Annotated in this window: 110 protein-coding genes and 1 tRNA gene (2 of these 111 running past the window's edge); 56 read left to right on the top strand and 55 right to left on the bottom strand. The window is 70.0% G+C overall.

The window, feature by feature from the left end:
- From KTR66_RS06640 to KTR66_RS06610, 7 genes are all read right to left on the bottom strand, one after another.
- Window positions 1-184 carry the start of a glycosyltransferase family 4 protein gene (locus tag KTR66_RS06640; protein WP_213611663.1) on the bottom strand. The gene continues 851 nt to the left of window position 1, outside the view, so the window shows 184 of its 1,035 coding nt (coding positions 1-184); it begins with the start codon at window positions 182-184; its stop codon lies beyond the left edge, outside the window.
- Between the two features lie 2 nt (window positions 185-186).
- Window positions 187-588, bottom strand: coding sequence for a 6-carboxytetrahydropterin synthase (locus tag KTR66_RS06635; RefSeq protein WP_213611661.1), 402 nt, complete (start codon window positions 586-588; stop codon window positions 187-189).
- A 12-nt stretch (window positions 589-600) separates the two neighbouring features.
- On the bottom strand, window positions 601-1,653 hold the full coding sequence (locus KTR66_RS06630) for a zinc-binding alcohol dehydrogenase (protein ID WP_213611659.1): 1,053 nt from the start codon (window positions 1,651-1,653) through the stop codon (window positions 601-603).
- Entirely contained in the window at window positions 1,650-2,399 is a 750-nt protein-coding gene (locus tag KTR66_RS06625; protein ID WP_213611657.1) for a RibD family protein, read from the bottom strand. Before KTR66_RS06625 ends, KTR66_RS06630 begins: the two co-directional genes overlap by 4 nt.
- A gap of 43 nt (window positions 2,400-2,442) precedes the next feature.
- The gene (locus tag KTR66_RS06620) at window positions 2,443-2,844 is read right to left on the bottom strand and encodes a hypothetical protein (protein ID WP_213611655.1); all 402 of its coding nucleotides are present in this window, start codon (window positions 2,842-2,844) and stop codon (window positions 2,443-2,445) included.
- Window positions 2,841-3,164, bottom strand: coding sequence for a rod-binding protein (locus KTR66_RS06615; protein ID WP_213611653.1), 324 nt, complete (start codon window positions 3,162-3,164; stop codon window positions 2,841-2,843). Before KTR66_RS06615 ends, KTR66_RS06620 begins: the two co-directional genes overlap by 4 nt.
- A 79-nt stretch (window positions 3,165-3,243) precedes the next feature.
- Window positions 3,244-4,344: a flagellar basal body P-ring protein FlgI gene (locus KTR66_RS06610; protein ID WP_213611651.1), complete on the bottom strand. Its 1,101-nt coding sequence runs from the start codon at window positions 4,342-4,344 to the stop codon at window positions 3,244-3,246.
- 189 nt (window positions 4,345-4,533) lie between these two features.
- Between KTR66_RS06610 and KTR66_RS06605 the strand changes: the two genes are divergently transcribed.
- Entirely contained in the window at window positions 4,534-4,914 is a 381-nt protein-coding gene (locus tag KTR66_RS06605; protein WP_213611649.1) for a flagellar assembly protein FliX, read from the top strand.
- A 150-nt stretch (window positions 4,915-5,064) separates the two neighbouring features.
- Window positions 5,065-5,481 (top strand): RNA polymerase-binding protein DksA, encoded by a 417-nt coding sequence (gene dksA, locus KTR66_RS06600; protein WP_213611647.1) that lies wholly within the window; start codon window positions 5,065-5,067, stop codon window positions 5,479-5,481.
- A 14-nt stretch (window positions 5,482-5,495) separates the two neighbouring features.
- Here the strand turns inward: dksA and KTR66_RS06595 are convergent, their stop codons facing one another.
- The 3 genes from KTR66_RS06595 to KTR66_RS06585 form a co-directional block, all read right to left on the bottom strand.
- The gene (locus tag KTR66_RS06595; RefSeq protein ID WP_213611645.1) at window positions 5,496-6,239 is read right to left on the bottom strand and encodes an SOS response-associated peptidase; all 744 of its coding nucleotides are present in this window, start codon (window positions 6,237-6,239) and stop codon (window positions 5,496-5,498) included.
- A gap of 9 nt (window positions 6,240-6,248) precedes the next feature.
- Window positions 6,249-6,521 (bottom strand): hypothetical protein, encoded by a 273-nt coding sequence (locus tag KTR66_RS06590; protein ID WP_213611644.1) that lies wholly within the window; start codon window positions 6,519-6,521, stop codon window positions 6,249-6,251.
- 138 nt (window positions 6,522-6,659) lie between these two features.
- The gene (locus KTR66_RS06585) at window positions 6,660-7,091 is read right to left on the bottom strand and encodes a DUF3429 domain-containing protein (protein WP_213611642.1); all 432 of its coding nucleotides are present in this window, start codon (window positions 7,089-7,091) and stop codon (window positions 6,660-6,662) included.
- Window positions 7,092-7,207: 116 nt separating this feature from the next.
- Between KTR66_RS06585 and KTR66_RS06580 the strand changes: the two genes are divergently transcribed.
- A complete protein-coding gene (locus tag KTR66_RS06580) occupies window positions 7,208-8,524 on the top strand; it encodes a hemolysin family protein (RefSeq protein ID WP_213611640.1) in 1,317 nt (438 codons plus the stop codon).
- A gap of 9 nt (window positions 8,525-8,533) precedes the next feature.
- On the opposite strand, the gene KTR66_RS06575 is transcribed toward KTR66_RS06580, so the two are convergent.
- From KTR66_RS06575 to KTR66_RS06560, 4 genes are all read right to left on the bottom strand, one after another.
- Complete coding sequence (locus tag KTR66_RS06575; RefSeq protein ID WP_213611638.1) at window positions 8,534-9,484, bottom strand: tripartite tricarboxylate transporter substrate binding protein; 951 nt, start codon at window positions 9,482-9,484, stop codon at window positions 8,534-8,536.
- 110 nt (window positions 9,485-9,594) lie between these two features.
- Window positions 9,595-10,734 carry a mandelate racemase/muconate lactonizing enzyme family protein gene (locus tag KTR66_RS06570; RefSeq protein ID WP_213611636.1) on the bottom strand — a complete coding sequence of 380 codons (1,140 nt, stop codon included), beginning with the start codon at window positions 10,732-10,734 and terminating at the stop codon, window positions 9,595-9,597.
- Window positions 10,735-10,800: 66 nt separating this feature from the next.
- The gene (locus KTR66_RS06565) at window positions 10,801-11,508 is read right to left on the bottom strand and encodes a MarC family protein (RefSeq protein ID WP_213611634.1); all 708 of its coding nucleotides are present in this window, start codon (window positions 11,506-11,508) and stop codon (window positions 10,801-10,803) included.
- A 65-nt stretch (window positions 11,509-11,573) separates the two neighbouring features.
- Complete coding sequence (locus KTR66_RS06560; protein WP_213611633.1) at window positions 11,574-13,802, bottom strand: fused MFS/spermidine synthase; 2,229 nt, start codon at window positions 13,800-13,802, stop codon at window positions 11,574-11,576.
- 166 nt (window positions 13,803-13,968) lie between these two features.
- On the opposite strand from KTR66_RS06560, the gene KTR66_RS06555 reads away from it, so the two are divergent.
- Window positions 13,969-15,030: an alcohol dehydrogenase gene (locus KTR66_RS06555; RefSeq protein WP_213611632.1), complete on the top strand. Its 1,062-nt coding sequence runs from the start codon at window positions 13,969-13,971 to the stop codon at window positions 15,028-15,030.
- The gene (locus KTR66_RS06550; protein ID WP_213611631.1) at window positions 15,027-15,965 is read left to right on the top strand and encodes a tripartite tricarboxylate transporter substrate binding protein; all 939 of its coding nucleotides are present in this window, start codon (window positions 15,027-15,029) and stop codon (window positions 15,963-15,965) included. The genes KTR66_RS06555 and KTR66_RS06550 overlap by 4 nt, the downstream gene beginning before the upstream one ends.
- An 81-nt stretch (window positions 15,966-16,046) precedes the next feature.
- Here KTR66_RS06550 and KTR66_RS06545 read toward each other — a convergent pair whose 3' ends face one another.
- Genes KTR66_RS06545 through KTR66_RS06520 form a run of 6 tightly spaced genes read right to left on the bottom strand, consistent with a single transcriptional unit; the run spans window position 16,047 to window position 21,943 of the window.
- The gene (locus KTR66_RS06545) at window positions 16,047-17,018 is read right to left on the bottom strand and encodes an alpha/beta hydrolase (protein ID WP_213611630.1); all 972 of its coding nucleotides are present in this window, start codon (window positions 17,016-17,018) and stop codon (window positions 16,047-16,049) included.
- A 23-nt stretch (window positions 17,019-17,041) separates the two neighbouring features.
- On the bottom strand, window positions 17,042-18,130 hold the full coding sequence (locus KTR66_RS06540; RefSeq protein WP_213611629.1) for an enolase C-terminal domain-like protein: 1,089 nt from the start codon (window positions 18,128-18,130) through the stop codon (window positions 17,042-17,044).
- Window positions 18,127-19,032, bottom strand: coding sequence for an SAM-dependent methyltransferase (locus KTR66_RS06535; protein WP_213611824.1), 906 nt, complete (start codon window positions 19,030-19,032; stop codon window positions 18,127-18,129). Before KTR66_RS06535 ends, KTR66_RS06540 begins: the two co-directional genes overlap by 4 nt.
- On the bottom strand, window positions 19,029-19,361 hold the full coding sequence (locus KTR66_RS06530) for a DUF423 domain-containing protein (RefSeq protein ID WP_213611628.1): 333 nt from the start codon (window positions 19,359-19,361) through the stop codon (window positions 19,029-19,031). Before KTR66_RS06530 ends, KTR66_RS06535 begins: the two co-directional genes overlap by 4 nt.
- Window positions 19,362-19,370: 9 nt before the next feature.
- Window positions 19,371-20,552 (bottom strand): O-antigen ligase, encoded by a 1,182-nt coding sequence (locus KTR66_RS06525; RefSeq protein ID WP_213611627.1) that lies wholly within the window; start codon window positions 20,550-20,552, stop codon window positions 19,371-19,373.
- Window positions 20,549-21,943, bottom strand: a complete 1,395-nt coding sequence (locus KTR66_RS06520; RefSeq protein ID WP_213611626.1) for an aspartate aminotransferase family protein — start codon at window positions 21,941-21,943, stop codon at window positions 20,549-20,551. The genes KTR66_RS06525 and KTR66_RS06520 overlap by 4 nt, the downstream gene beginning before the upstream one ends.
- An 80-nt stretch (window positions 21,944-22,023) precedes the next feature.
- Between KTR66_RS06520 and KTR66_RS06515 the strand changes: the two genes are divergently transcribed.
- The 4 genes from KTR66_RS06515 to KTR66_RS06500 are packed head-to-tail and all read left to right on the top strand — an operon-like array spanning window position 22,024 to window position 27,417.
- Entirely contained in the window at window positions 22,024-24,312 is a 2,289-nt protein-coding gene (locus KTR66_RS06515; protein ID WP_213611625.1) for a molybdopterin-dependent oxidoreductase, read from the top strand.
- Window positions 24,309-25,730, top strand: coding sequence for a PhoX family phosphatase (locus tag KTR66_RS06510; RefSeq protein WP_213611621.1), 1,422 nt, complete (start codon window positions 24,309-24,311; stop codon window positions 25,728-25,730). Before KTR66_RS06515 ends, KTR66_RS06510 begins: the two co-directional genes overlap by 4 nt.
- Complete coding sequence (locus tag KTR66_RS06505) at window positions 25,727-26,395, top strand: hypothetical protein (RefSeq protein ID WP_213611619.1); 669 nt, start codon at window positions 25,727-25,729, stop codon at window positions 26,393-26,395. Before KTR66_RS06510 ends, KTR66_RS06505 begins: the two co-directional genes overlap by 4 nt.
- 47 nt (window positions 26,396-26,442) lie before the next feature.
- Window positions 26,443-27,417 (top strand): tripartite tricarboxylate transporter substrate binding protein, encoded by a 975-nt coding sequence (locus KTR66_RS06500; protein ID WP_213611617.1) that lies wholly within the window; start codon window positions 26,443-26,445, stop codon window positions 27,415-27,417.
- A 19-nt stretch (window positions 27,418-27,436) separates the two neighbouring features.
- On the opposite strand, the gene KTR66_RS06495 is transcribed toward KTR66_RS06500, so the two are convergent.
- The 8 genes from KTR66_RS06495 to hemP all read right to left on the bottom strand — a co-directional run bounded on the left by KTR66_RS06495 (window position 27,437) and on the right by hemP (window position 36,797).
- Window positions 27,437-29,749: a xanthine dehydrogenase family protein molybdopterin-binding subunit gene (locus KTR66_RS06495; RefSeq protein WP_213611615.1), complete on the bottom strand. Its 2,313-nt coding sequence runs from the start codon at window positions 29,747-29,749 to the stop codon at window positions 27,437-27,439.
- Between the two features lie 72 nt (window positions 29,750-29,821).
- Complete coding sequence (locus tag KTR66_RS06490; RefSeq protein WP_213611613.1) at window positions 29,822-30,583, bottom strand: heme ABC transporter ATP-binding protein; 762 nt, start codon at window positions 30,581-30,583, stop codon at window positions 29,822-29,824.
- Window positions 30,580-31,581: a FecCD family ABC transporter permease gene (locus tag KTR66_RS06485; protein ID WP_371819044.1), complete on the bottom strand. Its 1,002-nt coding sequence runs from the start codon at window positions 31,579-31,581 to the stop codon at window positions 30,580-30,582. Before KTR66_RS06485 ends, KTR66_RS06490 begins: the two co-directional genes overlap by 4 nt.
- On the bottom strand, window positions 31,578-32,438 hold the full coding sequence (locus KTR66_RS06480) for an ABC transporter substrate-binding protein (protein WP_213611611.1): 861 nt from the start codon (window positions 32,436-32,438) through the stop codon (window positions 31,578-31,580). The genes KTR66_RS06485 and KTR66_RS06480 overlap by 4 nt, the downstream gene beginning before the upstream one ends.
- Window positions 32,435-33,451, bottom strand: a complete 1,017-nt coding sequence (locus tag KTR66_RS06475; RefSeq protein ID WP_213611609.1) for a hemin-degrading factor — start codon at window positions 33,449-33,451, stop codon at window positions 32,435-32,437. The genes KTR66_RS06480 and KTR66_RS06475 overlap by 4 nt, the downstream gene beginning before the upstream one ends.
- A gap of 23 nt (window positions 33,452-33,474) precedes the next feature.
- Entirely contained in the window at window positions 33,475-34,458 is a 984-nt protein-coding gene (locus KTR66_RS25170; RefSeq protein ID WP_213611607.1) for an energy transducer TonB, read from the bottom strand.
- Window positions 34,459-36,498: a TonB-dependent hemoglobin/transferrin/lactoferrin family receptor gene (locus KTR66_RS06465; RefSeq protein WP_213611605.1), complete on the bottom strand. Its 2,040-nt coding sequence runs from the start codon at window positions 36,496-36,498 to the stop codon at window positions 34,459-34,461.
- Window positions 36,499-36,614: 116 nt separating this feature from the next.
- Window positions 36,615-36,797: a hemin uptake protein HemP gene (gene hemP, locus KTR66_RS06460; RefSeq protein ID WP_213611603.1), complete on the bottom strand. Its 183-nt coding sequence runs from the start codon at window positions 36,795-36,797 to the stop codon at window positions 36,615-36,617.
- Between the two features lie 110 nt (window positions 36,798-36,907).
- Between hemP and KTR66_RS06455 the strand changes: the two genes are divergently transcribed.
- From KTR66_RS06455 to KTR66_RS06425, 7 genes are all read left to right on the top strand, one after another.
- Complete coding sequence (locus tag KTR66_RS06455) at window positions 36,908-38,044, top strand: acyl-CoA dehydrogenase family protein (protein WP_213611601.1); 1,137 nt, start codon at window positions 36,908-36,910, stop codon at window positions 38,042-38,044.
- A 14-nt stretch (window positions 38,045-38,058) separates the two neighbouring features.
- Complete coding sequence (locus KTR66_RS06450) at window positions 38,059-39,054, top strand: acyl-CoA dehydrogenase (protein WP_213611599.1); 996 nt, start codon at window positions 38,059-38,061, stop codon at window positions 39,052-39,054.
- A complete protein-coding gene (locus tag KTR66_RS06445; RefSeq protein WP_213611597.1) occupies window positions 39,054-39,857 on the top strand; it encodes a crotonase/enoyl-CoA hydratase family protein in 804 nt (267 codons plus the stop codon). The genes KTR66_RS06450 and KTR66_RS06445 overlap by 1 nt, the downstream gene beginning before the upstream one ends.
- A complete protein-coding gene (locus KTR66_RS06440) occupies window positions 39,854-40,786 on the top strand; it encodes an SMP-30/gluconolactonase/LRE family protein (RefSeq protein ID WP_213611595.1) in 933 nt (310 codons plus the stop codon). The genes KTR66_RS06445 and KTR66_RS06440 overlap by 4 nt, the downstream gene beginning before the upstream one ends.
- A 65-nt stretch (window positions 40,787-40,851) precedes the next feature.
- Window positions 40,852-42,531 (top strand): thiamine pyrophosphate-binding protein, encoded by a 1,680-nt coding sequence (locus KTR66_RS06435; RefSeq protein ID WP_213611593.1) that lies wholly within the window; start codon window positions 40,852-40,854, stop codon window positions 42,529-42,531.
- A gap of 120 nt (window positions 42,532-42,651) precedes the next feature.
- The gene (locus KTR66_RS06430) at window positions 42,652-42,939 is read left to right on the top strand and encodes a hypothetical protein (protein WP_213611591.1); all 288 of its coding nucleotides are present in this window, start codon (window positions 42,652-42,654) and stop codon (window positions 42,937-42,939) included.
- 75 nt (window positions 42,940-43,014) lie between these two features.
- Entirely contained in the window at window positions 43,015-43,827 is an 813-nt protein-coding gene (locus tag KTR66_RS06425) for an ADYC domain-containing protein (protein ID WP_213611590.1), read from the top strand.
- 25 nt (window positions 43,828-43,852) lie between these two features.
- Here the strand turns inward: KTR66_RS06425 and KTR66_RS06420 are convergent.
- Together KTR66_RS06420 and KTR66_RS06415 are read right to left on the bottom strand one after the other, a co-directional pair.
- A tRNA-Val gene (locus KTR66_RS06420) sits at window positions 43,853-43,927 on the bottom strand.
- 85 nt (window positions 43,928-44,012) lie between these two features.
- Window positions 44,013-44,957 (bottom strand): tripartite tricarboxylate transporter substrate binding protein, encoded by a 945-nt coding sequence (locus tag KTR66_RS06415; protein WP_213611589.1) that lies wholly within the window; start codon window positions 44,955-44,957, stop codon window positions 44,013-44,015.
- A gap of 86 nt (window positions 44,958-45,043) precedes the next feature.
- Here KTR66_RS06415 and KTR66_RS06410 point away from each other — a divergent pair, with 86 nt between their 5' ends.
- The 19 genes from KTR66_RS06410 to KTR66_RS06325 all read left to right on the top strand — a co-directional run bounded on the left by KTR66_RS06410 (window position 45,044) and on the right by KTR66_RS06325 (window position 64,975).
- Window positions 45,044-45,226, top strand: a complete 183-nt coding sequence (locus tag KTR66_RS06410) for a hypothetical protein (protein WP_213611588.1) — start codon at window positions 45,044-45,046, stop codon at window positions 45,224-45,226.
- Window positions 45,223-45,351, top strand: a complete 129-nt coding sequence (locus tag KTR66_RS25025) for a hypothetical protein (RefSeq protein ID WP_256437523.1) — start codon at window positions 45,223-45,225, stop codon at window positions 45,349-45,351. Before KTR66_RS06410 ends, KTR66_RS25025 begins: the two co-directional genes overlap by 4 nt.
- A 13-nt stretch (window positions 45,352-45,364) precedes the next feature.
- Window positions 45,365-46,159, top strand: a complete 795-nt coding sequence (locus KTR66_RS06405) for a phytanoyl-CoA dioxygenase family protein (RefSeq protein WP_213611581.1) — start codon at window positions 45,365-45,367, stop codon at window positions 46,157-46,159.
- Window positions 46,160-46,291: 132 nt separating this feature from the next.
- The gene (locus KTR66_RS06400; RefSeq protein WP_213611580.1) at window positions 46,292-47,389 is read left to right on the top strand and encodes a TRAP transporter substrate-binding protein; all 1,098 of its coding nucleotides are present in this window, start codon (window positions 46,292-46,294) and stop codon (window positions 47,387-47,389) included.
- The gene (locus KTR66_RS06395; protein WP_213611578.1) at window positions 47,389-47,937 is read left to right on the top strand and encodes a TRAP transporter small permease subunit; all 549 of its coding nucleotides are present in this window, start codon (window positions 47,389-47,391) and stop codon (window positions 47,935-47,937) included. Before KTR66_RS06400 ends, KTR66_RS06395 begins: the two co-directional genes overlap by 1 nt.
- Window positions 47,934-49,505 (top strand): TRAP transporter large permease subunit, encoded by a 1,572-nt coding sequence (locus KTR66_RS06390; protein ID WP_213611575.1) that lies wholly within the window; start codon window positions 47,934-47,936, stop codon window positions 49,503-49,505. Before KTR66_RS06395 ends, KTR66_RS06390 begins: the two co-directional genes overlap by 4 nt.
- Window positions 49,506-49,574: 69 nt before the next feature.
- Window positions 49,575-51,155 carry an ABC transporter substrate-binding protein gene (locus KTR66_RS06385; protein ID WP_213611573.1) on the top strand — a complete coding sequence of 527 codons (1,581 nt, stop codon included), beginning with the start codon at window positions 49,575-49,577 and terminating at the stop codon, window positions 51,153-51,155.
- 24 nt (window positions 51,156-51,179) lie between these two features.
- Entirely contained in the window at window positions 51,180-52,766 is a 1,587-nt protein-coding gene (locus tag KTR66_RS06380; RefSeq protein ID WP_213611571.1) for an ABC transporter substrate-binding protein, read from the top strand.
- A 5-nt stretch (window positions 52,767-52,771) separates the two neighbouring features.
- Complete coding sequence (locus tag KTR66_RS06375) at window positions 52,772-54,352, top strand: ABC transporter substrate-binding protein (protein ID WP_371819046.1); 1,581 nt, start codon at window positions 52,772-52,774, stop codon at window positions 54,350-54,352.
- A gap of 142 nt (window positions 54,353-54,494) precedes the next feature.
- Window positions 54,495-56,090, top strand: a complete 1,596-nt coding sequence (locus KTR66_RS06370; RefSeq protein WP_213611562.1) for an ABC transporter substrate-binding protein — start codon at window positions 54,495-54,497, stop codon at window positions 56,088-56,090.
- An 86-nt stretch (window positions 56,091-56,176) separates the two neighbouring features.
- Window positions 56,177-57,118, top strand: coding sequence for an ABC transporter permease (locus tag KTR66_RS06365; RefSeq protein WP_213611560.1), 942 nt, complete (start codon window positions 56,177-56,179; stop codon window positions 57,116-57,118).
- 46 nt (window positions 57,119-57,164) lie between these two features.
- Window positions 57,165-58,091: an ABC transporter permease gene (locus KTR66_RS06360; protein ID WP_213611558.1), complete on the top strand. Its 927-nt coding sequence runs from the start codon at window positions 57,165-57,167 to the stop codon at window positions 58,089-58,091.
- Between the two features lie 11 nt (window positions 58,092-58,102).
- Window positions 58,103-59,110 carry an ABC transporter ATP-binding protein gene (locus KTR66_RS06355; RefSeq protein WP_213611820.1) on the top strand — a complete coding sequence of 336 codons (1,008 nt, stop codon included), beginning with the start codon at window positions 58,103-58,105 and terminating at the stop codon, window positions 59,108-59,110.
- On the top strand, window positions 59,107-60,162 hold the full coding sequence (locus KTR66_RS06350) for an ABC transporter ATP-binding protein (protein WP_213611556.1): 1,056 nt from the start codon (window positions 59,107-59,109) through the stop codon (window positions 60,160-60,162). The genes KTR66_RS06355 and KTR66_RS06350 overlap by 4 nt, the downstream gene beginning before the upstream one ends.
- Window positions 60,163-60,218: 56 nt before the next feature.
- Window positions 60,219-60,479 carry a hypothetical protein gene (locus tag KTR66_RS06345; RefSeq protein WP_213611553.1) on the top strand — a complete coding sequence of 87 codons (261 nt, stop codon included), beginning with the start codon at window positions 60,219-60,221 and terminating at the stop codon, window positions 60,477-60,479.
- Window positions 60,480-60,540: 61 nt separating this feature from the next.
- Window positions 60,541-61,044, top strand: coding sequence for a (2Fe-2S)-binding protein (locus tag KTR66_RS06340; protein WP_213611552.1), 504 nt, complete (start codon window positions 60,541-60,543; stop codon window positions 61,042-61,044).
- A 111-nt stretch (window positions 61,045-61,155) separates the two neighbouring features.
- Window positions 61,156-63,528, top strand: coding sequence for a xanthine dehydrogenase family protein molybdopterin-binding subunit (locus KTR66_RS06335; RefSeq protein WP_213611551.1), 2,373 nt, complete (start codon window positions 61,156-61,158; stop codon window positions 63,526-63,528).
- 12 nt (window positions 63,529-63,540) lie between these two features.
- Window positions 63,541-64,335 carry a xanthine dehydrogenase family protein subunit M gene (locus KTR66_RS06330; protein ID WP_213611550.1) on the top strand — a complete coding sequence of 265 codons (795 nt, stop codon included), beginning with the start codon at window positions 63,541-63,543 and terminating at the stop codon, window positions 64,333-64,335.
- A gap of 4 nt (window positions 64,336-64,339) precedes the next feature.
- Window positions 64,340-64,975 carry a LysE family translocator gene (locus KTR66_RS06325; RefSeq protein ID WP_213611549.1) on the top strand — a complete coding sequence of 212 codons (636 nt, stop codon included), beginning with the start codon at window positions 64,340-64,342 and terminating at the stop codon, window positions 64,973-64,975.
- Window positions 64,976-64,981: 6 nt separating this feature from the next.
- Here KTR66_RS06325 and KTR66_RS06320 read toward each other — a convergent pair whose 3' ends face one another.
- Window positions 64,982-65,380 (bottom strand): hypothetical protein, encoded by a 399-nt coding sequence (locus KTR66_RS06320; protein ID WP_213611548.1) that lies wholly within the window; start codon window positions 65,378-65,380, stop codon window positions 64,982-64,984.
- 45 nt (window positions 65,381-65,425) lie between these two features.
- On the opposite strand from KTR66_RS06320, the gene KTR66_RS06315 reads away from it, so the two are divergent.
- From KTR66_RS06315 to KTR66_RS06300, 4 genes are all read left to right on the top strand, one after another.
- Window positions 65,426-65,821 (top strand): AtzH-like domain-containing protein, encoded by a 396-nt coding sequence (locus tag KTR66_RS06315; RefSeq protein WP_249731897.1) that lies wholly within the window; start codon window positions 65,426-65,428, stop codon window positions 65,819-65,821.
- Window positions 65,821-67,131 carry an FAD-binding oxidoreductase gene (locus tag KTR66_RS06310; protein WP_213611547.1) on the top strand — a complete coding sequence of 437 codons (1,311 nt, stop codon included), beginning with the start codon at window positions 65,821-65,823 and terminating at the stop codon, window positions 67,129-67,131. Before KTR66_RS06315 ends, KTR66_RS06310 begins: the two co-directional genes overlap by 1 nt.
- A gap of 99 nt (window positions 67,132-67,230) precedes the next feature.
- Window positions 67,231-67,980, top strand: a complete 750-nt coding sequence (locus tag KTR66_RS06305; protein WP_371819043.1) for a cold-shock protein — start codon at window positions 67,231-67,233, stop codon at window positions 67,978-67,980.
- A 92-nt stretch (window positions 67,981-68,072) separates the two neighbouring features.
- Entirely contained in the window at window positions 68,073-68,366 is a 294-nt protein-coding gene (locus tag KTR66_RS06300; RefSeq protein WP_213611543.1) for a hypothetical protein, read from the top strand.
- 3 nt (window positions 68,367-68,369) lie between these two features.
- On the opposite strand, the gene KTR66_RS06295 is transcribed toward KTR66_RS06300, so the two are convergent.
- Together KTR66_RS06295 and KTR66_RS06290 are read right to left on the bottom strand one after the other, a co-directional pair.
- On the bottom strand, window positions 68,370-69,203 hold the full coding sequence (locus tag KTR66_RS06295) for a sulfite oxidase heme-binding subunit YedZ (protein ID WP_213611542.1): 834 nt from the start codon (window positions 69,201-69,203) through the stop codon (window positions 68,370-68,372).
- Complete coding sequence (locus KTR66_RS06290) at window positions 69,200-70,111, bottom strand: mitochondrial fission ELM1 family protein (protein ID WP_249731896.1); 912 nt, start codon at window positions 70,109-70,111, stop codon at window positions 69,200-69,202. The genes KTR66_RS06295 and KTR66_RS06290 overlap by 4 nt, the downstream gene beginning before the upstream one ends.
- Window positions 70,112-70,164: 53 nt before the next feature.
- Between KTR66_RS06290 and KTR66_RS06285 the strand changes: the two genes are divergently transcribed.
- From KTR66_RS06285 to KTR66_RS06265, 5 genes are read left to right on the top strand one after another with little or no spacing between them, the layout of a single operon-like run.
- Window positions 70,165-70,890, top strand: coding sequence for an orotate phosphoribosyltransferase (locus KTR66_RS06285; protein WP_213611541.1), 726 nt, complete (start codon window positions 70,165-70,167; stop codon window positions 70,888-70,890).
- On the top strand, window positions 70,887-72,536 hold the full coding sequence (locus tag KTR66_RS06280; protein WP_213611540.1) for a peptide ABC transporter substrate-binding protein: 1,650 nt from the start codon (window positions 70,887-70,889) through the stop codon (window positions 72,534-72,536). Before KTR66_RS06285 ends, KTR66_RS06280 begins: the two co-directional genes overlap by 4 nt.
- Window positions 72,521-72,907: a VOC family protein gene (locus KTR66_RS06275; RefSeq protein WP_371819042.1), complete on the top strand. Its 387-nt coding sequence runs from the start codon at window positions 72,521-72,523 to the stop codon at window positions 72,905-72,907. The genes KTR66_RS06280 and KTR66_RS06275 overlap by 16 nt, the downstream gene beginning before the upstream one ends.
- Complete coding sequence (locus KTR66_RS06270; protein WP_213611539.1) at window positions 72,904-73,818, top strand: ABC transporter permease; 915 nt, start codon at window positions 72,904-72,906, stop codon at window positions 73,816-73,818. The genes KTR66_RS06275 and KTR66_RS06270 overlap by 4 nt, the downstream gene beginning before the upstream one ends.
- Complete coding sequence (locus KTR66_RS06265) at window positions 73,815-74,630, top strand: ABC transporter permease (protein ID WP_213611536.1); 816 nt, start codon at window positions 73,815-73,817, stop codon at window positions 74,628-74,630. The genes KTR66_RS06270 and KTR66_RS06265 overlap by 4 nt, the downstream gene beginning before the upstream one ends.
- Before the next feature lie 97 nt (window positions 74,631-74,727).
- Here the strand turns inward: KTR66_RS06265 and KTR66_RS06260 are convergent, their stop codons facing one another.
- Both KTR66_RS06260 and KTR66_RS06255 read right to left on the bottom strand, forming a co-directional pair.
- The gene (locus KTR66_RS06260) at window positions 74,728-76,191 is read right to left on the bottom strand and encodes a M81 family metallopeptidase (protein WP_213611533.1); all 1,464 of its coding nucleotides are present in this window, start codon (window positions 76,189-76,191) and stop codon (window positions 74,728-74,730) included.
- Between the two features lie 14 nt (window positions 76,192-76,205).
- Complete coding sequence (locus tag KTR66_RS06255) at window positions 76,206-79,136, bottom strand: bifunctional [glutamine synthetase] adenylyltransferase/[glutamine synthetase]-adenylyl-L-tyrosine phosphorylase (RefSeq protein WP_213611531.1); 2,931 nt, start codon at window positions 79,134-79,136, stop codon at window positions 76,206-76,208.
- A gap of 20 nt (window positions 79,137-79,156) precedes the next feature.
- Between KTR66_RS06255 and KTR66_RS06250 the strand changes: the two genes are divergently transcribed.
- A complete protein-coding gene (locus KTR66_RS06250; protein WP_213611529.1) occupies window positions 79,157-82,753 on the top strand; it encodes a DUF3971 domain-containing protein in 3,597 nt (1,198 codons plus the stop codon).
- A gap of 71 nt (window positions 82,754-82,824) precedes the next feature.
- Complete coding sequence (locus KTR66_RS06245; RefSeq protein ID WP_213611528.1) at window positions 82,825-85,068, top strand: xanthine dehydrogenase family protein molybdopterin-binding subunit; 2,244 nt, start codon at window positions 82,825-82,827, stop codon at window positions 85,066-85,068.
- Here KTR66_RS06245 and KTR66_RS06240 read toward each other — a convergent pair whose 3' ends face one another.
- The 4 genes from KTR66_RS06240 to KTR66_RS06225 all read right to left on the bottom strand — a co-directional run bounded on the left by KTR66_RS06240 (window position 85,069) and on the right by KTR66_RS06225 (window position 87,688).
- Window positions 85,069-85,587, bottom strand: coding sequence for a GNAT family N-acetyltransferase (locus KTR66_RS06240; RefSeq protein ID WP_213611526.1), 519 nt, complete (start codon window positions 85,585-85,587; stop codon window positions 85,069-85,071).
- A 63-nt stretch (window positions 85,588-85,650) separates the two neighbouring features.
- On the bottom strand, window positions 85,651-85,992 hold the full coding sequence (locus tag KTR66_RS06235) for a multidrug efflux SMR transporter (protein ID WP_213611524.1): 342 nt from the start codon (window positions 85,990-85,992) through the stop codon (window positions 85,651-85,653).
- Window positions 85,989-86,942, bottom strand: a complete 954-nt coding sequence (locus KTR66_RS06230) for a glycosyltransferase family 2 protein (protein ID WP_213611522.1) — start codon at window positions 86,940-86,942, stop codon at window positions 85,989-85,991. Before KTR66_RS06230 ends, KTR66_RS06235 begins: the two co-directional genes overlap by 4 nt.
- The gene (locus tag KTR66_RS06225; protein ID WP_213611520.1) at window positions 86,939-87,688 is read right to left on the bottom strand and encodes a bifunctional 2-polyprenyl-6-hydroxyphenol methylase/3-demethylubiquinol 3-O-methyltransferase UbiG; all 750 of its coding nucleotides are present in this window, start codon (window positions 87,686-87,688) and stop codon (window positions 86,939-86,941) included. The genes KTR66_RS06230 and KTR66_RS06225 overlap by 4 nt, the downstream gene beginning before the upstream one ends.
- Before the next feature lie 115 nt (window positions 87,689-87,803).
- Here KTR66_RS06225 and KTR66_RS06220 point away from each other — a divergent pair, with 115 nt between their 5' ends.
- Genes KTR66_RS06220 through KTR66_RS06205 form a run of 4 tightly spaced genes read left to right on the top strand, consistent with a single transcriptional unit; the run spans window position 87,804 to window position 91,332 of the window.
- Window positions 87,804-88,628, top strand: a complete 825-nt coding sequence (locus KTR66_RS06220; RefSeq protein ID WP_249731895.1) for a MaoC family dehydratase N-terminal domain-containing protein — start codon at window positions 87,804-87,806, stop codon at window positions 88,626-88,628.
- A complete protein-coding gene (locus KTR66_RS06215; RefSeq protein WP_249731894.1) occupies window positions 88,621-89,559 on the top strand; it encodes a DMT family transporter in 939 nt (312 codons plus the stop codon). Before KTR66_RS06220 ends, KTR66_RS06215 begins: the two co-directional genes overlap by 8 nt.
- Window positions 89,543-90,451, top strand: a complete 909-nt coding sequence (locus KTR66_RS06210; RefSeq protein ID WP_213611513.1) for a DMT family transporter — start codon at window positions 89,543-89,545, stop codon at window positions 90,449-90,451. Before KTR66_RS06215 ends, KTR66_RS06210 begins: the two co-directional genes overlap by 17 nt.
- On the top strand, window positions 90,448-91,332 hold the full coding sequence (locus tag KTR66_RS06205) for an MBL fold metallo-hydrolase (RefSeq protein WP_213611511.1): 885 nt from the start codon (window positions 90,448-90,450) through the stop codon (window positions 91,330-91,332). The genes KTR66_RS06210 and KTR66_RS06205 overlap by 4 nt, the downstream gene beginning before the upstream one ends.
- On the opposite strand, the gene KTR66_RS06200 is transcribed toward KTR66_RS06205, so the two are convergent.
- From KTR66_RS06200 to KTR66_RS06180, 5 genes are all read right to left on the bottom strand, one after another.
- On the bottom strand, window positions 91,329-92,003 hold the full coding sequence (locus tag KTR66_RS06200) for an NUDIX hydrolase (RefSeq protein ID WP_249731893.1): 675 nt from the start codon (window positions 92,001-92,003) through the stop codon (window positions 91,329-91,331). The genes KTR66_RS06205 and KTR66_RS06200 overlap by 4 nt on opposite strands.
- Window positions 91,996-92,811 (bottom strand): nitroreductase family protein, encoded by an 816-nt coding sequence (locus KTR66_RS06195; RefSeq protein ID WP_213611507.1) that lies wholly within the window; start codon window positions 92,809-92,811, stop codon window positions 91,996-91,998. The genes KTR66_RS06200 and KTR66_RS06195 overlap by 8 nt, the downstream gene beginning before the upstream one ends.
- Window positions 92,808-94,820 carry an acetate--CoA ligase family protein gene (locus tag KTR66_RS25245; protein WP_213611505.1) on the bottom strand — a complete coding sequence of 671 codons (2,013 nt, stop codon included), beginning with the start codon at window positions 94,818-94,820 and terminating at the stop codon, window positions 92,808-92,810. Before KTR66_RS25245 ends, KTR66_RS06195 begins: the two co-directional genes overlap by 4 nt.
- Before the next feature lie 70 nt (window positions 94,821-94,890).
- Complete coding sequence (locus KTR66_RS06185) at window positions 94,891-96,045, bottom strand: acyl-CoA dehydrogenase family protein (RefSeq protein ID WP_213611503.1); 1,155 nt, start codon at window positions 96,043-96,045, stop codon at window positions 94,891-94,893.
- Between the two features lies 1 nt (window position 96,046).
- The gene (locus KTR66_RS06180) at window positions 96,047-96,955 is read right to left on the bottom strand and encodes an SDR family NAD(P)-dependent oxidoreductase (protein ID WP_213611495.1); all 909 of its coding nucleotides are present in this window, start codon (window positions 96,953-96,955) and stop codon (window positions 96,047-96,049) included.
- Between the two features lie 146 nt (window positions 96,956-97,101).
- On the opposite strand from KTR66_RS06180, the gene KTR66_RS06175 reads away from it, so the two are divergent.
- The gene (locus KTR66_RS06175; RefSeq protein ID WP_213611491.1) at window positions 97,102-97,923 is read left to right on the top strand and encodes a sulfite exporter TauE/SafE family protein; all 822 of its coding nucleotides are present in this window, start codon (window positions 97,102-97,104) and stop codon (window positions 97,921-97,923) included.
- A gap of 24 nt (window positions 97,924-97,947) precedes the next feature.
- Here KTR66_RS06175 and KTR66_RS06170 read toward each other — a convergent pair whose 3' ends face one another.
- The 9 genes from KTR66_RS06170 to KTR66_RS06130 form a co-directional block, all read right to left on the bottom strand.
- Entirely contained in the window at window positions 97,948-98,316 is a 369-nt protein-coding gene (locus tag KTR66_RS06170) for an iron-sulfur cluster assembly accessory protein (protein ID WP_213611490.1), read from the bottom strand.
- Window positions 98,317-98,328: 12 nt separating this feature from the next.
- Window positions 98,329-98,685, bottom strand: coding sequence for an SUF system Fe-S cluster assembly protein (locus tag KTR66_RS06165; protein ID WP_213611489.1), 357 nt, complete (start codon window positions 98,683-98,685; stop codon window positions 98,329-98,331).
- On the bottom strand, window positions 98,678-99,142 hold the full coding sequence (gene sufU / locus KTR66_RS06160) for a Fe-S cluster assembly sulfur transfer protein SufU (protein WP_213611487.1): 465 nt from the start codon (window positions 99,140-99,142) through the stop codon (window positions 98,678-98,680). The genes KTR66_RS06165 and sufU overlap by 8 nt, the downstream gene beginning before the upstream one ends.
- The gene (locus KTR66_RS06155) at window positions 99,139-100,386 is read right to left on the bottom strand and encodes an aminotransferase class V-fold PLP-dependent enzyme (RefSeq protein ID WP_213611485.1); all 1,248 of its coding nucleotides are present in this window, start codon (window positions 100,384-100,386) and stop codon (window positions 99,139-99,141) included. Before KTR66_RS06155 ends, sufU begins: the two co-directional genes overlap by 4 nt.
- A 2-nt stretch (window positions 100,387-100,388) precedes the next feature.
- Window positions 100,389-101,657, bottom strand: a complete 1,269-nt coding sequence (gene sufD, locus KTR66_RS06150) for a Fe-S cluster assembly protein SufD (RefSeq protein WP_213611483.1) — start codon at window positions 101,655-101,657, stop codon at window positions 100,389-100,391.
- A complete protein-coding gene (gene sufC / locus KTR66_RS06145) occupies window positions 101,654-102,394 on the bottom strand; it encodes a Fe-S cluster assembly ATPase SufC (protein ID WP_213611481.1) in 741 nt (246 codons plus the stop codon). Before sufC ends, sufD begins: the two co-directional genes overlap by 4 nt.
- The gene (sufB, locus tag KTR66_RS06140; RefSeq protein ID WP_213611475.1) at window positions 102,394-103,848 is read right to left on the bottom strand and encodes a Fe-S cluster assembly protein SufB; all 1,455 of its coding nucleotides are present in this window, start codon (window positions 103,846-103,848) and stop codon (window positions 102,394-102,396) included. Before sufB ends, sufC begins: the two co-directional genes overlap by 1 nt.
- Window positions 103,849-103,856: 8 nt before the next feature.
- Window positions 103,857-104,312: an SUF system Fe-S cluster assembly regulator gene (locus KTR66_RS06135; protein WP_213611473.1), complete on the bottom strand. Its 456-nt coding sequence runs from the start codon at window positions 104,310-104,312 to the stop codon at window positions 103,857-103,859.
- 86 nt (window positions 104,313-104,398) lie between these two features.
- Window positions 104,399-105,499 (bottom strand): ring-opening amidohydrolase, encoded by a 1,101-nt coding sequence (locus KTR66_RS06130; protein WP_213611471.1) that lies wholly within the window; start codon window positions 105,497-105,499, stop codon window positions 104,399-104,401.
- Between the two features lie 88 nt (window positions 105,500-105,587).
- Between KTR66_RS06130 and KTR66_RS06125 the strand changes: the two genes are divergently transcribed.
- Together KTR66_RS06125 and KTR66_RS06120 are read left to right on the top strand one after the other, a co-directional pair.
- Complete coding sequence (locus KTR66_RS06125) at window positions 105,588-106,472, top strand: alpha/beta fold hydrolase (protein ID WP_213611469.1); 885 nt, start codon at window positions 105,588-105,590, stop codon at window positions 106,470-106,472.
- Entirely contained in the window at window positions 106,472-107,065 is a 594-nt protein-coding gene (locus KTR66_RS06120) for a nuclear transport factor 2 family protein (RefSeq protein WP_213611467.1), read from the top strand. The genes KTR66_RS06125 and KTR66_RS06120 overlap by 1 nt, the downstream gene beginning before the upstream one ends.
- Here KTR66_RS06120 and KTR66_RS06115 read toward each other — a convergent pair.
- The gene (locus KTR66_RS06115; RefSeq protein WP_213611464.1) at window positions 107,055-107,537 is read right to left on the bottom strand and encodes a CinA family protein; all 483 of its coding nucleotides are present in this window, start codon (window positions 107,535-107,537) and stop codon (window positions 107,055-107,057) included. The two genes, KTR66_RS06120 and KTR66_RS06115, sit on opposite strands and share 11 nt — an antisense overlap.
- The gene (locus KTR66_RS06110) at window positions 107,537-108,154 is read right to left on the bottom strand and encodes a DsbA family oxidoreductase (protein WP_213611462.1); all 618 of its coding nucleotides are present in this window, start codon (window positions 108,152-108,154) and stop codon (window positions 107,537-107,539) included. The genes KTR66_RS06115 and KTR66_RS06110 overlap by 1 nt, the downstream gene beginning before the upstream one ends.
- A 70-nt stretch (window positions 108,155-108,224) precedes the next feature.
- Between KTR66_RS06110 and pobA the strand changes: the two genes are divergently transcribed.
- The 3 genes in view from pobA to KTR66_RS06095 are tightly spaced (at most 9 nt apart) and all read left to right on the top strand, a layout consistent with a single transcriptional unit that may run on beyond the window.
- A complete protein-coding gene (gene pobA, locus KTR66_RS06105) occupies window positions 108,225-109,385 on the top strand; it encodes a 4-hydroxybenzoate 3-monooxygenase (protein WP_213611460.1) in 1,161 nt (386 codons plus the stop codon).
- 4 nt (window positions 109,386-109,389) lie between these two features.
- Window positions 109,390-110,337, top strand: coding sequence for a Gfo/Idh/MocA family protein (locus tag KTR66_RS06100; protein WP_249731892.1), 948 nt, complete (start codon window positions 109,390-109,392; stop codon window positions 110,335-110,337).
- A 9-nt stretch (window positions 110,338-110,346) separates the two neighbouring features.
- Window positions 110,347-110,808, top strand: partial view of a 3-keto-5-aminohexanoate cleavage protein gene (locus KTR66_RS06095; RefSeq protein ID WP_213611456.1) — the 5' portion only. 411 nt of this gene lie beyond the right edge of the window; the window shows 462 of its 873 coding nt (coding positions 1-462); the start codon lies at window positions 110,347-110,349; the stop codon falls past the right edge of the window.

The following is a 110,808-nucleotide window of genomic DNA, read 5'->3' as shown; positions in this document are numbered from 1 at the left end:
GGCCCGCCCAGGCGTCGCGCGCCGAGGCCTGGGCCACGTCATCCGGCATGGGGAAGCGGCCGGAGAGCTCCACCACGCGCACCGCATGGCCCAGCGCGCACAGCCCCTCGACCATGCGGCGGTCATAGAGATAGCCGCCCGAGACGGTCCCGAAGGGGCCGGGAACCAGAAGCGCGACCTTCATGATCAGCCGACCGGCCCCTCGAAGGCCGCCCAGGCCACATGGCTCTCGCGCAGCAGGACCTTGATCCCCGTGACGCCGGCGCCGCCCGGGCCCATCCGTCCATCCTTGCAGGCGGCCGCCAGCAGGCCGTGGATGTGCAGGCAGAGATATTCGGTGGTGGTGTTCTTCCCGGCGAAGACCGGCTCCTCGTCCAGGTTGCGGTAGTCCAGCGCGCTCAGGATCTTCCGCAGCTCATCCTTGGCCAGGCCGATGTCGATCAGCAGGTGCAGGTCATCCAGCTTCGGCGCCCGGAACTCCGCCTCCACCACGAAGGTCGCGCCATGCAGGCGCTGCGCCGGGCCGAACTCCGCGCCGCGGAAGGAATGCGCGACCATGATGTGGTCCACGACGGTGAGGCTGAACATGCGAACTTTCCTTCAAGCGTTTGGCTGCGCCGTCGATACAGACCTGCGCGCCGGAGCGCTTCGGTCATCGGAGGCGTAGCGAATGACGGGGCAGAGCGGCTGCGGCGCGCCGGGCGGCGGGTCCAGCAGGGCAGGTAGGGCGGAAGGCAGATCCTCAAAGGGCACGAAGGGCCCGAGCAGCGCATCGAGACGGGCATCCTCCAGCAGCGACAGGGCGAGCGCCATCCGCTCCCCATGGCTGCGCCGGCCGCGCATGGCGGGCGAGACGCTGCCCACCTGCGTCGAGATCAGCTGCAGCCGCTTCTGGTGGAAGGCGGCCCCCAGCGGCAGCGCGGGCTCGGCATCGCCGAACCAGCTCGCCTCCAGGATGCGCCCCTCGAAGCCGGCGCAGTCCAGCGCGAGCCGCAGCCCGGCGGCGCTGGCGCTGGCATGGATGATGAGTTCCTGCTCGCGCGGTGCGTGATCAGGCAGGGCGAAATCCGCGCCGAAGGCGTGTGCGAGCGCCGACTTGGCCGGGTCGCGGTCCACCACGGTCACCGCCACACCCGGCAGCCGCGCCAGCAGGAAGGCGCAGAGCAGGCCGACCACGCCCGCGCCGATGACGAGCACGCGCTCACCCAGGCGGGGTGCGGCGTCCCACATCACGTTCAGCGCGGTCTCCATGTTGGCGCCGAGGCAGGCGCGGGCGTCGCTGACGCCATCGGGCACGGCCGCGCAGAAATGCGCGGGGATGACGAAGCGCGTCTGGTGCGGGTGCAGCGCGAAGACGCGCCGGCCGAGCCACTCTGCCGGCCCCTCCTCGACGCGACCGACGGCGGCATAACCGTATTTCACGGGGAAGGTGAACTCGCCCTCCTGCATCGGGCAGCGCATCACCCCGTGCTGCGAGGGCGGCACGCGGCCGTGATGGACCAGGCGCTCCGTGCCGCGCGAAATGCCGGAAGCGAGCGCCTGCACCACCAATTCGCCCGCGGCGGGGCTCGGCAACCGCGCCTCGCGCAACTCGGCCGCGCCGGGCGCCGCGTGCCACAGCGCGCGCGCCATGCTCTCCCGCCGGTCGCTCATGCGGAGGTCTCGCCGGGCGCGTGACGGTCGAGCGCGATGTCGAAGAGCACATCGGGCGCGATGTCGTGGACGGTCCAGGGGAAGCGCATGCCCTGCTCGATGCGCCCCACTTCGGGCAAATCAAAGGCAGGCCGGCCGGAGCCCAGGATCATCGGCGCCACCGTCACATGCAGCCGGTCGAGCAGTCCCGCGCGGAGAAATCCCGAGACGGTCTGCCCGCCACCCTCCACGAAGATCCTCCTCAGGCCCCGCGCGGCGAGCGCTGCCAGCAGGGCGGTGAGGTCCAGGCCGCCCTCCGCCGAGCGCGGAACCAGCAGCACCTCCGCCATGCCATGCCGCGCCGGGCCGGCTTCGGCCGTCGCGAGCAGCGTGGGCGGGCCACCCCGGAAGATCCCGTAATCCTCTCCAAGCCGCCGCCCCGCATCGATCACGACGCGCACCGGCGAAGGGCCGCTGCACAGGCGCGTGGTGAGCTGCGGGTCATCCGCCCGCACCGTGCCCGCCCCCACGATCACCGCGTCACACAGCGCGCGCAGCCGGTGGGTGTGCCGCAGATCACCCGCGCCGCCGATCCATTTGCTGTTGCCCAAGCGGGTCGCGATCCGGCCATCCAGCGTCTGCGCGAGCCGGCCGATCACGATGCCGCGCGTCGGCGCCGCGAGCAGCGGGCCGAACAGCGGGGCGAGCGCACCGCCCCGCCCTTCGCGCAGCGCGGTCCAGTCGGGGTCGTCCTGAGCGGAATCCATCGCGCTTGCGCATAGCGCAGCCGGCGCCCGCTGTCAGGCTGTGTCAGACGCGCGTTGCCAGCGCCATGGCTGCGGCCTGCACCGGCGGGCGCGTCCGCCCCGCCCGCCCGTAGCCCGGCGCATTGGCCAGCGGCCGGGCCGCGCCCGCGATGGTCTCGATCACGCGGGATTGCAGCGCGATCGCCGCCTCCAGGAGCTTCCGGTTCTCCTGGCCCAGCGTGGAGAGATCGGCCGCCAGGGTCTCGGCCGCGGCGCGTAGCGGGCCCTCGGCGCGGGCCTGGGTGCGGCTCGCGGCGGCGGTCGCGGCCGCGAAGGCGTCGGTCGCCTGCATCTTGCGGGTGGCGAGTGCAGCGGCGCGCGTCAGGTCGAGCGCGGCCAACGCCTCGTTCTCGGCGCGCAGCGCCTCGGCCAGGCGCTCTCCGGCGGCGATCACGGCGTCCATCATGGGCGGTTCTCCTCTTCGGTGGTCGGTGTGGGATGGCGGGCCGCCTCCTGCAGGCGGAGCATGTGGCGCAACACGAGGTCCTGCAGGCCGATGCCCTGGCCCGAGCGCGCGGCCTGGGTGGCGAAGGCGTCCACGAGCATGGGCCGCCACTGCGCCTCGGCCGAGCCGCCGCCAAAAGCGGATTTGGAGCTGTCCACGGTCGCGAAAGCGGGCTGCATGAGCTGCCCCAGCACTTGCGCCTCGAAGGCCTGCGCCGCCTGGCGCATCCGCGCGGGCGTCTGCGCGCCGCCGGTGGGGGGAAGGGGGGTCAGGGGGATCATCAACGCACCTCCAGCTCGGCCTGACCCGCGCGGCGGAGCCGCGGACGGTAAAGGCGCTTCAGGCCCCGGCGGACCATCATCAACGCACCTCCAGCTCGGCCTGAAGCGCACCCGCGGCCTTGATCGCCTGCAGGATGGTGATGAGGTCGCGCGGGCCCACGCCCAGGCTGTTCAGCCCGCGCACCAGCTCGGCCAGCGTGACGCCGCCGCGCAGCACGCCCATGCGGCGCTCGCTCTGGTCATCCACCTCGATCTGCGTGCGCGGCACCACCACCGTCTCGCCCTGCGCGAGCGCATTGGGCTGGCTCACCTGCGGAGTTTCCGTGATGCGGATCGTCAGGTTGCCCTGCGCGATGGCGACGGTGGAGACGCGCACCTGCTCACCCATCACGATGGTGCCGGACGCCTCCTCGATGATGACGCGCGCCACCTGGTCCGGCACCACGCGCAGCTGCTCGATCTGTGTGATGAAGCTCATCGGGTCGCGCCCGCCCAGCGTCAGCAGCACGGTGCGTGGGTCCACCGCGCGCGCCACCTGGCCGCCGCGCCCGTTGATGGCGGCGGCGATCCGCTGCGCCGTGGTGAAGTCCGGATTGCGGAGCGCGAGGCGCAGATGATCCCGGCCGGCGAGGGTATAGGGAATGGCGCGCTCGACGATGGCGCCGGACGAGATCCGCGCCGAGGTCGGCACGCCACGCGCGATGGAAGCGCCCGCGCCGCGCGCGGCGATGGCACCCGTCGCGACCGCGCCCTGCGCCACGGCATAGACCGCGCCATCGGCCCCCAGCAGGGGCGTGACCAGCAGCGTGCCGCCCGTCAGGTTCGAGGCATCGCCGAGCGAGGACACAGCGACGTCGATCCGGCTGCCCGGCTGGGCGAAGGCGGGCAGGTTCGCCGTCACCATCACGGCGGCGATGTTGCGCGTATCCAGCCGCGCCTCATTGTCGCGCGTGTTCACGCCGAGGCGCTCCAGCATGCCGACCAGCGATTGCCGGGTGAAGATCGCGGTGCGCAGGCGATCTCCGGTCCCGGGCAGCCCGACGACGAGGCCGTAGCCCACGAGCTGATTGTCGCGCACGCCCTCCACATCGGCGATGTCCTTGATGCGCACCGGCTGCGCGCCGGCGAGCGCCGGCCAGAGCAGGAGCGCTAGGCCGAGCACCAGGCCCGGCATCTTCATCAGGCCGAAAGGAATCCGCACCACTGTCCCTGGCACTCCGCACTGCTGTCGTAACGAGTTCGCCTGAGGGCTTCAGGGCAACCGCCATGCCAGGTCAGAGCGCCGGCGCGAGGGCAGGATCTGCCGGGCGGGGGCGGGGCTGGCCCGCCGGCCCCGGCAGAAAGCGCCGTGATGAGGAAAGGGTGAAAAATGCTGCCGCCGATCCGAGGCTACCTCCCGCCGGGGACGACCGGCGCCACGCGCCGCGGCGCGGGTGGGCGATTCCACTTGCCGCCGGCGACGCCGGAGGCGCAGGCGGCGGCGCCCACGGCTTCCACCGGAATCCTGGCCCTGCAGCAGGGCTGGAGTCCGGCCGAGGCCGATGAAGCGGCGCAGCGCCGCGGCCGGGCCATCCTCAGGGAACTGGAGGGGTTGCAACTCACCCTGCTGGGCGGAGCTACGGACCCGGGCCGCCTCTCCCGACTCGCGGTGCTGGCCGAGGGAGAGGCCGGCGCCGACCCCGTCCTGCGCGAGATCCTGGCCGAGATCACGCTCCGCGCGCGGGTGGAGCTGGCCCGCCAGGGCCCATGAAACCTGGGACAATCCCATGAAATCGGAGGCGTGACATGCACTTGGGCCGATTCACCCCTTGGCGGGGCGATCGGCTTTGCCTATGGTCCGGACGCTTCGGGAATGCATCTGGCGTCGGGTCGGGTGCGCCACGAGGTGAGGTACAGACTCATGGTCGTCACCCTGCCGTCCGATTACCGTCCATCAGAAGACGAAGAGTTCATGAATGCTTTGCAGCAGGAGTATTTTCGCCAGAAGTTGCTGCGCTGGCGCCACGAACTGCTCCGCGAGGCGGGCGCCACGCTGAATTCCCTCTCCGCCGGGGGCATCACCGAAGCCGATCTGACCGACCGCGCCAGCGTCGAGACCGACCGCGCCCTGGAACTCCGCACCCGGGACCGTGCCCGCAAGCTCATCAGCAAGATTGACCAGGCGCTGGAGCGGATCACCAACGGCACCTACGGCTATTGCGAGGAGACCTTCGAGCCGATCGGCCTGCGTCGCCTCGAAGCCCGCCCCATCGCCACCCTGTCCATCGAGGCGCAGGAGCGCCACGAGCGGATGGAAAAAGTCCACCGGGACGACTGATCCGGCGCGGCGCCTCAGGGCGCCGCAGCCTCCAGCGGGCGCTCCCAGTCGGGTGGCGCGTCGCGCATCCCGGACCAGCCATCAACGGTGGCGGTCTCCAGCAATTGCGCGTCATTTTCCGTCACGCGGCCGACCCGCGCCGCGACGGGCCAGAAGGCCAGCCGGTCATCCGGCGGGGGCCGCAGCAACGCCAGCAGCGCATCATCTCCCGCGGGGCTCTCGCCCAACCAGGCGGGCCAGTCCTCAGGATCGAGGATGGCTGGAATCCGTGGGTGCAGCCGCGCCTGGCGCCCCGCCGAGGCGCAGGTGATGACGCTGTAGGTCTTGAGCCAGGTGCCGTCCGGCTGCTTCCACCCCTCCCAGAGCCCCGCCGCCGCCATGGGCGCGCCATTGCGCAGCGCCACCGCGAAGGGCTGCTTCGGCGCCGAATCCTGCGCCCATTCGTAGAAAGCATCCATGGGCACGAGGCAGCGGCGCTTGCGGAAGGCGTCGCGGAAGCTGGGCTTGTCCCGCAGCGTCTCCGCTCGCGCATTGATCATGCGTGCGCCGCCCGTCGCATCGCGGGACCAGTGCGGCACGAGGCCCCAGCGCAGCACATCGAGGTGGCGTGCGCCGGTCTCGGGATTGCGGCGGAGTGCGAGTCCCGGCTGGGTGGGTGCCATGTTCCAACTGGCCGGATGGTTCGGCACCGGCGGAGAGGCGCCGAAATACCGCACAAGGCCGGCCGGATCGCGCTGCAGGACGTAACGGCCGCACATGGCGGCGGCTCAGCGCGCCGTCTGCAGCCAGATATCGGCGGCCTTTTCCAGGCGCTTCGCGGCCTCCTGGCTGCGGGCCACATCCTGCTGCGTGGCGGCGAGGTTGGCGCGATACTGGTTCAGGCTGCCCTCGAGCCCCGAGACGGCGCCGCCGAGGGCGGAAAGATTTGTCCGGAACTCTGTGAAGGCCAGCTTCTGCTCGGCCAAGGCGTCCTCGAGCCGGCGGAGCGCGGCGCGGAGGCGATCTTCCGGCTTCTGGGGGAAGGCGAGGATGTCGGCCATCGGGGGTCTCCAGGGTCCAGGTGTTAACAATTTTATAACACGGTCCCGATTTTAAGACAAGCTTTACTTCCTGACCGGGCGCAGCCCTGGGTGATCACCTGCTTCCATGCCGCAATTCCGGGTTGTCTATCGGCGGCTTCAGCCCGTGATGGGTGCCATCAGGCACAGCGCGGCGCCGATCGAGAGCACCCAGCGCAGCACGAGGTATTCGCCTGGCACGAGTCCCAGGCCGCGCGCCCATTGCTCCAGCCCCGCGGTCCCGAGAATGGCCAGGGCCAGCAGCGGAAGGGCGAAGATGTCGGGCAGCAGCAATGCAACCCAGCCGAGCAGCGCAGGCACAACGCCCAGCATGAGCCGGGCCGGACCATGCGCTGCCTCCTCAACCGGAGCGCGCAGTGCGAGCCCCCAATGCACGGCGCCCAGGAAGCTCAGGATGACCGCGCCATAGGCGATCAGCGCCCCCTCGGCGAAGCCCGACCAGGAATCGGGTGCTGCGAAATAGGCGAGGGCCGCGCCGGCGAAAGGCAGCAGCCCGGCAAGGCCGAGCAGCCAGGCGGTGCGAAGGGTCATCGTGTTCATGGAGGGAGAACTACCGCGCCCAGGCCGCAGCGCAAGGGAAACCTCCGCGATCGGGAATTCACGGCAAGCGATTTCAGCAACGGGCTTTCTGCCCTACATGCACCCCCATGGGTGTCAGCCTCGAAATCCTTTTCGTCCTTCTCCTCACGCTGCTCAACGGCGTCTTCGCCATGAGCGAGCTGGCGGTCGTTTCCTCCCGCAAGGGGCGGCTGCTGGCCATGGAGCGCCAGGGCAGCCGCGGTGCCGCCGCGGCGCTGGCCCTGCAGGAGGACCCGCAGCGCTTCCTGCCGACCGTGCAGGTCGGCATCACCCTGGTCGGCATCCTGGCCGGCGTCTTCGGCGGTGCCGCCATCGCCGGGCCCTTCGGCGATTGGCTGGAAACCTGGCCCTTCATGGTGAATCTGGGCCATGAGCTGGCCTTCTTCCTGGTGGTGATGACCATCACCTACCTGAATCTGATCCTGGGCGAACTGGTTCCCAAGCAATTGGCGCTGCGTAACCCGGAGCAGGTGGCCTCCACCCTCGCGCTGCCGCTCACGGCGCTCGCCCGCATCACCGCGCCCTTCATCTGGTTCCTCTCCCGCTCCTCGGCGCTGATCCTCCGCCTCTTCGGCGCCTACAAGCCCTCCGACCAGTCCGTCACGGAAGAGGAGGTGAAGGCCGTCGTGGCCGAGGGCGTCGAGGCCGGTGCCCTGGTGCATCACGAGCGCCAGATGATCGAGCGCGTGCTCCGCCTTGCCGACCGTCCGGTGCGCGCGCTCATGACGCCGCGCCCCGAAGTCGCCTGGCTCGACCGCAACGCCGCGCCCGCCGAGATCGCGACGGCGCTCAAGGCCGAGCCGCTGACACGATTCGTCGTCGCCGATGGCCGCGTGGACAATGTCGTGGGCGTCGTCGCCGCCAAGGATCTGCTGGACCAGATGCTGGAGGGCCAGCCGCTCGACATTGCGGCCGCCCTTCGCCAGCCCATCGTGATGCCGGACAGCCTCTCCGCGCTGGATGCTCTGGAGCGGCTGCGCACCGACAGCCTCGGCATGGCCTTGGTGCTGGACGAGTACGGCAGCTTCGAGGGCGTGGTCACGGCCTCCGACCTGCTGGAGGCGATCGTGGGCGAATTGGGCCCGGCGCCGGAATCGGAGAAGCCCTCGGCTGTCGAGCGCCATGACGGGTCTTTCCTCCTGGACGGCATGATGGCGCTGGATGAGCTTCGCGACCGGCTGGAAGCCTTCGAGCTGCCACCGCAATCGGGCGCCTATCACACGGTGGGAGGGCTGATGCTGGCGCTGCTGCAGCGCATCCCGCGCGAGGGCGACCGCATCGCCCATGCCGGCTGGCGCTTCGAGATCGTGGACATGGATGGCCGCCGCGTGGACAAGGTGCTGGCGGTGCGCGAGGAAGCGGCCCCCGTCACACTGCCGGAATAGCCGCGCCGCCTATTCCGGTTTGATGTCGTGGTCGCGGATCACGGCACCCCAGCGTTCGCGGTCCTGCCCGATCTGCCGGATCATGTCGGCCTGGCTGCCGCCGATGCGCAGCATGGCGTTCTCCTCGAAGCGGCGCTGCACCTCGGGCGCCATCATCGCGCGGTTCACCTCGGCATTGATGCGCTGGACGAGGGCAGGGGGCATGCCGCCCGGCCCCGCCACGCCGAACCAGTTGGGGATCACGAAATTCGGCAGCCCATCCTGCGACATCACCGGCAGGTTCGGCAGCAGGGGCGAGGCGCTGGCCGCGCCATAGGCGATGGGGCGCAGCCCGCCCGCGCGGATCTGCGCCAGGTATTCCGGCATGTTGCCCCACATCACCTCGACGCGGCCGGCCACGATGTCGAGGATGGCGGGCGCGCCGCCGCGATAGCCGACCTGCTCCAGCCGCGTGTTCGTCAGCGACATGAAGAGCGCGCAGGAGAGCTGCTGGCTCGAGCCGGGGCCGACGGTCGCGCAGCGCAGCGCGCCGGGCCGCTCCTGCGCCATGCGGCGCACATCCTGCCAGGTCTGGATGCCCGAGGCGGGTGACGCCACCAGGATGTTGTAGACATTGGCCACGTTCACGATGGGCGTGATGTCGCGGTCCGTGTCATAGGGCAGGCGCTGCATCTGCGGCAGCACCGCCATCATGCTCATCGAGACCAGCAGCAGCGTGTAGCCATCGGGGGCGGCGCGCGCGAGTTCGCCGGCCGCGATCGCGCCGCTCGCCCCGGTGCGGTTGTCCACCACCACGCGCCGGCCCATCTGCTGCGAGAGCTGCTCGGCCAGCACGCGGCCCAGCAGGTCGGAGGTGCCGCCGGGCGCGAAGGCGTTGAGGAAGCGGATATCCCGCGTCGGGTAGTCCTGCGCGGCCGCGGGTGCGGCCAGCGCCATCATGAGCAGCAGGATGCGCCGCATATGGATCCTCCCTTGCTGCGAGACTGATTCACGCCTTTGGCGAAGTCGCCAAAGGCGATCAGGCTCGGATCGCCCCCCGGTTGCTCCGGGATGGCTGTCCGGACAGCTTGTCAGGCGATGCGGTATTTTTCCAGCACGGAAAGATCCACCTCGATCCCGAGCCCCGGCCCGTCCGGCACGCGGACGATCCCGTTCACCTGCACGATGGGCTCCTTCGCCAGATGATCGCGCAGCGGGTTCGGCGTCTGCTCGAATTCCAGCATGGGCGGCATGGGCCGGAAGGCCGGCGGCGTATCGGGCAGGGCGGCCAGGAACTGCACCGTGGCCGCGAGCCCGATGGCCGAGCCCCAGGCATGGGGGACGCATTCCACGCCATGCGCGCTGGCGAGTGCGGCGATCTTCCGGCATTCGCTGATGCCGCCCGCGGCACAGGCATCGGGCTGGACGATGTCCATCGCCTTCTTCGCGATCACGTCGCGGAAGCCCCAGCGGGTGAAGTCGTTCTCGCCACCCGCCACGGCCAGGTCGAGCGCGCGCGAGACCTCGACATAGCCCTCGTGATCCTCGGGGCTGATCGGCTCCTCGAACCAGAGGAGATCCAGCTTCTCCATCTCGCGGCCGAGCTTGATGGCCTGGGGCACGGTGAAGCAGTGGTTGGCATCCACGGCGAGCTGCACGCCATCGCCGAGTGCTTCGCGCACGGCGGCGATGCGGCGGATGTCGAGCTTGGGATCACCCAGGCCGATCTTCATCTTCACGGCGCGGAAGCCCTGCTCCTTGTAGGCCAGCGCCTCCTCCACCGCCTCTTCCACCAGGCGGTTCATGTCGATGAAGTAGAGGCCCGTGGCATAGGCCACGAGTTCCTTGCGGTGCGCGCCGCCGATCAGCTTGTGGATCGGCTTGTTCACCGCCCGGCCCATCACGTCCCACAGCGCGATGTCGATGCCCGAGAGCGCGCAGATCGTCATGCCGGTCAGGCCGTAATCCTTGATCCGGTTGTAGAGATCCTCCCAGATCACCTCCACGTCGAAGGGGTCGCGGCCGATGACGCGGCTGCGATACTGCGTCTCGATGATGGTCTTGTTGACCATGGCCGGGCCGTAGCACTCGCCCCAGCCGGTCACGCCCTCATCGGTGCGGATCTCGACGAGGCAGGAGGCGCGGGTGGTGTAGAGCCAGCCGCGCGCCGAGGTGAAGGGCTTCTCCACCTTGGATTGCACGACGTGGCAGATGACATCGGTGACCTTCATGCGGCCGTTTCCCCTCGGTGTTCTTGGAGGAAAGGCTACGGGGCGCGCCTGGGGCCGGCAAGCCGGTCAGACCCGCAGCGTGAAGACGCCGAGGCCGCTCAGGCTCTGCAGGATGATCATCAGGCCGAGCGCCACCTGGGTCACGCCCAGCACGACCGCGAAGACCTGCAACGCCGTGCCGGCATATTTCAGGATGACATGGGCATAGAGCATGGCCAGCCAGTTCATCGTGAGGATGAGCAGCACGAGGCCCGCGATGGTGAGCTGCGCGGGTGGGTCCCCCTCCGTCAGGCAGACGAAGATGATCATCGCGGCAATGCCGTAGGGTGTGACGATGGTGGGGAAGGCCAGCGGGTTGAAGGCGAGGGCCAGGCTCGGCGGCGGAGCCTCGCCGCGGGGCGTGTCCGGCCGCTTGAACTGCTCCAGCACGGTCTGCAGCGCGACGAGGAAGAGGACCAGGCCGCCGGTCAGCGCCAGGACCTGGATCGGGATGTTGAAGTTCTGCAGCATGCGCTGGCCGAGCAGCCCCGCGATGGCCAGCGCCGCGCCCGAGAAGAGGATGGCGCGCGTGGCGAGCTGCCGGCGGAAATGCGCATCCGCGCCCCGCGTCATCATCACGAAGGGGCCCAGGATCTTGAGCGGCCCGATCATCAGGAAGAGCAGGGCGAAGATCTTCTTGGCCGGCACCGCATGGGCGAAGGGGGCGGCGGTCTCGGCCAGGGCCAGGCCCGGCCAGGCCAGCAGCAGCGCGAGGAGGGGAAGAGAGCGGCTCATGCCGGCGAGGCTAGAGCCAGAAGCGCATGCGGGAAATCACCCGGCCGATCGCAGGCCCGGGGGCATCAGGGGCGCGGCCACCAGCTGTGCAGCTGGGCGTGGTTCAGGAAAAACTCGTCGCGCGGGAACATGTCGGTGAGCGGCGGGGCCACGCGCGGCGTCTCGGGCGTCCAGACCGTGACCTCGCCATCCACCAGCTTCGTCAGGTCCGTCACCTCGGGGTTGCCGCGCCGGGCGAAGGCCAGGATCTCCGGCCGGCGCAGTGCCGCCAGCAGCGCCGCCTGGTCGAGCGGGATGGGGCGGTCGCTGCCGATCATCACATTCACCGGGCGCAGCAGGACGGCGTAGGGGAAGGCGGCGGCGAAGGTGTCCACCACGCGCCAGGTGGGCGCCCATTGGACATAGAGCCCGCCGGGGGCCAGGCGCGCGCGCACCTGCTCCAGGAATTCGGCGCTGTAGAGCAGGCCGGAATGCGAGGATTGTGGGCGGATCGCATCCGCCTCGATCACGTCATAGAGGCCGGTGCCGCGTGTCAGCGCCCGGCGACCATCGCCATATTCCAGCCGCACGCGCGGGTCTGACACGAGGGCGGCGACACCCGATTGCGGCCGCTCCCGCGCAATCTCCTCCAGCGCGTCGAGCACGGGCTTGATCAGCTCGATCGCGCGGATTTCGCGCGTGGCCGGGTTCACCAAGGCGCCATAGGGCGTGCCGCCGGAGCCCACGCCGATGGCCAGCACGCGCTGCGGGTCGGGGTGGATCATCGGCCCCAGCATGCCGAGCAGGATATGCGTGTCGAGGAAGGGGACGAAGCCCTGGCCATGGCCCATGATGAAGAAGCGCCCCGGTGCGCGGCCCTCGCCCTCGCCGCGCTCGCGCCAGAAGGCGATGCCGGAGCGATCCTCGCCCCAGGCCGATTCCACCTGCGGCGGCAGGCCATGCATGCGGGACCAGAATTGCTGGTTGCTCGGCACCAGGATCGCGATCAGCGCCGTCAGCCCCGCCAGCGCCAGCGTCGCGGGGCGCGAGGCTTGCGCCTTCATCACCCAGAAGCCGAGCAGCGCGAGCGAGAGGATGGCCAGCAGCAGCAGCGTGCCCATGGTCCCGAAGAGATGGAAGGTCAGCAGCCCGGTCGCGATCGAGCCCGCCGCATTGCCCAGGATATTGGCGAGCTGCACCCAGCCCACACGCGCGCCCACGCTGGCGAGGTCCTGCTGGACCGCGCGCTGCACGAAGGGGAAGGTCATGCCGATGATGAAGGAGGGGGGGGCCACCACCGCCACGATGATGGCGGTCGAGATCGCGATCTCGCGCGGGTTGAAGCGGTCGAAATCCACCGCCATCACATCCTTCAGCGGCGAAAGGCCGATCAGCCACCAGAGCAGGCCGAGCAACGCGACACCCACGACGAAGCCCGCCCCCTGCGTCAGGAAGAAGGCCGGCCGCGGGTCCGGCATGGTGCGGACCATCCGCGAGGCGAGCGACATGCCGAGGCCGTCCGCCAGCAGGAAGACGCCCAGCACCGTCGGGAAGAGATAGGCGTGGTACTGCCCCACCTGGCCCAGCATGCGGACCCAGATGATCTCCAGCGCCACGATGACATAGCCCGAGAGGAAGACGAGCACGCACCACAGCGCGAGGCCACCGAAGGGTTCCGCGGCGGCCGCGGCTTCCCGCTTCGGCGGCGGCGGCGCCTCGCGGGAGAGGCCGGGCAGCAGGGTCAGCGCCAGGGCCGCCGCGATCAGGTCGAGCCCCGCCGCGAAGATGAGGGCGGCGACGAAGCCCAGGCTGCCCACGATGAACCAGCCGCCGATCAGCGCCCCCAGCCCCGCGCCCAGCGTGTTCAGGCTGTAGAGCGTGCCGATGCGGCTCGCGACGCTGGCAAGGTCGGTCGCCACGGCGCGCGCCAGGAAGGGCAGCGAGGCGCCCATCAGCGTGGTGGGAATGACGAGGCCCGCGAAGCAGAGCGCGAAGATCGCCGCCGGCTGCTCCACCGCGTCCGAGAGGCCGATCGCGATCAGGTCATAGAGGAAGAGCTTGGAGAGCAGGGCGCAGACGGCCACCCCCGCCTCACAGAGTGCGAAGCCCAGCAGGGCGCGGTGCGGCGAAAGCCGGTCCGCCAGCTTCGCGCCAATGATCGAGCCGAGGCCGAGGCCGGCCAGGAAGGCGCCCACCACCAGCGCGGCGGAGACGGTGTCGGAGCCCGCGAAGACCCCCAGCATGCGCTGCCAGATGATCTGGCACAGCAGGGCCGCGAAGCCCGAGCAGAAGAAGGCGACCATCAGCCGTGTCATCGGCAGGCATAGCTCCAGCAGACCAACCCGACCTGCTCCCGGCAGGCGGCGGGAATATGGCCGGTTCATGTCAGCCCCGCCATCCCGTGCCCCTGGAGAGATGATTGACCTCTGCCCGGCGAAGGTTTCCCATGCGTTCAACCAAAACCTCGAGGGAGAGACGAAGATGCGCGCCTGGGCTGTGACCGAGCTGGGCAAGCCGCTGCAGGAGCTGGAGCTGCCCACCCCCGAGCCGCAGGGCGACGAGGTGCTGCTGGAAGTCACCCATGCCGGCGTCTGCCATTCCGACCTGCACATCTGGGAGGGCGAGTACGACCTTGGCACGCGCGGCAAGCTCAAGATGTCCGACCGCGGGCTGAAGCTGCCGCTCGCCATGGGGCATGAGATCGTGGGCCGCGTCGTCAAATGGGGGCCGGGCGCCAAGGGGCAGGGGTTGAAGAAGGGGCAGATCCGCCTTGTCTTCCCCTGGGTCGGCTGCGGGCAATGCGCGCGCTGCAAGGCGGATGAGGAGAATCTCTGCGCGGTGAAGCCCCGTGCCCTCGGCGTCTTCCAGAATGGCGGCTACGCGACGCATGTGCTGGCCACGCATTGGAAGCACCTGATCCCGATCGACGGCCTCGATCCGGCGCTCGCAGCCACCTATGCCTGCTCGGGCGTCACGGTCTATTCGGCCATCCGCAAGCTGGCCCCCATCGGCAAGAACGACCCGATTGTGATCATCGGCGCGGGCGGGCTGGGGCTGAACGCCATCGCCATCCTCAAGGCGATGGGCCACAAGCGCATCTGCGCGGTGGATCTGGACGAGGCGAAGCTCGCCGCCGCGAAGGAGCAGGGTGCGACCGAGACGGTGGTGGCGGGCGGCGATACGGCCCAGCACATCATGCAGGCCTGCGGCGGCCCCGTGCTCGGCATCATCGATCTTGTGAACGGGACGCGCACCTCGATGGCGGCCTTCGATGCGCTGGCCAAGGGCGGCAAGCTCATCCAGGTGGGCCTCTTCGGCGGCGAGATGCGGGTGCCGCTCCCGCTCATGCCGATGAAGGCGCTGACCATCCAGGGCAGCTATGTGGGCAGCCTGAAGGAGTTGAAGGCGCTGGTCACGCTGGCACAGAAGGGCAAGATCCCGGGCATCCCCATCACGCTCGAGAAGCGCGAGAACGCGAATGCCGCGCTGATGCGCCTTCGCGAGGGCCAGGTGACGGGGCGGACGATCCTGGTGGCGTCGTGAGGCGGCGCGGGCTCCTCGCCGCGCCGCTGCTGCTGCCGGGCGCGGCGCTCGCGCAGGCGCGGCCGGTGACCATCACCGTGCCCTTCCCGCCGGGCGGCTCGACCGACGTGACCGCCCGCATCCTGGCCGAGCGCATGGCGGGCCCCTTGGGCCTGCCCGTGCAGGTCGAGAACCGGCCGGGGGCCGCCACCGTGATCGGCGCCGAATATGTGGCGCGCGCGGCGGCGGATGGGCATACGGTGCTGATCGCCTCGGGCTCCACGCTGACGATCAACCCACACATCGTCCGCAACATTCCCTATCGCGACGCGGATTTCGCGCCGGTCACGCTCATCTCGACGCTGCCCTTCGCCATCGTGGCGCGTCCCGATGGGCCGCCCAGCCTGGAGGCGCTGATGGAGCGCGCCCGCGCCAATCCGGGCAGCATCACCTATGGCACCAATGGCCCGTCGAGCTTCAACAATATCGCCATGCTGCTGGTGAACGAGGCCTTCGGCGTGCGGATGCAGGATGTGACCTATCGCGGCGATGCCGCGCAGGTGGCGGATTTCCTGGGTGGGCGGCTTGACCTGCTGATGGTGGGCGGCAGCACTGGTCTCGCGCAGCACCGCGCGGGCGCCGGGCGCATCCTGGCCTGGACCGGGGATCGGCGCATGCCCGGCAATGAGGAGGTGCCGTTGGTGGCGGATTTCCGGCCCGGCACCGTGGCGCAGACCTATTTCGCCCTGCTGGTCCCGGCCCGCACGCCGGCCGCCATGATCCAGCGCCTGAACGCCGCCGCGGTGCAGGCCATCCGCACCGATGATTTCCGCACCCGGCTGCTGGCAGAGGGCAGCTTCGCCATCGGCAGCAGCCCTGAGGAATGCGCCAGCTTCATGCGCGCGGAGAGCGAGCGCTGGGGCCCGCTGCTCCGGCGGATGAACATCACGGGGTAGAGCATGATCCGCGCAGGCGGCACGCCGAAGCGGTGAATCATCCTCTTCGCAACGATCAGTTCGTGAGGCCGCGAAGCCACCTCACGAACTGAAGCGCGCCTTCAGCCAGGCCCCGGCCAGTTCCACCGCGCGATCCGCCGCCCCCACGCGGCCGAGCGCGCGCAGGAAGCCATGCACCGTGCCGCGGAACAGCTCCGTCTCCAGCGGCACGCCCGCCGCGCGGAGCTTCTCGGCAAAAGCCAGGTTCTCGGCGCAGAGCACGTCCAGTTCCGCGATGTGCAGCAAGGTCGGCGGCAGCAGCGAGAGGTTTCCCCGCATGGGCGAGGCGACGGGCGAGGCGCGGGCCACGAGGTCCGGGCAATAGGCGTCCCAGTAGAAGCGCATCTTGGCGAGCGTCAGCCCATAGCCATCGGCGAATTCCTGGTAGCTCTTGGTGTCCAGCCGGTGGTCGAAGACGCCGTAATTCAGCAGCAGGCCCGCGAGGGGGATGGGCGCCGCCTGCTCGGCATTCAGCAAGGCGAGGCCGGAGGCCAGGTTTGCCCCCGCGCTGTCGCCACCCAGGATGATGCGGCCCGGATCCAGGCCCAGCTCCGCGCCCTGCGTCGCCACATGCCGCAGCACGGCGTGGCATTCCTCGATGGCCTGCGGGAAGATCGCTTCCGGGCTCAGGGCATAGTCGGGGCCGAGCACGGCGCAGCCGCTGGCGGCCGCATAGCTGCGCATCAGCCGGTCATGCGTGTCGACGCTGCCCCAGACCCAGCCGCCGCCATGCATGTAGATCAGCACGGGCAGGTTCGGCTCGTTGCTCGGGCGATGGAATCGGACCTGCATGCGCCGCCCGCGGATGGGCAGCAGCAGGTCGCGGCTCTCCGCCATGGCGGGTCCGCCTTCGGAGAGATGCACCTGCGGCCCGTCATTGATCCGGCGCGGCTCGTCGAAGGGCGCGCTGCGCGGTGGGTTGGGCAGCACGATGGGCGGATAGCCGGCCATCTGCTGCGCCATATAGGCGGTGAAGGCCGCCATTTCGGGGTCCATGCGCGGGTCTTCGGCCATGTTCGTCGTTTCCTCTCGGTGGTTCAGGCGTCGGCGGCGTGGTGCCGGAGAGCGGCCTCATCCCATTCCAGCCCGAGGCCGGGCCGGTCGGGCGGCAGCGCGTTGCCATCCTCGATGCGCAACGGCTCGCGCAGCAGGGCGCCCGCGATGTCGAGGTGCTCCAGGTAATGCCTGAGCGGGCAGACGCTGAGCAGATGGGCACTCGCCTCGATGAAGATATGCGAGGAGAGCGGCACGCGATGCGCGGCCGCCAACGCCATGCCGCGCAGGAAGCCGGTCGCGCCGCCCATCTTCATCACATCGGGCATGCAAAGGTCTGTCGCGCGCGCGGCCAGGCTGCGCGCCATGCCCGTCACCCCCCACCAGTTCTCGCCGCCCTGCACGGGCATCTCCAACTGGTCCGCCAGCCAGGCAAGGCCCTCGTCGTCGGTGACGTGCAGCGGCTCCTCCATCCAGCGCACGCCCTCGGCCTGGAGGGCCAGGCCGCGCTTCAGCGCCTCGGGCCGGTCCAGCCCCTGGTTGTAGTCGATCAGGATCTCGACGCCCGGCCCCACGGCGTCGCGCAGCGCGCGCACCGTCTCGATGTCGCCCGCCACGCTGGGCGCCCCCAGCTTGCACTTCACCGCGCGGAAGCCGTGCTGCGCGACCGCGCGCCCGCCTTCCTCCGCCAGCATGGCCGGGCCCCAGCCGCGCAGGCTGCCATAGGCCGGAATCGGCGAGAGATCGCCGCCCCAGAGGCGGGCGAGCGGCAGGCCGGCCGCCTTGGCCAGCGCATCCCAGAGCGCCATGTCGAGCACGGAGATCGCCATCATCACCAGGCCTTCCGCGCCCAGCAGCCGGTTGGCGTTCAGCATCTCGTCCCAGATTTTCTGGGGCGCGACCTCACGGCCGACCAGCCACGCGCCCAGGTTGCGCGTGAGTGCCGCGAGCGGCCCGAGGGCCGCCGGCGCATAGGCGAAGGCATAGGCGGTGCCGACCGGGCCTTCCGCCGTCTGCACCTCGGCGATGACCAGCGGCGCGCGCGGGATCACGTTCAGGCTGTTGCGCAGCGGCGGGTCGATGGGGGCATCCACCGCGCGGATGCTGATGGAACGGATGGTGAGCGTGCTCATGGGGCATCCTCCGCGAGCCGCACGAAGGTCAGCTCATGCTTGTTGTGCGCCGAATGGAACAGCCGCGCGCCCGGAATCGCCGCGAATTGCGCCGCCGCCGCGTGGTCCGTCTCGCCCTGGAACTTCACCGAGCAGAAGATGTTGCGCGCGATACCCTGCCAGCGGGTGACGAGCGCGTAGAGGCGCGCCGGGTAGCAGATCACGTCGCTGAACAGCCATTCCACCGGCTCGGGCGGCAGCGCGAAGGCGCTCTCCTGCCGCCAGGTGACGTTGGGCATGGCCATGACGCGATCCTCCAGCGGCGCCTTGTCCACCGCGGTCACCCGCGCGCCGAGCTGCGCCAGCGCCCAGCTCCAGCCGCCCGGCGAGGCACCGAGATCGAGGCAGGTCTCGCCCGGCGCGGGATGCTTGCCGATCCGCACCAGCCCCTCCCAGAGCTTGAGATAGGCGCGGGAGGGCGGCCCCTCGCGATCCTCCACGAAGCGCGGCGCGCCGCCGGGGAAGGGGGAGGATTTGGTGGGGGAGGCCAGGATCAGCTCCGGCGTGAGCAGCGCCCAGCCGCCCAGATGCCCGGTGGGCGCGGGCTCGGGAAAAGCCAGCGGCCGCGCCTTCACCGGCGGCAGGCGCTCCTCGATCAGTGCCGCACGGCGGTGATGCAGCGCTGGCACCAGCGACCAGTTGCGCTGGATGGCGCGCAGCCCATCGGCCGCGAGCTTCACGGACGGGGCCGGGATTTCGCGCGGATCATCCCAGACATCCAGCGCCCAGGCGGCGGGCGCCGGCGGGTCGGGCGAGAGGGCGAGGCGGCCATGCCAGGCGGAGACGCGACGGCCGGAGAGCTCCAGCTCCTCCGCGAGGGGCCGTTCCAGCCCCTCATCGGCGAGATAGGCGGCGCGGATCATCGGCGCCACGCGAGGATGGCCAGCAGCAGCCAGCCCCCGATCATCGTCATGCCGCCGATGGGCGCCACCGGCCCGAGCGAGACGCCCGCGAAGGCACGGATCAGCACCGCGCCGCTGAACAGGGCGAGACCCGCCAGCAGGACGGAAGCGACTGCCGCGCCGCGCCCCCAGAGGCCGAGGCCGATGAAGGCCGGCGCATGCCAGCCCAGCAGCATGGCGACATTCTGCACCATGCCGCGCGACTCGAGATCGGCATGGGCGGCGATCGCCGCCAGAGCCACGGCGAGCGCGCCACAAAGCCCCGCCGCGCTGAACCAGAAACGTTGCATCTCGTGAAGCTAGGCCGGCTTGCGCCCGCCCACCAGCGGCGCGCTCACCGCCGCCAGCATCAACCCGGCCACCCACCAGTATTGCCACATGCCGTAGCTCAGCAGGGAAATGACCAGCGCGGCCGCGAAGGCCCCGCAGGCGGCCGGGTTGCGGCAGGCCAGCGCCACCAGTGCCAGCAGCAGCGCCATGAGCGCAGCCCCCACCGCGCCCAGCTCCAGCCAGATCTGCAAGGGCATGTTGTGCGGATGCAGCGGCAGCATCTGCTGGTGGATGAACCAGTGATGCGCGTCATGCGCGGTCAGCCCGAAGGCGGTGCGCGTCTCCTGGCTGGTGCGCTCGGTGCCGCCCGGAATGGCGCGGCTGCTGTCCATGCCCCAGCCCAGCACCGGCCGATCGGCGATGCGCTCGGCCGTGAAATCCCAGATCAGCAGCCGATGCGCGGCGGAGAAGGGCAGGGCGCTGACATCGCGCGGCAAGGCCGCCCCCAGCACCCATGGCAGGGCCAGCACCAGCACAGCGACCGTCCCGGCCAGGCTCACGCGCGTGGCGCGCGGCGCCACCGTCGCTGCCATGCCCACCGCAAGGCCCGCCAGCACCGCAAGCTTGGCGCTCTCGCCCGGCAGCAGCAGGGCGACCACGGCGCCCGAGACGCCAAGGGCGATGCGCGACCAGCGCGGCAGCACGGGCGCGAAGACGGCGAGCGGCAGCAGCAGCGCCACCACCGAGGCCGCGTTCTTCAATCCGAAGGAGAGCGTGAGCGGCGCCTCTCGGATGCCGCGCACGGCGGCGCGGAGCATGTGGCCCGAGAGATCATCGAACAATGCCGCCGCGATGCCGATGGAGAGGCCGATCGCGGCCGCGCGCGGGATCAGCGGCGTCAATGGCACGCCCCGCAACGCATCGGCCGCCAGCACGGCCAAGGCGAGCGTCGCACCCAGCCGCAGCACGCTGTCCGCGACGCGCCCGGCCTCCGGCGCCCAGAGGATCGTGACCATCGCCCAGCCGAGCAGCGCCACCGCCGGCCACACCAGCAGCGGCGGCGGTGACGGCCGCCACCCCGCGCGCCACCCGGCCAGGATCACGCCTCCAAAGGCCAGCAGCGTGATCGGGGCCAGCGTGCGGTTCTGCAGCACGATGACGAAGGGAACCGCCGCCAGCGCGATCGCCAGCGGCCAGAGCCGGTTGTTCAAACCGCGGTGATGCTCTCGCGGCGCAGCTGCACCGTGAGGTCATCCAGCGCGCGGCCGAAGCGGTCGAGCATGTCGTTCACCTCCTCCGCCGTGATGATGAGCGGCGGCGAGAAGGCGATGCCATCCCCCGGCAGGGCGCGCATGATCAGCCCATGGCCTTCGGCGATCTTCACCAGGCGCGGCCCGATCTTCACGGCCGGGTCAAAGTTGGCGCGGGTTTCCTTGTTGGAGACGAACTCCACTGCGCCGATCATGCCAACCCCGCGGATCTCGCCCACCAGCGGATGGTCGGCGAAGCGGCGGCGCAGGCCGTCCTGCATCACGGGCCCCACCTTCCGCACATGGCCGACCAGGTCCATCTCGTCATAGATCTTCAGCGTCTCGACCGCGACGGCGGCCGGCACCGGATGGCCCGAATAGGTGTAGCCATGGCCGAAGGTGCCCAAGCCCGCCGAGCCATCCGCGAGGCCCTGGAAGACGCGGTCATTCACCATCACGGCCGAGATCGGCAGGAAGCTGCTGCTCAGCGCCTTGGCGCAGGTCAGGATGTCGGGCTGCATGTTGAAGGTCTGGCTGCCCCAGTAGCTGCCGGTGCGCCCGAAGCCGCAGATCACCTCATCGGCGACAAAGAGCACGTCATGCCGGCGCAGCACCGCCTGGATCTTCTCGAAATAGCCGGCGGGCGGGACGATCACGCCGCCAGCCCCCATGATGGGCTCGGCGAAGAAGGCGGCGACCGTCTCCGGGCCTTCCCGGACGATCATCTCCTCCAGCTCATTGGCGAGGCGGGTGGTGAACTGGTCCTCGCTCTCGCCGGGCAGGGCGCAGTGGTAGTAGTGCGGCGTGCCGGTGTGGAGAATCCCCTGGATCGGCAGGTCGAAGAGCTTGTGGTTGTAGGGCAGGCCGGTCAGCGAGGCGGAAGCGACCGTGACCCCGTGATAGCCCTTGATGCGGGCGATGATCTTCTTCTTCTCCGGCCGCCCGATGGCGTTGTTGAAGTACCAGATCATCTTCACCGCGGTGTCATTCGCCTCGGAGCCCGAGTTGCAGAAGAACACCTTGCTCATCGGCACCGGTGCGCGCTCGATCAGCATCTCGGCGAGGTCGATGGCCGGCTCGTGGCTGCGGCCGGTGAAGGCGTGGTAGAAGGGCAGCTGGCGCATCTGCTTGAGTGCGGCCTGCACCAGGCGCTCATTGTCGAAGCCGAGCGAGGCGCACCAGAGGCCCGCCACCGTCTCGATATAGGCATTGCCCTGCTCGTCGAAGACGCGCACGCCTTCGCCACGGGTGATGACCAGCGGCCCGTTCTTCTGGTGGGCGCGGGCATCCGTGTAGGGGTGCAGGACGTTGGCGATGTCGCGGGCGGCGTTGGAATTGCGCGGCGGTGTCATGGGGGCATCCTTTGTGCTTCGGCGCAGTCTATCCGCCCAGGCGCTTCGCGGAAGGGGAGAAAGGGGGCAATATCCTTCCCATGACCGTCATCAAGCCGCATGCCGCCCATTGGGGCTTCTTCGACGCCGTGACAGAGGGCGGGCGCCTCGTCGCCGTGCGCCCCTTCGCGCAGGACCCGGTGCCGGCCACGCTCATCGCCTCCATGCCGGCCACGGTGCACAGCGCCGCGCGCGTGGACCAGCCCTACATCCGGAAGGGCTGGCTCGAAGGCCGCCGCGCCGGCCATGCCCGAGGCGGGGACGCCTTCGTGCCGGTGAGCTGGGACCGCGTGACGCGGCTGCTGGCCGAGGAGACCGCCCGCACCCGCGCCGAGCATGGCGATGCCGCGATCTATGGCGGCTCCTATGGCTGGTCCTCGGCCGGGCGCTTCCATCACGCGAAGAGCCAGCTGCAGCGCTATCTGGGCCTCGGCGGCGGCTACACCACCTCGATCAACGCCTATTCCTACGCGACGGCCCAGGCGCTGATCCCGCATGTGGTCGGCACCAATGAGGTGGTGCTGGGCCGGATGACGGATTGGGCCGCCATCGCACAGCACGCGAAGCTCATGCTCTGCTTCGGCGGGCTCGCCGCCAAGAACGGCTATGTCACCTCGGGGGGCGCGGCCATGACCTACGGCCCCAACATGCGCGCCGCCCGTGCCGCCGGCCTCAGATTCGTGAATATCTCGCCCTATCGCGGCGACACCGAGGATGCGCTCGCCGCCGAATGGGTGCCGATCCGCCCCGGGACCGATGCGGCGATGATCCTCGCCATGATCGAGCATATCGTGACGCTGGGCCGCGAGGATCGCGCTTTCCTCGCGACCCATTGCGTGGGCTGGGACAAGCTCGCGCCGACGCTGGCCGGCAAGACGCCCGAATGGGCGGAAGCGCTGACGGGCGTGCCTGCCGCCACCATCCGGGAACTGGCCGAACAATGCCTGGCGCAGCCCACCATGCTCACCGCCGCCTGGTCGCTGCAGCGCGCCGATTACGGCGAGCAGCCCTATTGGGCGCTGATCGCGCTCGCCGCCGCACTGGGCAATATCGGCAAGCCGGGGCAGGGGGTGGCCTTCGGCTACGGCTCCTCGGGCGGCATCGGCAATCCACGGCGCGAGATGCCGAGCATTTCGCTGCCCGCGACCCGGAACCCGGTCTCGCACTTCATCCCCGTGGGCCGGGTGACCGAGCTGCTGGAGCGGCCGGGCGGCACGCTGCACTACAATGGCCGAGATCTCGCGCTGCCCGAGATCCGCATGGTCTGGTGGGCCGGCGGCAATCCCTTCCACCACCACCAGGACCTCAACCGCCTGCTGCGCGCCTGGGCGAAGCCCGAGACCATCGTGGTGCAGGAGCCCTGGTGGACCGCGCTGGCCCGCCACGCCGACATCGTGCTGCCCGCCACCACCACGCTCGAGCGCAACGACATCGCCCATTCCTCCCGCGACCGCTTCGTGCGCGCCATGCACCAGGCGATCCCGCCGCAGGGGCTCGCGCGCAATGACCACGACATCCTGGCCGACCTCGCCGATGCGCAGGGCTTCCGCGCCCGCTTCACCGAGCAGCGCGACGAGGGCGCCTGGCTGCGCTTCCTCTATGACAAGTGGCGCACCGCCTGCGCGCGGCAGGGCTTCGCCGCGCCCGATTTCGACCGCTTCTGGGAAGAGGGCCATGTCGAGATGCCGCCCATCGAGGCGCATGAGGCCTTCACCCAGTTCAGCGATTTCGCGGCCGACCCCGAGGCGAACCCGCTCGACACGCCGTCCGGCAAGGTGGAGCTGTTTTCCGAGACCATCGCGGCGTTCCAGCGCGCCGATTGCCCGGGCCACCCCACCTGGCTCACGCCTCGCGAATGGCTGGGAGCCGCTGCCGCCGACGAACTCCATTTGCTGAGCCAGCAACCGCCGACGCGCCTGCATTCGCAGCTCGACCCCGGCCCGATCGCGGCGGCCGACAAGATCCAGGGCCGCGAGCCCATCCGCATGCACCCCGAGGATGCGGCGGCGCGCGGCCTTGCCGATGGCCAGGTGGTGCGCGTGTTCAACGCGCGTGGCGCCTGCCTCGCCGGCGTGCGATGCGACGCCAACCTCACGCGCGGCGTGGTGCTGCTGGCGACCGGCGCCTGGTTCGACCCGCTGGAGCCTGGCGTGCCCGGCAGCCTCTGCGTGCATGGCAACCCCAACGTGCTGACCGCCGATATCGGGACGTCGAGCCTGACCCAGGGCCCCTCCGCCCAATCCTGCCTGGTGCGCGTCGAGGCCTGGACCGGCCCCGTGCCACCTGTCCGTTCCTTCCAACCTCCGGTGATCGAGGAGTTGCCCGCATGATCCACCGCCGTGCCCTTCTGGCCGCGCCCGCTCTCCTTCCGGCGCTGCTTCCCCCCGGCGCCGCCGCCCAGACCGCGCCCGCCGTGAAGCAGGATGATACGGTCGGCGCGGGCCTGCGCCGCGGCGTCCTGATCCGCTGGGGCGACCGCGTGACCTTCGACGCGCCGCCCTTCGACCCGAACAACCTGGACGCCGATGGCGCCTCCGCGCAATTCGGCTGGGATGCGCGCATCGCGGCGCAGGTGATCCCGCCCATGGCGGCCGATGGTGTGACGCGTGCCATCCTCGCCATCGCGCATCCGACGGTGGAGGCCGCCATGGCCTTCCCCGGCGGCATGGACCGCCCGGCCGTCGCGGCGCAGATGCAGGGTGCCTCGCTCCTCAACCTGGAAGTCCAGGGCGGGCGCTGGATCGTGGTGGATGGCGGCTTCCAGTCGCGCCGGCTCACGGCCTCCACCCTCTGCCGCGTCTCCGGCCCGCTGGCCGATCAGGTCGGCTCCTCCGTGCTCGGCGTGCTGGGCGTGAACGGGGGCGCGGCGACGCCCTGGGGTTCGCTGCTGCTCGCCGAGGGTGACCCGGCGCTCTGGTCGAGCCGCCTCGGCGGCCTCGACCGCCGTTTCCAGACCGGCCAAGGCTTCGGCTGGCTGGTCGAGCTCGACCCGCTCGACCCGCAATCCATCCCGGTGAAGCGCACCGCCATCGGTCGCTTCGGCAAGGCGGATGCGGCGGCGGCGCAGACGCGCGGCGGCCAGGCTGTGGTCTATGTGGCCGAGCGCGGGGCCGGGGGCTACCTCTTCCGCTTCGTCTCGGCCGGGCCCGCCAGTGGGCCGGATGCGCTGGACAACGGCACGCTCAGCGTCGCCCAGCTGCAGAATGCCCGCATCACCTGGATGCCGCTGCCACAGGGCTCCGCCGCCAATCCGGTGGATGCGGCGCGCGCGGCGGGGGCGATGGCCTTCGATGCGCCCTCTGGCCTTTCCTGGGATGCGCGCGGCAACCGCCTGATCTTCACGGGTGGCTTCGGCGTGCTCACCTTCACGCCCGATGGCGGCGACCCGGCGGCCCCGGGCATGGCGGGCAACATGATCAACACCCAGGGCCTCGGCGCCGTGCAGACCGCGACGGCGGATGCGCGCGGGCGGCTGCTCATCGGCACCGACACCGGGGGGCCGGTTGGCACCACCGCGCAGACGCTCTGGGCCGTGGATGCGGGCGGCAATGCCACGATGCTCTACGGCGCGGCGCGGGCGGCCGGCATCGGCAATGCGGTCATGGCCCCGGATGGCGCCACCATCTTCACCGTGGCACGCCGCCCCGGTGCCGAGCCGGGGGCGACCTTCGCCCGCCCCTCCACCCGGTGGCCGCAATTCGAGCCCGGCATCCCGCCGCGCTCCTCACTGCTTTCGCTCGCGCGATGATCCTGCACGGCCCGAGGGTGCTGGGCACCATCACGCCCTCGGGCAATACGGTGGTGGAGGCGGTGACCCAGGCAGCACTGCGCGAGCAGCGGGACGTCCTGCCCATCTTCGCGCGCATCCCCGTGCATGGCACGCGCGACCCGTTCCCCGACAGCTACGACCTCGAGGGCATGCTGCGCGCCGCCGAGCTTCTCAGCCACGCGAAGCCTGGCGTGATCCTGTGGAACGGCAGCAAGGGCGGTGCCATCGGCCTGGAGCATGACCGTGACCTGGCAACGCGCATCACGGCGGCGACGGGCATTCCCGCGACCACCTCGGGCCTGGCGCTCGAGGCGGCGCTGGCCGCGCGCGGCCCCACGCGCATCGGCCTCGTCACGCCCTACAACGACGCCTACCAGGCCAAGCTCATCGCCGCCTTCGCCGCGCGCGGCTGGACCGTCACCGCGGAGGATCATCTCGGCCTCTCCGACAACCTCTCCTACGCCGCGACGGAGCGCGAGGTGATCGCGGCCCAGGCCGCACGCGTGGCGCCGCATTGCGATGTGCTGCTCGGCTGGTGCACCAACTATCCGGTGCCGCTGATCGGCGAGGAATTCGCGGGCAAGCCGGTCTGGGATGCGACGCTGCTGGGGCTGCGGGCCGCGCTGGAGATGATCAACGCGTAATGCGGCATGAATGATGCAGGGTTCCTTCGTTGATGGAGGTCCAGCCCATGCGTCGTCGCCAATTGCCCTTGCTTGCGGCACCCCTTTGCCTGCCCGCTGTGCAGTCCCGTGCCCAGGGCGCCTGGCCCACGCGGCCGGTGCGCATCGTCGTCTCCTTCCCGCCGGGTGGCTCTTCCGACATCACGGCCCGTGTGATGGCCGAGCATTATTCGGCCGCGATGAATCAGCGCTTCGTGGTGGACAATCGCCCGGGTGCGGGCGGCACGCTCTCCGCGCTGCATGTCGCGCAGCAACCGGCCGATGGCTACACGCTGTTCCTCTCCAACTCGGCGCCCATCACCACCTCGCCGCCGCTCTATCCGCAGGCCGGATATGACCCGATCCGCAGCTTCACGCATGTGACCTATATCGGGGCCGCTCCCGTCGCCATCGTGACCAACCCGCGCTTCATTCCCGCAACAGACCTCCCCTCGCTCGTCGCCTGGATGAAGGCGCAGCCGAGCCCGGCCAGCTTCGGCAGTTCGGGCACGGGCTCCGTCGGCCATATCCTGGGCGAGATGTTCCAGCGCGCCGCCGGCGTGCAGCTCACCCACGTGCCCTATCGCGGCAGCGCGCCCTTGCTGCCCGATCTGCTGAACGGCCAGGTGCCGCTCGCCTTCGACACCATGCCGCAATATGTGGAGCACTTCGCCGCCAACCGCCTGCGCGGCATCGCCATCAGCGCGCCCCAGCGCAACCCCATGGCGCCCAATGTGCCGACGACGACCGAGGGCGGCTACCCGACGCTCATCGCGCTGAACTGGGTGGGCATATCGGGCCCCGCCGGCCTGCCGCCGGCCGTCGTGGAGAAGCTCAATGCCGAGACCCAGGCCGGGCTGCGCACCGAAATCGTGCAGCGCCGCCTGCTGGAGCACGCCATCTCGCCCACGCCGCTGGGCCCCGTGGAGTTCACCGCCTTCGCCCAGCGCGACGTAAACGAGATCGGGGGCATGATCCGCGCGCTGGGGATCACCGCCGGCTGAGCCTTGTGGCGGCGGCGGCTTACTCCGCCGCCTGCCGCATGGAGAGCGCCCGCCACACCTTCTCGGGCGTCACCGGCATGTCGATATGGGCGATGCCCAGCGCATCGCAGACAGCACTCACCACCGCCGGCGGCGCCCCGCAGGAGCCCCCTTCGCCCGCGCCCTTCACGCCCAGGTCGTTGGAGGGGCAGGGGACTACGTTCAGCCCGACTTCCAGGTGCGGAAGGTCGGCCGCGCGCGGCATGCAGTAATCCTGGAAGGTCGCCGTCAGGAACTGGCCGCTTTCGTCATCGTAGCGCGCATGTTCATACAGCGCCTGGCCGATGCCCGAGACGATGCCGCCATGGCACTGGCCATGCACCAGCATCGGGTTGAGCGGCACGCCCACATCATCCACCGCGGCATAGCGGACCACGCTCACCATGCCGGTGTCGGGGTCGATCTCCACCTCGGCCACGTGGCAGCCATTGGGGAAGTTGCACTCGGTGTTGCGCTTGTAGAGCAGTTCCTCATCGAGGCCCGGCGTCTCGTCCGGAATGCCCTCGCTGGCTGCGAGCTGCGCCCAGGTGGTGGTGCGGTCCGTGCCCGCGATGCGGAAGATCTCACCCTCATGCTCGATATCGGCCTCGGCCGCTTCCAGCAGATGGGCGGCGAGCCGCCGTGCCTTGGCCAGCACCATCTCGGAGGCGCGCGAGACCGCAACGCCGCCCATCTGCGAGGACCGGCTGCCGCCCGTGCCGCCACCGGCCGGGGTCAGGTCGCTGTCGCCCTGGACCAGCTTCACCTTCTCGAAGGGGATGCCGAGGCGCGCATGCAGCACCTGGGCGAAGGCCGTCTCATGCCCCTGGCCATGGCTGAAGGTGCCGACATGCACCAGCGCCTCGCCTGCCGTGTTGATCTTCACGCGCGCCCATTCCTGCGGCTGCCCACCCGAGGCTTCGATGAAATAGCCGATGCCGCGCCCGCGCAGCTTGCCGGCACGCTGGCTCTCGGCGCGGCGGGCGTCGAAGCCCTGCCAGTCCATCAGCGCCAGCGCCTGGGCCTGGGTCTCCTCGAAGCGACCGCTGTCGATCTCATTGCCGGCGCAGTTGGTGTAGGGGATCTGATCGGGCTTCACATAGTTGCGGTTGCGGATCTCGGCCGGCGTGACGCCGAAGGCCTTCGCACCCTGATCCAGCAGGCGCTCGATCACATAGGCCGTCTCGGGCCGGCCGGCGCCGCGATAGGCGTCGGTCGGCGCGGTGTTGGTGAAGGCGCAGCGGACATTGATGCTGACATCCTGCATGTCATAGACCGTGCCCTGGATGCGCCCGCCGGCGACCGTCGGGATGCGCGGGCCGAAGTCGAACAGGTAGGCGCCCATGGCGGCCACCGTCTCGACCTTCATCCCCATGATCTTGCCGCCGGCGTCGAAGGCCATCTCGGCATGGGTCACGTGGTCGCGGCCGTGGGGGTCGCAGAGGAAGGTCTCGGTGCGGTCGGCGCGCCACTTCACGGGGCGGCCCGTGCGCTTGGCGGCCCAGAGCACCATCGCGCTCTCGGGGAAGAGTTTTCCCCGAAGACCGAAGCCGCCGCCGACATCGGGGCTGATGACGCGCACCTGCTCCTTCGGCAGCTTGAAGATGAACTTGGCCAGGCTCTCGCGCACGCGCACGACGCCCTGCGTCGGGCTGTGCAGGGTGAAGTGGTCCTGCGCCGCGTCGTATTCACCGAGAGCCACGCGCGGCTCCATCGGATTGCCGACGAGGCGGTTGTTCACCAGGTCCACGCTGACCACCTTGGCGGCCTTGGCGAAGGCGGCCTCGGCCTGGGCCTCGCGCCCATTGGACCAATGCACGCAAAGGTTCGAGCCGCGCTCGGGCCAGATCACGGGCGCACCCTCGTCCAGCGCCGTCGCGGTGTCGGTGATGCTGGGCAGGATGTCGTAATCCACCTCGATCATCTCGGCCGCGTCCTGCGCCTCGGTGCGCGTCTCGGCGACGACGATGGCGACCGGGTCGCCCACAAATCGGACCGCGTCCGTCTGCAGGATGTGGCGCTCGGGGCACCAGAGCGGCTTGCCGTCCTTGCCCGGCACCTCGACCATGACGGGGAAGAGGCCCAGCCCATCGGCCTTGGCGTCATGCCCGGTCAGCACGGTGACGACGCCGGGGGCGGCCTTGGCGGCGTCCGTGTTGATCGAGAGGATCTTCGCATGCGCATGCGGGCTGCGCAGCACCACCATCCAGGCCTGGTTGTCGCGGTTGATGTCGTCCGTGTAGAGGCCCATGCCGGTCAGCAGCCGCACATCTTCCTTGCGCCGCACCGATTGGCCAATTCCGAACTTGTCCATCCGCTCATCTCCCCTGGGTTGGAGGGGAAACTAGTGTCGGTTGGGCGGATGGGGAACCACCCGCACCGCGATTCATGCCTGGACGAAGATCGTGGCCCCGCCCGCCGGGTCCGGCACGCGCCGCATCCTCACGCCGTAGGTGGCGCTGAGCAGGGGCGCCTCCAGCATCTCCGCCACCGTCCCGCTCGCCAGCGGCACGCCCTCGCGCAGCAGCAGAACATGCGTTGCATGCCGGGCGGCAAGGTGCAGGTCATGCAGCACCATCACCACCGCCGCCCCCTCGGCGGCGCGCGCCCGCGCAACCTCGAGGATGCGGTGCTGGTGCATGAGGTCGAGGCTCGCCGTCGGCTCATCCAGCATCAGCAGGCTGTCGCCCGGTGGCGTGCCATGCAGCTGCGCGAGCACACGGCCGAGCTGTACGCGCTGCGCCTCGCCGCCGGAAAGCGTGCCATACCAGCGCTGGGCCAGATGCGCCGCACCGGCCGAGGACAATGCGGCGTCCACCCCGGCCTCGCCGCCGCCCCAGGGGATGCGGCCCAGCGCCGCCACCTCTCGCGCGCGGAGCGGGAAGGCCAGCGCGCTGGCCTGGGGCATCACGGCACGGTGGCGCGCCATCTCCCGCGCTCCCCACCGCGCGAGCGGCCGGCCCAGCAGCGTGACCTCGCCCGCATCGGGGCTGAGCTCGCCCGAGAGGCAGCGCAGCAGGGTGGACTTGCCCGCGCCATTCGCCCCCAGCACGGCCAGCACCTCGCCCGGCGCCACGCGCAGGGCGGGCAGATCGAGCAGCACGCGCCCGGCGCGGGTCACGCGCAGGCCCTGCGCTTGGAGGATCATCGCGGCCCCCGCTCGCCGCGCAGCAGCAGGAAGAGGAAGACCGGCGCGCCCAGCAGGGCGGTGACCAGGCCGATCGGCAATTCAGCCGGTGCGACAGCCGTACGCGCCACCCCATCGGCCGCGGCCAGCAGCAGCGCCCCCATCAGCGCCGAGGCGGGCAGCACCCAGCGATGCCCGGCACCGCCCGCGAGGCGGACCAGATGCGGCGCCACCATACCGACGAAGCCGATCAGGCCCGTCGCCGCCACCGCGCCGCCCACCGCCAGCGCCACCAGCCCCACCGCGCCCCATTTCAGCCACTCCACGCGAATCCCGAGACTCGCCGCCTCGCGCTCGCCCAGGATCAGCGCGTCGAGGCCGCGCGCCAGGAAGGGGGCGGCCAGCAGCAGGGGCAGGCCGGCCAGCAGCGTCGCCCCCAGCACCGGCCAGGTGGCGCCCGCGGCCGAGCCCATGGTCCAGAAGGTCACGTCGCGCAGTTGCATGTCGTCCGCCGCGTAGATCAGCGCCGAGGTGCCCGCACCCGCGAAGGCATTGAGCACGATGCCCGCCAGGAGCAGGCCAGCGACCCCCACCTGCCGTTCGCGCAGCGCCAGCAGCAGCACCAGCGCCGTCACCAGAAGCGCGCCGGCGAAGGCGGCCAGCGCCACCGCATGCGGCCGCAGCGGCGGCGGCACATGGGGCAGCAGCAGCACGATCATCGCAACCGCCCCGAAAGCCCCGCCTGCCGAGACGCCGAGCAGCCCGGGATCGGCCAGCGGATTGCGGAACAGCCCCTGCATCACCGCGCCCGAGAGCCCCAGCGCCGCGCCGGCCAGGGCCGCCAGCAGCGTCCGCGGCAGGCGCAGCCCCCAGATGATGGCGCCATCCGCCCCGATGCCCGAGCCGAAGACGGCGCCCACCACACGCCAGGGCGGGATGGGCACCGCCCCCACGCCCAGCAGCAGCGCCAGGGTGACGAGCGTCAGCCCCCCCAGCAGCGGCAGGCGCAGCGCGATCACAGCCAGGGGCGCTCCGGCAGCGGGGGCAGCGTCACGCCGCGGAGCGCGCCCGCCATGTCACGCGCCGCATGGGCGCTGCGCGGGCCGAAGCCCAGCAGATAGAGGCTGTCCTGCGTGTAGAGGCGCCCCGCACGCGCGGCCGGCAGCAGGGCCAGCTGCGGCTGCGCCAGGAAGGCGGGCGCGCCGCCCCGCGCCTCCACGCTGTGCTGCGGTGCCACCAGCCAATCGGCGCCGAGCGTCAGCGCCGCCTCGGGCGAGAGCGGGCGATACCCCTCATAGCCTTCCACCACGTTGCGGATGCGGGCGAGGTTGAACATGGCCGCCGCCGCCGTCCCGCGCCCCGAGGCCTGGGGCGCGCCGTTGCCGGCCGAGAGCAGGAAGAGCGCGCGCGGCGGCGCGCCCTGTGGCAGCATCGCCGCCAGTGCGGCGAAATCCGCCGCCAACGCCGTCGCGACGGGGACCGGGTCCACACCCAGCGCCGCCCCCAGCGCAGTGACGGCCGCGATCAGACCCTCGGCATCGGCGATGCGCGGCACCCCCAGCAGGGGCAGGCCCGCCGCGCGCAACTGCGCCAGCACCTGGGGCGGCCCCGCTTCATGCGCATGCACCAGCATGTCCGGCCTGAGCGAGAGGATACCCTCGGCCGAGAGTGCCCGCTGGTAGCCGAGCTGCGGCAGGGTGCGCAGCCGCGCCGGATGCAGCGCGGTGGAATCGACGCCGCACAGGCACGCTTCCAGCCCGAGTGCGCAGAGCATCTCCGCGACCCCGCCGCCAGCCACCGCGATGCGCGGCGGCGCGGCAAGCGCGAACGCGGGTGCCGCCAGCAGGCTTGCCGTGAGAAGGCGACGGCTGATCACGCCGCCGCCTCCCGCGCATGCGCCTCGGCCACGTCGCAGGCCAGGCGCCGCCAATCCTCGCGCTCGGCCTGGCCGGGCTTGCGGGCGCCGAAGAGCATCGCGATGGTCTCGCCCGCGGCATCCAGCAGCTCGATGCTGGTGACGGCGCCATCCTCGGTCGGCTTCACCACGCGCCACGCCTCGGCGACGCCCGCCTCGCGCAGATGCAGGTTGAACATGGGGTCGAGCACATTGAACCAGCCGGTCGTGGCCAGCAGGCGCTTGACCGGGCCGGTGTGGATCTGGATGGCGTTGCGGTTGCCGACGAAGACCATGATCGGCACCTCGCGCGCGGCCGCGAGCTCGAGCGTGGTGCGTGCCGCCTCGGGGGCCAGCCGCAGCGCCAGATCCTCGCCCGCCAGGCGGAAGGCCTGGCGCCGGGTCGCCTTGTGGCGGTTCAGCAGGCCGAAGAAGTCATGCGTGTCGCGCAGCGCAAGCCACTCGCTCCGCAGCGCGTGCGCGTCCACCAGGGCCTCGGCCTTGGCCTCGGCGGCAGGGACGGCCAGGGGCGGGGGCGCGGCGGCGGCCAGGCTCATGAATCGCTGCACCAGCCGGTCCCACGCCGTGCGATCGGTGTGTTCGGTCGCGAAGATCTTGTGGACCGCCTCGCCATCCACGTCGAAAATCTGGAGGGAGGGACGCTCGCCGGCGAGCGCGAAGGCATAGGCCCAGCGCCGCGTGAAAAGGCGCAGGTCGATGTCCGGCCCCGTCACCAGGATATGGCCCGGCCCGGCCGAGACATCCTCGAAGCGGCCGTGCCGCTCATGCACCGCGTGCTCGTTGCGGGTGAGCGCCATGATGCCGCCCAGTTCCGGCAAGGCGCTGAAGAGGGCGGGCCAGTCGGGGCGCAGCGTCGTGCCGCCTTGCAGTGCGACGAGTGCGGCCTCGGTGGTGCCGAGGCGCTGCGCGGCGTCACGGATCCGCAGGCGCGGCTCCTGGCGCATCAGTTCGTCATGGCGGGCGCTGAGATTCATGGTCTTGCTCCTGTTGGGATGGGTCAGTCGTCGAGGCGGAAGCGCACCGGCACCTCCACCCAGGCTTCGATGGGGCGGCCGCCCTCGGTGGCGGCGGCGAAGGCCCAGCCGCGGACGGCGGCAAGAGCGGCGTTGTCCAGCTCGCCAAAGCCGGAGGAGCGGTGCAGCCGCACTTCCCGCGTCTGGCCATCCGGGCCGACCAGGGCGCGGATGAGCGCGGTGCCGGCCATGCGCAGCGAGATGGCGCGCGGCGGATAGGCGGGCGGCGTCGGCGGATGGCGGTAGCGCGCCTGCGTGATGAGGGGCGGCGGCCCCGGGTGGGGGGCCGCGGCCGCAACCGGGATGGCCGTTGCCTGGCCGGCGAGCGTGGCGGCCTCGAGCGGGGCGCCGCGGCCTGCGCTCTGTGTCGGTGGCGCCCTCCGCGGCCGTGGCGCGGCGGGAGGCTGTGGGCGCGGCAGTGGGGCCTCGGCGCGGCGCGGCGGCTCCGGGCTGGGCGGGGGAGGGGGCGCGGCCAGGTTCCGTGGCTCCGCGACCGGTGCGGGCTCGGCCAGGGCCTCGGGCTCGGGGAAGGGTTCGGGTGCGGCCTCCGCCAAGGCGAGCGGCGCCGGGGGCGCCTCGGCCACGGGCGCTGGTTCCGGGATCGGGGCGGGCGCTGCCTCGGCCAGGGATGGCGGCTCCGGGAGGGGCGCGGCCTCGGCCACGGGCTGCGCCGGCGCAATCGGCCCGGCAGGCGTCTCGGTCACGCGCTCCGGCTCCGGGTCCGCTGCGGCGGGCGCGGGCGCCAGCGATGGCGCCTCCAGTTCAGGCAGCCCGGGCGGCTCCTCCGCCTCACCCGGCGCGGCCGGTGCGAGCATGGCGAAGACCACCGGCACCTCGCGCAGCACCTCGCGCCCGGGCGGCCCGCCCGGCATCGCGCCCAGCGCCAGCCAGAGGCCCGCGCCCAGATGCAGCGCGAGCGAGGCGCCGGCCGCACCCCCTGGCAAGCGTTCAGGCCGGGCCGCGCGCATTCAGAAGCTGGCCCGGAGCGCCACGAGGAAGTTGCGCCCGATCTCGGCATAGGCCGGCGTCGGCACGCCATTCCAGTTGGAGCGCCGATAGGTCGCGTCCGTCACATTGTTGACGGCGACGTCGAGGCGCAGGTTGGGGGCGAAGGTCGGCTGCCAGGTGGCATAGAGGTCCCACACGGCCGAGGCCGCGGTGACGCGGTAGTTCACCGTATTGGGCAGCCGGTCCTGCGCCGCGTTCAGCGCGAGGCGCGAGCCGAGCGTCAGGCCCTGCTCGAGGAAGCGGTAGCCGCCATTGAGCGTCAGCCGCTGGGCCGGGATGGAGGCCAGGGGCAGGTTGGTCTCGAGGTTCGTGCCACGCAGCGCCGAGCCGGCGAGGCGGGCGAACCAGAAGGGCGTGTCGTACTGCAGCTCCGCCTCGATGCCCTCGATCCGCGCCTCGCCGATATTGGCGCTGGTCGTGGTGGTGCGGCCCACCGTCTGCTCGATGAAGTTCTGGATGTTGTTGCGGAAGATTGCGATGCGGCCGCGGACGCGGTCATTCTCGTTCAGCACGTCGCGGAAGCGCAGATCCACGCCCGCTTCGATGTTCTTCGCCGTCTCGGGCTGCAGGTTCGGGTTGGGCACGAAGAAATTGCCCGGGAAATGCTGCCCGCCGACATAGAGCTCGGTCAGTGAGGGCGCGCGGAAGGCCTCCGAATAGGAGACATAGGGCTGCGCCCAGGGCGTCGCCTGCCAGGCGAGGCTCACGCGCGGCGAGGCGCGGCTGTTGTCCTGCGAATTGGCGCCCGAGCCGCGCTCCTGCTGGAAACGGTCGAAGCGCACGCCGGGCAGCAGCGTCCAATTGCCCCAGCGGATCTCATCCTGGACGTAGAGGCCCAGCACATCCTGGTTGGCGCTCGGGAATTGCAGGCGGGGCAGGCCGTTCTGATAGCCGCGCTGCTCATCCTGATAGGCTTCGAGACCGACCACGAAGGTGTGGCGCTCCGGCCCGAAGAGGGTGAAGCGCGAGGTGTTCTGCGCCTCGATGCCCTTGGTGTTGAGCCGCGTACGGTCCCGCGCGTTGGGGGCGGCGATCCGCGCTTCGTTCAGCTCGACATAGTTGTTGTAGAGCGTGAGGCTCGGCTCGAAGAGCGGCATCGCCGGGTTGGCGTAGTTGTACCGCAGCGAGACGCTCTCCTGCAGCGTGGTGCGCTCGGCGATGCCGGTGGTCGTGGCGGTATTGGCCGCGATCGGGATCTGGTTCGCGTTCTCGTAGCGGCTGGCCTGGAGCTGGAAGCGGTGGAAGCCCGGGCTCCAGTTCAGCTTGCCCAGCAGGTTCAGCACATTGTCGCCGCTGAACTGGATGATGCGGTCCGCACCGTCCCGGTACTGGCCGTTGCGGAAGCCCGAGGAGGCGACGAGGGCGGAGAAGTCCCCCGCGCGCGCGGCCATGACGCCAAGCCCGCGCGCCGAGGCGCCCTGCGTCTGATACCCGCCCGAGAAGAAGCCGCCCACCGGCGCGCTTCCCAGGATCACATCCTCCGGGTCGATCGTGCGGAAGGAGATGACGCCGCCCAGCGCGCCCGAGCCGTAGAGCGAGGAGGAGGGGCCGCGCAGCACATCCACCTGGCGCAGCAGTTCCGGGTCGATGAAGGTGCGGCCGCGATGGCCCGCGTTGAAGTTGTTCCGCACACCGTCGATGCGGAGCACGATGCGCTCATCGCCCAGGCCGCGGATGGTGGGCTGCAGCGCGCTGGTGCGCGGCGCGCCGGAGATCTCCACACCCGGCACGTCGCCCAGCAGGTCCACCGGCGAGCGCGGCTGGCGCTGCAGGATCTCCTCGCGCGTGATCACCGAGATGGAGACCGCGGAATCGCCCGCCACCTGGGGCGTGCGCGTCGCGGTGGAGGTGACGGTGTCGAGTGGCGTGGCGGCGGGCGCGGTGGCGGGGTTGGCGGCCGGAGCCGCAGCCGGCGTTGTGGCGGGTGCTGCGGCCTCCTGCGCGAAGGCGGGCAGGACGAGCGCGGTGGTGAGCATCAGGGCGGCGGGAAAGCGGGACACGGCAAGGCCTTGCGGATGGGTGCCATCGCGCGCCCCTTCGGCTGTGGGCGGCGGATGGCGCGCTGGCTTGCGGGACTCGGGTCCGGGGCTGGCTGACGCGGGAAGACGGAAAGGAACTACTTGGTGAGGATGAGTTTTCCGCCGCGCGTGAGGCGCAGGCGATAGACCTCCTCCTTGTGGTGGATCTCGACCTCGGGGCCGTCGCGGAACAGCACCTCGGCATCCAGGCTGCGGCGGCGCGGCCCGCGATCGGGCGGCCGCGGCGGGCGGAAGGGCAGGGGGTCTTCGGCTTCGGTCATGAGAAGGTTGCTAGTCTATTTGCGAATGACTCGCAAGTGCAGATGGCGGGCGGGGGGTGGTGTTCCTGCTTCCCCCACCCCCTGCTAGCCTCCGCGTCGGAGGAAAAATCATGCGTTTCGACCTGCCCGATGCCCCGCCGCGCGCGGCCGAATTGCGCCGTGAATTGCGCGACTTCCTGGCGGAGGCCGGGCGGGATTGGACCCCCGAGACGCGGGCGCGGAGCTGGATGGGCTTCGACCGCGACTTCTCCCGCGCCGTGGGCCGCCGTGGCTGGATCGGCATGACCTGGCCCGCCGCCTATGGCGGGCATGAGCGCTCGGGCCTCGAGCGAATCGTCGTCCTGGAGGAAATGCTGGCGGCCGGCGCGCCGGTGGGCGCCCATTGGATCGGCGACCGGCAATCGGGCCCGCTCATCCTGCGCCTTGGCACCGAAGAGCAACGGCGGCGAATCCTGCCTGGCATCGCGGCCGGCGAACTCGCCTTCTGCATCGGTCTCTCGGAGCCCGAGGCGGGGAGCGACCTCGCCAATCTCCGGACCAAGGCGGAACGCGTGCCCGGCGGGTGGAAGCTGAACGGGCGGAAGATCTGGACCACCTTCGCCCACAAGAGCGACTACATGATCGCCCTGGTCCGCACCTCGCCCGTGCCGGAGGGGGGCGCGCGCCATGCGGGGCTCTCGCAATTCCTGGTGGATCTGCGTCTCTCCGGCATCTCCATCCGCCCGATCCGCGACCTGGCCGGTGAGGAGAGCTTCAACGAAGTCACCTTCGACGATGTGGTGCTGCGCGAGGATGACCTGTTGGGCCAGGAGGGTGCGGGCTGGGCGCAGGCGACCAGCGAACTCGCCTTCGAGCGCAGCGGCCCGGACCGCTACCTCTCCTCCTATCCCGCACTGGCCGCAGGCATCGATGCGCTGAACGCGGCCCCCACGCCCGGCGCCGAGGTCACCATCGGCCGCATGGTGGCGCGCCTCAACACGCTGCGCGGCATGTCGCTCTCGGTGGGTGGCATGCTGGAGCGGGGCGAATCCCCCGCCGTCGAGGCCGCGCTGGTCAAGGACGCCGGCAATGTCTTCGAGCAGGCGCTGCCCGAGCAGATCCGCAACCTGATCGACCCCGCCGACAGCCCGCAGGAACTCACGCGCATGCTCGCGGGCCTGGCGCAGCTTGCCCCTACCTTCAGCCTGCGTGGCGGCACGCGGGAAATCCTGCGCGGCATCATCGCGCGCGATCTTGGCCTGCGTTAGGGGGGGCTGCGCTGATGAGCGAGTTGCGTTCGATCCTGGTCGAGCAGGTGGACCGCCTGATGGCCGATGGCGGCGGCGTGGCCCTGCTGCGCACCGTCGAGGCGGGCGAGTGGCCCGCTGGCCTCTGGGCCGGGCTGGAGGAGCAGGGGCTGAACCTGGCCCTCGTGCCGGAGGAGGCGGGCGGCGTCGGCCTCTCCTGGGGCGATGCGGCGGCGCTCTGGCAGGTGCTGGGCCGGCATGGCGCGCCGGCCCCCATCGCCGAGACCATGCTGGGGGCCGCGCTGCTCTCGGCGGCCGGGATCGAGGTGCCGGAAGGCCCGATCGGCCTCGCGCAGGGCCCGGTGCCCTTCGGCCGGCATGCGGCGCGCCTGGTGGTGCCGAAGGGGGCCGCCGTCACGCTGCACGCAACGGGGCAGGTGACGCCGGGCGAGAATATCGGCCGCGAGCCGCGCGATGCCGTCACGCCCGGCGACCGCATCGCGCGTGGCGAATTGCCCAATGCGCTGGGGCCGCGTGCTGCGCTGCTGGGCCTCGCGCTGATCCGGGCGGCACTGATCGCCGGCGCGCTCGAGCGTATCCTGGCGCTGGCGGTGGATTGGGCCAACACGCGCAAGCAGTTCGGCCGGGCCATCGGGAAGTTCCAGGCGGTGCAGCAGCAGCTCGCCGCCATGGCGGGCGAGGTGGCGGCGGTGCAGGTCGCCGTGCAGGCCGCGGCCCGCGCCGTGGATGCGCGCGGCCTGGCCGAAGCGGGTTTCGAGATCGGCTGCGCCAAGGTCGTGGCGGGCGAGGCCGCGACCATGGGTGCCGCCACCGTCCATCAGGTCTTTGCCGCCATCGGCATCACCGAGGATCACGAGCTGCATCACTTTACACGCCGCCTCTGGGCCTGGCGGGAGGAGGGCGGCACGGAGCGTTTCTGGGCCACCGAAATCGGCCGCGACGCCATGGCGCGCGGCGGGGCCAATCTCTGGCCGGATATCACCGCGCGGGATGCGCAAGGAGCTGACTGATGGCTGATTTTCTGAAGATCGAGCAGGACGGCCCGGTCGTCACCCTCACCCTCAACGCGCCCGAGCGGCGCAACGCCATCTCGGGCTTCGAGGATTGCGACGAGGTCGAGGCCGCCTGCAAGCGCATCGCTCGTGACGACAGCGTGCGCTGCGTCATCGTCACCGGCGCCGACCCGGCCTTCTGCGCCGGCGGCGACCTCAAGGGCATGCGCGACCGCAAGGGGATCATGGCGGCCGACAGCCCGGCCGTGATGCGCGAGAACTACCGCCGCGGCATCCAGCGCATTCCGCTCGCTCTCTGGGAGCTGGACGTGCCGACCATCGCGGCCGTCAACGGCGCCGCCATCGGCGCCGGCCTCGACCTCGCCTGCATGTGCGACATGCGGATTTCCTCCGACAAGGCGATCTTCGCCGAGAGCTTCGTGCGCGTGGGCATCGTGCCCGGCGATGGCGGCGCGTGGCTGTTGCCGCGCGCCGTCGGCCTCGCCATGGCGGCCGAGATGTCCTTCACGGGCGATCCCTTGAACGCCGAGCAGGCCCTGGCCGCGCGGCTCGTTTCCCGCGTCGTCCCGCATGCCGAGCTGATGGGCGCGGCGCGGGAGCTCGCCGCCCGTGTCGCGAAGAACCCGCCCCAGGTGCTGCGCATGACCAAGCGCCTGCTGCGCGAGGGGCAGCATATGTCGCTGCACTCGCTGCTCGAATTGTCGGCCGCCTTCCAGGCCATCGCGCATGAGACGGAGGACCACAAGGAGGCGGTGAACGCCATGCTGGAGAAGCGCCAGGGCGTGTTTCAGGGCCGATGAGCGACATGGTGGAGCGCTACCCCGACCCCGCCGTCCGCGTGCTGGACCCCGCCTTCAACGCGCTGCGCCTGCCGCTGGCCGGGCTCGAATGCCTCTGGACCGGCGGGCGCTGGGGCGAGGGGCCGGTCTGGTTCGGCGATCATCGCTGCCTCATCTGGTCCGACATCCCCAACAACAGGATGCTCCGCTGGTCCGAGAGCACGGGGCTGGTGGATGAGTTCCGCAAGCCGTCCAACAACGCGAATGGCAACACGCGGGACCGCGAAGGCCGCCTCGTCACCTGCGAGCACCTGACCGGCCGCGTGGTCCGCACCGAGCATGATGGGCGGATCACCGTCATCGCCGAACACTATCAGGGCAAGCGTCTGAACAGCCCGAATGATGTGGTGGTGAAATCCGATGGCAGCATCTGGTTCACCGACCCGCCCTTCGGCCTGCTGGGCTTCTACGAAGGCGAGCGGCGCGAGGCCGAATTGCCGCACACGAATCTCTATCGCTTGGATGGCCAGACCGGCGCCATCACCTGCGTGGCGGATGACGTGAATCACCCAAACGGGCTCGCCTTCAGCCCGGATGAGAGCATCCTCTACGTCATCGAAAGCCGCAGCGAGCCGCGCAATATCCTGGCCTATGACGTGGCCGGCGCCGGCTTGCGCAACCGGCGCGTGCTGGTGCGCTGCGAGGCAGGCGAGACGCCCGATGGCTTCCGCGTGGATGTGGCGGGCAACCTTTGGTGCGGCTGGGGCATGGGGGCGCCGGGGCTGGATGGCGTGAAGGTGTTCAATCCGGCCGGCGCGCCCATCGGCTTCATCGACCTGCCGGAGCGCTGCGCCAACCTCGCCTTCGGCGGGCGGCACCGCAACCGTCTCTTCATGGCGGCGAGCAAGTCGCTCTATTCGATCTATGTGAACACCCAGGGCGCGGTCTGAACCGAGGGGCTGGCGCTTGGCGCGCATCGTGACACGATGCGCGCCAAGAACCCTGAGGAAGCGCCATGACCCAAACCCCTTACACCGTGGGCGACCTGGTCGCCGAATTCCTCTCGCGCATCGGCGTGAGCACGGTCTTCGGCATCGTCTCCGTCCACAACATCCCGATGCTGGACGCGATCGGCCGGCGGAATGCCATCCGCTACGTCATGTGCCGCGGCGAGATGGGCGGCGCCCATATGGCGGACGCCTATGCGCGGGTCACAGGCGGCCTTGGCGTGCTCTTCACCAGCACGGGGCCAGGCATGGCCAACAGCATCGGCGGGCTGGTGGAGGCGCGTTTCGCGGGCTCGCCCGTGCTGCACATCACCGGCCAGACGGCGACGAAATTCGTGGATCGCGACATGGGCACGGTGCATGACGTGCCGGGCCAGACGGCGATCCTGGCCGCCTCCGGCAAGGCGGCCTATCGCGTGCGGGCGGCGAGCGAGGCGCTGGGCGTGCTGCTGCGCGCGGCGCAGGAGGCGATGACGCCGCCACGCGGCCCGGTCTCGGTCGAGATCCCGATCGATCTGCAACGCGCCGTCATCCCGCGCCCGGGCGAGCTGGACTCGCTGACGCTGACGCCGCCCCCGCCACTGCCGCCAAGCGAGGCCGCGCTGGATGAGGTGGCGGAGATCCTGGCCCGCGCGAAGCGGCCCATGATCTGGCTGGGCAATGGCGCGCGAGAGGCGGGCGAGGGGGCGCGGGCGCTGCTCGACCTCGGCTTCGCCGCCGTCTCCTCCTGGAACGGGCGCGGCATCATCCCCGAGGACCACCCGATGAGCTTCGGCGCGCTGCACGGCAATGGCGCACCACGCATCCTGGGCTTCTACGAAAGCGTGGACGCCATGCTCGTGCTCGGCTCGCGCCTGCGCGGGCATGAGATGATGGAATTCTCCATGAAGCTGCCGGCCAACCTCATCCAGGTGGATGTGGATGCGGCGGCGAATGGGCGCACCTATCCCAACCGCTACTTCCTGCAGGGCGATGCGGAGCTGGTGGCGCAGGGCCTGGCGCGGCGCCTCAAGGGCCGCATCGCGGTGGAGCCCGGCTATGCCGCCGATGTCGCGCGCACCAAGGCGCTCGCCATCGAGGAATATGAGGCGACGCTCGGCCCCTATGCCGGCTTCGCGAAGCAGCTCCGCGCCGTGATGCCGCGCGACGCACTCTGGGTGCGGGACATCACCATCAGCAACTCCACCTGGGGCAACCGCATCTTCGAGGTCTATGGCCCGCGCGATGCGGTACATCCGGTGGGTGCGGCCATCGGCCCTGGCCTGCCGCTCGGCATCGGCGCGGCAATGGGCGCGGGCGATCGCAAGACGGTCGCGATGGTGGGCGATGGCGGCTTCGCGATGAACCTCACCGAGCTCTGGACCGCCGTGCAGGAGCGCGCGCGGCTTTGCACCATCGTGATGAATGACCGCGGCTATGGCGTGATCCGCCACATCCAGGATGCGGTGGTGGATGGAAGGCGCTTCGGCGACGAATTGCAGGGCCCGGCGCTGGAACCGCTCGCGGCCCTGGCCGGCCTGCCCTATTTCCGCGTCGGCGCAGCCGAGGAATTCGGCGCCGTCGTGGCGCGCGCGCTCGCGGTGGATGGCCCCACGCTGGTCGAGGTGGACATGACCGCGATCGGCGCATTCCCGCCCTATGCGCCCTACAACACCATGGGCAAGCATGCCGAACGCGCGCGGCGCTGACCGCGCGCTGCCGGTTGCGACAGACGTGACATTGGCCGCGATCAAGCGGCGACAGGCGTGGCGCATGTTCCTCTCACGCCAGGGATGATCCTGGTGACCCAACCTGAGAGGAACGTCCACATGATCCGCATCGCTTTCGCCGCCGCCGCCATCGCCGCCTTGATCGCGGGCCAGAGCCCTAACGCCCAGGCGGCGATGACCGCCAACGCGCTGATGGAGAACGGGATCGCCTGGAACGCGCTGGACAGCAACGCACTGGACACGAACGCGCTGGACACGAATGCGCTGGACACGAATGCGCTGACGCAGAACGCGCTCACCGACAACGCGCTGACGCTGAACGGCGCCCAGGCGACGACCAACCCGGGTGTGGTGGTGCTCGGCATCACCCTGCCGATCGCCCACTGAGCGCCCACCACCGCCGAGCCCGCCCCTCGTTTCCGAGGGGGCGGTTCTCCCTCACCGCCCTGCCGGAGCCGCGCCATGGCCCACTCCCTTCGCCGCCGCCTCGTCCAGTTCGCCCTTGCCGGGTGTCTCGGCCTGGCCACTCAGGCGAGCGCGCAGCAGGTGCCGCCCAACGCGCTGCTCCGCCTCGGCGTCGAGCGCGGCGATTTCCGCGCCGAGCTCGCCGATGGGCGCATCCTCCGCGGCGCCGACCTCGTGGGCGCTGAGCTGCGCATCCTGCAGAACGGACGGGTGCTGAGCCTGCGCGTCGAATCCGCCGAGGCCGACACCCGCCCGCATGCGGGGGATGTCTGGCTCTTCCACCTGACCTTCGCCGGCGCCGATGGCGCCCGCCATGACTATTGCCAGCCCGATCCCGAGGGCCGCAGCCGCGCCATCCCCTATCCCAAGCCGGATGAGCCGCAGGGCTTCGCCATCACCTGCTCGGCCGGCGCCATCGGCAAGTGCCTGCGCTTCGGCTACCGCCCTTGGGCGCAGGCGCCCGATGGCCGTTCGCTCGCCCCCTATTTCCCGGCTTGCGTGAACATGGTCCGCGCCGCCTATGGCGCGCCGGAGCGCGGCTGGACCCGCAACGGCATGGCGATCGATTTCTGGGATGATGCCGGGCTGCACGAACCGGCCGACGACCCGTCCTACCTCTTCGAAGCCGGCTGGACGGCCGAGGGCGCGGTCTGCGTGGCGCATACCCGCGTGCCCGAGCATGGTTCGGTCATGGATGTAGCGCGTGAGGCGCCGCGGCTGGCCGCGCATGTCGGCCCCGAGCGATGCAACGAGGCGGCCGCGCGGGCGGCCGGTGCCATCATCCTCAACCGCTCGCCTCGGAGATCGTAAGAAAAAACGAGTGTCTTCAGGGGGATGGTGGGCGCTACAGGGATTGAACCTGTGACCCCTACCGTGTCAAGGTAGTGCTCTACCGCTGAGCTAAGCGCCCGCCTGCCGAGGCAAAATCCTCGTGGCGTCGGTGGGCGCAGTCTCTAGCGAAACCCGCGCCGCGCCACAAGCCACCCCCAGGCGCTTTATCCCTGCACCAATCCGGCGCGCCGCATCAGTGCCGTCAGCTTCGTACGCTCGGCCTGCCACAGCGCCTCCGTCGCCTCAGGCCCGCCGCTCACGGGGTCATTGCCGCTGGCCTCGATCCGCTCGCGGATCTGCGCTTCAGCGAGCGCCACCGCGAAGGCCTGGGCCAGGCGCTGGCGCAGCGCCATGGGCGTGCCAGGCGGCGCGAAGATCATCATCCAGGTGGAAAGCTCATAGCCCGGCACCACCTCGCCGATCGCGGGCACGCCGGGCAGGTTGGGGCGCCGTCCAGCCCCCGTCACGCCGATCACGCGGCCGCGCTCCCCGCGCAGCACGGGCGAGAAGCTGCTCTCGCTGATGATGCAGGCGTCGATCCTCCCGCCCGCCACCTCGCGCGCCGCATCGGCGCCACCACGAAAGGGCACGTGTTCCAGCCGCACATCGGCGAGCGACTGCAGCAGCTCCCCCATCAGATGCCCGACATGCGCGATACCCGGCGTACCGAAGGTGACCTCGCCCGGCCGCCGCTTTGCCTCGGCCAGGAAGGCGCGCAGATCCTCACCCGGGAAGCCCGAGCGGATGCCCAGCACATAGGGGGCGGCCGTGATCTGCGCCACGCGCGGCATGGCCGCATAATCGAAGGGCAGGCCGCGATTGGCGAGCGGCCCGGTGATGGAGGTGGCACCCTCCAGCAGCAGCGTGTGGCCATCGGGCTGCGCTTGGGCCACGAAGCCCGCGCCGATGGCGCCAGAGGCGCCGGTCCGGTTCTCGACGATGAAGGGCAGCCCGAGATTCTCGGAAACCCGCTGCTGGAGAATCCGCGCTACCGTGTCCGCGACCCCTCCTGCCGAGTAGGGCACGATGAGGCGGACCGGGCGGTCGCCCAGGGATTGCGCGAGGGCAGGGGTGGCCAGCGGCAGGGCCAGCAAGGTGCGGCGCAGCATCAACGTCTCTCCCGAAGTCTTTGCGGCGCAGCAGAAACCGCCGCGCGCGCCCTTGCAAGCGAAAGCCGCGGCGGCACATCAGGTGCATGGAAAGCCTCCCAAGGGCCATCGCCCGCAGCCTCGACCGCGCCACCTATGAGGGCTACCGCCTCGGCTTCGAGGCCGCGCGGGAGGAAGCCGCGCTGCTGGCCGAGCATGCGGGGCAGGGGACGCTCGCCGCGCAGCTCCGCGCCATGCGGCCGCTGCCCGACCGGAGTGCGCGCCAGTGAGCCGCGAAGCGATCCGCGAATGCCCCCATTGCGGCGAGCCCACCATGCCGAACCGCCTGCCGGACGGCACGCTGGTCTGCTCCTGTGCCGCGATGCGCCCCTTGCCGGGCCCGCGCGCCGCTTGATAGCGTGCGGGCCATGCAGCTCAGCGATGCCGACATCCAATCCTACGCCGAGGACGGCGCCATTCTCCTGCGCGGGGCCTTCCGCGATTGGGTGAAGCCGCTTTCGGACGGCATCGCCGCCCTGATGGCCGACCCAAGCCCCCTCGAGCGTAGCTACACGCCCAAGGATGGCTCAGCCAAGTTCTTCCAGGATCTCTGCAACTGGCAGCGCATCCCCGAATTCCGCGCCTTCGTCTTCGAGAGCCCGGCGGCCGGCATCGCGGCGCAGCTCATGGCCTCGCCCGTCGCGCGCTTCTTCCATGATCATGTTCTGGTGAAGGAACCGGGGACCTCCATCGTCACCCCCTGGCATCAGGACAGCCCCTACTACTGCGTGGGCGGGCAGCAGAGCGTCAGCTTCTGGATCCCGCTCGACCCGGTGGGCCGCGAGACCACGCTGGAATCGGTGGCGGGCTCCCATCTCTGGGGTGTGAACCACAAGCCCAAGCGCTTCGACGGCACGGACCTCTATGAGGGCGACACCGCCATCGAGATGCCGGATATCGACGCCCATCGCGCCGATTACCGCATCCTCGGCTGGGCGATGGAGCCGGGCGATGCCGTCGCCTTCAACTTCCGCACCGTCCATGGCGCGCCTGCCAATACCAGCCGGCAGAACCGCCGCCGTGTCTTCTCCGCCCGTTGGGTCGGGCAGGATGCGGTCTTCATCGACCGCAAGGGCCGCGGCTCGCCTCCCATGCGCCACCTGACGCTGCCCGATGGTGCGCCGCTGGATGGACCCGATTTCCCGGTGGTTGCGCGCGCCTGAGGCAGGCGGAGCGCGGATTGCCTGCCGATTCATCCATCCTTGGCCGCTGACGCTCCGAGCGGCGCCGAGAGGCTTGGCAAGAACCTGTCTCTGCTGTCACAATTTCTGACCCTTTTCGCTGGAGATCTCCCCATGAAGCGTCGCAACCTTGCCCAGACCGCCGCCATCGGGGCTGCCGCGATCAGCACCGCCGCCCTCTCGACGCCCGCGCTGAGCCAGGGCCGCATCGAGTGGCGCATGGTCACCATCTGGCCGCGCAACCTGCCGGGCCCGGGTGTGGCCGCGCAGCGCTGCGCGGACCGCATCGGCGCGCTCTCCGGCGGGCGCCTCACGGTGCGCCTCTTCTCGGCGGGCGAGGTCGTGCCGGCACCTGGCGCCTTCGACGCGGTGGCGGCCGGCACGGCCGATCTCTACCACGGCGTACCGGCCTTCTGGGTCTCCAAGTCCCCTGGCATCGGCTTCTTCGGCAGCTTCCCCTTCGGCCTCACCGCCTATGAGCAGCAGGGCTGGATGATGCATGGCGGCGGCCAGGCCATGTATGATGAGATCTATGGCCGCTTCGGCATCAAGCCCTTCATCGTCGGCAATTCCGGCCCGCAATGGCTCGGCTGGTTCCGCCGCGAGATCCGCTCGGTGGATGATTTCCGCGGCCTGCGCTTCCGCACCACGGGCCTGGGTGCGGAGATGTTCCGCAGGGCGGGCGCCTCCGTCGTGAACCTGCCCGCGGGCGAGATCTTCTCGGCCCTGCAGTCCGGCACGATCGACGCCGCCGAATTCCTCGGCCCCTTCAGCGATGCGCCCCTCGGCCTGCACCAGGTCGCCAAGAACTACTACTATCCCGGCGTGCAGGAGCCGTCTTCCGCCGAGGAGATCGGCATCAACATGGCGCGCTGGAACGCGCTGCCGGACGACCTGAAGACCGTCGTCCGCATCGCCGCCATGTCGCTGCATGAGGAGACGACGACGGAGTACGACGTCCGCCACCCCATCGCACTGGCCGACCTTGTGGCCCGGCAGGGCGTCATCGTGCGCGAAGCGCCGCGGGACCTGCTGATCGCCTTCGGCAATACGGCGGGCGAGATGCTGGCCGAGTTCCGCAACCATCAGGACCCGATGGTGAAGCGCATCGCCGACAGCTACGCGACCTTCCGCAACCGCAGCGCCGGCTACATGAACCAGAGCTACGGCGCCAACTTCAACTCCCGCGCGCTGCCGATCCGCTGGGGCTGATGCGCCCCCTGCTGGCGCTGGCGGACGGCATCGACGCGGCCGCCCGCCTTCTGGGCGGCGCAGTGAAGTGGCTGGCCGTGCTTCTCGTGCTCGTCCAGTTCACTGTCGTCGTCATCCGCTACGCCTTCGGGTCGAGCTTCATCATGATGCAGGAGGGCGTGGTCTACATCCACGCCGCGCTCTTCATGCTCGCCATCGGCTATGTCTACATGCTGGATGCGCATGTCCGGGTGGACTTCTTCTACGCCGGCTGGTCGGAGAAGAAGAAGGCATGGACCGACCTGATCGGCGTGCTGGTCACGGTGCTTCCCTTCTGCTGGCTGCTGGTCTGGGCGAGCTGGGGCTATGTCTCCCGCTCCTTCATGATGGGCGAGGGGCCGATGGCCGTGGGCGGGCTGCCCTTCACGCCTTATCTCAAAGGACTGATCCTGGTGATGGCGGGGCTTCTGGCGCTGCAGTCGCTCTCGGTGATGATCAGGGCGCTTGCCGTCATCACGGGTGCCGCGGACAAGCTCTTTCCCTTCCGACAGGCGGTGAGTGAAGGATGAGCCCCTCCGAGATCGGCTCCATCCTGGATGTCATGATGATGGTGGCGCTCTGCACCCTCATCATGATCGGCATTCCCGTCGTCTTCATCCTGACCGGCTGCGCCATCATCTTCGCGGGGCTTGGCATCCTCTTCGGCGCTTTCGATCCTTTCCTGCTGGGCGCGCTGGCGCAGCGCGTCTTCGGCACGATGACGAGCGAGGTGCTGATCGCCATCCCGCTCTTCGTCTTCATGGGCATGATGCTGGAGAAGTCGAAGATCGCCCCCGAATTGCTGGAGGCGATGGCGCGGCTCTTCGGCTCGGTGCGCGGCGGCCTTGCCATCTCAGTCACGCTGGTGGGCGCGCTGCTCGCCGCCTCCACCGGCATCGTCGGCGCGACCGTGGTCACGATGGGCCTCATCGCGCTGCCGGCCATGATGAAGCGGAACTACGACCCGGCCTTCTCCTGCGGCAGCATCTGCGCCGCCGGCACGCTCGGGCAGATCATCCCGCCCTCCACCGTCATGGTGATCCTGGGCGAGGTGCTGGCCTCGGCCTATCAGCAGGCGCAGCTCGCACAGGGTCTGTTTTCGATCCAGACCATCTCGGTGGGCCAGCTCTTCGCAGGCTCCATGATCCCGGGCCTGATGCTGGCCGGCATCTACATCCTGTATCAGGTGACGCTCTGCTACCTGAAGCCGGAGGTCGGCCCCGCCATCCCGCAGGCCGAGCGCGATGCGGTGAGCGGCGGGCAGATCGCGCGCGCGCTGATCCCCCCCGTTGCGCTGATCATCGCCGTGCTCGGCTCCATCCTGGGCGGCATCGCGACACCGACAGAGGCGGCGGCGGTGGGCGCCGTGGGCGCCACGCTCCTCGCCGGCCTGCGCAACAGCGAGGACAGCACCGGGCCGATCTACCTCGCCGCCATCTGCGCCGTCGCCATGGTGATGCTCGGCGTGATGTTCGACCTGCGCATTGGCCGGCAGGAAGCGCCGCTGGTGGACCGCATCGCGGTCTGGACCGCGGCGGGGCTCGGTGTCGGCCTGGCCTATGGCATCCTCGTCTCGCTGCGCCGCGCCTTCCGGGGCGGCATGCTGGGGCAGGTCTCGCACGCCACCATGTCGGTCACCGCGATGATCTTCGCGACGCTGATCGGCGCCACCCTCTTCTCGCTGGTCTTCCGGGGTCTTGGCGGCGACGAGATGATCCGCGCGCTGCTGGAGATGATCCCGGGTGGCAAGTATGGCGCGCTGGCCGCCGTGATGCTGGTGATCTTCATCCTCGGCTTCCCGCTCGATTTCGTGGAGATCGTCATCATCGTGGTCCCCATCGTGGGGCCTGTGCTGCTGCAGATGGGCATTGATCCCATCTGGTTCGGCGTGCTGATCGCGATGAACCTGCAGACGAGCTTCCTGACGCCACCGCTCGGCCCCACGCTCTTCTACCTGCAGGGCGTCCTCCCGCCCGATGTGGACTCGCGGGACGTCTATCGCGGGGTCACGCCCTTCGTGATCCTGCAGGTGATCGGCATCATTCTCGTCGTCATGTTCCCGGCCTTGGCCACCTGGCTGCCGGATGTCCTGTTCTGATGCGCCACCGTTCAGCGTGCTTTCAGCCGGGCGCGCGCATCACGCCTGCTCTGTCAAAAGGAAGAGCCCATGAAGCGCCGTGACCTGATCGCCACCGCCGCGACTGCCGCGCTGGCCGGCCCCGCCCTGGCCCAGCCCGCGCAGCACCGCGTGCTGAAATTCGTGCCGCAGGCGAACCTCACCAGCCTCGATCCGATCTGGACCACGGCGAACATCACCCGCAACCACGGGCACATGATCTATGACAGCCTCTACGGCATGGATGCGGAGTTCCGCGCCCAGCCGCAGATGGCCGCCGGCCATGTGGTGGACCAGGACGGCAAGCGCGTGACGATCACGCTGCGCGATGGGCTGAAGTTCCATGATGGCGAGCCGGTGCGCGCGCAGGACGTGGTCCCCAGCATCCAGCGCTGGATGCGCCGCAACCCCTTCGGCCAGCAACTCGCCGCCGCGACCGATGCCGTCGAGGTGGTGGATGACAAGCGTCTGGTCTTTCGACTGAAGAAGCCCTTTCCGCTGCTCTTCGCGGCCCTCGCCCAGGTCTCGAACAGCCCGGCCTTCATCATGCCGGAGCGGCTGGCACGCACCGACCCCTTCCAGCAGGTGCGCGAAGCCATCGGCAGCGGTCCCTTCCGCTTCAAGGCCGATGAATACAATTCGGGCAGCCGCGTCGTGTACACGCGCAACCCCGACTACGTGCCTGTCGCCACCGGCACGCCGAGCCTGACCGCCGGCCCCAAGGTCGCGCATTTCGATCGCGTCGAGTGGCACATCATCGTGGATGCCGCGACCTCGGCCGCGGCGCTGCAGACCGGCGAGATCGACTGGTATGAGCAGCCGCCGCCCGAGATCCAGATGCTGCTGCGCCGCAACCGCAACGTGAAGCTCGAGGCGATCGACCCGCTGCCGCTGACCGGCATCCTGCGCTTCAACCACCTGCATCCGCCCTTCGACAACAAGCGCCTGCGCCAGGCCATGCTGCCCGCCATCAACCAGGCGGATTTCATGAGTGCCGTGGTCGGCACCAATGCGGCCGATTACCGCACCGGCGTCGGCTTCTTCACGCCCGGCACGCCGCTCGCGAGTGACGCCGCCATGGCGCCCCTGACCGGACCGCGCAGCGTGGACCGCGCCCGCGCCCTGATGCGGGAGGCGGGCTACACCAACCAGCCCATGCGCCTGATCGGACCCACCGACATCCTCGCACCCTCGGCCATGACGCAGGTGGGCGCCGACCTCGTCCGCCGCCTCGGCTTCAATGCCGACATCCTGCTGACCGACTGGGGCACCACCGTGCAGCGCCGCACCTCGCGCGAGCCGGTGGAGCGGGGCGGCTGGAGCATGCTCTTCACCGCCTTCTCCTCCTTCGACTTCGCCAATCCGGCGGCGCATTTCCCGCTGCGCGGCAACGGCACCAACGCCTGGTTCGGCTGGCCCACCATCCCGCGCCTGGAGGAACTGCGCGACGCCTGGTTCGACGCGCCGGACCTGGCCACCGAGCAGCGCCTCGCGCGCGAGATGCAGGTCGTCGCCATGGATGAGCTGCCCTACATCCCCGTGGGCGCCTACATGTCCACCACCGCGCTGCGCAGCAATCTCAATGGCCGCGTCGGCGGGCTTGCGTTGTTCTGGGGCATCCAGCGAAGCTGACATTCTCGAACGGAGGACAGGGCGATGACACTCGGCAGGCGCGGCGTTTTGGCAGGGGCGGCGGCCAGTGTCGCGGCCCCGCGCGTGGTGGGCGCGCAATCGGCGGCCTCGCGCACCCTGCGGGTCATCCCGCAGGCCAACCTCACCAGCGTGGATCCGGTCTGGACGACGGCGGTCGTCACCCGCAACCACGCCTTCCTGATCTACGACCAGCTCTGCGCGCAGGACGCTTCCGGCGCCATCCGCCCGCAGATGGCGGAGGGCTGGGCCGTTTCCGACGACCAGCTCGCCTGGACCTTCACGCTGCGCGAAGGCCTCGCCTTCCATGATGGCGAACCGGTGCGCGCGCGCGACTGCGTGGCCTCGATCAACCGCTGGGCGCGGCGTGACCCTTTCATGCAGGTGCTTTGGCCCAATGTGGCTGAAATCATCGCACTCGATGACCGGCGCTTCCGCTTCCGTCTGCACCGGCCGACGCCGCTGCTGACGCTGGCCCTCGGCCAGACGCAGTTTCCCTGCTTCATCATGCCCGAGCGCATCGCGCAGACGGACGCCTTCCAGCAGATCCGCGAGACGGTGGGCAGCGGGCCCTTCCGCTTCATCCCTGGCGAGTGGAATCCGGGCCAGAAGGCCGTCTGGGCCCGCAACGAGCGCTATGTGCCGCGACAGGAGCCGGTGGACGGCCTCGCCGGCGGCCGCGTCCCGCGCCTCGATCGGATCGAGTGGACCATCATCGTGGACAGCGCCACCAGCGCCAATGCGATCAACCAGGGCGAGCAGGATTACTGGGAATATCCGCTGCATGACCTGCTGCCGCTGCTGCGCCGCAACCGCCAGGTGGTGGTGGAGCAGCGCCTGCAGGACGGCACCTACGGCATCGCGCGCTTCAACACGCTGCAGCCGCCCTTCAACAACCCCGCCATCCGCCGCGCCGTCGCCATGGCGGTGGACCAGCGCGACTACCTCCGCGCCGTCGCCGGCAATGACCAGGCAGGCTGGGGCGTCTGCGAGGGCGTCTTCACCTGCGACACGCCGCTCGCCAACACCGCGGGCAGCGAGATCCTGCAGACCCGCAGCATCGAGCGCGCCCGCGCCGCCCTGCGCGAGGCGGGCTACAACAATGAGAAGGTCGTGCTGATCACGCCGGGCGACTACCCGCAGATCAACGCGCTCAGCCTGGTCACCGCGGACATCATGACCCGCATGGGCATGAATGTCGAAGTCATCTCCACCGACTGGGGCACGCTGGTGCAACGCCGCGCCAGCCGCGAACCGGTCGAGCGCGGCGGCTGGAGCATCATCCACACCACCGCCTCCGGCCAGTCGCTCGCGCTGCCGGTCTTCCACCTGTTTCTCCGCGCCAATGGGCCCAATGCCTGGTTCGGCTGGCCCAATGTGCCGGAGGTGGAGCAGCTGCGCGGCGAATGGGTGGAGAAGGGGGCGGATGCCGCCGAGGGCCGCCGCATCGCGCAGGCGCTGAACGCGGCCGCGATGCGCGAGATGTACTACATGCCGCTGGGCTATTACTGGCAGCCCAGCGCCTGGCGCCGCAACATCCAGGGCGTGTTCCGCGCGCCCGCCACTGTGTTCTGGAACATCAGCAAGACATGACCGAGATTTCCCGCCGCGCCGCGATGTCCGGCGCGGCCGCCATCATGGCGGCACCGCGGTTTGCTTCCGCGCAGGCCAACGCGCGTCTCCTGCGGTTCATTCCGCAATCCAACCTCGCCTCGATCGATCCGGTCTGGAGCACGGCTGTCATCGTCCGCAACCATGGGCTCATGGTCTATGACCTGCTCTATGGCCTGGGCGCCGATTATCAGGTGCGGCCGCAGATGGCCGAGGGGCATGTCATCACCGATGACGGGCTGACCTGGACCATCACGCTGCGCCCGGGCCTGCGCTTCCATGACGGCGAACCGGTGCGCGGGCGCGACTGCGTCGCCAGCATCCGCCGCTGGTCGAAGCGTGACGTGCTGGGCCAGCGCCTCGATGCCCTGGCCGATGAGATCGTGGCACCCGATGACCGCACCATCCGCATCCGGCTGAAGCGGCCCTGGCCCGGCCTCGCCTGGGCGCTGGGCAAGCCGTCCGCCAATATCTGCGCGATCATGCCTGAGCGGGTCGCGCAGACCGATCCCTTCACGCAGATCACCGATGCGACCGGCAGCGGGCCCTTCCGCTTCCGGCAGGACCTGTTCCGCCCGGGCGATGTCGCGGTCTATGAGCGCTTCGCCGATTACCGGCCGCGTGAGGAGCGCGTGGATTTCCTGGCCGGCGGCAAGCGGGTGAACTTCGACCGCGTCGAGTGGAAGATCATGCCGGACCCCGCGACGGCGGGGGCGGCCTTGCAGAACAACGAGGCCGATTGGTGGGAAACCCCGCTGCCCGACCTGCTGCCGCTGCTGCGCCGCAACCGCGAGATCGAGATCGGCGTGGTGAACCCGGCCGGCAATCTCGGCGTGCTGCGCTTCAACTTCCTGCACCCGCCCTTCAACGACCCGGCGGTGCGCCGCGCGCTGCTGCCCGCGATCAACCAGCGCGACTTCATGAATGCCGCGATCGGCACCGACCCGGCCCTTTCCGTCGTGCCCGCTGGCGTCTTCACGCCCGGCACCCCGCTCGCCAATGATGCGGGGCTCGAGGTGCTCTCCGGCCCGCGCAACCTGGAGGCGGCCCGCGCCGCGCTGCGCGCCACCGGCTACACCAACCAGCGCGTGACGCTGCTCTCGGCCACCGATCTGCCGGTGCTGCAGAACCTCTCCGAGGTGGCGGCGGATCTGCTGCGACGCGTGGGCTTCAACGTCGATTTCCCTGGCATGGACTGGGGCACCCATATCCAGCGCCGCACCAACCGCAACGGGGTGGAGCAGGGGGGGTGGAGCGCCTTCTGCACCACCTGGGAGGGGCTGGATGTCTCGGTGCCCGGCAGCCACCAGCCCCTGCGCGGCCATGGCTCGGCCGCCTGGGCCGGCTGGCCCACCATGCCGCGCCTCGAGGAACTTCGCGAGGAATGGTTCACCGCGCCCGACGCCGCCGCCGCGCGCCGCATCGCGGAGGAAATCCAGCGCGTGGCCTTGCAGGAGGTGCCTTTCATTCCGCTCGGCCTAGTCCGCCCACCCCAGGCTTGGCGGCGCAGCATCACCGATGTGGTGCGCGGTGGCTCGGCGCTGTTCTGGGGTGTGCGCCGCGCCTGAGTGGCACGGCGCGTGCTAGGCACGGCGGCATGGGCGCGCGCCGGCGGGGGACGCTGGCGCGATGCCCAAGGCTGGTGCAGATATCGGTCAAAGTGATAGCAGAAGGCCGGCACCACGCCGGGTGATCAGGGAGAACGGGTTGATGGATCGTAGAAGCTTCCTCCAGGCGGGCGTCGCCGCCACCGCGGCCACCACGGGCCTTTCGGCGCCCGCGCTGAGCCAGGGCGCGGCCGCGCGCACGCTGCGCTTCGTGCCGCAGGCCAACCTCGCCAATTACGACCCGATCTGGGGCACACAGTTCGTGGTGCGCAACGCCTCGATGCTGGTGTGGGATACGCTCTACGGCATCGACAACACCTTCACGCCGCGCCGCCAGATGGTGGAGAGCGAGGAAGTCAGCGCCGATGGCCTGACCTGGACCTTCCGCCTGCGCGAGGGCCTGCGCTGGCATGACAATGAGCCGGTGCGGGCGCAGGACTGCATCGCGAGCCTCGAGCGCTGGATGGTGCGCGACGGCATGGGCCAGATGATCCGCGCCCTGCGGCAGGAGCTGGTGGCGGTGAATGACCGCACCTTCCGCCTGCGCCTCTCGGCGCCCTATCCGAAGATGCTGCTCGCACTCGGCAAGAACAACACGCCGATCGCCTTCATGATGCCCGAGCGCATCGCGCGCACCGATCCGTTCCAGCAGATCACGGAATATGTCGGCTCCGGCCCGATGCGCTTCAACCGCAGCGAATGGGTGCCGGGCGCCCGCGCGACCTGGAGCCGCTTCGAGCAGTACCAGCCCCGCAGCGAGGCGCCGAACTGGCTCTCGGGCGGCAAGCGCATGATGGTGGACCGCGTCGAGTGGATCATCCAGCCCGACGCCGCGACCGCCGGCGCCGCGCTGCAGTCGGGCGAGGTGGATTGGTGGGAGACCCCGCTGAACGACCTTATCCCGGTGCTGCGCCGCAACCGCAACATCCGTGTGGATGTGGCGGACCCGCTGGGCAATGTCGGCTGCTTCCGCTTCAATCACCTGCACGCGCCGTTCAACAATCCGCGCATCCGCCAGGCGGTGGCCTGGATCATCAACCAGCCCGACTTCATGCGCGCGGTGGTGGGCAATGACGATGCGCTGTGGAAGCAGATGAACGGCTTCTTCACGCCCGACACGCCGAACTACACCGAGGCCGGCGCCGAGATCCTCTCGCGTCCGCGCGATCCGGCCATGGCGCGTCGCCTGCTGCAGGAGGCCGGCTACAACAACGAGCCGATCACGATGATCGTGGGGCAGGACATCGCCGCGCTCTCGGCCATGGGGCAGGTGGCGAATGCCGCGCTGCGCGCGATCGGCATGAATGTGGACTATGTCGCGACCGACTGGGGCACCGTCGGCGCCCGCCGCGCGAGCCGCGAGCCGCGCGACCGTGGTGGCTGGAACGTGTTCTTCACCTGGTTCGCCGGTGCGGACTGCACCAACCCGGCCTCCTATCTCGGCCTGCGCGCGAGCGGCGATCAGGCCTGGTTCGGCTGGCCGACCGACCCCGCGATCGAGGCGGGCCGCGACAAGTGGTTCGCCGCGACCTCGGCCGCCGAGGAGAAGGCCGCCTGCGACGAGATCAACCGCGCCGCCTGCCAGAGCCTGCCCTTCGTGCCGACGGGCTTCTACCGCGCCTATCAGGCCTGGCGGAGCAACGTGACGGGTATCGTCGCCGGTCCGCTGCCCTGGTTCTGGGGCGTCTCCAAGTCGTGATCCTGCGAAGCCATCACGGCTTGCGGACTTCCCGCCGGGACGCCACAAAGCGTCCCGGCGGAGCATGCCCTCGGGGGAATTTTTGAATGTGGGCCTATATCGTCCGGCGTGTGCTGGCGACCATCCCGGTCATGGCGGTCGTCGCACTCTTCGTCTTCTCGCTGCTCTATCTCGCGCCGGGTGATCCGGCCGCGGTCATCGCCGGTGACCAGGCGACGCCCGACGATGTGGAGCGCATCCGCGCCTCGCTCGGGCTCGACCGGCCCTATCTGGTGCGCTTCGGCGCCTGGGTCTGGGACATCCTGCATGGCGACCTCGGCACCTCGATCTTCACCAATCTGCCGGTCAGCCACATGATCGCCCAGCGCATCGAGCCGACGCTCTCGCTGATGGTGGTCACGCTGATCCTCGCCGTCTCCATCGCCGTGCCGATGGGCGTGGTCGCCGCCTGGAAGCAGGGCACCAGCATCGACCGCGCGGTGATGGCCTTCGCGGTTCTGGGCTTCTCGGTGCCGGTCTTCGTGGTGGGCTATCTGCTCGCCTTCGTCTTCGCGCTCGAACTCGATTGGCTGCCGGTGCAGGGCTACACGCCCTTCCGCGAGGGCTTCATCCCCTGGATGGAGAACCTGATCCTGCCGGCCGTGGCGCTGGGCGGCGTGTATATCGCGCTGATCGCCCGCATCACCCGCGCCACCATGCTGGAGGTGCTGAGCCAGGACTACATCCGCACCGCGCGCGCCAAAGGTGCGGGCCAGCGCAGCATCCTCTTCCTGCACGCGCTGAAGAACGCGGCCGTGCCCATCGTCACCATCATCGGCATCGGCATCGCGCTGCTGATCGGCGGCGCCGTGGTGACGGAGAGCGTCTTCGCCATCCCGGGCCTCGGCCGCCTCACGGTGGATGCCATCCTCCGGCGCGACTACCCGGTGATCCAGGGCGTCGTGCTGCTCTTCAGCTTCGTCTACGTGCTGGTCAATCTGCTGATCGACCTGCTCTACACCCTCTTCGATCCGAGGATCCGCTACTGATGGCCGCCCTCCTCGCGTATCCCGTCCTTTCGTCATCGGAGGCCCGATGAGCACCACCACGCTTCCGCCCGGGGTTACCATCCCGCCCGGCCTCGTCATTGCGCAGCCGACGCAGGACATCCTCTCCAATGTGAAGCCCCGTCGCGGCTTCTTCGGCTTCCTCCGCCGCTACCCGACGATCGCGATCGGCGGCGGGCTGCTGCTGATGATGCTCTTCATCGCGGTCTTCGCGCCCTTCCTCTGGACCAAGGACCCCACGGCGCTGGCGCCGGCGCTGCGCACGCGCGAACCGGGCGCGCAATTCTGGTTCGGCTCGGACATGCTGGGGCGCGATGTCTATTCCCGCGTGCTCTACGGCGCGCGCGTCTCGCTGCTGGTGGGCTTCTCCGTCGCCTTCTTCGCCTCCGTCATCGGCCTGACCATCGGCCTGATCTCGGGCTTCAGCCGGCTGGCGGACAGCATCATCATGCGCGTCATGGACGGCATGATGAGCATCCCGCCCATCCTGCTCGCCATCGCGCTGATGGCGCTGACGCGCGGCTCGGTGCAGAACGTCATCCTCGCCATCACCATCGCGGAAGTGCCGCGCGTCTCGCGCCTGGTGCGCGGCGTGGTGCTCTCGCTGCGCGAGCAGCCCTATGTCGAGGCGGCGGTGGCCTCCGGCACCAAGACGCCGGTCATCATCTTCAAGCACATCCTGCCCAACACGCTGGCGCCGCTGACGGTGCAGGCGACCTTCATCTGCGCGGCCGCGATGATCACGGAGGCCATCCTCTCCTTCATCGGCGCGGGCACGCCGCCGATCATCCCTTCCTGGGGCAACATCATGGCCGAGGGCCGCGCCCTCTGGCAGGTGAAGCCCTATATCGTCTTCTTCCCCGCCATCTTCCTCTCGATCACCGTGCTTGCGGTGAACCTGCTGGGCGATGGCCTGCGCGACGCGATCGACCCGCGCCTGGCGACCAAGCTGTGAGCACGACACCCATGGCCGATACGCGCGACATCCTGCTGGAGGTCGACAACCTCCAGACCCATTTCCGCACCATGGACGGCGTGAACCGCGCCGTGGATGGCGTCAGCTTCCACGTCCGCTCGGGCGAGACGCTGGCCATCGTGGGCGAGAGCGGTTGCGGCAAGTCCGTCACCGCCATGTCCATCCTGCGCCTGATCCCCGAGCCGCCCGGCAAGATCGCGGGCAGCATCCGCTTCCAGGGCAAGGACCTGCTGAAATGCTCGGACCGCGAGATGCGCGCGATCCGCGGCAATGAGATCAGCATGATCTTCCAGGAGCCGATGACCTCGTTGAACCCGGTGCTCACCAATGGGCGCCAGATCGGCGAGACGCTGCGCCTGCACCAGGGCCTCTCCAAGCAGCAGGCCGAGGACCGCGCGGTCGAGATGCTGAAGCTGGTCGGCATCCCCGAGCCCGGCCGCCGCGTGCGCGAATATCCGCACCAGCTTTCGGGCGGCATGCGCCAGCGCGTGATGATCGCGATCGCGCTGGCCTGCAATCCGAAGCTGCTGATCGCGGATGAGCCGACCACGGCGCTCGACGTCACCATCCAGGCGCAGATCCTGGATCTGATGCGCGACCTCAAGCATAGCGTGGGGGCGGCCATCGTGCTCATCACGCATGACCTCGGCGTCGTCGCCGAAGTGGCCGAGCGCGTGGTGGTCATGTATGCCGGCAAGAAGGTGGAGGAAGCCTCCGTCGGCGATCTCTTCCGCAATCCGCGCCACCCCTACACGCAGGGGCTTCTGGGCTCCGTGCCCAAGCTCGGTTCCTCGCTGACCGGCGAGACCTCGCGCCTCGCCGAGATCCCGGGCCTGGTGCCCAGCCTCAAGCAGAAGATCCCGGGCTGCGTCTTCGCCACACGCTGCCCCGCCGTCACCGATCTCTGCCGCGCGGTCGCGCCCGGGTTGCAGGAGAAGGCGCCCGGCCATATCGCCGCCTGCCATTACGCCCAGGTCGAAGGGTCCGTCGCCGCATGAGCACCTCCGTCAAAACCGGCGAGCGCATCCTCGAGGTCACGGACCTCAAGAAGCACTTCCCCATCCGGGGCGGGCTGCTCGGCTCCACCGTGGGCTATGTCTATGCGGTGGACGGCGTCTCCTTCCACATCAACAAGGGCGAGACGCTCTCGCTGGTGGGCGAATCGGGCTGCGGCAAGTCCACCGTAGGCAAGGCGGTGCTGCGGCTCTTCCCGCTCACCTCGGGCCAGGTGGTGCTGAACAACAAGCGCATCGATGACCTCTCCACCGGCACCCTCCGCCCGCTGCGCCGGCAGATCCAGGTGGTCTTCCAGGACCCGTTTTCCTCGCTCAACCCGCGCATGCGCGTGCGCGAGATCCTGGCGGAGCCCATCCGCAATTTCGGGCTCGCGAAGAACGAGGCCGAGGTGGATGAGCGCGTCGGCCAGCTCATGGACAAGGTCCGCCTGCCGCGCGATGCGGTGAACCGCTGGCCGCACGAGTTCTCTGGCGGGCAGCGCCAGCGCATCTGCATCGCCCGCGCGCTCGCTGCCGAGCCGGATGTCATCGTCTGCGACGAGGCGGTCTCGGCACTCGACGTCTCGGTGAAGGCGCAGATCGTGAACCTGCTGCAGGACCTGCAGTCGGAACTCGGCCTCGCCATGCTCTTCATCAGCCATGACCTGGCCATCGTCGAGCACATGACGCACCGCGTGGCGGTCATGTATCTCGGCAAGATCGTCGAGGTGGCGGACCGCAAGTCGCTCTTCGGCGCGCCGCGGCACCCCTATACGGAAGCGCTGCTCTCGGCCGTGCCGGTGCCCGTGCCCGGCGCCATGCGCGAGCGCATCGTGCTGCAGGGCGATGTGCCGAGCCCGATCCGCCCGCCCAAGGGCTGCCGCTTCCACACCCGCTGCCCCTACGCCTTCGACCGCTGCCGGACGGAGGAGCCGGCGCTGCGGGATGACGGCACCGGGCACCTCGCGGCCTGCCACCTGCACGACCGCCCGGCCGCGGAGAATCCGCTGCTGAACAAGGCGCCGCCCACCGCCTTCCGGACGGCCGACGCCTGAGCGATCAACCCCTCCGCTTCGTGGCCCGCGCGCCACGAAGCCTCTTCGGACGCCTCGTGAAATGGGGTTTCTGGCTGGTCACGCTCGTGCCGCCGCTGCTCATGCTCGGCACCTGCGCCGGGCTGCAGCGCTTCGTCTTCTCCGAGGATGAAGAGGTGGCGGCGGGGGCGATGATGTTCGGGGCAGGGGCCTTGGGCCTGCTCTGGGCTTTCTGGCTGGTGGCGGTGCCCGTGATGGGCCTTCTGCTGCTGCTGACGCGCGGCAGACGCCTCGTCATCGAGCAGCCCGCCACGGGGACGAAGCAACCCGACGCTTGACGCCTTGCGCGACTTTGGCGAGGCTCCAACTCAACACAGTGCATGGACGGGGAGACGGTTGATGCCGCAGGTCACGCTTACGGTGAACGGCAAGACGCATACGGTCGAGGTCGAGGGCCGCACCCTCCTGGTCGAGCTGCTGCGCGAGAAGCTGCGCCTCACCGGCACCCATGTCGGCTGCGACACGAGCCAGTGCGGCGCCTGCGTCGTGCATATCGACGGCAACAGCGTGAAGTCGTGCACCACGCTCGCCGTGATGGCCGACGGCGCCTCGGTCACCACCATCGAAGGCCTGGCCGCGGCCGATGGCACGCTGCACCCGATGCAGGAGGCCTTCCGCGAATATCACGCGCTGCAGTGCGGCTTCTGCACGCCGGGCATGGTGATGTCCGCCGTGGACCTCGTCGCCAAGAACCCGCAGGGCCTCTCCGAGCAGGAGATCCGCGAGGGTCTCGAGGGCAATCTCTGCCGCTGCACGGGCTATCACAACATCGTGAAGGCCATCGCGGCCGCGCAGGATGTGATGCACGGCAAGCGCACGAGCATCGCCGCCGCGGCGGAGTAATTTGACGTCCAAGGGGGCATAAGCGGCGCCAAAGCCGCGGCCCGTCTGGAGCGATGCCGCTGCCTCCATGGCAGATGAATCGCTCCGCCAACAACCAGGGAGGAATTGCGCATGAACGTCGTCACGCCGTTCGAGGGCATTGGTGCGAGCGTCCGCCGCAAGGAGGATGTCCGCTTCCTCTCCGGCCGCGGGCAATACACGGATGACATCAACCGCCCCGGCCAGGCCCATGCCTGGATCCTGCGCAGCCAGCACGCGCATGCGCGCATCCAGGGCATCGACACGGCGGCGGCGGCCGCCATGCCGGGCGTGGTCGCGATCTACACCAGCGCCGACCTCGCCGCGATCGGCGGCCTGCCCTGCGGCTGGCAGATCCACAACAAGGACGGCTCGCCCATGGCGGAGCCGAAGCACCCCGTCCTCGCCGAGGGCAAGGTGCGCCATGTGGGCGACCCCATCGCGGTCGTCATTGCCGAGACCCGCGCCCAGGCGCGCGACGCGGCCGAAGCCATCATCGTCGATTTCGAGGTGCTGCCGGCGGTGAGCCAGACCACGGCGGCCCTGGCCGCCGATGCGCCCCGCGTGCATGACGATGTGGCCGGCAACCTCTGCTATGACTGGCATATCGGCGACAAGGGCGCGGTGGACGCCGCCTTCGCCGCGGCGGCGCACCGTGTGGTCTTCGAGACGACCAACCAGCGCCTCGTCCCCAACGCCATGGAGCCGCGCTGCGCCGTCGGCGACTATGACACCACCACGGGCGAGCACACGCTCTTCACCACCAGCCAGAACCCGCATGTGATCCGGCTGCTGATGGGCGCCTTCGTGCTGCAGATCCCCGAGGCCAAGCTGCGCGTCGTGGCGCCCGATGTCGGCGGCGGCTTCGGCAGCAAGATCTACCATTACGCCGAGGAGGCCATCGTCACCTGGGCGGCGGCCAAGCTCGGCCGCGCGGTGAAGTGGACGGCCGACCGCACCGAGGCCTTCATGTCCGACGCGCATGGCCGTGACCATGTGACGCGTGCCGAGCTGGCGCTGGACAAGGAGGGCACCTTCCTCGGGCTGCGTGTGCTGACGCATGCGAATATGGGCGCCTATCTCTCCACCTTTGCCCCCTGCGTGCCGACCTACCTCTACGCCACGCTGCTGGCCGGCGTGTATTCGACGCCCGCCATCTATGCCGAGGTGAAGGCCGTCTTCACCCACACCGTCCCGGTGGATGCCTATCGCGGCGCCGGCCGGCCGGAGGCGACCTATCTGCTGGAGCGCCTGGTGGATGTCGCCGCCAAGCAATGCGGCTTCGACCGCGTGAAGCTGCGCCGCCGCAACTTCATCGCGACCGACGCGTTCCCTTACCAGACGCCCGTTGCCCTCCAATACGACAGCGGCGACTATTTCTCGACGCTCGACCAGGCGCTGAAGACGGCGGATTGGGCCGGGTTCGAGGCGCGGCGGGCCGAGGCGCGGATGCGCGGCAAGCTGCGCGGCATCGGCATCTCGACCTATCTGGAAGCTTGCGGCATCGCGCCCTCGGCCGTCGTCGGCTCGCTCGGTGCCCGCGCCGGCCTCTATGAGGTGGGCGTGATCCGCGTTCACCCCACCGGCTCCGTCACGGTGCTGACTGGCGCGCACAGCCATGGCCAGGGCCATGAGACGACCTTCGCGCAGCTCGTGGCCGACAAGCTTGGCGTGCCGATCGCCAATGTGGACATCGTGCATGGGGACACCGCCAAGGTGCCCTTCGGCATGGGCACCTATGGCAGCCGATCGCTTGCCGTGGGCGGCTCGGCGATGGACAAGGCCATGGACAAGATCATCGCCAAGGCCAAGCGAATCGCGGCCCATCTGATGGAAGCCTCCGTCGAGGATGTGGAGTTCGAGCGCGGCACCTTCCGTGTGGCGGGAACGGACAAGACCAAGACGCTGACCGATGTCAGCCTCGCCGCCTATGTCCCGCACAATTACCCCATTGATGAGATCGAGCCCGGGTTGGAGGAGACCGCCTTCTACGACCCGAAGAACTTCACCTATCCCGGCGGCTGCCACATCGCGGAAGTCGAGATCGAGATGGAGACGGGCCGCGTCTCCATGGTGAACTTCACGGCGGTGGATGATGTGGGGCGGGTCATCAACCCGATGATCGTGGAGGGCCAGGTGCAGGGCGGCGTCGCCCAGGGCATCGGCCAGGCGCTGCTCGAGGCCTGCGTCTATGACCAGGACGGCCAGCTGATGAGCGGGTCCATGATGGACTACACCATGCCGCGCGCCGATGACCTGGCGCCGGTGAGTGTCGCCACCCACACCACCCTCTGCACCCACAACCCGCTGGGCGTGAAGGGCTGTGGCGAGGTGGGGGCCATCGGCTCGCCGCCCGCCGTCATCAACGCCGTGGTGGATGCGCTGCGCGATTACGGCGTGGAGCACATCGAGATGCCCGCGACAGCGCCGAAAATCTGGTCCATCATTCACGGCAAGAGCGTTTAAGGAGCGACCCGCATGTATGATTTCGCCTATCACAAGCCCGCCTCGGTCGCGGATGCCGTGAAGCTCCTGGCGGCCGACCCGGACGCCAAGCCCATCTCGGGCGGCCACACGCTGCTGCCCGCGCTGAAGCACCGGCTGAACAAGCCCTCCGCCCTGGTGGACCTCTCCGGCATCGCCGAGATGAAGGGCATCAGGCGCGAGGGCAATTCGCTGATCATCGGCGCGCTGACCAAGCATGTCGAAGTGGCGAAGAGCGACGTGGTGAAGGCCGCGATCCCCGCACTCGCCTATATGGCGAGCCATATCGGCGACAACCAGGTCCGCAACCGCGGCACCATCGGCGGCTCGGTCTCCAACAATGACCCGGCGGCGGATTATCCGGCGGCCGTGCTGGGCCTGGGCGCCACCATCCACACCAGCAAGCGCAAGATCGCGGCGGATGACTTCTTCCAGGGCATGTTCACGACGGCGCTGGAAGAGGGCGAGATCCTCGTCGCCATCGAATTCCCGATCCCGGAGAAGGCGGGCTATGCCAAGCTGAAGAACCCGGCCAGCCGCTACGTCATGGCCGGCGCCTTCATCTCCAAGGGCCCGGCGGGCCTGCGCGTCGCGATCAACGGCGCGGGCCCCTGCGTGTTCCGCCAGAGCGACATGGAAGCGGCCCTGGGCCGCAACTGGTCGGCCGATGCGGTGGCGGGCGTGAAGCAGTCGGCCGATGGGCTGAACAGCGACATCCATGGCAGCGCTGAGTATCGCGCGCATCTGGTGACGGTGATGGCCAAGCGCGCGGTGGCCGCAGCCGGCTGAGGCGATGGCGGCCGAGCAGTTCTGGCTCTTCCTGGCGGCCGCCTCCCTCCTGCCCCTGACCCCCGGGCCGGGCATGTTCTATGTGGGCGCCCGGACGCTTTCAGGCGGCCTGGGCGAGGGGATTGCTTCCACCATCGGCACGGGGCTCGGCGGCCTCGTGCATGTCCTGGCGGCGGCCTTCGGCCTTTCTGCGCTGATCCTGGCGAGCGCCGAGGTCTTCACGGTGATGAAGCTGCTGGGCGGGTGCTACCTCGTCTGGCTGGGCTGGCGTTCCTGGCGCGAGGCCGGGGCGCCCATGCCGCTGGGCACGCCGCTCCCTGCGCTCGGCCTGTGGCGCGCCTTCCGCGAGGGCGCGGTGGTCGAGGCGCTGAACCCCAAGACGGCGCTCTTCTTCCTGGCCTTCCTGCCGCAATTCGTGGCGCCGGAGCGCGGCGACGTCATCGGCCAGTTCCTGCTGCTGGGCGGGATCTGCGTCGCACTCAACACGCTGGTGGATGCGGGCGTGGCGCTTGCCGCGGGGCGCGTGCGGGGCGAACTCGGCCAGCGGCCGGGCCTGCTGCGCCGGCTGCGCCAGGGCAGCGCGGCGCTGATCATGTCGCTCGGCCTCGGCGTGCTGCTGCTGCGACGGCCGGCGGGGTAGGTCCCCTCAGCGCTGCGGCCCAGCCCGCAGTGCGGCGGCTGCCTGGTCCCGCAGGCTCGCCTGCATCGCGTCATCGCAGGCGGGGCGATCGTTCCGCGCGAATTGCTGCGCTGCACCCTGCCAATAGCCGTGCCAGACCACGATACGCTGCATCTCCGCTTCGGGCCGATGCAACCCCTGGCGGTGCTGCTCCAGCAGCCGCTCGAAATTGGGCTCCCAGCGCCAGCGACAGAAGCGGAGCAGCCCGTTCAGCACCGCGATCTGCTGGATGCGCTCAGCCTCCCTGGCGCCGACCGTGGCGCTCAAGGGCGTCTGCAGCAGGCGCCGCGCCTCTGCTTCGTTGAGGTTCTGCGCGGTGGCGGGCAGCGCAAGCAGGGTGAGGGCCGCGAGGGCGAATATCCGCATGGGCCATGCTTGCGGTCGCGCGCATCCGGAGCAAGCATATTCCCCATGCAAACCGACGATCCCGGCGTCATCGCCGAAGCCCGTGCCGTCTTCGACCGATACGAGGACGCCCTGATGAACAACCGCACCGAGGTGCTGGACAGCATCTTCTGGGCCGATCCGCGCACCGTGCGATTCGGCATCACCGAGATCCTCTACGGGATCGAGGCGATCCGCGCCTTCCGCTCCAGCGTGAAGGCCTATGCCCAGCGCGTGCAGAAGCGCGTCCAGATCACCAGCTTCGGCCAGGACTTCGCCTGCACCCATCTCGAGTATGAGCGCGTCGGCACCGGGCTGATCGGGCGGGAGACGAAGATCATGGTGCGCCTTCCGGAGATCGGCTGGCGGGTGGTCTCGGCGCATGTCTCGCTGCTGACCAGCAACGATCCGGGGCGGACGTGATGACTTTTGGAGCCGTCGATTCACGCCTCCCGGCTTCGCCCTCCGGCGATCGAGGGCATGTCGCCATCATTGGCGGCGGCATCGTCGGCGCCTGCACCGCGCTCGCGGCCCAGCGCGCCGGCTTCAGCGTCACGCTGATCGAGCCCGAGACCCCAGGCGGCGAGCAGGCGGCGAGCTATGGCAATGGCTGCTGGCTCAGCCCCTCCAGCGTGGTGCCGCCGGCCGTGCCCGGCCTTTGGAAGAAGCTGCCCAAATTCCTGAGCGATCCGCTTGGCCCGTTGGCCATCCGCTGGAGCTATCTGCCCAAGGTCGCACCCTGGCTCCTCCGCTATCTGCTCGCGGGCTGGACCGAGGCCCGCGTCATGAAGACCGGCCGCGCGCTGCGGGCGCTCGTCGCCGGCGCTCCGGAACTGCACGCCGCCCTCGCCGAGGAAGCCGGGGTCGGCCATCTGATCGAGCGGCGCGGCCTGCTCTACATCTATCCGAGCCGCGCGGATTTCGAAGCCGAGGCGCTGGCCTGGCGCGTCCGGCGCGAGACGGGCGTGAAATGGCTCGAGCTCAGCGAGGACGAGCTCCGCCAGCGTGAGCCGGATCTCGACCGGCGCTACACCTTCGGCGTCGTGGTGGAGGAGGGGGGGCATTGCCTGAATCCGGGCGCCTATGTCGCGGCTCTCATCGCCCAGGCCGAGGCTCAGGGCATGAAGCGGGTGAACGCCCGGGCCACCGGCTTCGTCATCGAGGGCGGTCGCCTCAAGGCCATCCGCACCGACCAGGGCGAGGTCCTGGCCGACAAGGCGGTGATCTCCGCCGGTGCCTATTCGCGCGTCTTGGCCCGCGCGGCGGGCGATGACCTGCCGCTCGAGACGGAGCGTGGCTACCACGCCGTGATCGCCGATGCCGAGGCCGGGCCGCGCACACCCATGATGCCATCCGACGGCAAGATGAGCCTGACCTGGACGTCGACCGGCCTGCGCGTGGCCGGCCAGGTGGAGATCGCGGGGCTGGAGGCCGCGCCCAACTGGAAGCGCGCGGAGATCCTGCGCGATCATCTGCTGCGCAGCTTTCCCGGCCTGCCGCGCGACCTGCCGTCCGAGCGCGTGAAGTTCTGGATGGGCCATCGCCCTTCCATGCCCGATGGTTTGCCTTGCCTGGGCCCGGCCTCGGCCAGCGCAGACATCCTGCATGGTTTCGGGCATGGTCATGTGGGACTGGTCGCGGCGCCCCGATCGGCGGAGGTGCTGGTGGCGATGCTGGCTGGGAAGGCAGCGCCCATTCCGGCGGCACCCTATTCCCCAGCGCGATTTGGGTGAGTTTTTTGCGTGCATTTCCGAATCAGCGGTGGCATTGTTTCCATCCGCCGGCCCAGCATCCCGTTTGGCTGCGAACACTAGCGTGGATTGAAGAGCGACGTGTCTGACGATTATTCGCCTGCGGGCGGTGACACTGGCCTGATCGAGGCCAAGGTGAAGTGGTATAACGGGCGCAAGGGCTTCGGCTTCGTGCTCGGCCCGGATGGGCAGGATGTGTTCTTCCACGCATCCGCGCTGACGGATGCGGGCATCGAACAGCCCGATACCGACGATATTCTGGTGTGTGAGATCGGCTCCGACCGTCAGGGTCGCCGCCTCGTCACCCGCATTACCGAGTTGAAGCGTGGCCCCGGTGGCGGCGCGTCGCGCGGCGGCTTCGGCGATCGTCCGCCGCGTCGTGACTTCGGCGGCCCCGGTGGCGGCTTCGGCGATCGTCCGCCGCGCCGTGACTTCGGTGGCCCTGGTGGTGGCTTCGGCGATCGTCCGCCGCGTCGTGACTTCGGTGGCCCCGGTGGTGGCTTCGGTGACCGTCCGCCGCGCCGTGATTTCGGCGGCGGTGGTGGCGGCTTCGGCGGCCCGCGCTCCGGCGGTTTCGGCGGTGGCGATCGTCCGCCGCGCCGCAACTTCGATGAGGGCACCGGCCCGGTCTATCCGCTGAACGGCACCGTGAAGTGGTTCGACCAGGTGCGTGGCTTCGGCTTCGTGACGCCGGAAGATGGGGGCCAGGACGTGTTCCTGCACTCCTCCGTGCTCACGCGCGCCGGCCGCACCGACCTCGCCCAGGGCGAGAAGGTCTCGCTCGATGTGCGTGACGGCCAGCGCGGCCGCCAGGCGATCGGCATGAAGTAAGCCCGGCGCTCCGGCGCTGGCTTGGCGAAGGCCCCGTGCGCAAGCGCGGGGCCTTTTGCGTTTCTTAAGCAAGGCGGGCGCAGCCTTACCGCATGCGCTTTCTGCTTCTTGCCGTGCTGATGAGTTGGCCCGCCGCCGCCCAGGTGCCGGTCTGCCAGGCGCAGCGCGAGGGGATGACGGCCTGCTTTGACGGCCGCCTTTGCCGCTGCCGCTATGAGGCGGGTGGGCAGCTCACGGGTCGGCCGGATGGCTTCCGCTGGGATTGCGGGGGCCTGCGGCCGGATTGCCGGCCGGCGCCGGCCACGCTGCCGCAGCCCGATGCGCCGCCCTGGCCGCAATACATCCCGCCGCCGCAGCTCTGGATCGAGCCGCCCAAGCCGCGCTGAGGCTCAGCGCGCCGGTCGCATGCGCCGCCAGAGTGTCAGCGCCGCGGCCAGCAGCGTGACACCAGCGCAGATCATCCCCGCGAGCACCGCCGGGCGTGGCCCGAAGGCGAGATCGAGATTGGCCATCGCGATGCGCCCCGCCGGCAGGTTGGAGAAGGCTGAGTACCAAAGATACTCGATCAGCACTCCGCCCAGCAGCGCGGCCACGGTCAGCCCCGTCAGCGCCAGCAGGTTCGTCTGCCACCGGCCGGGCAAGGCGCGCCAGCCGAGCAGCCAGACCAGCAGCCCAGCCAGCACGACGGCGCGGGAAATGTCCGATTTCGACTGGATGAAGGCGTGCAGCAGCCCCAGCAGCATCACCGGAAAGACCAGCCGGTGCAGCCGCTTCCAGCCACGCCCCAGGTGCTTCATCCAGCCATCGGTCGAGGTCCAGCCCAGCACCACGAGCCCCAGCAGCGCGGCGAAGCCGATGGTGAGATAGACGCGGCTCACGATCTCAAGGCCGACGCGCAGAAGCCGCCAGTTCTGGTCGCCGATGTAGAGCAGGAAATGCAGCAGCACCCAGGCAAGTGCGCCCAGGCCCAGCATGCGCCGCAGTTGGAACAACCTCGGCCAGCCGAGCACGCGGCCGAGCGGTGTGACGGCCAGCGTCGCAACCAGCAGGCGGATGGCCCACCGCCCGGTTTCATGGGTCGCGGCCTCCAGGGGCTCGGGGCCGAGATTGTCCGAAAGCCAGAGGTAGAGCAGCCGCAGCGCGGGCAATGTCATGACCAGCAGGGTGGCGATGCGCAAAGCGGAAAGCCGCCCCGCCCGGTCGCGCCAGGGAGTGAGGCTCATACCCAGCCCCGTGCCCGGATCTCGGCCACGACGCGCGCCGTCTCGTCCCGCGCTGCGCGGGCCGGGGGCGGGGGATTCCCCAGCCGCGCCGCGAGCCCCGCCGAAATCAGGCTCTCCGCCATGGCTTGATGACGGGGGCCGAGTCCGCCGGGATCGGCCACGAGGATGGGCGCCTCGGTCATCAGCGCCTCGGAGAGCATGGAAATCGAATCACCTGTCACGATGAGGAGATCGGCCATGGCGAGCATGGCCCCATAGGGGTTCGCTGCAGACCCGCCCCAGGGATACAGGGCGTGCGGGAAATCCTTCAGCGCCGCGGCCACCGCCTCGGTCGCAGGCGAGCCGGTGCGCCGCGAGGCGGTGACGAGGAGGCTGGCGCCGCGCCCCATGGCCTCCCGCGCGATCTGCGTGGCGCGGGCCGGGTCCATCCCCTCGCCGCGCACCGGCCCGCCCAGCAGCAGGGTCACGATCGGGCGGGGCAGGGTGGCGAGGTCCGGAAAGCCGGCCGGGGCGGCGGCCAGGGCCTCGGGCGTCAGCCGATGCGCGGCGCCCTGGATGATCAGGACGTTGCTGGCCGGCGCCGGGTGGTCATGCGCGCCCAGCACCAGCAGGTCGAAATCGGCCGCACCCAGGCCCGGGCGCATGGCATGCACCGTCCGCGCCCCACGCCGCCGCAGCCAACGCGAAACCGGCGCCGAACGCCGCCCGGCGGAGATGACGAGGCTCGGCCAGGGCGGCACGAAGGCGCTGCGGTCGGCGAGGCCCGCCAGCGTCGGCCAGGGCCAGGGCAGCTTTGCCAACGGCCCGAAGCGCAGGGCCACCCGCCGGAATGGCAGCCCCAGCCGCTCGGCGATGCCCAGCGCCTGCGCCGCCGTCCCCGCGCGCGGATCTTCCAGCACCCAGATCATGGACGGCGAAGGCGCGCGGCGTTACGAGACGCCATCAGGATTGGAGTGAGAGAATGAGCGGCCATCACGCCTCGGATTGGGACAGGGACGCGGCACTGACCACGGCGCGCATCCTGCTGGAGATCAAGGCGGTGAATTTCCGCCCTGAGGAACCCTATACCCTCACCTCCGGCTGGAAGTCGCCCGTCTACATCGATTGCCGCAAGATCATCTCCTACCCGCGCGCCCGCACCCGCATCTGCGACCTGGGTGTCGAGAAGATCAACCGCAATGTCGGCTTCGAGACGATCGAGAGCATCGCGGGCGGCGAGACGGCGGGCATCCCCTTCGCCGCCTGGATCGCCGACCGCATGAACCTGCCCATGGCCTATGTGCGCAAGAAGCCCAAGGGCTTCGGCCGCAACGCACTGATCGAGGGCGATGTGCCGGTGGAGCGCGAGACGCTGCTGGTGGAAGACCTCACCACCGACGGCGCCAGCAAGATCCGCTTCGCCGAGGCGCTGCGCGAGGCGGGTGCCAAATGCGCGCACACCTTCGTCGTCTTCTACTACGGCGTCTTCCCCGGAAGCTTCGAGCAGATGAAGGCGATGGGCCTTTCGCTGCATCACCTCGCCACCTGGTGGGATGTGCTGGAGGTCTGCCGCGAGCGCGCCTATTTCCCCGAATCCTCGCTCTCGGGCGTGCGCAAGTTCCTGGAGGATCCGGTGGCCTGGTCCCGCGCGCATGGTGGCGTCGGCAGCCTGGAGGAGGCGCTGGCCCACAAGGGCAAGGCGGGTTGATCCGCCTTCTCGTCGCGCTGCTGCTGCTGGCGCTGCCCGCGCTTGCGCAGCCGCAGCGCGACACGCTGACCATCGGCATCACGCAGTATCCTTCGACGCTGCACCCCAACATCGAGAACATGGTGGCGAAGTCCTACACGCTGGGCTTCGTCCGCCGCCCCATCACGGCCTATGACGCCGATTGGCAGCTCATCTGCCTGCTCTGCGAAACCATCCCCACGCTCGAGAACGGCCTCGCCGTGCGGGAGACGACGCCCGACGGCAAGGACGGGCTGCGCGTCACCTGGCGCCTGCGCGAGGGGCTGCGCTGGGGCGACGGAACGCCCATCACCACCGCGGATCTGCGCCTGACCTACGACGCGGGGCGCGAGGGAACGACCGGCATCGGCCCCGCCGAGTTCTTCCGCTCGGCCTATGAGTTCATCGCCGAGGATGCGCGGAGTTTCACGCTCCGCTTCGACCGTGTGACTTTCCAATTCGCGAGCCTCGGCGATTTCGCGCCGCTGCCCGCGCATCTGGAGCGCGCGCGCTGGGAGAGCGACCCGCGGACCTACCGAACGCGCACCCTTTACGACACCGAGCCGACCAATCCCGGCCTTTGGAACGGGCCCTATCGCATCACCCAGGTCCAGGCGGGTTCCGCCATCACGCTCGAGCGCAACCCGCACTGGTCCGGCGCGGCCCCTGCCTTCCGCCGCATCGTGCTCCGCACCGTCGAGAGCACGCCGGCGCTGGAGGCGCAGCTGCTCGCCGGTCAGGTGGACATGATCGCGGGCGAGCTCGGCCTGCCGGTCGAGCAGGCCACTGCCCTGATCCGCCGCACAGGCCAGCGCTTCCGCGCCGAGTACCGCCCGGGCCTGATCTACGAGCATCTGGACCTCAACCTCGATGTGCCCGCACTCGCTGATCGCCGCGTGCGCCAGGCGCTGCTGTTGGCGCTGGACCGCGGGCAGATCGTGGCGCGGCTCTTCGAAGGGCGGCAGACCGTGGCGCAGACCAGCGTGAACCCGCTCGATTGGCCGCATGACGCCAATGTCCGGAGCTACCCCCACGACCCTGCCCGCGCCGCCACCTTGCTGACCGAGGCGGGCTGGACGCCGGGGCCCGACGGCATCCGCCGCAATGCCGAGGGGCAGCGCCTCTCCTTCGAGCTGATGACGACGGCCGGAAACCGCTCGCGCGAGGCGGTGCAGCAGGTGATCCAGGCGCAGTGGCGGCAGGTGGGCGTCGAGGCGCGCATCCGCAACGAGCCGCCGCGCGTGCTGTTCGGGGAGACGTTGTCGCGCCGCCGCTTCCAGGGGGCGGCGCTCTTCGCCTGGGTCTCGGCGCCGGAGAGCGTCCCGCGCTCCAGTCTGCATTCGGATGAGATCCCGCGTGCCGAGCGCAACTGGTCCGGCCAGAATTATGCGGGTTTCCGCAATGCCGAGATGGACGCGCTGCTGGAAGCGCTGCCGCAGGAGCTGGACCGGGAGAAGCGGCGCGTGCTGTGGCACCGGCTGCAGGCGATCTATGCGGACGAGTTGCCGGCCCTGCCGCTCTGGTTCCGGCAGGATGCGCATCTCTGGCCCGCCTGGCTGGAGGGCGTCCGGCCGACGGGGCATCTCAATCCGTCGAGCCTCTGGGTCGAGGCGTGGCGGGTGCGCTGATGCTGGACCATGTCTCCATCACCGTCTCGGATCTGGCGCGCAGCGCGCCCTTCTATGACGCGGTGATGGCGGCCCTCGGCGTGCCCTGCGTCTGGCGCGAGGCGGAGGCCATCGGCTACGGCGCGCGCGACAGCGGGGCGGGCTATCTCACCATCCGGCAAGGCCCGGGCGTGGTCGCGGATCGCCGGCATTGGGCCTTCCGCGCGCCCAACCGTCCGGCGGTGGTGGCCTTCCACGCGGCGGGCCTCGCTGGGGGCGGTGCCGATGACGGCGCGCCCGGCCTCAGGCCGCATTACCACGCGCATTACTACGCGGCCTTCCTGCGCGATCCGGATGGCAACCGGGTGGAAGCGGTCTGCCACGCGCCATGATGCGGCTGATCGCCTCGCGCCTGGCGCAGATCGCGGTGACGGCGGCCATCCTCTCCTTCTGCGCCTTCCTGCTGATCGCGCTGATGCCGGGCGACCCCATTGATCTCGCCATCGCCGGCGATCCGCGGCTTTCGGCCGAGGATGCGGCGCGGTTGCGCGCGCTGCACGGGCTCGATCAGCCGCTCATGGCCCGTTACCTCGCCTGGGCGGGCGCGGTGCTGGAGGGGCGCTTCGGCCATTCGCGGCTCTTCGCGCAGCCGGTGGCGGCGCTGCTCTGGCCCGCCCTGCTGAGTTCGCTCGAATTGCTCGGCCTCGCATTGCTGCTGGCGGCCGGCTTCGGCATCGCGCTTGGTGCGCTGGCGGCGCTGCGGCCTCGCGCGGCGCCCTTCGTGCAGACGCTGGCGCTGGTGGCGCAGGCGGTGCCCTCCTTCTGGCTGGGCATCCTGCTGATCATCCTCTTCGCGGTGCAGCTCGGCTGGCTGCCGGCGGGCGGCGAGGGCGGCTGGCGGTACCTGATCCTGCCCGTGGCGACGCTCTGCTTCGCCAATCTCGCTGCCTATGCTCGCCACGCCGCTGCTGCGCTGACCCAGGCACTGAACGAGCCGCACATCCGCACCGCGCGCGCCAAGGGGGCGGGCGAGCGGCGCATCCTGCTCGCCCACGCCCTGCCCAATGCGGGCGTGCCGCTGCTGACCATCGCCGCGCTGGATGCCGGCGCGCTCGTTTCGGGCGCGCTCATCACGGAGACGATCTTCGCGCGGCCAGGCATGGGCAAGCTGATCTATGACGCGGTGATGGGCAACGACTTCAACCTCGCCCTGCTCGCGCTTCTGGTCGTCGCCATCGTCACCATGCTGGCGACGCTCGCGGCCGATCTCGCGCAGCGCTGGCTGGACCCGAGGCTGGCATGAAGGGCGGGCTGGCCTTGCTGGCGGCGCTCGCGCTCGCTGCGCTGGCGGCGCCGCTCGCGGCAGCGATGCTGGGCCATGATCCCTTCCTGCCCGACCTCTTCAACCGCTTCGCGCAGCCGAGCGCGGCACACCCGCTGGGCACGGATGAGTTGGGCCGAGACCTCCTGCTGCGCCTGCTGCAAGGGGCGCGCGTCTCGCTCACGGTTGGCCTGCTGGCGGCGCTGGCGGCCACGATCATCGGCACCATCGTCGGCCTCATGGCCGCATGGCGCGGCGGCGTGTGGGATGCGGTGCTGATGCGCCTGGCCGATGGCCTGCTGGCGCTGCCCGCGCTGCCGCTGCTGGTGATCCTGGCCGCCCTCGACCCCGCCGTGGTCGGCCTGCCGCGGGGCGAAGCAGCGGCGGATATCCTGCGCATCGCCGTCCTGCTCGCCGCCTTCGGCTGGGTCGGCGTCGCACGGCTCGTGCGTGCCACGGCGCTCTCGGTCCTGGCGCGGGATTTCGTCCGCGCGGCGCGCGCGCTTGGCGTCTCCGAGGGGCGCGTGCTCTGGCGCCATGTCCTGCCGGAACTCGCGGCCCCCATCGCCATCGCGACGGCGCTGGCCGTCGGCGGCGCCGTGCTGGCGGAAAGCACCCTCAGCTTCCTCGGCCTCGGCATCGCGCCGCCGGCTCCCTCCTGGGGGAACATGCTGGCGAATGCGCAGGAGCTGGTCTTTCAGGCGCCGCTCGCCGCCCTCTGGCCCGGCCTCGCCATCCTGCTCACCGTGCTGGGCTGCAACCTCGTCGCCGACGGCGTGGCGAAGCGGCGCTAGACCGTGCTGCGTTCACATGCGTTCACTTCGCGCGGTCTAGCCTTTTGCTGAGAGGATGATTCAACGTTTCGGCGATTCCGCCTCAACGCATCATGCTCTAAGGGTTTTCCACCTTCGGCCAGTAGCGCCCGGTGAAGCGCCGGTACGGGATGGCCGCGAAGTCCCGCAGGATTCCGGCCTCGGCCGCGCAATAGCGCACCTCCCGCGCCAGCGGCGCAAAGCCCGCATAGAAGTGCTGCGAGGACTTCACGACGACCAGCCGCTTGTCGTGCAGCGTGCAGCCGAGGCCGGTGAAGGCATCCGGGTGGAACACCTGCTGGCGTTCACTGGCCACGATGATGTGGATGCCCCCGTCTCCGCTCTGGGCCTCGATCCAGGCCGAGGGGCCCATCTCGCTCCGTCCGCCGGACAGGCCCGACTGGACATGGCGGTCCGTCACCGCATGCACGCGCACCAGCAGGTCCAGCGGATCGCCCGACATGGGGCCGCATTTGCCGCCGAGGCGCAGCGGCAGCGTCGCGCCCGCACCCGCCTCGCGCAGGAAGGAGACGGCGATCGGGTCCCAGAACATGCCGATCGCCGCGTCACGCACCCCGCGGGCCAGCATGCGGGCCAGCATGGCCGTGCAATCGGACGGCGCGCCGCCGCCCGCATTGTCCGAGGTCTCGGCGACGACGGTCGTGCCGGAGGGCACGGCCAGCGCGGCATCAATGGACTGGTCCGGCGTGTCGAAGCGCTTCTGCGTCACCTCGCGCATCGCCCAGAGGCGCGCGCCCCAGGCCTCGGCGGTGCGTGCGGCGTGATCCGCGTCGCCATCGGCGATGGCGACCACCCTGGCCCCCAGATGCGGCACGTCCCCCCAGGGGAAGCCATGCGCGAAGGAGAGGGAGAGAATCTCGCCGCGCGCCTCGGCCCCCAGCATGTCGGCGACGAAACTCCTCATCGGCTCCACCGGCGTGTGCCACATGTTGATCATGGGCAGCGGGTGATAGGCGATGACGGGACGGATCTCCCGCTGCGCCGTGCGCAGGGCGAGACGGAACAGGTCCTCGGCCCGCTCCGCCATGTCCACATGCGGGTATTCCTTGTAGATCACGATGAGGTCGGCATTCTCGCGCAGCACCTCGTCCAGATGGCAATGCAGGTCGAGCTCGACGCCGATGACGGCATTCGGCCCCACGATTTCCCGCACACGGCGCACGAGGTCGCTTTCGCAGTCGTCATAGCCCTCGGCCACCATGGCGCCGTGCAGGTTGAGCAGCACGATGTCCGTCGGCTGAGCTGCGCGCAGGTCGGCCAGGATCAGCTCACGCAGCTCCTCATAGGCGGCGCGGACCGTGGTGCCGCCGGGTTGGGCATTGGCGGTCAGGCTTTCGATCACCTCCATGCCCGCTTCCGCCGCCAGCCGGCGCCAGGTGATCAGCGGAATATTCCCCCAGAAGGGCGGCGCGGCGCTCCCCGCGTTCCGGCTGAAACCGTTCCCGAGGAAGGCCTCCCGCCCCGTGGGCAGGGGTGAGAACGTGTTGGTCTCGGTCAGCAGCGCCGCCATGAAGAGCTTCATCGCACCCTCTCCCCTCAGCCCAGGGGCCCCACATGGCGCAGGAAGCTCGCGCGCACCGCCTCGGCATGGCCCTGCATGACGTCGCGCAGGTGGGAGAGGCTCTGGATCTCCTCATGCACCAGCGTGCCGGCGCCGTGGCGCAGCGCCTCCTCCACCGTCACCGGCAGGCCGGGCTCCTTCCACTTGCCGACGGTGAGGCGCAGCAGGCCGAGCAGCGCGCGCCAGAGCCGCTCGGCCTGGATCAGCGTCGCCGCCTCGCGCTCGTCGATCAGGCCAGCACGGCCGAGTTCGCCCAGGACGTGCCGCGTGGTGCGGCGCAGCAGGCGCGGATGCCGCGCGGCATGGGCCACGGTGAGCGCCTGGGCGATGAACTCCACCTCGACCAGGCCGCCCGGCATGGCCTTGAGGTCCCAGGGGCCGTCGCCCGGCAATTCGCGCAGCATGCGGCTGCGCATCTGGGCCGCATCCTTCAGGACGGCGGCGGCGTCGCGCGGTTCGGTCAGCGCCGCGTCGAGCGCCGCCTCGATGCGCTTCAGCAGCACGCCCGGGCCGGCGATGACACGCGCCCGCGTCAGGGCCATGCGCTCCCAGGTCCAGGCCTCCTCCGCATGATAGCGGGCGAAGGCGGAGAGCCGCACCGCCACAGGCCCCTTGTTGCCCGAGGGGCGCAGCCGCATGTCCACCTCGAAGGCGCGGCCGTCGCGCCCGGGCGTGGTCAGTGCCGCCACCATCTGGTGCGAGAGGCGGATGAAATACTCGGACGGCGCGAGCGAGCGCGGCCCGCCCTCGCTGCCCTCGCTTTCCGGCTCGTGCTCGTAGATGAAGATGAGGTCGAGGTCGGAATTGGGCAGCATCTCGCGCCCGCCCAACTTGCCCAGCGCCAGCACGGCGAGGTGGCCGCCCGGCACGCGGCCGAAGCGACGGGCGAAATCGCGCTCGACGGCGGGCAGCAGCGCCGTGATCGCCGCTTCGCCGACGGCGCTGCGCGCCTCTCCGCTGGAATCCGCATCCATCCGGCCTTCCAGCTCGGCCGCGTCCACCTCGAAGATGCGCTCGGTCACGAGGCGGCGCGTCGCCTCCAGCGCCTCTTCCACGTCCCGCGCCTCGCGCAGCAGGGCGGGCAGGGCGGCAAGCGGCTTCTCGCCCGGCGCCGCGTAGCTTCCGGCGAGCAGGCCCTCCAGCGCCGCCGGGCGCCGCGCCAGGTGGTCGGCCAGCTGCGGCGCCGCACCCAGCAGCGCGGCGAGACGGTCCATCAGGCGCGGGTTGCGGTGCAGCAGCGAGAGGAACTGCACGCCGGCCGAGAGCTGGCCCAGCAGCCGGTCGAAGCGCGCGATCGCCGCCTCGGGCTCACGCTGGCGGCCGAAGGCGGCGAGCAGGGCGGGCATCAGTTCGGTCAGCAATTCGCGGGCGCGCTCGCTGCGCGTCGCCCGCGGGCGGCCATGGTGCCAGCCGCGCACCATGGCGGCGATGGAGGAAGCCTCGCGGAAGCCGAGGCCGCGCAGGCTCTGCAGCGTCTCCGGGTCATCCTCCACGCCGGTGAAGACGAGGTTGCCCGCCGCCTCGGGCGCCGTGAGCCGCGGGGCGGCCTCGAAGAGGTGGCTGTAATGCCCCTGCACGCGGCGTTGATGCGCGGTCAGCGCCTCCGCGAAGCTCGCCGTGTCCGGATAGCCCATGAAGCTCGCGATGCGGGCCAGCTCCTCTGGCTCCTCCGGCAGGCGGTGGGTCTGCCGGTCATGCACCATCTGCAACCGGTGCTCGGTGTTGCGCAGGAAGACATAGGCATCCGCCAGATCGGCCGCGGCGCGGCGGTCCATCTTGCCGGCGGCGGCCAGCAGCGAGAGCGCGCCCAGCGTCGTCGGGTCCCGCAGGGCGGGGTCCCGCCCGCCCCAGATGAGCTGGAGCACCTGCACGGTGAACTCGATCTCGCGGATGCCGCCGCGCCCGAGCTTGACGTCGTGCCCCGCCACGGCAATCTCGCCGCCAGCGCCGCGTTCGGCCTTGTGCAGATGGATTTGCCGTTTGATGGAATGGATGTCGGCGACCGCCGCGAAATCGAGGTGACGGCGCCAGACGAAGGGGCGCAGCTCGCGCAGGAAGGCCTCTCCCGCCGTACGGTCCCCGGCCACGGGCCGGGCCTTGATCATCGCCGCCCGCTCCCAGTTCTGGCCAAGGCTCTCATAGTAGGAGAGCGCCATGGGCACGCTCACGCAGAGCGGTGTGGCCGCCGGGTCGGGGCGCAAGCGGAGGTCGGTGCGGAAGACGTATCCCTCGCTCGTGCGCTCCTCCATGAGGCGCACGAGGTCGCGCGCGATCCGGATATAGGGCGCCGCGCCGTATTCTTCGTGATAGGAAGGCCCGTCAGGGTCATGCAGCAGCAAGAGGTCAATATCCGAGGAGTAGTTCAGCTCGCGCCCGCCGAGCTTTCCCATGCCGAGCACGATGAGGCCGGAGCCCTTCGTGATCTGCCGGGGCTCGCCCTTGGTGCGGGCAAGGCGGATCTGCCCGCGCCGCGCGGCGTCCAGCAGCAGATGCGCGCAGGCGAAGTCGATGGTCTGGTCGGCCAGGTCGCTCAACGCGTTGGTGACGCGATCGAGCGGCCAGAGCCCGGCCAGGTCCGCCGCCGCCGCCACCAGCGCGCCCTGGCGTTTGGCGCGGCGCAGCAGGCTCATCACCGCCTCGCGCGGCGCGGCCGGGTCCGCCTTGGTCAGCGGTTCCAGGGCGCATTGCATGGCATCGTCCGCGCCGCGGTCCAGCAGCCGAAGCAGGCTTGGCGCCTCGGCCCAGCAGAGATCGCTCAGATAGGGGCTATGCGCGGCCAGCACGTCCAGCAGCGGGGCGGCATCCTCACGTGCGGCCAGCGCCTGCTGGGCGGCGTCACCCTCGGCCAGGCGGCCGCGCAGCAGGAGAATCGCCTGGGGGTCGTAGAGGGGCCTCGTTTCGCTCATGCGACAGGGGAGACGCTGCGATGAGCGCGGGTCAAGCCCCGCGCCGGCATGGCCCGCTGGCACTCCGCCTCTGCCTCGGGCTGCTGGCCGCGCTGCCGCTGCTGGCGGGCCTCGCCCTCGGTGTTCTGGCCTGGCGGCTCTCGACCGATCCCGTCACCAGCAGCTTCCTCGCCCGGCGGATCGAGGCCGGGGTGAACATCCCCGGGAACAGGCTGCGGGTGGAGATCGGCCGCGCCACAATCGCCTGGCAGGGCTGGCATGGCGAGGGCGCGCCCATCGATGTGCGCCTCTCCGACGTGATCCTGCGCGACGTCGGTGGGCGCGAGCGCGGGCATCTGCCGGAAGCCAGCGTGACCCTGGCCCTCGGCCCGCTGCTGCGTGGCATATTGGCGCCGGCCAGCATCGAGATGCACGGGCCGAGCCTGACCATCCGCCGGGATGCGGAGGGCGGTATCGCGCTCGACAGCGGCCCGGCCGAACCGTCCATGGCGGCGGAGACGGAGCCGCACGCCTCGGAGACGGGCTTTGCCGATGTCCTTGCCGACCTGATGCGCCCGCCAGAGGACCGGCTGCGCCACACCTCCTTCCGGCGCATCCGCGTCACCGGTGGTTCTGTCACCGTGCGGGATGCGTTGCTGGGCTTCGACTGGGCGCTGAAGGACCCGATCCTCGATATGCGCCGCCTTGCCGCGGGTGGGCTGGAGGCGGATGGCGAGGCGACGCTCCAGGTCAACGGCGTGGACATTCCCGTGCATGTCACGGGCAGCGTGCTCGGAGCGCCGCTGCGCTTCTCTGTCGGCTTCGACCTGCCCGTTCTGCGCCCTTCGGAGGTCTCCTCGCTGCTGCCGCCGCTTGGGCCGCTCGCCATCCTGAATGCGCCGGTCGCCATCCGCGCCTCGGCCGATTTCGACGCGGCGGGCCGCAACACCGGCTTCGGCCTGGCCCTCGAGGCGGAGGAAGGGGGCGCCCTGCAGCTCACGCCACGCACGCGATTGCCTTTCCAGCGGCTCGTCGCGCGCATGGCGGGCTCGGAATCGCGCCTGGCGCTGGAGGAAGCACGGCTCGAACTGCCGGGTACGCATGGCGCGACGCTCGAGGCCGACGGCGATCTGCGTCGGACGACAGAGGGCTGGGCGGGCGAACTGCGCGCGACGCTCGACCGGGTGGACCTGGCCGACCTGCCCCTGCTCTGGCCGGATGATCTGGCACCCGAAACGCGCGAGGCGGTCAGGCTTGCCATCCCGCACGGCATGTTGCGTGAGGCGAGCCTGCGCATCGGCATCGCCGCCGAAACGGAGCTGAGCGGCTGGCGCGCGACGGGCGGGCGCGTCGCAGGCGGCCTCGCCGAGACGCGGCTGGTGCTGCCCGCGGGCGGCGCGCTCGCGATCGAGGCGGCCAGCTTCCATGCGCGCGCCTCGGCCGAGGAGATCGCTGTCGAGACACTGACGCTGCGCCTGCCCGCGCCCGGCGGCAGCACCACCCTGGAGGTCAGCGGGCAGGCCCGGAAGGAGGCGGGGCGCTGGCGGGGCGGGCTCGACCTCGCCCTCGACCGTGTCGCGCTGGGTGATCTCAAGCTGCTCTGGCCGGAGAGCATCGCCGAGGGGGCGCGCGACTGGATCACGAGCAACATCACGGCCGGCGAGGCGCGGGACGGCCGTTGGCGCATCGAGGGTGAGAGCGGGGCGGACTTCGCCGATGCGGCACTGACCGGCCTGACCGGTACCGCCGACCTGCGCCAGGCGACGGTGTATTGGCTGCGTCCCATGCCGCCGGTGCGCGGCGTGCAGGGAAGGGCACAGTTCGGCCTCACGGAAATCACGGTGCAGACGACCGGCGGGCGGCTGGACAATGCCGCGGGCCAGCCGGGCGGGATTGAGCTCAAGCCCTCGACGCTGCGCTTCCTGCTGCCGCCCGGTGCCCCGGCCAGCGCCGAGATGGCCATCCAGCTCGCGGGGCCGGTGACCGAGACGGTGACCATCCTGCGCCACCCCAGGCTGCGTCTCTTCGAGCGGCGGCCGCTCCCGGTGCAGCCGGTGGCCGGCACGCAGGAAGGGCGCCTCAGCATCGCCTTCCCGATGGTCTCGAACCTGACGATGGACATGGTGCGCCTCAACGCCGAGGCAAAGGTCAGCAATGCCCGCTTCACCCGGCTTCTGCTCGAGCGTGATCTGGAGGATGCGAATTTCGACCTGACGGTCGACATGGACCAGCTGCGTCTGAACGGCACGGCCTCGCTGCTGGCCGTGCCGCTGCGCCTCAATGTCGAGATGGATTTCCGCTCGGGCCCCGCGAACCAGGTCGTGATGCGCGAGATCATCACCGGCCGCCCCGACGCGCGGCGCATCGCGGATCTCGGCTTTGACATGGGGGCGCTGGTGACAGGCCCCATCGCCCTGGAAGTGCGGACCGAGCGGCGGCGCAACGGGCAATACACCGTGAACCTGCGCGGTGACCTGCGTGACAGCGTGCTCGCCTTCTCGCCACTCGGCTGGAGCAAGCCCGCGGGGAGTCCGGGCCGGGCAGATGCCTCGCTGCGGCTGCAGGGCGACCAGCTCACCAGCATCGAGGGCATCCGGATCGAGGCGCTGGAGCTCGCGCTGCGGGCCCGCGCCGTGGCCCGCGCCGGCCGCATCGAGCGCGTGGAACTCCAGGAAACGGGCTTCGGCGCAAGCCGGCTCGTCGGCGATGCGCGTGCGCCTGCTGCACCGGGCGGGCCCTGGGCCATCTCGTTGCGCGGGCCGGTGCTCGACCTGCGCTCGGTCTTCGGCCCCTCGGGGCACGTCGCGGGTGGCGCGCGCGAGTCCGAGGTGGTGGAGGGCCCGCAGCCCCCTCTCGCGCTCGACCTGCGCTTCGACCAGGTGATGCTCGCACCCGGTCGCGACGTCTTCGCTGCGCAGGCGCGGGGCCGGCTGGATGCGTCTGGCGTGCTGCGCGAGGCCAATCTGCGCGCCCGTACCTCACGCACCGCTGGTAATTTCGACCTGACCATGACTCCGCGCGGCGAGGCCCGCCAACTCCGCGGTTCGGCCGAGGATGGCGGGGCGTTGCTGCGCGCCTTCGGGCTGATCGGCACCATCGAGGGTGGCCGCATGCAGCTCAATGCCGAATACGCCGATTCCCGGCCCGGTACGCCGCTCAGCGGCACCGCGGAGTTGGAGGGCTTCACCGTGCGGAACGCGCCGGCTCTGGGGAAGCTGCTCCAGGCGATGACGCTGTTCGGCCTGGTCGAGGCGGTGCAGGGCGGATCTGGCCTCGTCTTCAGCCGGGCGGTGGTGCCCTTCAGCCTCTCACCCAGCGAGTTGAGGCTGAACGACGCGCGCGCCTTCTCGGCATCGCTTGGCCTCACCGCACGCGGCCGCGTGCTGCGCGAACGCGTGATCCTCGACCTCGATGGGACCATCGTGCCGGCCTATTTCTTCAACACGCTATTGGGCAACCTGCCGCTGGTGGGCCGCCTCTTCAGCCCGGAGGCGGGGGGCGGGGTTTTCGCCGCCACCTTCCGCGCTCAAGGCCCGCCCGAGGACGCGGAGGTGACCGTAAACCCGCTCGCCATGGTCACGCCGGGCTTCCTGCGGGGGATGTTCGGCCTTGCTGAGACGGCCCGGCCGGGGCGTTAGCTCCGGCGCGCGGATGGCCTGACGCCACGCCGCATCGCCGGTAAGCTCGCTTCGGGATTCGGGAGAGCGGCATGTTCGGTCAATCCATTCGGCGCCTGGAGGATGATCGCTTCCTGCGCGGGCAGGGGCGTTACCTCAGTGATGCGGCCGCGCCGGAGGGCACGCTGCACGCGGTCTTCCTGCGCAGCCCGCATGCCCATGCCGAACTCGTTGCGATCGGGCTCGACGCGGCCCGCGCGGTGCCGGGGGTTCGCCTGATCCTCACAGGGGATGATCTGCGGGCGGCCGGCATCGGCAGCCTGCCCTGCCTGCCGATCCTGGACGCCGACCAGCCGCTGGCGGTCCCCCCGCGCCCGGCGCTCGCGCAGGGCCGGGTGCGCCATGTGGGGGAGGCGGTGGCCTGCATCATCGCGGAGAACGAGGCGGCGGCCGAGGATGCGGCGGAACTGATCGAGGTGGGCTACACGCCGCTGGACGCCGTGAGCACGCCCGCGGCCGCCATCGCGCCCGGCGCCGTGCAGTTGCATGAGGCGGCACCCGCCAACCTCGCCTTCCGCTGGCAGCGCGGCGATGCGGCGGCGGTCGCCGCCGCCATGGCGCGCGCCGCGCATGTCTCGACGCGGCATCTCGTGAACCAGCGCGTGGCCTGCGCGCCGATCGAGCCCCGCGCCGCTCTGGCCCATGTGAAGGATGGCGTGCTGGCGCTGGAGCTGAACGGGCAGAACATGCACGCGATACGCGCGCAGGTGGCGACGGCGCTCGGCGTGGCGCCCGAAGGCCTGCACGTGCTGGCGCCCGATGTGGGCGGCGGCTTCGGCGTGAAGAACGTGGCCTTCGGCGAGCATGTGGTGCTGCTGCACGCAGCGCGCCTGCTGAGCCGGCCCATCCGCTGGGTCGCGCGGATGGGCGAGGACTTCGCCGCCTCCGCCCATGGGCGCGGGATGGAAGCCACGGCCCGCCTCGCCCTCGATGCCGAGGGGCGTTTCCTCGCGCTGGAGGTGGATTCGCTCTCCGAGATGGGCGCCTATCTCTCCTCCAACGGGCCCTATTGCGCGAGCCACACGCCGGCCACGGCCCTTTCGGGCATCTACGAGATCCCTGCGGTGCATTTCACCGCCCGGGGCGCCTTCAGCAACACCGCGCCGATGGAGGCCTATCGCGGCGCAGGGAAGCCCGAGGCGAACTACATCATCGAGATGATGATCGAGGCCGCGGCAGCCGATACGGGGCGCGACGCGCAGGCGCTGCGCGAACTCAACGCCATTCGCGCCCTGCCGCATCGCTCGGCGCTGGGGCAGGAGATCCGGGACGGTGATTTCGCGGCACGCCTGATGGAGTGCGCGAGGCTGGCCGACCGCGCTGGCTTTGCCGCCCGCCGGGCGGAGAGTGCCAGCCGCGGCAAGTTGCGCGGCTTCGGGCTGACCGGCTTCCTCGAGACCGCGCGCGGCGCGCCCGGCGAATGGGCGCGGCTGCGCGCGACCCCGGATGGCGTGGTGGAGCTCGCCATTGGCACGCAATCCAACGGGCAGGGGCACGAGACGAGCTTCCCGCAATACATCGCCCATCTGCTGGATATCCCCATCGCCAGCATCCGCTACGTCCAGGCCGATACGGCCCGCGTGGTGCGCGGCAGCGGCCATGGCGGCGCGCGCAGCCTGCACATGGGCGGTGAGGCGATGCGCCAGGCCGCCGGCGCGCTTCTGGCGCATGCGCGCTCGGTTGCGGCGCGGCTGCTGCAATCCATGCCCGATGCGCTGCATTACGAAGCCGGGCGCTTCGCCCTGCCGGATGGGCGCGGCCTGACGCTCGCCGAGATCGCCGCCGAAGAGGGCGTGCTGGAAGGCGAGGTGGCGCATGCCGTGGACCTCGTCACCTTCCCCAACGGCGCGCATGCGGCCGAGATCGAGCTGGACCCCGAGACCGGCGAGGTCACGTTGCTGCGCTACACCGCCGTGGATGACTATGGCCGCTTGCTGAACCCCATGCTGGCGCGCGGCCAGGTGCAGGGTGGCGTCGCGCAGGGCATCGGCCAGGCGCTGATGGAGCGCATCGCCTATGACGCGGAGAGCGCGCAGCTCCTCTCCGGCGGCTTCATGGACTACGCCATGCCCCGCGCGGCCGATCTGCCGGAGCTGCGCGTGGAGCTGCGCGAGGATCAGCCGACCGAGGCGAACGGCCTCGGCGTGAAAGGCACCGGCCAGGCGGGCTGCATCGCGGCACCCCAGGCCATCATGGCCGCGATCCGCGATGCTGTGGGCGCCGATGTGCAGATGCCAGCCACGCCGGAGGCGATCTGGCGGGCCCTGTGCGGCTGATCAGGCGGGCGGGGCGCTGCGGCCCGCGCCCAACTCTCGCGTCATCAGCACGGTGTCCACCCATTGGCCGTGCTTCCAGCCGGTGCCCGGCAGCACGCCCACGGGCTGAAAACCGCAGGCGCCGTGCAGACCGATGGAGGGCGCGTTCGCGCTGTCCCCGATGACGGCGATCATGAGCCGGAAGCCGCTCGCCGCGCAGCGCGCGATGAGTTCCTGCAGCAGGGCGCGCCCCGCCCCCTGGCGGCTGCCGCCGGGGCGGACATAGACGCTGTTCTCCACCGTGAAGCGATAGGCCGGGCGGGCGCGGTAGAGGCTTGCATAGGCATAGCCCAGCACCTCGCCCCCGTGCTCGGCCACGAGATAAGGATAGCCGCCCGCCAGCACCGTCGCGTGGCGGCGCGTCATCTCGGCGAGGTCGGGCGGGTCGAGCTCGAAGCTCGCGCGGCCATGCGCCACCCAATGGGCATAGATGGCGGTGATGGCGGGCAGGTCGGCTTCGCGGGCGTCACGGATCAGCATGTGCCGCCGAATAGGCCGGGCCGCGCCCGTCGGGAAGCGGGACCAATCGCCCGCTTGTCCGGATCAGGCGGTGGCGAGCAGGACCACGCCGGCGGCGATCAGCGTGATGGCCGCGATCTTCTGCGCGCCCAGCGTCTCACCGAAAAAATACCAGCCGATGGCGGCGATGAGCACATAGCTCGCCGCCGTGCAGGGCAGCGCCACGCTCATCGGGATGCGGCGCAGGGCGGCGATGTAGAGCAGCGCGCCGCTGCCGTAGAAGCAGAGGCCGAGCATGGTCTGCCAGCGCAGCATCTGGCTCACGAAGCTGACACCCTGCACCGCCTCGGCGCCCGCCTTCAGCAGGACCTGGCCGACCAGGGAGGAACTGATGGCGGCGGCCAGCGCCCCCCAGTAGAGCGTCATTCCCCGTGCACCTTCTCGCGCGGGTGGATCACCTCCCGCACCACGCCCTGCGGCTTCCCATTGGCCGAGAGGAAGGCGCGGCCTACATATTCGCCGATCACGCCAAGGATGGTGAACTGGACGCCGGCGATCAGCAGCATGAGCATCATGGAGGAGGCCCAGCCGGACGGCGTCTCGAAGAACAGCGCCTCGATGATGACAACGATGGCGACCAGGAAGCCCAGCATGCCCATGGCCACACCGGCGAAGATTGCGAGCCGCAGCGGCAGCACCGAGAAATTGGTGGCGAGGTTCAGCCAGAGCCGCACCAGCCGTCGCATGTTGTAGTTGGAGACGCCGTCGACGCGCGCGTAATGCGCCACCTCGATCGAGGAGATGCGCTGCGTCACCTGCATGATCAGCCCGTCGATATAGGGGTAGGGGCCGGAATACTTCGTGACCTCGCGCACCACCATCGCGCTCATGCAGCGGAAGGATGAGAGGTAGAGGCCGCGGGGCTTGTCCAGCAGGCTGTCCGCCACCTTGTTGGCGAAGCGGCTGCCGAGGTTGCGCCAGCCCTCATGCTCCTTCTTGGCGTAGCGCGTATAGACCACGTCCCAGCCGCCGAGCCGCGCATGGTCGTAGAGGCGGATGAGCTCCTCCGGCGGGTTCTGCAGGTCGTCATCCATGTTGATGACATAGGCGCCGCGGGCGGCGCGCAGCCCGGTCATCACCGCATTGTGCTCGCCGAAGTTGCGCGCATGCTCGATGTAGGTGAGTGGCACGGTCGCAGTCGCGGCGAGGCGCCGGCACACATCCCCGCTGTCGTCCGGGCTGCCGTCGTTGACCAGGATGATCTCGATGCCGCCCGCGGGCTTCAGCTGCGAGACAGCCTCGACGAGGCGGCCGATGGTGGCCGCCCCGCGATAGACGGGGACGACGATGGAAAGGCCGACGGGATGGTCGTTCATGGATGTGCGGGGTCCAGGGGACGGGTTGCGGTGGCAAGGACGGAGCCGCCGGCCGGGAAACGCAGGCCGGCGCCAAGCAGCGCCGCCTCCAGCCGGCAGACGGTAAAGAGGCTGGCATCCAGCCAGGGCGGGAAGGGTGCCACGTCCGAGGAATCGCCCTCGTCGCGCTTCAGCACCTTTCGCTGCAGCACCATGAGCGGCAGCAGCAGGCTGTTCCAATGGCGTGGCTCCGCCTGCTCGAAGCCCGCCGCGCCCAGCACGGCCGCGGCGCGGGCGCGGTCATAGCGGCGGGCCGTGTGGACGCGCAGGTCATGGGCGGAGCGCAGCCACTCATGCGCGGGCAGGTTCAGCACAAGCCGGCCGCCCGGCCGCAGCACCCGGCGGAACTCGGCCAGCGCCGAAGGCTCATCCACCGCAGCGTGGCACAGCACGTCGAGACTGACGACGGCGTCGAAATGCGCATCCGGGAAGGGCAGGGCGTTGATGGTCCCGGCGGCCACATGGGCGCCTGCCTTGCTGGCGGCCCGTAAGGCAGCGGCCTCGGCATATTCCAGCCCGAACAGCTCGGCGCCCGGATGGGCGGAGCGCAGCTTGGCCAGAAAGCCGCCCGTACCGCAGCCGGCATCCAGGATGCGTGCGGCAGTCGGCAGGCCCTCGAGCGCGCGCAGCGCATGGCCATGCATGGCGCGGTACCACCACATCCGGTCCTCGACCGCGTCCATCAGCTCGTATTCGACGGCGTCCATGCTGCGCTTCTGGCCGGGGGACATGGCGGTTGCAAGCCCGGAACATGGCCAAGGGATGGCAGATGCGCGCAAAACCCGGTTGCGGCGCGCGGGCCAAGGGGAGAAGGATGTCCGGATGAGCTACCAAGACTTCCTCGGCCGTACGGAGACCCGTGAGGACCGCCTCGACCCGCGCCTGATCGAGGGTCTCGCCGCCACGCTGGACCGCCCCACGCCGGAGGGGGACGTGCCACCGCTCTGGCATTGGATGCTCTTCCAGGATTGGCGCCGCCCCTCGGGCGTGGGGCCTGACGGGCACCCGAAGCGCGGCGGCTTCCTGCCGCCCGTGCACGAGTTGCCGCGCCGGATGTGGGCGGGCGGGCGGCTCGATTTCCATGCGAATGCGCTGCGCGCCGAGGATCGGGTCACTCGCGTCTCAACGATCGCCGCCATCTCGGAGAAGTCGGGCGGCTCGGGCAAGCTCGTCTTCGTGACCGTGCGCCATGAGATCAGCGGCCCGCGCGGCCCCGTGCTGACAGAGGAGCATGACATCGTCTATCGCGGCATCGAGGGTGCGGCGGTGCGCCCGGCTGAGCCCGCGCCCGAATTCGCGAGCGACGCACGGCGCGATCTCGTGCCGGATGCGCTGATGCTCTTCCGCTACTCGGCGCTGACGGGCAATGGCCACCGCATTCATTACGACATCCCCTATGTGACCGGTGAGGAGGGCTATCCCGGCCTCATCGTCCATGGCCCGCTGCAGGCGACGCTGATGGCACAGACCATCCTGGACGCCGCACCCGGTCGCCGCCTCAAGCGCTTCGCCTTTCGTGGCAAGCGGCCCTGTTTCGCGGGAAATGCGCTGGCCGTCCTCGCGCGCATCGAGGCCGATGCCGCCACCGCCGAGACGCGCGACCACGGGGGCGCGACCTGCATGCAGGCCGAAGCCTTGCTTGGATAAGGACCCGCCCGGCCGCTCGACCAGCGGGGAGGCCGCGGTGCGCGGCCTCATGCTGGCCGCGCTCGGCTATGGCATCATCTCCTTCGCTGATGCCGCCATCAAGTTCGCGCTGCCGGTTGTGGGCGTGGCCGGAGCCATGCTCTGGCGCGGCGGCGCCGGCGCCCTTTCCATCGCGCTGCTGACGCGCGGGCGCGGGCTCTGGCCGCGCAACAAGCGGCTCGTCTTCGGCCGCTCGGTCATGCACTGCTCGGTCTCCATCCTCTGGTATTTCGTCTGGATGTCGGGCTTCGGCCTCGCGGACAGCTATGCCGTGGCGGCGGCCGCACCGCTGCTGATGACGCTGCTTGCCATCCCCATGCTGGGTGAGCGCGTGGGTTGGCGTCGCTGGACCTCCTGCGGCGTCGGCTTCCTTGGTGTGCTCTTCATGCTCCAGCCGGGTGGCGAGCTCTGGCGCTGGGAGGCGGCGGTGCTTCTGGTCGCCGTCTGCGGCATGGCTCTCAGCCGGATCTGGACCCGCACCCTGGCGGCCACCGATACGCCTGCCTGCATTTCCTTCTGGCTGATGCTGACGCATATCCCGCTCGGCCTGATGGTGCTGCCCATCGCCGCCCTCTGGCCGCCGACAGGCTTTCCCGACCTTTTCCCGCTGAGCTGGCTGCTGCCCTTGCTGCTTTTCTTCGGCATCGCCAATGCGGCGGCGCATCTGCTGTTCGCGCGGGGCTTCGCTCTCGCCAACATCGCCTCGCTGGCGCCGCTCGAATACTCGCCGCTGCTCTGGGGCCTGGTGCTGGGCTTCCTCATCTGGAACGAGGTCCCAGCCTGGACCACGCTGATCGGCGCCTGCATCGTCATCTGCGCCGGGCTCTACAACCTGCATCGCGAGCGGGTGCGGCGCTCGCAGGAAAGGGCGGAACGTGGCGCTTCGGCATGACGCGAAGCGCGGCGCGCTCCTGATGCTGGCTTCCACAGCGCTCTTCACCATGATGAGCGCTGTGGTGAAGCTGGTGGGTGAGCGCATCCCTTTCTTCGAAATCATGTTCTTCCGCAGCATCCTCGCGCTGCCGGTCGTCTTCGCGATCGTCTGGCGCATGGGGGGCGCGCCCAGCCTGGCAACCCAGCGCTTCCCGCAGCACGTCATGCGCGCCATGACCGGCACGGCGGCCATGTCCTGCTCCTTCTTCGCGCTGACCGTGCTGCCACTGGCCGAGCAGACGGCACTGACCTTCACCACGCCGATCTTCGTAACGCTGCTTGCCATCCCGCTGCTGGGCGAGAAGGTGGGCATCCACCGCTTCAGCGCGGTCGGCCTTGGCTTCGTCGGCATCCTCGTCATCGCGCTGGGCAAGGGCGCCTTCATGGGACCGATGGATCCCTGGATCATCTTCGGCATGGTCATCGCCGTCATGCATGGCGTCTTCTCGGCCGCCACCACGCTGCTGGTCCGCAGCCTCTCCGCCACCGAGCGCTCGACGACCATCGTCCTCTGGCAATCGCTGCTGATGACGAGCTTCACGGCGCTCACGCTGCCCTTCGTCTGGGTCACGCCTTCGGGACATGAATGGTTGCTGCTGCTGGTGATCGGCCTCGTCGGCGGTGTCGCGCAGGTGATGCTGACCGAGGCCTTCGCGAGTGCGCAGGTCTCCTCGCTCGGCGCATATTCCTACACGAGCATTCTTTGGGCGGTGCTGCTGGGCTGGATCTTCTTCGGCGAGACGCCGGGTGTCGCCACCTTCGTGGGCTCGGGCTTGATCGTGCTGGCCGCGCTTTACATCATGCGGCGCGAGGCCATCCGCGCTGCGCAAAAACGAGGAAACTCCGCGTGAACATCCCCTTCCTGCGCGACGATCCGCTGGTGCATGGCCAGGTGGAGGTGATCGCGCCCGGCGTGCGCCGCGTGCTGTGCAACAACCCGGGGCCCTTCACCTATCGCGGCACCAATACCTACCTGATCGGCGGCGGCTCCTCGGTCGCCGTGCTCGATCCGGGGCCGGTGGATGCGGATCACCTGGGCGCGATTCTGGCCGCGACGGCGGCTGAGCGCATCACGCATATCCTGGTCTCGCACACACATCGGGATCATTCGCCGGGCGCAGCAGCCCTCCAGGCCGCGACGGACGCGCCCACCTATGCGCATGGCCCCCACGCGACGCCCGGCGTGGAAAGCGGCGACCACGCCTTCCAGCCCGATGTCAGACTGCCCGATGGCGTGCCGCTGGAGGGCGGCGACTGGCGCGTCACGCCGATCTTCACGCCGGGCCATTGCGGCAACCACCTCTGCTTCGCGCTGGAGGGCACCGGCATCCTGTTCAGCGCCGACCATGTGATGAGCTGGTCCACCAGCGTGGTCAGCCCGCCCGACGGCAACATGCGGGACTTCATGACGAGCCTGGCCCGGCTGCGCGCGCGCGAGGGGCAGGACAGGCTCTACCTCCCCGGCCACGGCCCGAAGCTGCCGGACCCCATGCCCTTCCTCGATGGCCTGGCCGAGCATCGCCGCCGGCGCGAGGCACGGATCATCGCGGCCCTGCGCGAGGGCGGGACGATGCTAATCCCGGCCCTGGTCGGCCAGGTCTATGGGCCGTTGGACCCGAAGCTTGTGACGGCCGCGGGGCGCAGCCTGCTCGCCCAGCTGATCATGCTGGAGGAGGATGGCGTGGCGCGGAGGGAGTTGATGCGCGAGGGCGAGGGCTGGCGCCTCGTCTAACGCTTCTCGGCCAGGCGGTTGTCGCGCCCCTGGATGCTGATGAGCTGCCGCCGCGCACGGCTCTGCGGCGAGAGCGCGAGCCAGGCGGAAAACTCGTCCAGGATCATGCCGGTGATCTTCGCCAGCGGCTGCGCGTGCAGTTCGCTGAGGGCAAAGAAGCGGATCTCCTCCAGCTCGCCCGAGCCGCGGATCTCGCCTTTGGCGTGCTTTGCCTCCGCCACCAGGAAACGCGCGTGGAAACGCATGGGGCGATCGGCCGGGGTGATGGCGCGGGTCAGGTAGTGCAGGGGGGCGAAGTCGGGGTGCAGCCGGCCTTGCACCATTTCGCCCATGACGAGGCCCGCTTCTTCTTCCAGTTCGCGCAGCGCGCAGGCGCAAAGCGCCTCGGCCTGAGTCGGGCGTGAGCTGACCTCCAGCATGCGGCGCGTGGTGCTCGGCAGGTCGCTGACCGGGCGCGCATGATAATCCGCGATGTCCACGCGTCCGCCGGGAAACACCAGCACGCCCGGCATGAAGCGCATGTCCCGGTGGCGGCGACCCATCAGCACCTCCGTGCCGTGGGGGCCGTCGCGCCAGAGGATCAGGCTCGCGGCATCCTTGGGCCGCACCGCGCGCCGTGGCTTGCGGCCGCCCGCATCGGCGCCGCCAGGATTGTCATCGCCCCTAGTCAAGCGCGAAGCCGCGCGAGCGCAGCCACGCGCGGAAACCGGCGCGCTCCGGCACGGAGAGCTGGCGCGCCACATTCTCCGTCCAGGTGCAGCCTTCGGGCGCGGGGCCGTGGATCTCGGGATAGCGCGGCTTGGCGCGCTCGCGCCGCGCATCATAGGCGGCCAGCGCCTCCGTCTCGCCCGCGCTCGAATAGCGGTCGCGATGGATGACGACGGAGGGCGGCAGGCGCGCGCTGGGCTCGTTGCGCGCGGCCGGCCAGCCGAGCGAAAGGCCGGCGATGGGGAAGACGCCCTTGGGCAGCGAGAGCAGCGGCGCCACCTTCTCCATGTGGTTGCGCACATAGGAGATGGGGCAGGTGCCGAGGCCGGCTGCATCCGCAGCCGCGATGCACATCCCCATGGCGAGAGAGGCATCCACCGTCGCGTTCAGCAGCGTGTCGAGGTTGTCATTGGCGTGCTCGCGCCCCGCGCGCTCGCAGATGTCGCGGTTGCGGCGGATGTCGGCGCAGAAGATCAGGAGGTTCGGCGCATCCTTGATCCAGGGCATGGTGCCGATCCAATCCGCGATGGCGGCGATCCGCTTCGCATCCTCCAGCACGACGATGGAATATTGCTGCATATCGCTCTTCGACGGCGCCGATTGCGCGGCCGCCAGCACGATGTTCAGCAGCGGTTCCGGGATGGCGTCCGGCTTGAAGCGCCGGGTCACGCGGCGGTCGAGCAGGGCGGCCAGTGCGGGTGGCGCTTCGGCCGGTGGCTCGAAGGGCAGATGCCCATAGCGGGCCTCGATGAGGGAACGGAGATCGGTCATGCGCGCACCACCCAGGCATCGGCCACGGTCAGGCCTTCTTGATGGATCATCAGCGGATTGATCTCCGCCTCAAGGATTTCCGGCAGGGCCGCGAGGCGGGAGACGGCGACGATGGCATGTACGAGGCCCTCCACATCGCCGCGCGGCAGCCCGCGCCAGCCCTCGATCACGCGCAGGCTCCGCACCTCGGCGATCATTTCCCGCGCCTCGGCCTCATGCAGGGGGGCGAGGCGGAGGGCGACGTCCCGGTGCAGTTCCGCCAGAACGCCGCCGGCGCCGAGCAGCACGACAGGGCCTACCTCCGGGTCGCGCCGGAAGCCGAGGATGACTTCGGCCAGGCCCTTGGCCATGGGCTGAATGAGAAAGCCGTTGATCCGCGCATCAGGTGCGGCCCTCGCCACGCGCGCCTGCATCGCTGCCGCCGCCTCACGCAGCGCCCCCGGATCGGGGATGTTCAGCGCCACGCCGCCGATCTCGGTCTTATGCGCGATGTCGGGCGAGAGGATCTTCAGCGCCACGGGGAAACGGTGCTCGGCCTCGACCTCGCGTGAATAGAGCGTGCGCAGGCCGAGTGCCGCGAAAAGATCGCGCGCATCCGCTTCGTCCGGCGCTTCCGGAATCTTCACCTCGGGCAGCGCCACATGCGGGGTGGCGAGCGGCGCGCGCCAGTCAAGGAAGGCACGCATGGCGTCCGCCAGGCTCTCCGGCGTGCGGAAGGCGGGGATGCCGGCCTCGGCCAGCAGCTTCAGCGAGGCATCGGCCTGGGGCACCAGGAAGGCTGCCACGGGGCGCACATGCGGGGCGGCGGCCAGGATGCCGGCCACCGCATCCGCCGGGCGGAACTGCGCGGAGGAGCCGATGACGGGGATGATCGCATCCGTATCCGCGGCCTTGTCGAGCGCGCGGATCGCGGCCTCGATGCGCTCGGGCTTGGTGCCGGCCAGCGTCATGTCGAGCAGGCGGCCATGGCCGTGCATCTTCACCGCGTCCAGCGCGGCCGAGGCCGCGGCATCGGGGACACGGGCCTCGATGCCGGCCACGCCCAGCGCATCCACCACCATCGCGCCGCCGCCCCCCGTCGTGGTCAGGACCGAGACGGCGCGATGCGGGCGTGCGGCCGGGTGGCGGCCGAGAGCCAGGGCCGGCAGTTCGAGAAAACTCTCCAGCATCGTCGCGCGCAGGATGCCATGGGCGCGGAAGAAGGCCTCCGCCGCCGCATCGGAACCGGCCAGCGTGCCGGTGTGGCTGGTGGCAAGCTCCGCCCCATAAGGCGAGCGGCCGAGCTTGTAGGCGATGATCGGCTTGCCCGCGCGATGCGCCTTCCAGGCCGCATGCGCGTAGTGCTGCGGCTGGCGGATGGCCTCGAGGAAGAGCATCACCGTATCTACGCCGGTGTCGTCCACCAGCATGGCGGCGATTTCGCCGGCGCTCAGATCGGCCTCATTGCCGGTCGCGATCAGGTGGCTGAAGCCCATCCCGCGCGCGGCGCCGCGCGACATGATGGCGCCCAGCATGGAGCCCGACTGGCTGACCAGGGCGATGCGGCCAGCGGGCAGGGAAGGGGCCTCCAGCGCCGCATTCACGCTGACCGCGATGCGCGCGGGAATGTTGATCAGGCCCATGGAATTGGGACCGAGCAGACGCAGGCCCGCCGCCTTCGCAGCCGCGACGCAGCGTTCCTGCCGTGCCAGCCCTTCGGGCCCCGCCTCGGCGAAGCCATCGGCCAGGATGCAGGCCACCTTGGCGCCCTTGGCGGCGACGGCGGCGATCTGGCCTTCGACGTGTTCGGTGTTGAGAAGGATATAGGCGAAGTCGATCTCGCCCGGGATCTCCTCCACCGTCGCATAGGCGCGCTCGCCCAGCACTTCGGGCGCGCGCGGGTTCACCGGGTGCAAGGTGCCGTCATAGCCATGCTTGCGGAGGTAGATCTGCGCGCGGGCGGTGAGGCGCGCGGGGTCGCCCGAGGCGCCGATGAGGGCGATGCTGCGGGGGGCAAGGAGTTCCTTCACAGAACCAGGCCCATCCTGAAGGAAAGGGGTCTGGGGCCCGTGGCCCCAGCCGCCGGAGGCCCCTTTTTCTTCATGCCTTGGGCGGCCTCTGCGAAAAGCTCTGCCCGAACACGCCCTCGGCGATTCGGTTCTTCATCACCTCCAGGCTGCCGCCCGCGATCATCCAGCCGCGCGTGCGGCGGACGCAGTATTCGATCAGCAGATCCTTCGAATAGCCCGTGCCGCCCATGACCTGCATGGATTCATTGGCCGCCATCCAGCCCGCCTGGTTGCAGGCATATTTGGCCATCGCCACCTCCTGCCCATCCGGCAGGCTGCGCCCGGCATTCACCGCGGCGCGGTAGAGCAGCAGGCGCGCGCTATCGAGCGCCACCCGCATCTCCGCGAACTTCCATTGCAGCCCCTGGAACTCCATGAGCCTGCGGCCGAACTGCACGCGCTGCATCGCGTGTTCGCGCGCCGCGTTGAAGCAGTATTCGCCGAGTGCCAGCGCCCGCGTCGTATTGCCCACGCGCTCAACATTGAAGCCGCCGATCTGCTTCTTGAACCCGCCGGGGCCGAGCAGCACCATCTCCGGCGGGATGTAGACATTGTCGAAGTAGAGGGCGCACCACTCCTCGTCATTCATGTAGAGGCTGGGCTGGCCAAGGCGGAAGCCTTCCATCCCGCGCTCCACCAGCACCGAGCCGATCCCGCCCACGCCGGGCCCGAAGCGGCAATAGATGACGAAGACGTTCGCCTCCGCGCTGTTCGTGGTGAAGACCTTTTGCCCGTTCAGTCGAAAGCCCGGGCCATCCGGCGTGCAGAAGGTCTTGAGGTCGGTCAGCGCCGAGCCCGCATCGGGCTCGGTCATGCCCACCGCCGCCACGGCCTCACCGGCCAGCAGCGGCTTGAAGAAACGCTCCTTCTGATACGGGGAGGCATATTCGCCGAAGGTGCGGAAGGCGCCGAAATTGCCGGCCTGCAGCACATCGGCGCTGCGCGGGCAGACCTGGGCGATCTGCTCCATCGCGAGCACGGCGTCGAACACCGTGCCGCCCGCGCCGCCATCTTCCTCCGGCAGCATGATGCCGAAGAGGCCCTGGTCGGCCATCAGCTTCGCGACATCCCAGGGGAAGCCCACGGTATGCGCGCGCTCCACCGCACCCTTGGCCAGGTGGCGCTCGGCGAAGCCGCGCACCACCTGCTGGAAGGCCGATTGCTCCTCGTTCAGTTCGAAGTTCACGTCAGACGGGATCCCAGCTGAAGACGTCGCCCGAGCGTTCCATCGGCACGAAGCTCGCGCGGAAGGCGGGCAGGGCGATCTCGGCGATCTTCTCCGGGGTCCAGCCGCTCTCGCTGTGCACCGAGCGGATCGGCCGGTTCTGGCTGAACAGGAAGAGCTCATGCATGCGCGGCGCGAAGACCTGGCCGGTCACTTCCTTCGCGGCGTCGGAGGCCAGGAAGACGGCCAGCGGCGCGTTCTTCTCCGGCCCCATCTTCATGATGCGCTCCACGCGCGCCTTCTGCTCCGGCGTCTCGGCCGGGATCGAACTCGTCATGCGGCTCCAAGCGAAGGGCGCCAGGCAGTTGGAGCGCACATTATAGCGCTTCATGTCGAGCGCGATGGACTTCGACAGCGCCACGATGCCGAGCTTGGCGGCGGAGTAGTTCGCCTGGCCGAAATTGCCGATGAGGCCCGAGGTCGAGGTGATGTGGACGAAGCTGCCGCTCTCCTGCTTGCGGAAATGCTCGGCGGCCGCGCGGCTCACGAAGAAGCTGCCGTTCAGATGGACATTGATGACCGAGAGCCATTCCTCCGGCGTCATCCGGTGGAAGATCTGGTCACGCAGGATGCCGGCATTGTTCACCACGATGTCCACGCGGCCAAAGGCGTCGATCGCGGTCTGCACGATCTTCTTCGCATTCTCCCATTCGGAGACGCTGTCGGTGTTGATGACGGCCTGGCCGCCCTTCTGCTCGATGATGGCCTTGGTCTGCTCGGCCGGGCTGGTCGAGAAGCCCTCGCCGCCCAGCGAGGCGCCGATGTCGTTGATGACGACCTTGGCGCCGGCCTCGGCCATGGCGATGGCGATCTCGCGACCGATTCCGCCGCCCGATCCGGTGACGATGGCAACCTTGTCCTTGAGCATCATGGCGCTTTCCCTTCCTTTGGTTGAGTCGGGCCGAAGGCTAGAACGCCATGCGTCGGCCGGGAAGGTGGGCCTCGGCCTGGAGGCTTCGCAGCGGATGACGCAAGCGTTAGACAGCGCCGCAAGAACGAGACTGCCGGGGTTTTCCGATGAACGAGGTTGTGTGGCTGGCCGCGCTCGCGGCGGCGATGGCGGCGACGGGCCTTGTCTCCGGCACGCTGGCGGGGTTGCTGGGGGTAGGGGGCGGCATCGTGATCGTGCCGCTGCTGTTCAACGTCTTCCCGCTGTTTGGCATTCCCGAGGCGATGCAGATGAAGCTCGCTGTCGGCACCTCGCTCGCCACCATCATTCCGACCTCCATCGTCTCGGCCCGGAAGCACCGCGCGACGGGCGCGATGGACGAGGCGCTGCTGCGCTCCATGGCGCTGCCCATGATGCTGGGCGTGGCGTTGGGGACGGCGCTGGCCGTACACGTCCGCGGCGAGGGGCTGACGGCGGTCTTTGGCATGGTCGCGCTGCTGGTGGCGCTGAACATGGGTTTCACCGGCGTGGATTTCCGTGTGGCCGAGAAGCTGCCCGAGGGCCCGCCGCGCGCCGCACTCGGCATGGGCATGGGTTCTGTGAGCGCCATGATGGGCATCGGCGGCGGGACGCTCGGCGTGCCCATCCTCTCCATGTTCGGCTACCCAATCCGCGCCGCGGTCGCGACGTCAAGCGTGTTTGGCCTGATCATCTCGGTGCCGGCGACCATCGGCTTCATCTGGGGCGGCTGGAATGATCCGAACGTGCCGCCCTATTCGCTGGGCTATGTGAGCCTCATCGGCTTCGCGCTGATCGTGCCGACCTCGATCATCGCAACCCCCTGGGGCGTGAAGCTGGCCCACACCATCCCGCCGATCTGGCTGAAGCGCGCCTTCGCGGTCTTCCTGGCCGCGACCAGCATCCGGATGTTCTACAGCCTCTTCACCTGAGGCGAGGGCGGGCTTTCGCGTCCTTCAGACGTGGAAGCTCTCACCGCAGCCGCAGCGGCCCTTCTCATTCGGGTTCACGAAAACGAAGCCCGCACTCATCGGCTTCACCTCGTAGTCCATCATGGTGCCGATGAGGTAGAGGCTGGCCTTGCGGTCCACCAGGATGGAGAGGCCCTTGTCGGTCACGCGCTCATCGCCGGGGCCCGCTTCGTCCACGAAGCTGAGGTCATAGGCCATGCCGGAGCAGCCCTTGGTCTTCACGCCGATGCGCAGCAGCTTCCCGGCCTCGGCCTTCTCATAGAGCTTGCGCAGGCGCTCGGCCGCGCTGTCGGAGAGCGTCATCAAGGGCGGCAATTCGCGCTTCACGCGCGGGGGGGCGGCGGTGGTGCTCATCGCGTGTCTCCCTCAGAACATGTTGAGCGCAAGGCGGGCGTCCTCGCTCATGCGCGACTGATCCCATGGTGGATCCCAGACGACTTCGACCTCGCAATCGGTGACGCCGGGGATCTGGCGGATGGCCTCCTCCGTCATGCTCGGCAATTCCTGCGCGGAGGGGCAGGAGGGGGTGGTGAGCGTCATCTCCACCTTCACCTTGCCGTCATCGCCGGTCTCGATCGCGTAGATCAGGCCGAGTTCGAAGATATCCACCGGGATCTCGGGGTCGAAGACGGTCTTGATGGCGGCGATCACGCCCTCTTCGGTCACGGCGGGCAGCGACTCACCCGCGGGGGTCCAGCTGCCATGGGTCGCGTTTTCACTCACTGCTGGTCTCCTTCACGCCCGCCAGGGCGGCATCGAGCGCGCGCCAGGCCAAGGTGGCGCATTTCACGCGGCTCGGAAATTTCTGCACGACCGAGAGGATGGCGAGGCGCTCCAGCTCGGGGCTTGTGGCGTCCGGCATCTCGCCGCGCGCCATGCGGGCCACCGTCTCGCCCAGCGCGCGCGCCTCGCTGGGCGACTTGCCGCGCACCAGTTCGGTCAGCAGCGCGGCGCTGGCCTGGCTGATCTCGCAGCCGCGGCCCTGGAACATGGCGTCGGTGATCGTCTCGCCCACCAGGTTGAGCGAGAGTTCCACGCGGTCGCCGCACATCGGGTTGTCGCCACGGGCGGAGGCGGTGGCATTCTCCAGCCGGCCGCGATGGGCCGGGTTGCGGGCCAGGTCGCGCAGCACCTTCGAGTAGAGGTCCTGCAACTCCTGGAAATCCGCGGGCGCGCTCACGCAAAAAATCTCCGCGCGTCGCTCAGCTTCTGCGCGAGGAAATCGATCTCCTCCCGCGTCGTGTAGAGCCCGAAGGACGCGCGCGTGCTGCCGCCCTCCAGCCCGAAGCGCGCATGCAGCGGCTCGGCGCAATGGCGGCCGGCGCGCACGCAGATGCCAGCGCGATCGAGGTAGGTGGAGAGGTCATGCGGGTGCACGCCGTCCAGCGCGAAGGCGAAGACGCCGCCCCGATCCTGCGCCGCGCCCAGCAGCGAAAGGCCCTCCACCTGCGTCAGCGTGGCCATGGCGTGGTCCACCAGGCCACGCTCATGCGCCTCGATCGCCTCCATGCCGATGGCGCTCACATAGTCGATCGCCGCATGCAGGCCGACGGCCTCGATGATGGCGGGCGTGCCCGCCTCGAAGCGCGCGGGCGCGGCGGCGAAGGTGCTGCGCTCCAGCGTCACCGTCTCGATCATGTCGCCGCCGCCGAAGAAGGGCGGCATGGCGTCGAGCAGCGCGCGCTTGCCGTAGAGCACGCCGATGCCGGTGGGCCCATAGAGCTTGTGGCCGGTGAAGGCGTAGAAATCCACGTCCAGCGCCTGGACATCCACCGCGCGGTGGACCGCGGCCTGGCTGCCATCCAGCATGACGCGGGCGCCGGCCTCATGCGCCATGCGGATGATGGTGGCCGCCGGCGTGACCGAGCCCAGCACATTGGACATGTGCGTGACGGAGACCAGCCCCACCTTGCCATCCGCGAGCTTGGCCGCGAGGTCTTCCAGATCCAGCTCCCCGCTATCCGTCACGCGGACGAAGCGCAGCCCGATGCCAAGGCCCGCATCGCGCAGCATCTGCCAGGGGACGAGGTTGGCGTGGTGCTCCATCTCGCTCACCAGCACGCATTGGCCGGGCTTGAGCATGCCGCGGCCGAAGCTGTGGGCGACGAGGTTGAAGGAGCCGGTGGCATTGCCGGTGAAGATGATCTCCTCCGGCTCGGCCGCGTTCAGGAAGCGCTGCACGGCGCCGCGCGCCGCCTCATGCGCCTCGGTCGCCACCTCGCTCAGGTGGTAGGCGCCGCGATGGACATTGGCATAGGCCGTCTCCATCGCCCGCGTCATCGCCTGGATCACCTGCCGCGGCTTCTGCGCCGAGGCGCCGCTGTCGAGGAAGACGAGCGGCTTGCCGCGCACGGTCGTCGCCAGGATCGGGAAATCCTGCCGGATGCGGGTGACGTCGAAGGCCGGGGCGACGTTCGTGTCCATGATCAGGCTGCCTCGCGCTCCCACCAACCCTCGGTCGCCTCGGCCAGCGCGGCCTGGGCCAGGGGGTGGGTCACGCCCTCGATCGCTTCCGTGAGGAAGGCCTGGACCAGCATGGCCCGCGCCGTCTCGGCCGGGATGCCGCGGGCGCGCAGGTAGAAGAGCTGCGCCTCGTCCAGCGCGCCCACGGTGGCGCCGTGGCTGCACTTCACGTCATCGGCGTAGATCTCGAGCTGCGGCTTGGCGTCGATCTCGGCATCCTCCGAGAGCAGCAGCGCCTGGTTCATCTGGTAGCCATCGGTGCGCTGCGCCACCTGCCGCACCAGGATCTTCCCCTGGAACACGCCGCGCGACTTGCCGGCCAGCACGGTCTTGTAGGTCTGGCGGCTCGCGCAGTCCGGCGCCGCATGATCCAGGTAAGTGGTGGTGTCCGCATGCTGGCCATCGCCCGCGAGCTGCGCGCCGTTCATGTGGCAGGCGGCCTTGGGGCCGAGAAGCGCCGTGTGGATCTCGTTGCGGACGAGACGCGCGCCGGCATTCAGCGTGAAATTGTCATAGGTGCCGCCGCCCTCGACCGCGGCCAGCACGGTGGCGAGCTGGAAGCCCGCACGCCCCTCGCGCTGGATGCGCACATGGGAGAGCGTGGCGCCAGAGGCCACCTGGATCTCGAAGACCGGGTTGTGCAGGTAGCTCGCGCCATCTGGCCCGAGGCTCGTCTCGATCAGCGTCAGCGAAGCGCCTTCGCTGAGCCGGATCAGGTGGCGCGGATGGAAGGCGATGGCGCGGCCCGTATGGCTGGCCAGGCTCAGCAGCTCCAGCGCGCCGCCATCCGTGCCAGCCGGCAGGTCGAGCATCAGCCCGTCCTCGAAGAGCATGGTGTTCAGCGAGACCACCGGCAGATCGCGCGCGAGCGCACCCAGCCAGCCCTCGGCCGCGTTCAGGTCGCCCGCCAGCGTCCGGCACCAGGCGGGGAGGGTGGAGAGGCCGGCTGCGAAGCGCCCATCCACGAAGACGGCGCGATGCGGCGCGCGCATGGGCGGCAGCACGGGATGCTCGGCCGCCAGCGTCAGCGCCTCGGTGAATTGCGCCTGGGCGATGGGCGAGAGGTCGGTGTAGCGCCAGGCCTCCAGCTTGCGATGGGGCAGGCCCGTGGCCGCGAAATGCTCGGCCGCGGCCCCGCGCAGCGCCGCCACCCAGGGGGTGCGGCCGCCGGGCAGGTGGTCGCGCAGGCCCGCGAAACGGGCGGAAAAGCCACCAGGGGTCATGGCGTTCATGCCGCCACCTTCGCGTAGCCCTCCGCCTCCAGCTCCAGCGCGAGCTCGGGGCCGCCCGACTTCACGATGCGCCCGCCCATCAGCACATGGACGCGGTCCGGCGTGATGTAGTCCAGCAGGCGCTGGTAGTGGGTGATGACGAGGGCCGAGAAATTCGGGCCGCGCATGGCGTTCACGCCCTCGGAGACGATCTTCAGCGCGTCGATGTCGAGGCCGGAATCCGTCTCGTCCAGGATGGCGAGGGAAGGCTCCAGCAGGGCCATCTGCAGCACCTCGTTGCGCTTCTTCTCGCCGCCCGAGAAGCCGACATTGACGTTGCGCTTGAGCATGTCGTCGCTCATCTGCAGCGTCTTCAGCTTGGCGCGGGCCATCTTCAGGAAGGCCATGGCGTCCACCTCGGGCTCGCCCTTCGCCTTGCGGATGGAATTCAGCGCGGTGCGCAGGAAATTCGCATTGCCGACACCCGGCAGCTCGACCGGATACTGGAACGCCAGGAAGAGGCCGGCCGCCGCACGCTCCTCCGGCTCCATGGCCAGGATGTCCACGCCATTGAAGGTGGCGCTGCCGCCGGTGATCTCATAGCCCTCGCGCCCGCTCAGCACGTAGGAGAGGGTGGACTTGCCCGAGCCGTTCGGGCCCATGATGGCGTGCACCTCGCCCGTCGGCACTTCCAGGTTGATCCCCTTGAGGATCTGCTTGCCGTCAATTTCGGCCGTCAGGCCTTCGATACGCAACATCAGCCGACGCTCCCTTCGAGCGAGATAGCGAGAAGTTTCTGGGCCTCCACGGCGAATTCCATGGGAAGCTCCTTCAGGACCTCACGGCAGAAGCCGTTCACGATCAGCCCCACGGCCTCCTCCTGGGAGAGCCCGCGCGAGCGGCAGTAGAAAAGCTGGTCCTCGGCGATGCGCGAGGTCGTGGCCTCATGCTCCACCTTGGCGCTGACGCAGCGGTTCTCGATGTAGGGCACGGTGTGCGCGCCGCACTGGTCGCCGATCAGCAGGCTGTCGCACTGCGTGAAGTTGCGCGCGCCGGTCGCCTTGGGGCTGATCTTCACCAGGCCACGATAGGTGTTCTGCCCGCGCCCGGCGCTGATGCCCTTGGAGACGATGGTGGACTTCGTGTTCTTGCCCACATGCCACATCTTCGTGCCGGTATCGGCCTGCTGGTGGTTGTTGGTGATGGCCACCGAGTAGAACTCGCCCACGCTGTCATCGCCCAGCAGCATGCAGGAGGGGTATTTCCAGGTGATGGCGGAGCCCGTCTCCACCTGCGTCCAGCTCACCTTGCTGCGGGCGCCGCGGCAGGCGGCGCGCTTGGTGACGAAGTTGTAGATGCCGCCCTTGCCCTCGGCATCGCCGGGGTACCAGTTCTGCACCGTGCTGTACTTGATGGTGGCGTCATCCATCAGCACCAGCTCGACCACCGCCGCGTGCATCTGGTTCTCGTCGCGCATCGGCGCGGTGCAGCCCTCCAGATAGGAGACATGCGATCCGGCATCCGCCACGATCAGCGTGCGCTCGAACTGGCCCGTGCTTTTCGCGTTGATGCGGAAATAGGTCGAGAGTTCCATCGGGCAGCGCACGCCCTTGGGGATGTAGACGAAGCTGCCATCCGTGAAGACCGCGCTGTTCAGGCAGGCGAAGTAGTTGTCACCCGGCGGCACGACGGAGCCCAGATACTGCTTCACCAGCTCCGGATGCTCCTGCACCGCCTCGCTGATCGAGCAGAAGATGATGCCTTCCTTGTGCAGCCGCTCCTTGAAGGTGGTGGCGACCGAGACGCTGTCGAACACCATATCCACCGCGATACCCTGCAGCCGCTCCTGCTCGCGCACGGGAATGCCGAGCTTCTCGTAGGTGCGCAGCAGCTCGGGGTCCACCTCGTCCAGCGATTTGGGCGCGGCCTTGGTGGTCGGCGCCGCATAGTAATAGGCGTCCTGGTAGTCGATCTTCGGGTAGTTCACCGCGGCCCAGTCGGGCTCCTCCATGGTGAGCCAGAGGCGATAGGCCTTGAGGCGCCATTCCAGCAGCCATTCGGGCTCATTCTTCTTCGCGCTGATGAAGCGGACGATGTCCTCGTTCAGCCCCTTCGGCGCGAATTCCATCGCGATATCGGTCTCGAAGCCCCACTTATAGCCACCATCGCTGGCGGCCTGGACGGTCTCGAGGGTCTCTGCAACGGCAGGCATAGGCGCTCCTACTCGGCGGCGACGAATTGGTCGGTGGTGAAGGAAAGGCTGGCCCCGCAGCCCCCGCCGGCCAGGTCGGCGACGGAAATGCCGGCCAGCGCCTCGCGGATGGCGTGGTTCACGGGGTCCCAGCGGCCCCGGACGGGGCAGAGATGCTCGCTCTCGCAGCCGCCCATCCCGCCATCCACGCAGGCGGTGAGCGCGATGGGGCCATCGAAGGCGACGATGACCTCGGCCAGGGTGATGCTGCTGAGCGGGCGCGTCAGGCGGTATCCGCCCCGCGCCCCGCGCAGGCCCTCAACGATCTCGGATTGTGCCAGAATTTTCAGAACTTTGGCGACGGTGGGCTCGGCCAGGCCGGTGCGGGCGGCGATGCCCGGGGCGCTTTGCAGCGGCTCACTGTCCCGCCCCATGCGCGACAGCACCACCACGGCGTAATCGGTCAATCTGGAGAGTTTCAGCACCGGCGTTCTCCTGCGGTGACGGTCAAATAGGACCAACCGCGTCCGGTTTCCAGCCCCCCGCGCGACATTCCGTTGGATAAGCCGGATTATCTCCGCGCAATCACCGCCACCGGCCCGCCACCATCGGGCCCCTGGTGCTCAGCGCCGCCCGAGACGAAGAGGTCTGTCCGGCCCACCGCGGCCGCGATCACGCCGCCCACCAGGGCGCGGGCGTGGCGGGTCGCGTTGATGTCGCTGTCATCATTCATGATGTGGCGCAGTCCGCGGATACTGCCGGTGCTGGAGGGCTCGGCCTTGGCCAGCACCGCCACCAGCCGCGCCCTGGCTGTGGCGTCCAGCTGCCCGGGCGCGCCCAGCCCGACCGAGGCCAGCGCCCGCTGCACCGCCCCGAAATCCACCGCATCGGCCATCACGTCATGCCCGATGACAAGGTCGCCGGCCCAGGCCGGGCTATTGCCCAGCACGATCACCTCGCAGCGCTCGAGCTCGACGCCCGCCGAGCAGCTGGCCCGGCCGGAATGCAGCGACCAGTCGGCGCCGATCACGGCATCGGAGAGCGCGCCCTCCGGGATTTCGCCCAGCGCCAGCGCGACCCCCAGCGCCGCCGCGCCCCGGGAAAGGCCCATGGAGGGGTAGGTCTCATGCGTCGCCACGCTTTGTCCGCGCGCCAGGGCATCCGCCACCTTGGCCGAGGTGATCAGCGGGCATTTCACCTGGACATAATGGACCTCCGCCGGGTCGCTGATGCCGGCATGCTGCATGGCAGCGCGCACCGCCGCGGCCGTGGCGCGGAGCTGCGCCATCCGGCCGATCTCCTCCGGCGCGAAATCCGGCGTGAAGCCGACCCCGATGGCCAGCGCGCCGGTCGCGGGCGCCGCCACCTCGCGCACCGCCAGCACCAGGAAATGTGGCGCGAGCCCGCCCTCCGTCCCGCCCGACATGACGAGCGCGACCTGCGCCATCACCACCTCAGGCGTGACTCCCATCCGCGCCCCCAGCATCCCCGCCAGCGCGCTCACCGCATAGGCGCGGGTGAAGTCGTTCACGCAGCCATTGCCCTCGGTCTTGCCGAGGATCGCGACCACCTCCTCGGGCCGTAGCGCGCCCGCATCGAACAGCGCGGCGATCGCGGAGACATCGCCCGGATGGCGCATGGGCACGCGGAGTGCGAGGGCTTGGCGGGGCATGGCGGAACTCTCCTGGGAAGCGGCCGTCCCTTGCCGCGCCCGGGGCCACGACGCAAGCTGCGGCCCGCCCCAGGAGGAGATTCCCCGCATGCCCAGCATCCGCACCGAGGATGGCGTTGACCTGCATTACATCGAGGCGGGGGAGGGCACGCCGCTCGTCTTCGCCCATGAATTCGCGGGCGACGCGCGCAGCTGGGAACCGCAGATCCGCTTCTTCTCCCGCCGCTACCGCTGCATCGCCTTTCATGCCCGCGGCTATCCGCCGAGCAGCGTGCCGACCAGCCCGAAGGCCTACAGCCAGGACCGCGCGACGGACGACATCGCCGCGGTCATCAAGGGGCTGAACCTGGCCCCCGCCCATGTGGTGGGCCTCTCGATGGGCGCCTTCGCCACGCTGCATCTGGGCCTTCGCTATCCGCATCTGGCGCGAAGCCTGACGGCGGCGGGCGTCGGCTATGGCGCCGCCCCGGGCAAGCGCGCGCAGTTCCAGGCGGAGCTTGACGCCTCGGTGGCACAACTCCGCGCCGAGGGCATGAAGGCCTTCGCCCATACCTACACCCATGGGCCGACGCGCCTCGTCTTCGAGGAGAAGGACGCGCGCGGCTTCGCGGAGTTCGAGGCGCAGATGGCGGAGCATTCCGCAGAGGGCTCGGCGCTGACCATGCTCGGCGTGCAGCGCGAGCGCCCCTCGCTCTTCGAGCTGGAGGACCGCTTCCGCAAGCTGAAGCTGCCTACCTTCATCATCGCCGGCGACGAGGATGACCCGACGCTGGAGCCCGCGCTCTACCTGAAGCGCACCATCAGCAGCTCCGCCCTCCTCGTCATGCCGAAATGCGGGCACACGATGAACCTGGAGGACCCGGACGCCTTCAACCGCGCTCTGCTCGACTTCATCACGGCGGTGGATGGAGGCGCCTGGCGGGACCGCATTCCGGCGAGCCTGTCGGGCGGCATCATCGCGGCGAAGCGCTGATGCGCGACGCGCTCGAAATCCGCGCCCTGATCGAGAACTGGGCGGTCTGGCGCGATGCCGGCGACTGGGCGCGCTTCGCCAGCTGTTGGCACCCGGAGGGCCGGATGATGGCCACCTGGAAGCAGGGCACGGCCAAGGAATTCATCGCCGCCAGCATCGAGGGGTGGAGCCGCGGCGTCTCCATCCTGCATTTCCTGGGCGGGCACAGCAGCGACATCCGCGGCGACCGCGCCATCGCCCAGACCAAGATGACCATCAGCCAGCGCGCCGAGGTGGAGGGCGTGCTGGTGGATGTGGTCTGCACCGGCCGCTTCTATGATTTCGTGGAGCGCCATGAAGGTCGCTGGAAGCTGCTGCTGCGCCAGCCGATCTACGAAAAGGACCGGATGGACCCGGTGGCGCCCGATGCGCGGCTTTCGCTGGATGCCGCGCTGCTCGCGCAATTCCCCGAGGGCTACCGGCATCTGGCCTATCTGCAGAGCCGCATCGGCTATGCCGTGAAGCGCGACATGCCCGGGCTGAAGGGGCCCGAGGTCGAGCGCCTCTATGCCGATGGCGCGGCCTGGCTGGCCGGCGCGCCGCTCAATCGCTGAGCGCCTCGTCCAGCAGGCCCAGCGCGGCCAGGGCGAATTCCAGCATGTTGGGCCAACGCTCGCCATGGCCCGTCTCCAGCGTGCGGACCATCTCGACCGGGCCGGCGATGGCGAGGCAGGTGTGGCCCGCCGCATCGCCATAGCGGTTGCCGGTGGGGCCGGAGGCGCCGGTCTCGGCCAGGCCCCAGGTCGTGCGCAACCGCTCGCGCATGGTTCGGGCCAGCAGCAGGGCGTAGGGCTCGCTGGCCGAGCGCAGGCCCGTCATCTGTTCGGCCGTGATGCCGGCGAGAGCCCCGCGCGCGGTGGCCGTGTAGGTGACCGCGCCCCCCATGAAATAGGCCGAGGCGCCGGGCAGGGCGAGCAGCGCCGCCGAGATCAGGCCGCCCGAGGAGGATTCCGAGACCGCGATGGTCTCGCCCCGCGCGCGCAACCGCGTCCCCAGAAGCGCGGCCCGTGCCAGCACCGCCTCCATCAGGCGGCGCGCCGGCCGAAGATCTGCGCCATGTGCTCGGCCGGATAGGCGCCGGAGAACATCACCTGGCCGTCAAGGGCGAAGCTCGGCACGCCATTGATGCCGATGCGGCGGAAATGCGCGTCCTCGGCGCGGACTTCCGCCTCATGTTCGTCGGAGGCGAGGAAGGCCGCGGCATCGAGATCCAGCGTGGCGGCGATGGCGGCGAGCGTCGCATGGTCGCCAATGTCCTTCCCGTCGTGGAAATAGGCTTGGAACAGCGCCTCCACCATCTCATTCTGCTTCTCGCCAGCCCACCGGATCAGGCGGTGGGCGGCGATGGTGTTGGGCGTGCGCAGCATGCGGTCATGCCGGAATTCCAGCCCCACGCCGCGGCCGGCCTGGGCGACATTCGCGTCCAGCTCGGCGCCGCGCTCCACGCTGCCGAACTTGGCGGCGCGATAGGCCGCGCGCTCCACCCCTTCCACCGGCATCTCGGGATTGAGCTGGTACGGACGCCAATGGATGGTGAAGGGCTGGTCCAGCATGGCCAGCGCCCGCTCCATCTGCCGCTTGCCGATCCAGCACCAGGGGCAGATCGCGTCGGAAATGACATCAATGCGGCGTGGCTGTTCCATGCGAACCCCCGTTGTCGAGAGGCCCATTCTGCGCCATTGCCGGGCTCTCGGGTAGCGGGAGTTCGGGCACATGCGGACACAGGTGGGGATTCTGGGCGCGGGGCCGGCGGGGCTGCTGCTCGCGCATCTGCTGCACCGCGCGGGCATCGACAGCGTCATCATCGAGGCGAAGTCGCGCCCCTATATCGAGGGCCGCATCCGCGCCGGCCTGCTGGAGCAGGGCAGCGTGGATACGCTGACCGAGGCAGGTCTCGCCGAGCGCCTGCACCACGAGGGCCTGGCGCATGACGGCATGGAGCTGCGCTTCAACGACGCCTCCCACCGCATCGACCTGCACGGCCTCACCGGCAAGCGCGTGACGATCTATGGCCAGCAGGAGGCAGTGAAGGACATGGTGGCCGCGCGGCTCGCCACCGGCCGCCCGCTGCATTTCGAGGTGGAGGATGCGGCGCTGCATGACATCGCCACCGACCAGCCGCGCATCACCTTCACGCTCGACGGCACGCGGCAGGAACTGCGCTGCGACGTGGTGGCCGGCTGCGACGGCTTCCACGGCATCTCCCGCGCCGCCATGCCGGAGAGCGTGCTGCGCATCTATGAGCGCGTCTATCCCTTCGCCTGGCTCGGAATCCTGGCCGAGGCCCAGCCCATCAGCCACGAGCTGATCTACGCTCGGCACGCCGATGGCTTCGCGCTCGCGACGATGCGCAGCAACACCATCTCGCGCCTCTACCTGCAATGCGCGCCGGATGAGGATCTCTCCGGTTGGTCCGACGCGCGCATCTGGGAGGGCCTGCACCAGCGCCTGGGCGCGGTGAAAGAGGGGCCGATCCTGCAGAAGGGCGTCACCGCCATGCGCAGCTTCGTGGCCGAGCCCATGCGCCATGGCCGCCTCTTCCTGGCGGGCGACGCCGCGCATATCGTTCCGCCCACGGGGGCGAAGGGCATGAACCTGGCCGTCGCCGATGTGCGGGTGCTGGCGCAGGGCCTCATCGCCTTCTATCGCGGGCAGGGCATGGGGCTGCTCGATCGCTACAGCGAGATCTGCCTGCGCCGCATCTGGAAGGTGCAGCGCTTCTCCTGGTGGATGACCGCCATGCTGCACAAGTTCAGCGACAATGACCCCTTCGAGCATCGCGTGCAGGTGGCCGAGCTCGATTACCTCGTCCATTCCGAGGCCGCGCGCACCGGCCTCGCCGAACAATATGTGGGGCTGCCCTATGAAGTCTGATTCTTTGCGCCTGGGTATCCTCGGCCTCGGCATCATGGGCGAGCGGCTGATGCGCGCGGCGCTGGCACATGCCGGCACGCAGGTCACCGCCGTCTGGGATCCGGGCGCCGCCGCCGTCGCGCGCCTCGCCTCCATCACGCCGGACCTGACCATGAGCGCGGATGCGGCCGCCGTGATCGCGGCGAGCGACGCGGTCTACATCGCCTCGCCCCCCGCCTCGCATATCGCCCTCGGCCAGCAGGTCCTGGCGGCGGGCCGGGCGCTCTTCCTGGAGAAGCCGCTCGCCTCTGACCTCGTGGCGGCGCGGGATTTCGTGGCGGGTGCGAAGGGGCAGCGCGCCGCGGTGAACTTCCCCATGGCGTCCTCGCCCTCCATCGCGCAGCTGCGCGCCTGGCTGCCGGAGATCGGGCCGATCCAGCGGATCGAGATCACCGCCGCCTTCGCCGCCTGGCCGCGCGGCTGGCAGCAGGGCGCGGCCTCCTGGCTCTCCGAACGCGCCGAGGGCGGCTTCACGCGTGAGGTGGTCTCGCATTTCCTCTTCCTCGCCCAGCGCCTGGGCGGCCCGGTGCGGCTCTCCGAGGCGCGCGTCAGCTACCCGCCCGGCACGGGCTGCGAGACGGCCATCGCGGCGCGGCTCACGGCGGGCGATGTGCCGGTGACGATCTCAGGCGGCGTCGGCATCACGCTGGCCGATGACCACAACATCACCCGCATCCAGGGGACGAAGGGCGCCATCCGCCTGCGCGACTGGTCCTTCGCCGAGAAGCTGGCGGCCGACGGCACCTGGCATGCCGCACCCGACGCCCTGCCCAATGAGAAGATGCGCCCGCTGACGCTGGCCGGGCAGCTCGACAAGCTGGCGGCGCTGACGCGCGGGGCGGCGGTGGACCTCGCCACGCTGGAGGAGGCACTCTCGGTGCAGGAGATCGTCGAAGGGATCCTCGCCGCATGAGCCGCGCCCGTGAGTAGGCCCGTCATCATCACCGCGGCGCTGACCGGCGGCGCGGACAGCACCGGCGCCTCGCCGCATGTGCCCATCACGCCGGCGCAGCTGGCAAGTGAGGCGCTGGCTGCGCGGGCAGCGGGCGCCGCGATCGTCCATATCCATGTCCGCAATCCCGAGACGGGCAAGCCCTCGCGCGACGTGGCGCTGTATCGGGAGACGGTGAGCCGCATTCGCGACGCGGGCAGCGACGTGCTGATCAACCTGACGACCGGCCCCGGCGCCAGCTTCGCCCCCGGCGAGGACCCGAATGTGAACGCCCGGCCGCGCGGCATGGCGACGCCGGAAGAGCGCGTGGCGCATGTGCTGGAGCTGAAGCCCGACATCTGCTCGCTCGACGTCGCGACCATGAATTTCGGGCCGACCGCCTTCGTGAACACGCCCGCGCACCTGGCGGCCATGGCGCAGATGATCCGCGAG

It is taken from the genome of Roseococcus sp. SDR (assembly GCF_019083995.1).
Lineage (GTDB): Bacteria > Pseudomonadota > Alphaproteobacteria > Acetobacterales > Acetobacteraceae > Roseococcus.
This window is presented reverse-complemented; position numbering and strand designations above follow the sequence as displayed.

Coding starts and splice junctions, on each gene's coding strand:
- KTR66_RS06475 (WP_213611609.1), bottom strand. CDS start 33,451: ATGAATCTCAGCGCCCGCCATGACGAACTGATGCGCCAGGAGCCGCGC.
- KTR66_RS06410 (WP_213611588.1), top strand. CDS start 45,044: ATGGAAAGCCTCCCAAGGGCCATCGCCCGCAGCCTCGACCGCGCCACC.
- sufC (WP_213611481.1), bottom strand. CDS start 102,394: ATGTTGCGTATCGAAGGCCTGACGGCCGAAATTGACGGCAAGCAGATC.
- KTR66_RS06445 (WP_213611597.1), top strand. CDS start 39,054: ATGGCTGATTTTCTGAAGATCGAGCAGGACGGCCCGGTCGTCACCCTC.
- KTR66_RS06405 (WP_213611581.1), top strand. CDS start 45,365: ATGCAGCTCAGCGATGCCGACATCCAATCCTACGCCGAGGACGGCGCC.
- KTR66_RS06615 (WP_213611653.1), bottom strand. CDS start 3,164: ATGATCCCCCTGACCCCCCTTCCCCCCACCGGCGGCGCGCAGACGCCC.
- KTR66_RS06330 (WP_213611550.1), top strand. CDS start 63,541: ATGTATGATTTCGCCTATCACAAGCCCGCCTCGGTCGCGGATGCCGTG.
- KTR66_RS06325 (WP_213611549.1), top strand. CDS start 64,340: ATGGCGGCCGAGCAGTTCTGGCTCTTCCTGGCGGCCGCCTCCCTCCTG.
- KTR66_RS06380 (WP_213611571.1), top strand. CDS start 51,180: ATGACACTCGGCAGGCGCGGCGTTTTGGCAGGGGCGGCGGCCAGTGTC.
- KTR66_RS06390 (WP_213611575.1), top strand. CDS start 47,934: ATGAGCCCCTCCGAGATCGGCTCCATCCTGGATGTCATGATGATGGTG.
- KTR66_RS06225 (WP_213611520.1), bottom strand. CDS start 87,688: ATGGACGCCGTCGAATACGAGCTGATGGACGCGGTCGAGGACCGGATG.
- KTR66_RS06245 (WP_213611528.1), top strand. CDS start 82,825: ATGTTCGGTCAATCCATTCGGCGCCTGGAGGATGATCGCTTCCTGCGC.
- KTR66_RS06585 (WP_213611642.1), bottom strand. CDS start 7,091: ATGACCCTTCGCACCGCCTGGCTGCTCGGCCTTGCCGGGCTGCTGCCT.
- KTR66_RS06285 (WP_213611541.1), top strand. CDS start 70,165: ATGAGCGGCCATCACGCCTCGGATTGGGACAGGGACGCGGCACTGACC.
- KTR66_RS06180 (WP_213611495.1), bottom strand. CDS start 96,955: ATGATGCTCAAGGACAAGGTTGCCATCGTCACCGGATCGGGCGGCGGA.
- KTR66_RS06450 (WP_213611599.1), top strand. CDS start 38,059: ATGAGCGAGTTGCGTTCGATCCTGGTCGAGCAGGTGGACCGCCTGATG.
- hemP (WP_213611603.1), bottom strand. CDS start 36,797: ATGACCGAAGCCGAAGACCCCCTGCCCTTCCGCCCGCCGCGGCCGCCC.
- KTR66_RS06440 (WP_213611595.1), top strand. CDS start 39,854: ATGAGCGACATGGTGGAGCGCTACCCCGACCCCGCCGTCCGCGTGCTG.
- KTR66_RS06260 (WP_213611533.1), bottom strand. CDS start 76,191: ATGAAGCTCTTCATGGCGGCGCTGCTGACCGAGACCAACACGTTCTCA.
- KTR66_RS06220 (WP_249731895.1), top strand. CDS start 87,804: ATGAGCTACCAAGACTTCCTCGGCCGTACGGAGACCCGTGAGGACCGC.
- KTR66_RS06630 (WP_213611659.1), bottom strand. CDS start 1,653: ATGAGCGACCGGCGGGAGAGCATGGCGCGCGCGCTGTGGCACGCGGCG.
- KTR66_RS06300 (WP_213611543.1), top strand. CDS start 68,073: ATGCGCTTTCTGCTTCTTGCCGTGCTGATGAGTTGGCCCGCCGCCGCC.
- KTR66_RS06435 (WP_213611593.1), top strand. CDS start 40,852: ATGACCCAAACCCCTTACACCGTGGGCGACCTGGTCGCCGAATTCCTC.
- KTR66_RS06590 (WP_213611644.1), bottom strand. CDS start 6,521: ATGGCCGACATCCTCGCCTTCCCCCAGAAGCCGGAAGATCGCCTCCGC.
- KTR66_RS25170 (WP_213611607.1), bottom strand. CDS start 34,458: ATGCGCGCGGCCCGGCCTGAACGCTTGCCAGGGGGTGCGGCCGGCGCC.
- KTR66_RS06515 (WP_213611625.1), top strand. CDS start 22,024: ATGACCGTCATCAAGCCGCATGCCGCCCATTGGGGCTTCTTCGACGCC.
- KTR66_RS06340 (WP_213611552.1), top strand. CDS start 60,541: ATGCCGCAGGTCACGCTTACGGTGAACGGCAAGACGCATACGGTCGAG.
- dksA (WP_213611647.1), top strand. CDS start 5,065: ATGGTCGTCACCCTGCCGTCCGATTACCGTCCATCAGAAGACGAAGAG.
- KTR66_RS06240 (WP_213611526.1), bottom strand. CDS start 85,587: ATGCTGATCCGTGACGCCCGCGAAGCCGACCTGCCCGCCATCACCGCC.
- KTR66_RS06250 (WP_213611529.1), top strand. CDS start 79,157: ATGAGCGCGGGTCAAGCCCCGCGCCGGCATGGCCCGCTGGCACTCCGC.
- KTR66_RS06355 (WP_213611820.1), top strand. CDS start 58,103: ATGGCCGATACGCGCGACATCCTGCTGGAGGTCGACAACCTCCAGACC.
- KTR66_RS06555 (WP_213611632.1), top strand. CDS start 13,969: ATGCGCGCCTGGGCTGTGACCGAGCTGGGCAAGCCGCTGCAGGAGCTG.
- KTR66_RS06350 (WP_213611556.1), top strand. CDS start 59,107: ATGAGCACCTCCGTCAAAACCGGCGAGCGCATCCTCGAGGTCACGGAC.
- KTR66_RS06545 (WP_213611630.1), bottom strand. CDS start 17,018: ATGGCCGAAGACCCGCGCATGGACCCCGAAATGGCGGCCTTCACCGCC.
- KTR66_RS06490 (WP_213611613.1), bottom strand. CDS start 30,583: ATGATCCTCCAAGCGCAGGGCCTGCGCGTGACCCGCGCCGGGCGCGTG.
- KTR66_RS06295 (WP_213611542.1), bottom strand. CDS start 69,203: ATGAGCCTCACTCCCTGGCGCGACCGGGCGGGGCGGCTTTCCGCTTTG.
- KTR66_RS06230 (WP_213611522.1), bottom strand. CDS start 86,942: ATGAACGACCATCCCGTCGGCCTTTCCATCGTCGTCCCCGTCTATCGC.
- KTR66_RS06395 (WP_213611578.1), top strand. CDS start 47,389: ATGCGCCCCCTGCTGGCGCTGGCGGACGGCATCGACGCGGCCGCCCGC.
- KTR66_RS06130 (WP_213611471.1), bottom strand. CDS start 105,499: ATGCCCCGCCAAGCCCTCGCACTCCGCGTGCCCATGCGCCATCCGGGC.
- KTR66_RS06255 (WP_213611531.1), bottom strand. CDS start 79,136: ATGAGCGAAACGAGGCCCCTCTACGACCCCCAGGCGATTCTCCTGCTG.
- KTR66_RS06155 (WP_213611485.1), bottom strand. CDS start 100,386: ATGGACACGAACGTCGCCCCGGCCTTCGACGTCACCCGCATCCGGCAG.
- KTR66_RS06605 (WP_213611649.1), top strand. CDS start 4,534: ATGCTGCCGCCGATCCGAGGCTACCTCCCGCCGGGGACGACCGGCGCC.
- KTR66_RS06635 (WP_213611661.1), bottom strand. CDS start 588: ATGTTCAGCCTCACCGTCGTGGACCACATCATGGTCGCGCATTCCTTC.
- KTR66_RS06115 (WP_213611464.1), bottom strand. CDS start 107,537: ATGGAGGCGGTGCTGGCACGGGCCGCGCTTCTGGGGACGCGGTTGCGC.
- KTR66_RS06595 (WP_213611645.1), bottom strand. CDS start 6,239: ATGTGCGGCCGTTACGTCCTGCAGCGCGATCCGGCCGGCCTTGTGCGG.
- KTR66_RS06495 (WP_213611615.1), bottom strand. CDS start 29,749: ATGGACAAGTTCGGAATTGGCCAATCGGTGCGGCGCAAGGAAGATGTG.
- KTR66_RS06625 (WP_213611657.1), bottom strand. CDS start 2,399: ATGGATTCCGCTCAGGACGACCCCGACTGGACCGCGCTGCGCGAAGGG.
- KTR66_RS06125 (WP_213611469.1), top strand. CDS start 105,588: ATGCCCAGCATCCGCACCGAGGATGGCGTTGACCTGCATTACATCGAG.
- sufD (WP_213611483.1), bottom strand. CDS start 101,657: ATGAACGCCATGACCCCTGGTGGCTTTTCCGCCCGTTTCGCGGGCCTG.
- KTR66_RS06500 (WP_213611617.1), top strand. CDS start 26,443: ATGCGTCGTCGCCAATTGCCCTTGCTTGCGGCACCCCTTTGCCTGCCC.
- KTR66_RS06560 (WP_213611633.1), bottom strand. CDS start 13,802: ATGACACGGCTGATGGTCGCCTTCTTCTGCTCGGGCTTCGCGGCCCTG.
- KTR66_RS06120 (WP_213611467.1), top strand. CDS start 106,472: ATGCGCGACGCGCTCGAAATCCGCGCCCTGATCGAGAACTGGGCGGTC.
- sufB (WP_213611475.1), bottom strand. CDS start 103,848: ATGCCTGCCGTTGCAGAGACCCTCGAGACCGTCCAGGCCGCCAGCGAT.
- KTR66_RS06290 (WP_249731896.1), bottom strand. CDS start 70,111: ATGATCTGGGTGCTGGAAGATCCGCGCGCGGGGACGGCGGCGCAGGCG.
- KTR66_RS06360 (WP_213611558.1), top strand. CDS start 57,165: ATGAGCACCACCACGCTTCCGCCCGGGGTTACCATCCCGCCCGGCCTC.
- KTR66_RS06400 (WP_213611580.1), top strand. CDS start 46,292: ATGAAGCGTCGCAACCTTGCCCAGACCGCCGCCATCGGGGCTGCCGCG.
- KTR66_RS06620 (WP_213611655.1), bottom strand. CDS start 2,844: ATGATGGACGCCGTGATCGCCGCCGGAGAGCGCCTGGCCGAGGCGCTG.
- KTR66_RS06315 (WP_249731897.1), top strand. CDS start 65,426: ATGCAAACCGACGATCCCGGCGTCATCGCCGAAGCCCGTGCCGTCTTC.
- KTR66_RS06580 (WP_213611640.1), top strand. CDS start 7,208: ATGGGTGTCAGCCTCGAAATCCTTTTCGTCCTTCTCCTCACGCTGCTC.
- KTR66_RS06505 (WP_213611619.1), top strand. CDS start 25,727: ATGATCCTGCACGGCCCGAGGGTGCTGGGCACCATCACGCCCTCGGGC.
- KTR66_RS06195 (WP_213611507.1), bottom strand. CDS start 92,811: ATGACCGATCTCCGTTCCCTCATCGAGGCCCGCTATGGGCATCTGCCC.
- KTR66_RS06170 (WP_213611490.1), bottom strand. CDS start 98,316: ATGAGCACCACCGCCGCCCCCCCGCGCGTGAAGCGCGAATTGCCGCCC.
- KTR66_RS06415 (WP_213611589.1), bottom strand. CDS start 44,957: ATGCTGCGCCGCACCTTGCTGGCCCTGCCGCTGGCCACCCCTGCCCTC.
- KTR66_RS06610 (WP_213611651.1), bottom strand. CDS start 4,344: ATGAAGATGCCGGGCCTGGTGCTCGGCCTAGCGCTCCTGCTCTGGCCG.
- KTR66_RS06425 (WP_213611590.1), top strand. CDS start 43,015: ATGGCCCACTCCCTTCGCCGCCGCCTCGTCCAGTTCGCCCTTGCCGGG.
- KTR66_RS06370 (WP_213611562.1), top strand. CDS start 54,495: ATGGATCGTAGAAGCTTCCTCCAGGCGGGCGTCGCCGCCACCGCGGCC.
- KTR66_RS06365 (WP_213611560.1), top strand. CDS start 56,177: ATGTGGGCCTATATCGTCCGGCGTGTGCTGGCGACCATCCCGGTCATG.
- KTR66_RS06535 (WP_213611824.1), bottom strand. CDS start 19,032: ATGATCCGCGCCGCCTATCTCGCCGATGAGGGGCTGGAACGGCCCCTC.
- KTR66_RS06570 (WP_213611636.1), bottom strand. CDS start 10,734: ATGAAGGTCACCGATGTCATCTGCCACGTCGTGCAATCCAAGGTGGAG.
- KTR66_RS06110 (WP_213611462.1), bottom strand. CDS start 108,154: ATGGAACAGCCACGCCGCATTGATGTCATTTCCGACGCGATCTGCCCC.
- KTR66_RS06455 (WP_213611601.1), top strand. CDS start 36,908: ATGCGTTTCGACCTGCCCGATGCCCCGCCGCGCGCGGCCGAATTGCGC.
- KTR66_RS06320 (WP_213611548.1), bottom strand. CDS start 65,380: ATGCGGATATTCGCCCTCGCGGCCCTCACCCTGCTTGCGCTGCCCGCC.
- KTR66_RS06530 (WP_213611628.1), bottom strand. CDS start 19,361: ATGCAACGTTTCTGGTTCAGCGCGGCGGGGCTTTGTGGCGCGCTCGCC.
- KTR66_RS06235 (WP_213611524.1), bottom strand. CDS start 85,992: ATGACGCTCTACTGGGGGGCGCTGGCCGCCGCCATCAGTTCCTCCCTG.
- KTR66_RS06430 (WP_213611591.1), top strand. CDS start 42,652: ATGATCCGCATCGCTTTCGCCGCCGCCGCCATCGCCGCCTTGATCGCG.
- KTR66_RS06520 (WP_213611626.1), bottom strand. CDS start 21,943: ATGACACCGCCGCGCAATTCCAACGCCGCCCGCGACATCGCCAACGTC.
- KTR66_RS06540 (WP_213611629.1), bottom strand. CDS start 18,130: ATGAGCACGCTCACCATCCGTTCCATCAGCATCCGCGCGGTGGATGCC.
- KTR66_RS06310 (WP_213611547.1), top strand. CDS start 65,821: ATGACTTTTGGAGCCGTCGATTCACGCCTCCCGGCTTCGCCCTCCGGC.
- KTR66_RS06385 (WP_213611573.1), top strand. CDS start 49,575: ATGAAGCGCCGTGACCTGATCGCCACCGCCGCGACTGCCGCGCTGGCC.
- KTR66_RS06335 (WP_213611551.1), top strand. CDS start 61,156: ATGAACGTCGTCACGCCGTTCGAGGGCATTGGTGCGAGCGTCCGCCGC.
- KTR66_RS06575 (WP_213611638.1), bottom strand. CDS start 9,484: ATGCGGCGCATCCTGCTGCTCATGATGGCGCTGGCCGCACCCGCGGCC.
- KTR66_RS06175 (WP_213611491.1), top strand. CDS start 97,102: ATGAACGAGGTTGTGTGGCTGGCCGCGCTCGCGGCGGCGATGGCGGCG.
- pobA (WP_213611460.1), top strand. CDS start 108,225: ATGCGGACACAGGTGGGGATTCTGGGCGCGGGGCCGGCGGGGCTGCTG.
- KTR66_RS06265 (WP_213611536.1), top strand. CDS start 73,815: ATGAAGGGCGGGCTGGCCTTGCTGGCGGCGCTCGCGCTCGCTGCGCTG.
- KTR66_RS06510 (WP_213611621.1), top strand. CDS start 24,309: ATGATCCACCGCCGTGCCCTTCTGGCCGCGCCCGCTCTCCTTCCGGCG.
- KTR66_RS06565 (WP_213611634.1), bottom strand. CDS start 11,508: ATGAGCCGCTCTCTTCCCCTCCTCGCGCTGCTGCTGGCCTGGCCGGGC.
- KTR66_RS06270 (WP_213611539.1), top strand. CDS start 72,904: ATGATGCGGCTGATCGCCTCGCGCCTGGCGCAGATCGCGGTGACGGCG.